The following is a 115,343-nucleotide window of genomic DNA, read 5'->3' on the forward strand; positions in this document are numbered from 1 at the left end:
CATGATATAGTAAACTCGTGGACATTCTGTATGCCTTTCTGAACTAGAGATCGCCGTTTCTAAATTCAGAATATACAGTAATGTCCATTCTTTTTTACACAAAAGTACTCAAATACCGGAAGAACCAGATTTATGTATCATAACAATATTTTGACTTTTTTATAAAGCCAACTAGCCAATATGGTCAAATTGGATTCGGTGATTTATGATATAGCATCTGGTCAAATAAGAAAAGATTATGAACCCAATCTCTTTTTCAATAAACGTATTACTGATTTCGCCGCAGGATGAAGTCGTCCAACAGATCAAACCGATTTTCGGCGAGTATGGGTTCAGCGTGTTATCGGTTTCCTCTAAAAAAGCCGCGCTCCGCGTTCTATATTCAAATTATATTTCTTTGGTTGTGGTTGATGGAACTCAGGACCAACAAACAGCGCTTCGAATATGCCAAAATATTCAACTCTCGCAACTTTTTTCAGAACGGCCCCTGCTTCTCATTCACAACGAAGACCAACCAACCAATCTTCAAGAATGGCTCGATGCTGGAGTAACAGATTTCATTACAGCACCCATTTGCTCTGACGCGCTTTCGTTTCGCCTTCGCGTGATAAAGAACCATATTTTAAAACATTCTCATCACAAGAAAATGCTGAATCAAATATCTGATCGAGGCATTTATTCTCCAAATGATTTTTTTTCCGAATTCGTCAAGAAAATCGCGAAAACCTTCAACGTTAAGTATGGCATCATCAGCAAACGCACTGACTCTTTCGCTTGGCGCACGAAAACGCTTTCGTTTTGGAGCGTTGATCAATGGGGGAAAAATTTTGAATACGATTTGGACGGCTCGCCCTGCGAAACAGTATTCCAGGACGGGCCTCAATGGTATGGAACTGACATTCAAGAACAATTTCCTAAAGATAAAGCATTAAAAAAACACAACATTTTGTTCTATTTGGGCGTCCCGCTTCAAAACAGGCATGGCGAAGTGATTGGACACGCCTGCATATTACATGACCAGCCAGTCGCGTATGATCCCTATCTTGTTTCGGTGATGAACGTCTTCGCTGTTCAGGCCGCAAACGAAATGGAGTTCCGTTCTGAACGGGCTGATAGCGCCAGGTTGAAAGCCATTACTGAGAATCTGGATGTGGGATTATTGTTGGAAGATGAAGCGCGACGGATTCAAGTGATTAATGCAAATTTCTGTGAATTGGCGCAGATTAAACAAGCGCCGAATGAATTAGTTGGATTAACCGCCAGCGAGTTCGCAGGCGGTATCGAAGCGCAGGTTGTCGATAGAGAGCGCTTTCAGGTCCGCACAAACGAACTGTGTCAGCTCAAAGAGCCAGTGTTGAACGAAGAGTGGATTCTCAAAGATGAGCGCATTATCAACCGGGACTATTTTCCTGTATTTGAGAATGAAACCTACAAAGGTTGTTTGTGGTTGTTTCGGGACGTGACGTATGAGAAATCGAAAGAATTTCAACTGAATGACATACAAGAGCAAGAAATCGAAATCGGTTCCAAAATTCAAAAAACATTATTACTGGGCATAACGCCGACGGACATTCCCGCCTTGGATGTGGCTGCGCTCAGTATTCCCTCTAAACGAATTGATGGTGATTTTTACGATTTTTTCCACGTTGATGAAACGCGCCTGGATGTCTTGGTCGGCGACGTCATGGGGAAGGGAGTTCCCGCCGCCTTGCTGGGCGCCGCCGTAAAAAGCCATTTTCAACGGGCGATGCGCAAACTACTCGCAGCCCGCCCGGGCGGCTGGCCCGAACCGAGAGAAATCGTTGCGCGGGTTCACCATGCGATGACGGAGCAACTCATCGAACTGGAAAGTTTCTTCACGCTGTTTTATATGCGCTTCGACGTCAAACAAAGCGAATGCGTGTTTCTTGATTGCGGACACATGCCGACCATTTGGTTTCAAGCGAAATCTCAAACCAGCCGATTCATTCAGGGCGAGAACCTACCGATTGGCGTTTCCGAATCAGAACAATTTGGGCAACGGGCCTTTTCGTTTGAGCCAGGCGATTTTTTTGTGATGTATTCTGACGGTTTAACGGAAGCGCCTTCGCCAAGCGGCGAATTATTTGGCATCGAACGCTTAAAAGCGTTCGTCGATCAGAACCATACCCTCTCACCCAATGAATTAATCGACAAAATCCATAAGCATTTAGCGGCCTATACGCAGTCTCCGCATTTTTCAGATGATTTGACTTGCGTTGTCGTAAAAATTTGTGAATACGGGGTCGCAACGCCGTCTCGAAGACTACAGGACCATTTTGAAGGTTCTCTTGTAGAATTAGAACGAGGCAGACAGTTTTTAAAAACATTTTATGATGAAAGCCAAATAAAACCCGATCAAAATTTCATGCAGCAACTTACATTGGCGATGAACGAAGCGGCGGCCAACATCATCCAACACGCCTATGATGGAGAAGAAGATGGACAGTGGGAGATGATTATTGAAGAATTTCAAGACCGCTGGGTGTTATCGCTTCTGCATAACGGAACGCCATTTGACCCGGATGAGGCGCCGGAACCTGATTTTGACGGGTCGCGGTCTTCGGGGTTCGGCGTGTATATTATCCGCAACAGCGTGGATGAGGCGGTCTATGGGCGCCACGACGACGGGCGCTGTTTAATTCAACTGATGAAGCGATTTTAAGCAGTGAAAGGAAATCCAGAATGAATTGTCTTTCCAGTGAAATTGGGGACGTTCTGATTATTCAATTCCGGTTTGAAACTCTCGATGCGAATAATGCCAAAATGGTACGGCAAGAAGTTGACCCCATCATACAAGACCGGAAAAAAGTCGCGGTCGATATGTCAGAGGTGCAATTTATTGATAGTTCAGGGTTGGGTACCTTGTTGACCTTCTATCGAAAAGTGAAATCCGTTGAAGGCAGCCTTTTACTATACGGCATGACCTCACAAGCGATGTCGCTGTTTGAGTTAGTGAAAATGGACCGTATTTTTGAAGTCGTCGAATCGCAAGACGACGCGATTCACGCACTGAATGGAGATGCGCAGCAATAGGCGAAAACAAAAATCGCCCAAAATTGGCTTTATTGCGGAATCCGTTCTTGAATCGCGTTGATTAACAGTGATTCATCAACAATTGGCTTGGTGATGTATTCGTCAAACCCTTTCGACAAATATTTTTCGCGGTCGCCAGCCATTGCGTGCGCGGTTAAGGCAATCACCGGGATATGTTTTAACCGCTCATCTTTTCGAATCAATGACAAGACCTCCACGCCGTCCATTTCAGGCAAAGAAATATCCAGGAGAATTAAATCCGGGATTTCGGTCTTCATGCCTTTGAGCGCTTCCGGGCCGGTTTCATATTCTGTGATCTCATAATCGTCTTCTAAAATTGCAGAGACGAGTAATCGGTTATCAGGGTTGTCTTCGATTACGGCAATTGTTTTCATTAATTTCTCTCAACTAAAATCGTTTTCATCGCTTGGATGGTGTTGTTAAAACACTCGTCGAGCGCAACCATCCCCTGTATTGCTTCTTCTGCTTTTCCTTCGCGGGCGAGCCGTTCTATATTTTCAGCGGCGTTAAAAAGCGGATGAGCGCCGAAGTTGCCTGCACTGGATTTGATGGCGTGCACAGAGTCAGACAGCTGTTTTAAATCGAGTTCTTGTCTTGCCTCTTGCGCAAGCTGATAGTTCTTTGGCGCATGATTCAGAAACAGCTGAATCATTTTCTCAACCAGAGCGTCGCCGCCAATCTCTTTGATCCGTTCAATCGCACTGTCATTAATATACATTCTTTTTCTCTCAGTGATTATATGATGTCTTGCAATGCTTGCCACAAACCCCGGTAGTATTTCATGACCCGGATCGGATCGTCGCTGCCTTGAATTTCCGCCATGCAAAACCCTTTGAAGCCAATTTCGTTTAAGCCTGCGTATAGTTTACGGTAAGGGTATTCTTCGTCATATAAATCGCGCATGTGTACGCTGAAAATTTTCGATTTGAGTAGATCAAAGTTTGCGTCCCAACCAAGGCCCGATAAATCATTGGCGTTTGAATTCCAACAAACTCCAACATTGGGATGATCGGCGGTATCCATCATAGTTTTCATGTGGCGCGGATCCGATGTATCACGACCATGTACTTCAACGCGAATCTGGACGCCGTAATCGGCGCCGAATGCCCCAACTTCACGCAAAGAGAGGCCGATTTGTTCCAGCGTTTTTTCTTTCGGAACGTCCTTCGGCAGCGCATTCGGGCGCACTTTGATGCCGGAGGCGCCAACGTCATGCGCCAGTTTCATATACTCTTTTGTCGCTTCTATATCTTTCTTCAACTTTGCTTGGTCCGGGGTGTGATAATCAAATGCGCTGCCGAGTCCAATCAAAGTAATGGGGGAATCTTCAAACTGTTTTTTTGTCTCTTTGCGCTGAGAGGCGCTCAGGCTGACTTCAACGCCATGCGCATGGGTTGTACGTAATTCGACGCCTTGAAACCCAGTCTCGCTGCAATTTTTGATGATGGTATCAACATCCCAATCTTTGGCCATGTTGTAGGTGACAAGCCCTAATTTCAAGTCGCCGTTTTTCGAAGCGGCCTGGGCCGACAGGTTTGATTGCGTATTGAAACCGATGAAAGCGGTTCCTGCCCCAAGCGTTTGCAGCATCGTTCTACGTTTCATACAATTTCCCCTTGAATCGCGATTGATCGTTAAGGTGCGTATATAGTGAAGCACAATCGACGGTGTGTCGATATCTTTCTGTAAAAAATTTATTTTGATAATACCCCACCGCGACAAAAAAAGGTATGATCCTATTATAAATTAATGAAACGATTGAAAGGATGCCTGATATGCAACCGAATGATACTGACTCAAGTTATCACCGTTTCTACCGTGATGGCGCCCCTTACATGGGGAGTTTTGAAGAAGTCGTATCCAAATTGGTCATTGCGCAAAAAGGGAGTTCGGAATATTTGGTGCCGAGCATTTTAACTTTGATGAAAGGCATTCATGACCGCTTGGCTGATCTTCAAACGTTGCTTGGCGAAACGGAAGACCTGATTGAACAAGCGCGCGAAAAACAATCTGACCCTGCGGAAATCGGCAAACTCATTTCGGTTTGCGTTGAACTGCAACGAATACAAACCAACATGGTAGGCAATGTTGAAGGTTGCGTCGATGATATCCTAGACCACGCCTTGCCTCGTGAATGACTCGGTTTAAATTATGATTTCGATTCAATCCTTTGAATTTCATGTATTGAACATGAAAACGCGTATGCCCTTTCAATACGGCATCGCTTCGCTCACTTCGCTGCCCCATTTGATTGTTCATGCTCATGCTCAAATAGACGGCGTCTCTCAAATAGGGCTCTCGTCGGAAGGGCTGCCACCCAAATGGTTTACCAAAAACCCGCAAACGCATTTCAATGATGACTTGCCGGAATTGATCGAAGTCATTGAGGCCGCTTGCAGGCACATGGTCTCAGCAGGCGAATGTGAATCACCATTCAAATTATGGAAATTGACGTTTGATGCGCAGCGAGAATGGGCTGACTCAAAGGGATACCCGCCGCTTTTATGGGCGTTTGGAGTAAGCCTGGCGGAACGCGCAATGATTGATGCGTTTTGCAAAGCGAAACACATCCCATTTGTTCAAGCGCTGCACCAAAATTTGTTTGGAATTGATTTGAGCGTAATTCACCCCGAGCTGGCTGGGACGGCGCCATCGCAATGGCTGCCGCATACTCCCGCAACTCGTTTGACGGTGCGCCATACGGTCGGGCTTGGCGATCCAGTCCGAGAGGCTGACATCACTGATGCAAACCGGATCAATGATGGTTTGCCGCAATCATTAGAATCATGTATTCAGACGTATGGCATTAACCATTTCAAAATAAAAATTTGCGGCGACAAGGAAAAAGATTTAGACAGGTTGCACCGTCTAGCCGACTTGTTTCAATCTCTCGATCTTGATGAATATGCATTTACATTGGATGGAAACGAACAGTTTCGCGATGTTGATGCGTTCCGTTCATTTTGGCAATTGGCAAATTCAGACAATGGCCTGAGCAATTTTTTCTCTCACTTATTATTTGTCGAGCAACCTCTACACCGCGACGTTGCGCTATCTGAACAGGCCGCCTCTCAACAATTGGCTTGGAAAGACCGCCCGCCGACAATCATTGATGAATCCGATGGAGATACCGATAGTTTGCGTTTAGCGCTGAACAATGGATATATCGGAACCAGTCACAAGAATTGTAAAGGCATTTTTAAGGGAATCGCCAATGCTTGCTACATACAGCATCTTAATGTCAACGCTGAGAATCAACCGTATCAGATAAGCGGGGAAGACCTCGCGAACGTGGGGCCAGTCGCGTTGCTCCAAGACCTGGTATTAATGTCGGCGCTCGGCATAACGCATGTAGAACGCAACGGTCATCATTATTTTAAGGGTCTTTCCATGTGGCCAGAACAATTGAATGAAGATGTGATAATGACCCACGCTGATTTATATGAAATGAGTTCAACTTCATTTCCAACAATGAAAATTACGAATGGTTCCATTGAAATTAAATCGTTATTGCAATCTCCATTCGGTTGTGGAGTCGCATTAAATTGTTCTGAGCATATTCCATTAAAGGATTGGGCGATCAGTTCGTTGTGATAATTTTTTTATAAAATACACCGAAATAGCAGTTTAGCTATTGTGAATTTCTGAAGAGAAAGTAGTCTTTAGTAGATAAATTCACTTTAATTTTATGCAGCAGTGGGAGAGCAGAATGAACAACTATGTGAAGTCAATCTCTATTGCAAGTCTGTGTTTCCTTACCCTCGTTTCAGTTTCCCCGACGTTCGCCCAATCAACCACAGACGAAATTCAAACGTTAAAAGAACAAGTCCAGATGTTGATGCAGCGCGTTCAGACGCTTGAAGAGAAAAATTCTTCATTGCAAAACCGACTAGAAAGCACACAATCATCGGTTGAAACGACAAAAGAGCAAATTAAAACCGTTTCAGAACAGACGCAATTAAACGCAGCGCACCAAACCAACGTCGTTTCATCAAAGTATGGCGCCAACCTTTATGGCTATGTAAAACTGGATGCGTCTTATGATGACTCGCGTTTACAACCAGGGAATTACGCGCTCTATGCGTTGTCAGACAGCAGTGGCTCTGATGATGATGAATTTAACGTAACAGCGAACCAATCGCGTCTCGGCTTTGATTTAATTGGTCCGACCATCGGTAACGCAGAAACTGGTGGAAAAATCGAATTCGATTTTTATGGAGGCGGGGCAGAAAACAAAGCGCACATGCGTATGCGCCACGCCTATGCGCAAATTGATTGGCCTGAATATGAAATGAGCCTACTTGCAGGCCAGACATGGGATGTCATCTCTCCGCTTGTTCCTGCTACATTAAATTTCCCCGTAGCTTGGTCCGCTGGTAACATTGGCGCAAGAAGACCACAACTGCGATTAACTAAAAACTATTCGATGACTGAGTCTACTGACTTACTGTTGCAGGCTGCCATTACCCGCACGATTGGCGACGATGTAGCAGGGCAGGATACTGGCAGCGATTCCGGCTTTCCCGGCGTACAAGGTCGCTTGGCATATTCGTTCCCGTTATTGACAGACAAGCCAACAACCATTGGCGTCTCTGGCCACTACGGACAAGAAGAGCATGATGGTATCAATAAAGATTTAGATACATGGTCACTCAATGTTGACGTTGATTTCCCCATCTGGGAACGGATTGGCCTGAAAGGCGAATTCTTCACGGGAACCAACCTTGACACCTATTTCGGTGGTATTCTTCAAGGTGTAAATACGACTATCGGTGAAGAACTACCCACCACAGGTGGATGGGCCGCGTTGTCTGTTACTCCAATGGATAAGGTGAATTTGAACTTCGGCGCCACTTATGAATCTCCCGATGATTTCTATGTAATGACAGACGGCCGCACTCAAAATAGTTCCTATTTTGGAAACATTTACTACATGTTTGATCCATCTTTGATCCTTGGTTTTGAAGCTTCCTACTGGGACACAAAGTATAAAGATTTGGATGACGGCGATGCGTTGCGCTTCCAGACTTCCGTTATCTATAAATTCTAGTACACCAAATTAATCAACACGTAAAACGCTCCTGATTTAAAGTCAGGGGCGTTTTTTTATGGTATTGCCTATTGACAACTATCCATCTCATCCTCAAAGATAAACAGCAGTATTTATTTGTTATTGTATAAAGGGGAAAGTCAATGAAATTTATTATCCGGTTATTCATTTTTGCATTACTCATCATCTCGCCATTTAGGTCGAATGCAGACTTATTATTTGACGGCTTCGACAACGACGGCGCTGCAACAAACGGCGTGGGGACGGACGGCGCTTGGAACCTGCCTCCTGATTCTGACTATCAAGTCGCCTTTGAAGCGCAAAAGGTCCATCAAGGCAGCGGGGCGCTAAAAGTATCCTGGGACGGAAAAGATTTGTGGTCGAGTTTTGTTTTTAGCGACCTCGACAAGGCAGGAAACGTCGGCAGCCTGTTTCAAGATGCGGACGCAGTGCGCATGGCGATTGCAGGCCCCGCAGGCCGCATCATTATCAAACTGATTGATTCCGAGGGCTTCGCAACAGGCGACGTTGCAAGCCTTGATGCGTCGGGAAGCGACGAGTACGAAATCGTTGAATTTCCGATCACGTCGGCGTTTAACTTTCCCATTGATCCATCCGGGATCAAAGAATTTGTCATTCTACCAGATGCAGGCCAGCAAGGTACAGCGGCTGATATCTATATTGACAGCATTGAACTCATCCAGGGCAGCGGCGACGGCGCAACCGTGATTGGCGTTGTTGATAATTTCGACAATGACAATTCAATTCAAGATGATCCGAATACCGCCGATTCGACGCCGTCAGCTTTTTCGCTGCTCCCAGGCCCGTTCGTTACGTCAGTTGTTGACGACCCCAGCGGAGCGGACAATAAAGTCTTACGGGTTGATTACAACACCAGCCCATGGAATGTGCTTTGGGTTACGGACCTCGACGTGACCGATTGGAGTGAAGTTGAAACCATTTCAATTGATGTATATGGATCAGCCAATGGGATACTACTCAAATACAAAGACGCCAGCGGCGCCGAACAGGAACCGGGCGGGGGGCTGCAAGACCACGTCGGCGATCAATGGGATACGCTAACCTGGGACTCCTTCACAGTTTCAAGCATTGATATCTTTAACATGGATAAATTGATTGTATTTATCGAAGGCCCCAACGGCGGAGAAGGTACCATCTATCTTGATAACTTAACCCTGACCGGGCCGCTTACAGCAATTCAACAATGGAGTTTGTATTAGATCACAAAGAACAAAAACGCCCCCGCCGAATTCAGTGGGGGCGTTTTCTATTTTATCGAACATCGCTTAATAGACTGACCACGCCCCGACTTCATCTTCTGCGTACGGATTTTTGAATATCCGTACTACCGGTTCATCAAGAACGAGTCCGAATGCGCTTGATATTTGCTTAATTGTATCTGAAAGCCCGGGCATGATGGTGCTCGCCGATACGACCGCCGCGACTTGGTTGTTGAGCGCGCACCGGGGTTGTTGTTGGTCGCCAACGGCTACCTCTCCGATTGCGCCGCCATAGTCAATAAATTCCGGGTCGCTTCTCCAGTTTTCATAAATGGGAAAACTCGGTCCGAACGGGTCGCCGTCTTTGTTGAAGAAACGCCCAAAAACTTGCGAGTGACCGTCAATGCTGTCGCCGCCAAAGCGTTTATCTTCCCAAATGACAAAGACGTTACCGTTTTCATCCATGTCGCAAAACGTGCGGTCTATCATTGCAACTTCGTCTTCAATGACAACATCATCAAATCGAACATAATGGCTGACGGATCCATCTAAGTTGTAATAGATGAGAATGCCGATTGAATCGGGGCCAGAACTTATCATGGCGGATTTGACAACTACATCTTTTCCATTGCTTGCCAGAGATATGTTATCGCCGCGGCCTCCAGTGGATTCAGGAATCACAAATCCGGGATCGATTTCTTGCCCAGCGATATCCGCATGGTCAGGTTGCGCGGGCGTAATCGGCGAACCATCGTTGTTGTACCAACGGATATAGTTGCCGTAATCAATGACGAATCCGCCTCCAAACGCCGTCATATTTTAGAAGACGCTAGATGACCCTCCACCTAAATAAAGACCATCTTCATCTGTATGAGGGGCGAAAGGCCCAAATCGGACGGAGCCATCAGGCGCAAGAATAATTGCGATCGATACTTGAGGGGCGTCTGCGGCGATTTCATCTAGAAAATCGTCTGAAATCTGCCGGTCTTCTCCCAGCGCCACGATATCGCCGTTGCTGAGTATCACGGCGCCCACGTCTCGATATTCACCAGGTTCCGCTGTTAAGGTTCCAAACGCATTGATGCTGGAACCGATGGGGTTTCCATCGTTATCAAACAATTGGATGAGCGAAAAGGCTTCATCGCCGACTTCATCCGCGTGTTCAAGTCCAAACTCAGCAAAGGCCTCTCCCTGGTTATGAACAACAAAGCCAGTTCCATTTGCCTTGTCTGCATGGGCGCCAAGCGTGAAATAGCCCCAAGACAAGCCCGTCCCCGCATAATCCACCCAAGGAACCGGCGTTCCATCGGCGTTATAATTGCCGGGTGTTGGAAGGTCATTGAGTTGCTGCCCATCTGGGCCGAACAAAATGAATTCCGTCCCGCCGACAATTCCAGGAATTTCTAAATCGGAACCGCGTTTGAATACGGCAATATTTCCGTTATTGAGCGCGATAATCCAAACGCTGTCAAAGTTGCCTTCGTCTGCGCCATAGACCCGCCAGGGCGCCATATCACCGGTGATCGGTTCGATCCCGGCGTCTTCGGGTGAACTTGCGGGCTGCGAATATCCAACCAAACAAAGAAGCGATGCGAACACTACAAAGCCAATGTGTTTCATTCTGTTTCCCCTTAGTCAATTGATATTTGATAGACGAGATGTGATTTAATCTAAAAGAAATTTGGTTCAGATGTCAAGCAATAATTTTTTGGGGAGAATGGGAATGGGGAATTAAAACAAATGAAGTGTTTGTTGAATAAAAAATACGCCCAGCAGGACTCGAACCTGCAACCCTCTGCTTAGAAGGCAGATGCTCTATCCGGTTGAGCTATGGGCGCGTTTTTTTATTATAAACGGTGATTGGTTTTGGACAATCACAACAGAAAGAAGCATCAATATTTTTTACCAAAAAGCATGAAACTCATAATGCCAACGGCGATGCCCAAACCGCTGGTGAAAGCATCAATGATATTAAGAAACGCGCCTTTTAGTGTGAACACGATTCCCCGATGTCGAAAGAGATACTTCATGTAGCCGTCAATCAAATAGGCGTACAAAACCAGCAATGGAGCAATCACCAACAACCAGTTCATATTGCCCGAACATCCCATCCAGACGCTTGCCGCAGCAATCAGGTAGATCAAAGGGATGCGCAACATCGCCGCCAGCGAATTGGTGCCGAAACGCCCTCGTTCGGCAGTGGACGGCGAAGGTTCTTGTTGTTTTTCTGCTCGATTGCGAAGCAGCAACTTTGCCAGGTCGCGGGAACGACGATACTGGTTGCGTATAAATCCCCAAGCGGTCAGTTTTTTGTTATGAAGAACTTCAATGTCGCGCGCGAGCCAGATGCGAAAGTTGCTGCGAATTAAGTTGCGGCCTAGCGTACGGTCTTCGACGGATGCGTCGCGGATATTTTCGTCGAAGCCGCCGCATTGCATAAACGCGTCTTTTTTCACTGCCGTCAGCGACGTGTAGGTGGTGTCGATCCAATCCGGTAATTGAGTGAGAACAAAACGGTTATACAAATTTTTGTATTGCGAACAAAAATTGGCGAACGGGCAGACGTTTGAAAAGACGCCCTGGACGCATTCCGCATTAGATTGTTGAAAATGTTGATCTAATTTTTGCAACAACGCTTTGGGGACTAACACATCGCTGTCGGTGAAGACGATCACATCATATTTCGATTCAGCGGCGCCTTTGTTACGGGCGGTCGCCGGGCCGCTGTTTTGTTCAAGAGTAACCACGCGGGCGCCTGCGTCGAGCGCGAGTTGGGCGGTGTTGTCGGTCGAAGCGTCGTCAACAATGATGACTTCAAACGCAGCGCCTTCGAGTTGCATCACGCTGATCAAAGTGTCGGGCAGCGTCTTGGCGCCATTATAAACAGGGATCACGATTGAATAACCGCGTTTGGTATCACTCATTGCTTTACAATCCGGTCATACATTTCAATCACGCGCTTTACCATCTGTTCTTCAGAAAAAATCGTTCGAACTCTCTCGACGGCGTTGCTGGCGTAGTCTTTTAGGCGTTCAGGGGACTGCGCCAATTCGAGTATTGTATTCGCGAATCCATCTGCGTCTAATGCGTCGAAGAATAAGCCGCTCGTTCCGCTTTGGATTACGCTCTCAACACCGCCGACCCGGGTCGAGATCACCGGCGCTTGCGCCGCCATCGCTTCAAGAATGGTATGGGGAACGCCCTCCGAATGCGAAGAACAGACATACAGGTCCAGCGCCCATAACGCCGGGCGGACATCTTCAAGAAACCCCGTGAAATGGACGCAGTCGGCTAACTGAAGGCGCTTGGCCTGTTGTTTTAGCGCATGGAGTTCGGGGCCGTCCCCAACAAGGACTAAACGAGCATGAGGCAGGGAACTCTTCGCTTTCGCGAATGCCTCTAGCAGGATGTCATATCCCTTGATTGGCGCCATGCGACCAACCGAACCGATGACGAAGGCGTCCTCTGGTAGGTTCATTGCTAATTTGTATGAGGCTTTATTCTGTGAAATTTGATACCGACCATAGTCGATCCCATTTGGAACCAATTCAATTATCCTAATAGAAGAAGACAGCTGTTTGAAATAGGATTCCAATTGTGGAGAAATCACTTGGACGGCGTCGGCGCTTCGCAGAAAATGATTGTTGATGCGATGTGATATTTGACCGATCCAACGATTGTCGTAATCGGTATAGGTCAAGTTCGGAACGCGCGCCGCCCACGCAGCGGAAGTTTTCTTTGCGATGAGCCAGGCCATACTGTTGGAACGAATTCCAAACGTGTGAACCACAGCGGCGTTATATTCACTCACGAGTGTTCTTAGGCGATCCGATGCGCCCAGCACGTCAAAACGGCTGCTCATCGGCAGAAAGCGCGTCGCGATTTCTAAAGCAGCCGCTTGTTTCTCAAGTTCACCATGATTGGCGATGGAGACAATCACGGGCGTGTACGGGCTGCCTTCAAGGCGTTTCGCCAATGAGAGAATGTGGCGTTCTACTCCGCCAAAGTTGCCGTCTATGCGACATAACAATACAACCCCGCTCACAAAAAAACTCCTAAGAAAGAAACAAGGATGGCCCAGAAAGAACCATCCTTGCGTTTTTCATCTCTGTAAAGAGAAGCAGCGAGTTATTGATAGATTCTAGCGCTGGATGAGACGATATCTCCGCTTGAGTTCAACCCATTTGAGATAGAGTAAAACGCGCCGCCGTCTCCATTTGTGCCTGCTCTGCTTGGGCTATTCAAGACGCGCAAGCCGCCTGCCCAGTCTGTCCATTGCCAATCGGTATCCCGGTCAGGTCCTAATGACACCATCACATAGATTACGCCTGCGGCATTGTATTCTTTGATGCGAATGGCGACTTGGTCCTCTGATTGCCCGGCGCGTAACGGCGCTCCATAATCGCAAAATCTCCGTTCGCTTTCTTCTGCTTGTGAGAAGAACGGATCGCGAGCAGCGTCAATACTGCTCAAATACGAGACCGGAGTGGTTAGGGGTACATAACTGCGGCCATCTGCGGTTTCACCCCCCAAGTCAGGCGGCGCCCAACCACGATCCAGCTGATATTGAGCAACTGCAGATTGCACGGCTTTCAAATCAGCATAGGTACGCGCCATTTTCGCCCGAAATTGAGCGTTTAAAAAGTTTGGAACCGCAATGGCCGCTAAAATCCCGATAATGGCAACGACAATCAATAACTCAATCAGGGTAAACCCTTTATTCGGAGTCATCAGAAACGCTCCCCCCTTGCGTTGATAAAGAAAAATTTTGAGTGATCTGATTGATTGTAATGAAGATTCATTGCTTTATCAATTAGAATTTCGGGAGTGTTACTAAAAATAAATAACGCCAATCACTTTTCACTTCGGTGCAAATTGACTACTATTTTAAGAGTCCATAGATAAACATAGGCTGATTGCAGTCAAAATTCACGATGGAGGACGGCTGTGGCAACATTGCAGGAAATTGAATCAGAAATGGAAGAGCTCCAGATGCTGATGAAGATCTGGAACCAATTTTACAAAGTTTTAAACACGACGTTTGCAGAAGAAAAAGCAGACCAAAAAGCGTTGGATCGTGAATTTCAACGCATTAAACAAATCGTGGCTGAGCATCATGGTCACTTTATGAAAGTTATCAAGAAAGATTTTCATATTGGTCAATCGGTAATGACTACGGTAAAGCGTACCATTTCAATTGATGGGTTTTTGGGGCTGAGCGACCTTGAAATTCGTAAAACCCTGATCGAATGGCACGACGCCAACATCCTTCTGAATGAAACGCTGGGTTCATTGGAATGCGAACGGGACCGGATTAACCGCGGCCTCGCGCAAAAAGATAAAAAGAAATTGAATAAGTCCGATACCAGTTTCTTCCAGAGCGGGACATTCAAATTGTTGCTGAATGTAATTGTCATTGCCGCCGTGATTGGCGCTTTGGTGGTATTTTGGGAACCCATTTCTCAATCCTCCATCTATCAAGGGTACTTAGCCTGGATGATTGACCCCATTTTGAATATGATTGGCATCACCACAACGACCCCTGAAGCAGCGGCGCCCGCTGGTTGATCATTGCCTACAGAATTGATTTTTCAAAAGGGCCGAAATTTTATTCGGCCTTTTTTTTATGCGCGTTCGTTATACTGATAGTGACAATTCTTGATCGGAGAAAGTTTGCATCAATGAAAGCCCGTATACTCGTAGTGGAAGACGATTCCCGCTATTCCGCTCGGATCCAAAAGAACCTCAACCTCGAAGGGTATGAAACCGTATCCGCCTCTTGCGGCGAAGAAGCACTACAAGCGCTTTCGGAGCAACAATTCGATTTAGTCATGTCTGATATCAAGATGCCGGGGATGGACGGCGTCTCGCTGCTTAAACAAATTTCCGCCCGCAAAGACCTCGGTCATGAAATGCCGGTCATCATGTTGACGTCGGTTGATTCGGTGCGCGTCGCTGTCGACGCCATGCGGGAAGGCGCATCTGACTACATCACCAAAGACGCAGACCGCGAAGAGATTTTGCTGCGTATCGAAAATGTGCTGGATCGCGCCAAAATGCAAGAAGTGAACAATAGTTTGCGGCGCCATCTTCACGCCGCCCACGATGCGGGAAGCCTGGTCGCAGAATCGGACGGAATGAAAGCCATTCGCGATGAAATTCACGCGGTGGCTGACGCTGGCGCTTGTATTCTCATCGTAGGTGAAACTGGCGTTGGCAAAGAAATCGTCGCACGCTACATCCATCGTTGCAGCCCACGGGCCGAAGCGCCTTTCATTGACGTGAATTGCGCCGCCTTACCGAATGACAACTTGTTTCAATCTGAAGTATTCGGACATGAAAAAGGCGCATTCACTGGAGCATCCGTCCGTAAACGCGGCAAACTGGAACTTGCGGATACGGGTACAATCTTTCTTGATGAAATCGGCGATATGCCGCTTGAAAGCCAAGGTAAAATACTACGCGCGATCGAAACCAAAGAATTTGAACGACTGGGCGGCAGCCAGAAAATCAACGTTGATATCGCAATTATCGCCGCGACCAACAAAGACTTGAATGCGGAAGTCCAAAATGGTTTTTTTCGTCAGGATTTATTGTTTCGGCTTGATGTGATTCGTATTACGATTCCGCCTTTGCGCGAGAGACAAGCCGATATTTTGCCGCTTGCCACCCGCTTCTTAGATGAATACGCCCGGAAATATAACCGCCCATCTCCATCGGTTTCAAAAGAAGCAATCGTGTTACTCGAAGCCTATTCGTGGCCCGGCAACGTGCGGGAATTAAAAAACCTGATTGAGCGGATCGTCATTCGAAATCGCGACTGCAAAGAAATTGATAAGGCATTAGTCAGCCGGGAAGGGCTGAGCGCTGATGGGGCGCAGACTCTGCGCTCGAATCAAGATTTTCCCTCGCTAGAAGAAGTTGAAAAGAAGACAATTTTGCAAGCGTTAGAGCAAAGTAACTGGGTGCAAAGCGAAGCGGCGAAGTTGTTGAAAATCTCCGCAGACCGCATTAATTCCCGCATCAAAAAGTATAACATTCAGCACTCTTCATGGCGCTCGCACAAGCCCGTTTAGATATCCTGCGCATTTGATATTGTATACAAATCAGCATAAGCGCCCTGGATTATAAGTGTTATGTAATTGGATCCGGAACCGCTTCGTTTCTGATTATCAATTCAATTGAATCAACCAATTCAGGCAGCAGCGCTGTGATTTTAGGGGAGAGAGACTCTTGAAACCCGAAAGTTTCGCCCACAATTGAAACGATGTAGGCTCGGGGTTCTTTACCGTACAATTCTCGAGCCATCGCTAAAATCGTTTCGGGTTTTGAGAAGTGGTTTATGGGTTCATGGTATGGACTCGCGGCTTCAAAGGAGCGCGTTTTGATTTCTCCCGGCTCGCCTTGGGCGTCAGCATCAATCAAAATAACGAGATCGTATTGGCTGAATTCTTCCGCCCATTCCGGCGTTAATTGGTGACAAGTTTGGATTGCCACATTTGCGTCTTGATTGCGTTCTTTCAACTGAGACGCAGCAATCCATCCGATGCCGTCGTCGCCGCGCAAGGGATTTCCATATCCAAGAACTAAAATGTTGCTCATGCGTCTCTCGATTGAGTGTCTAACAATGCGCCTTCCGCATCGTATAGTTCCATGTGCAGCGGCATTTGTCCTAAGGCGTGGGTCGAGCAGCTCAAGCAAGGATCAAAGGCGCGGATGACGGCTTCGACGCGATTCAGAGCGCCTTCTTTGATCTCGCCGCTTTCAATAAAGTGCTTGGCGACTTGCTGGACGCCCTTGTTCATCGCTAGATTGTTATGTCCGGTCGCGATGATTAAATTCGCCCATTCCATTAAGCCCTGGTCGTCAACTTTATAATGATGAATCAGCATTCCACGCGGCGCTTCTGAGACGCCGATTCCTTCGTGGTTATTGACGCGGGCCATTGCACGGCAGTCTTTGCTTAAGACGTCCGGGTCGTTCAAAATATTTTCAACTTCTTCAATTCCATAAAGAATTTCAACCAAGCGGGCAAAGTGATAATGGAACGAACTCAACACGGCGCCGCGTCCCATCGCCCGAAACTCGGCCCATTCCTGGTCGGCAAGCGGCGTCCCGCAACGGTCGATGATATTGAGACGCGCCAATGGGCCAACGCGATACATTCCCTCTGGATAGCCCATGGGTTTGTAATAGGGGGATTTTAAGAACGAATCCGGCTCTACCCGCTCGCCGATGATTTCTGCATATTTGTGGTCATCGAGTTTGTTGACGATAATGCGCCCTGCGGCGTCAACAACACGGAACTTTCCGTCATAGAATTCGAGCTGGTTTTTGTCGTTGACCAGCCCGACAAATAGTGACGGGAAATTCGCAAAGGTGCGTGTTTCTTCGGCGAAATCATCTAGAATCTTTTTGTATACATCCAGCGCTTCCTGGGTGATTTTCTTCGCTTCTGGAATCCGTTCGAGGATCATTTCGCGTTTTTTAGGATCTAACGGCTTATTGACGCCGCCCGGCACCACCCATGCAGGGTGAATGCGTTTGTCGCCCAGCCATTCAATAATTTGCTGACCGAATTTGCGTAATCGAATGCCTTTGCGGGCGAGATCAGGATTGGCGTTCATCAATCCAAACACGTTCCGATCTTCCGGCGGCGCGTCCATGCCCAACAATAAATCCGGCGCACTCAGGTGAAAGAAATTGAGCGCGTGCGATTGAATCATTTGGGCCAAATTGAGCATCTGGCGCAGCAGTTTAGCCGTTCTGGGAATCTGTACGGCTAAAATATCGTCGCAGGCTTTTGAGGACGCAACCAAATGGCTCACCGGGCAAATGCCGCAGATTCGCGCCATGACGGACGGCATTTCCGTAAACGGGCGCCCTTCGATTAATTTTTCAAATCCACGAAATTGAGTGACGTGAAATTTGGCGTCATGTACGCGCCCGTCATCATCTAACTGGATGGTGATTTTGGCGTGTCCTTCAATTCGTGTAACAGGGTCAATTGAGATTGTTTTCGGCATTTCGATGGCTCCAGAGTGATTGGGTCTTGATGTTATGCGCCAAAACGGGTCATTTCGCTTACATCAGGGCATTGACCGTTCAGCAGTTCCGTTAATACATGATGAATGGCTGCTGCGCTGGGCGGGCAGCCGGGAATATAAAAATCCACTTTAACATACTCATGTACCGGTCGCGTTTGAGGCAGCAACTGCGGTACAACCAAAGTCGGCGATCCGGGATTTTCATCGACGTTTTCTTCGTACGAACGGCTCATCACTTCTTTCACATTAAAGTGATTACGCATTGACGGTACGTTGCCCGTGACAGCGCAATCTCCCAGTGAAACGATCATCGCGCTGTTTTTTCGTAGTTTATGAATCTTTTCTAAGTCATCCGTGCTGCTGATCGCGCCTTCAACCAGGGTGATATCAATGTCGTCTGGAATAATTTTATGATCGACTAACGGGCTATAAACCAATTCGACCAATTCGTTTAATTCAATTAACAATTCATCCATGTCCAAGATTGACATGTGACATCCAGAGCAGCCGTCTAACCATACGGTAGCAAGTTTTTTCTTATTCATGGTGGCTCTTTTCTTCGCGCATGAGCGACAAATACGGTAAGAACTGGCGTTTGGTCATTTCCGCTGTTGATTTGCCCGATTCAAACAACGCGCCTGTCGGGCAAACGTGGACGCACTTTCCACAAGAGGTGCAACTTTCAGATACGCCCCAAGGTTGATTGAGGTCGCTGATGATTTTGCAATCAACGCCCCGGCCTAAGACGTCCCACGTATGAGCGCCTTCGATTTCGTCGCACACCCGTACGCAGCGCGCGCACAAAATGCAACGGCTCTGGTCGCTGACAAAGCGTTCATGTGACGCGTCTACATCGGTGACCGGGTACAAATAAGGAACGTGAATATGTTCCAAGCCCAATTTCTGCGCAAGACTTTGGAGTTCGCAATGTCCGTTGGAAACGCAAACGGAGCAAGTGTGATTCCGCTCTGAAAAAATTAACGCAAGGATTAATTTGCGATACTTTTGTAACTGTTCTGATTCCGTTACGACTTCCATGCCTTCAAACACACGCGTCACGCAAGCAGGCGAGAGTTTGTTGCTGCCTTTGATTTCAATCAAACACATGCGGCAGGCGCCGATGGACGTCAGCCCTTCTAAATGACAAAGCGTCGGGATAAAGACGTTGTTTTCCCGCGCGACTTGAAGAACGGTCTCGCCGGATCGGGCGCTGCAAGGGCGCCCGTTAATGGTGAGTGTTTTAACGCGACCTGATGGTCCCATGATAATTCTCCCTTTTACTCGACCGTCGTACGTGCTGATGGTTTCAACACGGCCGTATATTCGTCCCGGAAAAACCGCAGCGTACTTAAAATTGGGTTGGGCGCTGATTGACCCAAACCGCAAAGGCTGGTATTTCGGGTTAGTTCACAGAGATCCATCAACAAGTCGAGATCATCAACTGTTGCTTCGCCTGCGGAAATTCGTTGAAGCAGGTTGTGCATTTGCACCGTTCCCACACGACAAGGGACGCATTTTCCGCATGATTCCGACATGCAGAATTCCATAAAGAACTGCGCGACATCGACCATGTTGGAGGATTCGTCCATCACGATCATGCCGCCAGACCCCATCATAGAGCCGAGCTCTTTTAGCGACTCGTAATCAACGGGAATATCTAATAGCGATTCGGGGATGCAGCCGCCGGAGGGGCCGCCGGTTAGAACCGCTTTGCATTTTCCACCATTCGGGACGCCGCCGCCGATGTCGAAAACGATTTCACGTAGAGAAATTCCCATCGGCACTTCAATCAATCCAGTATTTTGGATTTGTCCGGCAAGCGCAAAGACTTTGGTGCCTTTGCTGCTCTCTGTCCCAAGCGAGGAATACCATTCAGAGCCTTCGCGCAAGATCGGGACGATGTTCGCATAGGTTTCGACGTTGTTAATCAGCGTTGGTTTTCCGAACACGCCTTTTTCTGCGGGGTAGGGAGGCCGCGGCTTGGGGTTGCCTCTGGAACCTTCGATAGACGCAATCAACGCGGTTTCTTCACCGCAGACGAACGCGCCCGCACCCAAGCGGATTTCAATATCAAAATTGAACGGGGCGCCGAGAATATTATTGCCCAGCACGTCCATTTTTTTCGCTTGGCGAATTGCGTTACGAAGGCGCTCAATCGCCAGCGGATACTCCGCGCGGATATACACATACCCTTTTGTCGCGCCGACAGCGAAACAGGCGAGCGTCATGCCTTCAATCACGCGGTGGGGATCGCTTTCCAAAATGCAGCGGTCCATAAAAGCGCCGGGGTCGCCTTCGTCGGCGTTGCAGACGATATATTTTTCCGGGCCTTCGGCTTTGGCGACTGTTCCCCATTTTAATCCGGTCGGATATCCACCGCCGCCGCGTCCGCGCAGGCCGCTTTTGGTAATTTCATCAACGACTTCAAACGGTTCCCAGTTGGTTACCACGTCGATCAGTGTTTCATAGCCGCCAACGGCGAGATAATCTTCGATGGTTTCGGGATCAATGCGTCCGCTATTTTCCAAAACGATTTTCATTTGCGCTTTGAAGAATGGCGACTCGAGATCGCATTGCAATTCTTTAATCGGCTTTTTGCCAAGTGAATCAATGATCTTATCGGCGTGTTTTGGTTCGACTTTTTGATAAAGTACGCCGTCGCTTTCAACAGAGACTAACGGGCCAGCAGAACATAAGCCCAGGCAACCGACGCTTTTAACGCAGCAATCGTCTTCTTGCGTTGCGCGCTCGTCGAGCGCCACTTTAACCTTATCGCTTCCCGCAGAGACGCAGCCCGCCGCCATGCACACGCAAACGTGGTGTTTGACGGCTTTGTTTTCTTCACGAACTTCTTCGGCTTTGTTGCGAATTTCATCCGGCGTCATGATGTTCTCCAGGCCTCCACTTGTTTGACGACTTCATCCGGCGTTTGATTGCCGTAAACCACGCCGTCGTATACCACCACGGGCGCAAGACCGCAGGCGCCAACGCAGCGCGCCGTCACGAGAGAGACCTTGTTATCCGGGCTCGTCTCTCCCGGTTTCAGCCCCGCTTTTTGTTCAAGCGCTTTTAATATTTTAGGGACGCCCTTGATATAACATGCGGTCCCTGTGCAGATGACGCAGGTATGTTCGCCCTGAGGTTTTAAATTGAAGTAATGATAAAAGGTCGCGACGCCGTAAACTTTGCTGAGTGGAACCCGCAGGCTCGCCGCGACGAATTGAAACGCCTCTTCATCAAGATAGCCGAAAACTTCTTGTACAGAATGGAGGGATTCAATCAACGAATGAGGCTCATGACCATGCTTTCGCATGGCTGCTGAAACCATTTTCCACCGCTTGTCGTTCGAGGGCGGAGCAGGCTTTGTGAAATCAGTCCGCATGGACTACTCCTTTCAACCAGACCTAAGATGCACATTCTCTGACGCAAGGCCACCTGGAGTGAAACCGATTCCGTCTATCCAAGCCCACTATCGCAAATGCAAAGATAAAAATAAATATAAAAATTGCCCGATTGTGTTATATTAAATCACTAAATAGATAAAAGTCTATCCATGTATTGATCTTAATCATAAAACCTGTATACTTTTATTTGGCAATAAAGAGTAAATTCGGTATAGTGCTTATAGTTGTTGGTTATAACATTATCCAAACATTGAAGGAAAACCGAATGTCTGAGCCACAAGTCATCGATCCGTCATCACTGTATACCATGTTTCAGAATGGACAAAAAGTCTGCTTAATTGATGTCCGTACCCCCGCTGAATACCGCGAGGCGCACGTCGGTTTTGCCGAATCATTACCTTTGGATGCCTTGAGTCCCGAAGTAATTAAAGAGCAGGGAGATAAATGCTCGCCGCTTTATGTGATCTGTAAATCTGGCAGCCGCGCCCGCAACGCCTGCATGAAGATGATTGAAAACGGCATTGAAAACGTCGCCATGCTGGACGGTGGAACCGACGCCTGGATTAGCGCAGGATTGCCCGTCGTCCGCGGAAAAAAGGCGATGTCGATGGACCGTCAGGTTCGTCTGGTGGTTGGAACCATTGTCATGGCGGGATCACTTCTGACGCTCTTGGTTCACCCATACTTTATCGCTGTACCGTTTTTTATGAGCGCAGGGCTGATTTTTTCCGCAATCACTGATTTTTGCGGTTTGGCGCTCATCTTGGGAAGATGCCCGTGGAACAAGTAATCAGCAAAAATGCATGAATAAAGTGTAGGAACTTATTTCAATGATTACACAACGAACCATTCTTTGAAGAAAATTTTATACCGGTCAAATTCTGGCCGGATTTTTTATGAATACATGGATAGTTGGGAACAAATTATGAAATATCATCACATTTGTAACTGTGGACGGCATTTTCACTGTGGCTGCGAGATTGTTCACCATTTCTGTGAGGAATGTAATTCTGAGTATTTAGGTCCAGTCTGCGAGGTTACGAAAGATTTGCCCGTTGACATTCAAAGTGATGGGCGAGTTCTCTGTAACGAATGTAAGGGAAAGGTGGAAGTTCCCTTACACAAATGCGGGACATAATGGTTCGTTAAACAGATAAATTAACGTGCGCATTCCCGTCTTCGCATAGACTATTTTGTGTGGAGAACATAATTCGCCATGGGCGGATTAAGTTGCACTATGTGCGAATCTGTGATTCGCACAAAATCATTGGAGGGGCCTTGCACCTATGCATGTCATCGTTTGTATTAAAATGGTTCCAGACACCACTCTTGTTAAAATTGATCCCGAAACCAACACCTTGATTCGTGAAGGTGTACCTTTTATCACCAACCCGTTTGATAACCACGCCATAGAAGAAGCCGTTCGGATGAAAGACAAATACGGCGCTTTTGTTACGGTTATTTCTATGGGGCCGCCTTCCGCAGAAACGGTTTTACGCCGCGCGTTATCCATAGGCGCTGACCGTGCGGTACTGATTAGCGACCGTGCGTTCGGCGGCGCAGATACATTAGCGACCAGTTATGTATTGTCAGAAGCAATAAAAAAATTATCGGAAGAACGCCCCGTCGATCTAGTCTTCTGTGGAATGCAAACCATTGATGGAGACACGGCGCAAGTCGGCCCCGGAATCGCCTGTCGGCTTGGTCACACGCAACTAACATTAGTTGAAGAAATTATCAATCTTGATGATAAAAACAAAACCATCCGCGTGAGCCGCAAACTAGAGTCTCATAACGAAATCGTTGAATCCAAAACGCCGGCAATGTTAACGATGGTGCGATCAATCAACCGGCCGCGCTATCCTGCCGTCCCCGCCCGTTTGAACGCCGAGGTCGCGATGATTCCTGTTTGGTCAAACGAGGTTTTAAAGTTAGACAAAGACCAAATCGGGCTGCGCGGCTCGCCAACTGCTGTTCGCAAAATCTTTGCTCCAACCCGAAGTAAAGGAGAAGTCATTGATGGTCTCGGTGAGAATCGAGATAACGCAATTGACCTGTTCATTAAGAAATTACATGAATGGGATGTTGTTACTCGAGACTAAACCGTCACATGATTTGGCTTCAGACAGAATAATTCGTCGCGAGTATGAATCGTTCGCGATATTTTCATCGGCATAGAAAATTGTAAAAAGAACTTATTTTGCATAGTGCACAACAGGCAGGTCAACCATGGTAAATAAGAAACCGCGAAAACCTCGCGGCAAAGTAAAGTATTCAGATGGAAAGTGCATCTCTTGCGGTGAAGTGTGCGTAGCAGAATGCCCTATGGACGCCATTGAAATGATGGATAACGGCGAACCCATAATCCACTTAGCAAAATGCAACGGATGCAAAAAGTGTATAAAGGTTTGTCCCTCAGCGGCGTTTGAAGTTTTTTATACGCCGGATGAAGAGAAAATTCTCGAAGAATATAACCGCTTAAACCTTGGCGAAGATGCGCCCCCGCCCGATCCCGGTAAAACGCGGGACAGTGAGTGGAAGGGCGTCTGGGTTTTCGTCGAGCAAATGAACGGCGAAGCCCACTCGGTCTCATGGGAATTATTGGGCGTCGGCCGCCAATTGGCGCAAGACCTTGGCGTTGAACTTTCGGCCTTTGTACTTGGACATAATGTTTCGCATTTGGTACGGGAAGCATTTGGCTACGACGCGGATAATGTATATATCATAGATGAACCCGTGTTGGAATATTATCGAACTCAGTCATATCTAAAAGCCTCGTTGACGTTATTGCAAAAATATAAACCGGAAATTGTTTTGATCGGCGCCACTGGCTTGGGTCGCGATCTTGCCGGAGCAGTCGCAACGCACATGAAGACGGGACTCACGGCGGATTGCACTGGCTTAACGATCAGTAAGAGCGACCGGCTGCTTGAGCAAACCCGTCCTGCATTCGGCGGCAATATTATGGCGACGATTCTTTCTGAAACAGCCCGCCCGCAAATGGCCTCCGTTCGTCCGCGCGTTATGACGAAACCTGAATATTTGTCTGGCAGGACAGGCAACCTCATCGAAGAACCGTTTGTGCAGTTAGAAGAAAGCATCACAACAAAGATATTAGAAATTATCCCCATCGACTTAGCCAATACCGTCCAGCTGCAAAGCGCCGAGATTATCGTCAGCGGAGGGCGGGGCATGATGGGCCCTGAACATTTTTCAATGATTCGTGAGTTAGCCGGTTTGTTGGGCGGCGTGGTCGGCTGTTCGCGCACAACGGTTGACGCGGGTTGGATGCCGCAAGCGCACCAGGTCGGTCAAACAGGGAAAACCGTTAAGCCTAAACTCTACATTGCTTGCGGGATATCTGGCGCAATTCAACACCTGGTCGGAATGCAAAACTCAGACAATATCATCGCGATCAACAAAGACAAAAATGCGCCCATATTTGAAGTCGCACACTTGGGGATCGTCGGCGACGTTTTTGACGTGCTGCCGGGAGTGATTCAGCAATTGAAACAACACAAACAAGTTGCCGCTGCGCCAGCAGCCGTTTAAGGGAGTCGTACAACATGAATTTCAGCCGCGTTATCTACATCTTGCTTCTCCTGTTTGCGTTTGGGTTCTTTTTTCGCAATATATATCGCCTGGTTGCAACGCTCTGCCTGGGCCAGTGGGAAAACCGGTTCGACCGCTTAGGGCTTCGACTAAAAAATATGCTGGTCTATGCGTTTGGCCAGGCGCGCGTTATTAAAAAGAGTTATGGATTTAACCATTTTTTCATCTTTTGGGGATTCATGCTTTTATTGATGGCAAATGGCGAGTTTTTAATTCAGGGCGTGTTTCCTGGATTTTCCTGGTCATTTCTGGGCGACTACCCGTATGGCGCGTTGCTCTTTCTGGCGGAAATCATGTCTGCCGTCGTCATTCTGGCCGTTGTTACCGCCGTAATACGCAGGCTCTTCTTTCGCCCGGCGTACATCGAATTCAATGCGGACGCGTTTCTTATCTTGGGCATGATTTTCACGCTCATGGTTGCGTATTATGGTTATCATGCGGGAGAAATTGCCTTAGGCGCCGCCTCGAAATGGGCCAGTTGGATGTTCGTTTCGAACGCAATCGCATCATTCATTCAATCTCTTTCCGTTGATTCAATCCATGCGTTCACAAACGTCAGTTGGTGGATTCACGCTATCGTTCTGCTGTTCTTTATGAACTATTTGCCTTATAGCAAACACTTGCATGTCTTGACTGCAATTCCGAATTGTTTTTTCCGTCGCTTTGAATATCCAAGCGTTGTCCCAACGATGGAATTTAAACAAGGAGATTCATTCGGAAAATCAAAAATCACGCAATTTTCCTGGAAAGATTTGCTTGACTTTATGTCATGCACCGAATGCGGCCGCTGTCAGGAAAATTGCCCCGCTCACGTTACGGGCAAATCGCTGAATCCCAAACACATCATCCACCAGGGAAAAGTCAATCTGTTTAAGAATAGCAAGCCGATTCTCGCATCGCGCCCCAGCGATACGTTGGGGCCGGCGCCGGATGACGCGGTAATGGATGCGGCTTTAATCGGCGACGATGGCGCCATGAGCATCAGCGCAACAGACTTATGGCAATGTACGACGTGCGGCTCCTGCATGACGCATTGCCCCGTCTTTATTGAGCATGTGCCGAAAATAATTCAGATGCGGCAATACATGGTGATGGAAAAATCAGAGTTCCCTGAAGAATTGATTCAACTGTTTGAGAATTCTGAACAGCGTTCCAACCCCTGGGGCATTGCGCCGACCGACCGCGCAAAATGGACGGAAGGCTTAGACGTTCCTATACTCACTCCTGGCGATACGTTTGATTATTTGTTCTATGTTGGTTGCGCTGGGTCTTATGACTCGCGCGCAAAGAGCGTCGTCACCTCGATGACGAAGATACTTAACACGGCGGGCGTTTCATGGGGGATTCTCGGTAACGAAGAGCATTGTTGCGGCGACTCGGTGCGCCGCGCGGGCAATGAATATGTCTTTTCGCAAATGGCGCGTTTTAACGTGAACCAGTTTCATCGCTACGGCGTAAAAAAAATCATCACCATGTGCCCGCATGGATACTCAACCATCAAAAATGATTACCAACAATTTGGGGGAGACTTTGAAGTTATCCACCACACGGAGTTCATCAATCAATTATTGGATGAAGGCAAACTCCCATTGAAACGCCAAGAGACAAACGGCACGACGGTTTACCATGATTCATGCTATTTAGGACGCTATAACAACATCTATAAAGCGCCGCGCCAAGTGTTGTCCCGCGTCAATGGCAACCGCCTGGAAGAAATGGACCGTTGCGGCGAATCGAGTTTTTGTTGTGGAGCGGGTGGCGCCAAAATGTGGATGGAAGAACCCGAAGGCAAGTATATTTACCTTGAACGCACCGAAGAAGCGATGCGCAAAAATCCCTCGACCATCGCGGTGGCTTGCCCCTTCTGTATGACGATGTTTGAAGACGGCGTCAAAGAAGCGGCGAGAGGCAAGAAAGTCGTTGTTAGGGATATCGCCGAGATTGTCGCAAACGCGATGGAAGACGGCAAAGAATAAACACGGCAAATATGATAACGATTGCAACAGCCTGGTGCTTTTCGCCGGGCTGCTTTTTTGTTGGTGTGAATTCATATCGAATCTGAAACCGACGCCCTTGATGCAACAAAACAAAAATATATCAGCTATGTAGGGGCGCAACGCGTACAGTCGTGCTTCTTGCTTGAATTCATTTTTTTTATGAATTCAGTTATGATGAGCCCATGACGCTTAACTGCGCGACGTTAACCTTGTTCAAAGAAAAGCGAAAGCAATACAGTGAATTTAACCCGATTTACGGACTATTCTCTACGCGTTCTTCTTTATTTGGCGTTGCGGCCAAACCAGCGCATTTCGATTAGCGAAATCACCGAATTCTATGGCGTCTCTAAAGACCATTTGGTTAAAGTCGTTAATAAACTGGGGGCATTAGGCTACATTCAAACAACGCGTGGGCGTAACGGCGGGATTGAACTAGCCAAACCCCTAAATCAGATCACTGTAGGAGAAGTCGCTCGCCAAATGGAACCCCATTTTCATCTGGTCGAATGTTTTGAACCGCAAAAAAACCATTGCACTGTAACAAGCGTTTGCCACTTGAAGTTTATTCTGGCTGAAGCGCTTGAAGCGTTTTTAAGCGTATTAGACCGCTATACGATGGAAAATTTGGTCGTCGATCAAGACCTCGCCAAAAACTTACTCCAAATTGATGACTAAACCGTAATTTTATTTATCTAGATTTTAGGTGGTTGCTATGAGTTGATGGGGGCAAGGATGGAACGATGGGGATATCGTTATGATCTTAGACTTTTTTGAATTGGTCGGGGCGAAAGGATTCGAACCTTCGACCACCTGAACCCCATTCAGGTACGCTACCAGACTGCGCTACGCCCCGCACATTTGAAGCATGAGAATTATATCACCAAGCGCAACCCGCGCTACCCCCCCGCTTTTCACTTTTCTACAGCGCCCCATTGATTTCGACGCCAAACCCTGGAACAATCATTTTACCTACATCGTAGACAACTCGTTATTCATTGATTCCATATTCTTAGGGAGAAGCAATATGTCACTTGACCGTCGTTCATTTATCCAAACCGCAGGGCTAAGCGCTGCTGCGATCAGTTTTACCAGCGCTCTTGCACACGCCGCTCACCATGAACCCAACATTGGTATGTGCGACTGGAACCTGGGCGGTTCCTGTAAACCGGAATTGATTCCAAAAGCCGCTGAAGCCCATCTTAACGGCCTCCAGGTCAGCGTCGCGACCAATCCGAATAACGTACCGTTGCGCGACCCGAAAGTGCGCGAGAAATATCTCGAACTCGGCGAAAAACACAATATCAAATTCTCGTCTGTTGCAGCGGGCAGCATCCTTAATAGCATCCCACTGGCGACCGAGCCTCAATCTGCCGTCTATGTTATAGACGCGGTCGAAGCGGCGCAGGCGTTAGGCTGCAAGAATATTTTGATGGCGTTTTTTGGTAACGGTGACCTGGTGTTGACCGACGCAACCAATAAAAAACGTAATTTGAGCAATGATAAATTCAACGAGTTCGAACTTGATTCGCAAAAAGTGACTCGCGTGGTTGAAGTGTTGAAGCAAATCGTCCCGCGCGCGGCGGATGCAGGGGTTGCGCTGGGCCTGGAAAACACCATCACGGCGAAACAAAACCTTGAGATCATCGAGCGAGTCGGTTCTGAATGGCTGCAAGTCTATTACGACATTGGCAATTCCACTGGCAACGGCTACAACGTACCTGAAGAAATCCGCCTGCTGGGCAACGATCGTATTTGTGAAATCCACCTGAAAGACTGGGACACCCGTTTCTTCCCTGACGGCAAGGGAATGGTTAAATGGGACGAAGTCGCCCAAGCCTGCAAGGACATCAACTACGACAAATGGTATGTACTTGAAACCAGCGGACGCGACAAGAAATTCATGGAAGATACGCACGAGAACATCAAATTCGCGAAAAACCTGCTCGCATAATCTCTCAGATTGACACAACCATTGCGGCCTCTTGGTGTATACTAAGAGGCCGTTTTTGTATTTTTGGAGATGACCATGCCGGACCCGGTTTCACACCCGCAAGCGCAAGCGATTGCCCACCAAGCCAAAGCCTCCGGTCTTGCCAAATTGCTGCAAAGCGGGCCGATGAAAGGCCAGGTGCTTTCTTCAGCGAAGGGTCAGGCTGAGGTATTGATTGGGGGCAAGCAATATACGCTGAGCACCAAAGGCCAGGCGTTTCGCGCTGGTCAACAAGTGTTAGCGCGCTTGGTCGGTGGACAGGTTTCATTGGCGCCATTTAGCGTCAGCGCCCCTCCGGCTGATTCGTCTCAAAGCCAGGCGCTCGCATCACAATTGCAACAACTCGGCGTACAAGGCGCCACTGCACAGGTGATTGCGCAAGCGCTGCTGCAAGCGGGCGTTCCATTAAACAAAAGCGTCCTGACGGAACTCATCAATATATTGCCGCAGATTAGCGCCGACCAGATGGCTTCGCTGGCGTTTCTCTTGAGCCGTGGAATGCCCGTTAATGCGGCGATGGCCGCCTGGTTTACCTATATTCTAAAACCGCGTCCGTCGATGGAAAAATCTTTTGAGCGCTTACGTAGCGCTTTCAAAGATTTTACGGGAGACCGTGAGTTGCTTGGCTCGCTTCCAACAGAACTACTCGACGCCCTGGATGAAGTCGGCGAACAATTAGAACGGCGCTTCGCGAATATGCAGGGACAATCCAACGCGGATTTCGAAAAAGAGATCGCGGAATGGTTCAAACGGGCGCTCAGTACGCTTGAGTCACGCTTGCAGGGCGGAAAAGGCGACCCCGATGACGTGTTGTTGCGCTTGATTCGTTTGCTGCAAGACTTAAAGCCTCACATCAAGGACGCTGAATTAATTGAACGCTGGCAAGCGTTACATGATGCCGCTCGCGACGCACATGAATCACTGACTGCGCAGGCAGTCAGAAATATTCCGCAACAGAGCGGAGAAGCGCCTGTCTTTTTCGGACAAGTTCCGATTCAAGTGGATGGGGATGAACGGACGCTGGAGTTCCGCTATCGGCGAGAACATGACCAGGACGGCGGTACGCTGGATTTGCGCATCGAACTGAGTGCGTTGGGGCCACTGCATACTCACATGCTTTGGCGCAAACCTTCGCTTCGAGTTGCAATTCTGGTTGAGTCCGATGACGTTCAGCAACACCTGGACGCGATGTTGCACCAATTGGCTGACGGTTTAAAAAATATGGGATTCAAGGTCGATTCGTTGCAAGTTCGAGTGGGCGACGTTCCTGAGACACTAGAACCTCAACCGTTGCAAGAGACATTTTATGAAGTTCCATCCGGTCTCGATATGCGCGCCTAAGGGTTAAGCCGCCAAATCGAAAACGTCAGTGCGGAAGCGAATGACACCCATATTAAATATGGAACAAACAATACTCCGGCAACGCGATCAATACGCCAAAATAAAACGCCCGTCGCAAGAATAGCAATCCATAAAAAAACAATCTCAATGGATGCGGCGCCAAGCCAATTTAACGAAAAGAACAAAACCGACCAAAGCGCGTTAAGAAACAACTGCACAAAGAAAGCAATCAATGCCGGTTTGATGTTTGTCTCGCCGCGTCGTATCCAAATCCGCCACGCCGCGACCGCCATGCTGAGATACAGGAATGTCCAAACGGGGGCAAACAGCCAATTGGGAGGCCTCCAGTTGGGCTTATTCAATAACGGATACCAAGTGGTGACGGTTTGAAACGTACACCATGAGGCAAGCGCCTGCACTGTAATACAGAGCAACAAGAATACGATAAGCGATTTCCACTGTTTCATGTTATTTCATTCTCTTTAATGTTTGATAGGCTTCAAGCGCATCCTGTCGCGTGATTTTGAGATCAACAACAGGATACGGATAATTTTTGCCCAAAGTGACGCCCGCGTCATTCAAGATCGTAGCAGGCGCTTCCCAAGGTTTGTGAATCCATTTGTCAGGTAGATTGTTTATTTCAGGAACCCATTTGCGAACGTATTCACCATCGCCGTCAAATTTTTCACCCTGCGCTATGGGATTAAATATCCGAAAGAATGGCGCCGCATCGGCCCCGCAACCCGCCGTCCACTGCCAGCCGAATGTATTGCTCGCCAAGTCGGCATCGACCAGCGTATCCCAAAACCACCTGGCGCCTTCTTGCCAGGGAACCAACATATTTTTCACTAACAGCGACGCGACCACCATCCGAACGCGGTTGTGCATCCAACCCGTCGCCCATAATTCACGCATCCCTGCATCAATGATCGGCAATCCTGTCTCGCCTTTTTGCCATGCCTGGAGAAAACGAGGATTGCTCTTCCAGGGAAAGCGCGAGAATTTCTCTCGCAGCGGATCGGTTGTTGTGTGAGGGAAGTGATACATGAGGTGGTACGCAAATTCACGCCACCCCACTTCACGCAGAAACGCCCAAGCGCTTGTTGAATCGTTTCCTGTATCATTGTTGCTTAACGCAAACACAACTTCATGCCAAATCTGCCTTGGACTGATTTCACCGAAATGTAAATACGGAGACATTCGTGATGTCAGCGGTTTGCCTGGGATGTCCCTTCCGACTGAATATTCAGACATCGCTTCTGAGATAAAATGTCTCAGCTGTTTTTTCGCGGCGGCTTCACCAATTGACCACGAATTGAGAATCCCGTTATGCCATTGAATTTTAGGCAACAAATTTAATGTTTCGAGTTTTTGGCTTTTCGGCCAATGTTTGATTGATTGAATTTTATGGGCAGCGCTCGTTGGCTCATCCGGTTCAGGCAATGATGTGCAAGTTTTCCAAAATGGAGTGAACACTTTATACGGCTGTTCTTGCTTGGTTTGTATCTCCCAAGGTTCAAACAATAAAGAGCCATTGAAACTCTTCGCGTCAATATTCTGCTTTTTAAGCTCTGATTTAACGATGGAATCGCGTTGAATGGAATAGGGTTCATAGCGGCGGTTCCAATACACTGCTTGTGCATTGGTTTCTTGAATCATCTCTTGAATGATTGGCAGCGATTGTCCCGAACGAATAAGTAAACGCGAATTGCTTGCTTCGAGCGCTTCATTCAACGACTGCAACGAGTAATGGAGCCAGACTTTTGATGCGCCGCCAAGTTGCCAATCGGCTTCTTCATCCGGCGACCAAATATAGATAGGAATTATCGGTCCGCCTCGCTCGACGGCTGCGTCTAACGCAGGGTTGTCACTCAGCCGCAAATCATTTCTGAACCAAACAATTATAGGAGAATCCGCCATTTAAAAATCGTAACTCCGAAATGAGAATTTACAGAAATGAAATTCCACTTAAGAATAAATTGCCGTCTCTTCACGAAGCGCTTGTTCTAAAGTTGGATGCAGAAATTTAAATTGCGTTGCCTCTAACCGGTTTGGCGCGACGCGGGCGCTTTGTAAAAGCAAGGCTTCGCCGAGTTCTCCCAACACGGCTTTGATGGCGAATTCAGGGGCGGGAAGCAATGTTGGTCGATTCAAAACGCCTCCAAGCGATTTCGTAAATTCTTTGTTCTGAACAGAATTCGGCGCCACAGCGTTGACCGCGCCGTCTAAGGTTTCATCAAATAAACAAGTGCACAATACGCCAATCAAATCATCCAGGGATATCCAACTCATAAACATCGTCCCATCGCCTAAGGGGCCAGCGACGCCGCATTGAAACGCAGGCAACATCTTCGCCAGCGCTCCGCCTTGCGGCGTCAATACGATGCCGATGCGAGGGTGTACGACGCGAACGTCGGCGTCCCGCGCAGGGTTTGCTGACGATTCCCACGCTTGACATACATCAGCGAGAAACCCTTTGCCTTTACTCGAATCTTCCGTAAGGAGTTCATCGCCGCGGTTTCCATAAAAACCAGTTGCCGATGCAGAAACAAAAACCCGTGGCTTGTTTTGTATTCTTGATATCGCTTCTGCAATCAAGTGCGTTCCTTCGGTGCGGCTGCGCCGAATCGCCAGTTTCTGTTCTTCCGTCCATTTTTTTGATGCGATTCCTTCGCCCGCGAGATGAACGATTCCATCGAACCCATTAAGAGACTGTTCGTCAATTTTTTCCGTTTGCGGGTTCCAGTAAATTTCCTTTTGCTCACGATTGGGGGCGCGTCGCACAAGGCGGTGGACCTCATGCCCCGCAGTTGTGAGAAACGCCGAGAGTTGTGATCCAACCAAACCGCTCGCGCCGGAAATCGCAATTTTCCAAGGGCGTTCTTGTTTGAAAAATTCATGACGCGCGAGATCATTCTGCGTACGCGTATGACGAAAACGAAACATGCGCTCAAGCATGGAATGGGTAAACCCGCCGCCAAGCGTTGCCCCCCAAACGCCGCCCGGTAATTCATATTCAACGCGATCCGTTAGGCGGCTTCCATCGGGAGTCGGCTCGAACAGGTGTGTGTGCTTCCAATATTTGAACGGGCCTTTTTCTTGCACATCGCAGAATTGTTGATTTTCGATATAATCTTGATGAACTGCCGTCCATTGAACCGGGAAACCGAGTTTCTTTATTTCAAATGTTAGGCGCCCGCCATTTTCGATGCCGCCGATTTTTTCGATCACTCGAATGGATTCCCAGGGCGGCGCCAGGCGCTCAAAGGCGCCAGGGCGTTTATGCCAATTAAATAGCGTCTCAACAGAGACGGGAAATTCACGGTTCGCTTCATAAGTTTGCATGGTTTTTCCTCATCTCGGCGGTTTTTGCGCAAATGCGACCAATAGGGAACCACGGTCAAACAGGCCGAATGTACGCTCTGTTACCTTTGATATTAAAGTACGCCCTTTTGCGGGTTCCTGTTTCAAGGGCGTCCAAATTTCATCGCCCAGGCTGGGAGCAATGATTCCTCCCACATCAAAACCCGCTCGTTCTAAATATTGATGAAGCGATGCTTTGCTGAATTGGTTCACCGGACAATCATCCTCCGGGCGGGAAGGGAAGCCGGAACCGTTCCACACTTCCGCAATCAGATAGCCCGTGCTGTGAATCGCGTCGAATAAAATCCGCAACGATTCGCCTAGTTTTTTTTCGCCGCCAAGCGCGCCGCGAATGCGCACAAGGTCATACGAATTCGCCGGAAGCCCCACTTCATCTAAGCGGCCTTGCAACGTGAGGACATTTTTATTCATCCAATCATTGGTATACGACTCATCGTCTTCCACGCCGAGACATTCCCACCCGTGATTTTGAAAATACTCGAGATACGCGCCATCGCCGGAACCAATTTCCAACAAACGTCCCGTTGCGCCCAATCCGGTCAAACGGGCGATCTCTGCGTGTTGGCTTTTGGCGGCGCGTTCTGCGTCAGTCCAATGGTAGAAGGCTGGTTTATACATAGGCGCCTTTAATTTAGGTTAAAGCGTTGAATGATTATACTGTATCAAAAAAAGCGGCGGCGCAAAAAACCTAGCGACCATAAATAAGGCGCTTTGGGTAATTGCGTTGAATAAGCGAAAAAAAGCGGCAGCGCCTGGCGGTGAAAGTCGCATCGCCAAAACCAATTCCATTCAGCCGGTAAAAATGTTCGGACAAAATAGGAAACGCCAAAATTTTTCAAGATCAGGCGAATGCGTCCACGATGGTATTTATAAAAATATTTGAGGCTTTGTTTTTTTGTGCCGAATGTTTCGTAATGATAAACAACCGACGCCGGGACATAATGTGAGCGGTAGCCCAATTTGTGGGCGCACATACAAACGTCCAAGTCTTCGAAGTAGAGCGGAAACCCCTCATCCAAACCATTCAAGCGTTGCAACAATTCCGTTCGCAACGCCATCGAGGCGCCAGTAATATAGGTGACGTCTTTCGGTTGGTCATGTTGCCCTTCATCCAATTCACCGTAGCCGCGATGGTGAGTCAGCCCGTTCGGCTCAAATTCTCCACCAGCGAATTGAACGGTTTTTCCATCGAAAAAAAGCAATTTCGACCCGGTAATTCCAATTGTTGGATCATCAAGCAGCGGCTGGACTAACGCACCCAGCCAACCCGGCTGGACGATGGTATCAATGTTAAGCAAAACAATGATCTCGCCGCGCGCCAATGCGATGCCCTGGTTGCAACCTTTAGGGAAGCCGTAATTCTCATCATTTTTTATGATCGTAATGCGGTCTTGGTAATCATAGGCGGTCAAAAGAGAACCATCGCTTGAGGCGTTGTCCACCAACAAAATTTCTTTGGGGCCATACGAATCTTTCAATACGGATTCAATGCAATCGACGATGAATTGCCGTCCGTTGTAATTGAGAACCACAACCGAAACCAGTGGCAAATCAGGCTTGTTTGAGTAAGTGTTGGAAATAATAGACATAAACTCAGGTGGAGGGGTTCTTGTATTCAAGTTCTATCGGTTTGGTAAAAATCAAGCGGCCTGCTGAAGTTTGTAAAACCGAAGAAACATTTACATGTACATTCTGGCCGATTAATTTTTTGCCGTTCTCAACAACGATCATGGTTCCGTCATCCAGATAGCCGACGCCTTGGCTTGGCTCTTTTCCATCTTTTAAAACTTGAACTTGCAAATCGTCGCCCGGCATAACCACTGTTTTTAGAGATTGCGCCAGGAGGTTGATATTTAGCACGCCTAGGTTTTCGATCTCGGCTACTTTGCTCAGATTGAAATCAAGGGTCAAAAGTGTGCCTTCATATTTTTTGGTCAGCGCGATGAGTTTTTTGTCGACCTCTTGAAAATTAGGAAAATCTTCTTCCAAGACTTCAATACTGCCGTCTGCCGCGTTGAGTATTCGTTTTGAAATATCCAGCCCGCGGCGCCCTTTGCTACGCTTATTATGGTCGCTCGAATCGGCCAGGGTTTGCAATTCATTTAAGACAAATCCCGGGATTACTAAATGTCCTTCAAGAAATCCGGCGTCTAGTAGTTCGGCGATTCGCCCGTCAATCAAAATGCTGGTGTCGATCATTTTGCTTCCATACAAGCGGTCTTCACTGCGCGCCAGCAATTTCGTCGCCGTGAAGTCAAAGCGATTGGCGTAACGCAAACCAGTGGTTACGCCGAAATACCCCAAGAACAGGTGCAGCACAAGACGAGTAAGATCGCGGGGAATAACGCCCAAACCGCTCGGCAGCGCCGCTTGAATCAACAAGGAAGCGGCGAGACCGCATGAAAGCCCAAGTAAGCCGAAGAACAGAGATTGCGGATAAAAATAGCGCACCTGGCTTTCGAGAATCACAAAGATCGTCGCAAACGAAAACCCAACCAGACAATAAACCCATAAGTCATTCTTGACGATAAAGGGGTTAATCGCCAACGCGAACGTGTAAATGATGTAGGTGAAGATAAAAACAAAAACGACCCGGACGCATACCAAAAATGGCGTGTCGCCGCTTTTCTCATTGGTGCTTTTGGGATTCTTGATATAAGTCATGATTGAAAAAATATGGTTTTCACTTCTTCTACCGTTTTAACCCGGTGACATCCATCCAATGAAACGCCTTGCCGCAGCATATCTTTTGCATTGAGTTCTGGCAACGCGCCGCCAGTGTAGCCTAATTGTCTCGCCTCGCGCAAGCGATGTTCCGCGCCCGGGGCGGGGCGAACTTCACCCGTGAGGCCGATCTCTCCAAACACAATGGTGTGTGGAGGGACGGGGGTTTCAAAATAACTGGAAAGTATCGCGGCGGCAATCCCCAAGTCGCCTGCGGGTTCTTTCAAATCAACGCCGCCTGTTACATTCACAAATATATCACGGTTTCCCAATTGAATCGACAAGCGTTTTTCCAACACCGCCAAAATCATTGCCAGACGGTTATTGTCTACGCCCGATGAAGCGCGGCGGGGAAACCCATGTCCATGAAACGGCGCCGCCAGAGCCTGCACTTCAATCAACAGCGGGCGGGCGCCTTCCATGATGGCGGTGACTGCTGTGCCCGCAGCGCGTTCGCCCGCAGGGCCGCAAAACACTGACGCGGGGTTCGCGACCTGGTGCAGCCCCGTCCCCGCCATTTCAAACACGCCGACTTCATGCGCTGCGCCAAAACGGTTTTTTACGCCTCGCAAAAGACGGTATAACTGATGCACGTCGCCTTCAAAATACAACACGACGTCAACCAGGTGTTCCAACACGCGCGGCCCGGCGATTTGTCCTTCTTTGGTGACATGACCCACCAGGATGATCGGCGTATCGGTCTCTTTTGCCAGTCGAATCAAAAGCGACGCGCAGTCGCGCACTTGCGCAACGCTGCCCGGCGAGGACGATAGTTCCGCCCAAGAGGTCGTCTGAATCGAATCAACAATAGCGAGAAAGGGTTTAATCTCTCGTATCGACTCGATCATCGCCTCAACGCGAGTCTCAGGTTTAATCAAAAGTTCTGGCGCTTTGGCGCCCAAGCGATCAGCGCGCAGTTTGATTTGCGCGGGCGATTCTTCTCCGCTGATATAAAGCACCCGACCATATTGGTTGCTGATTTGTTCGGCGATTTGCAGCAGTAGCGTCGATTTGCCGATGCCAGGTTCACCGCCGAGCAGCATGGTGGCGCCGGGTAATACGCCGCCGCCCAAAACGCGATCAACTTCTGAAAATCCGGTGGTGATGCGCTGGCTTTGCTCGGTCGAAATTTCGGATAACGCGAGTGGTTTTTGATTGTTGGCTTGAATATTCAGCGTTTGTTCGCGCGCATCCGGTTGATGCGCGGTTTCTTCGACGGCGGTGTTCCATTCGCCGCAGGCGGGGCAACGCCCAAACCATTTTGATTGGGAATGCCCGCACTCTTGGCAGGCATGAATAGATTTTGATTTCGATTGCGCCATCATCGGCCTAGAATTGAACTTTCATCCCGAGGTTCGGGTATAACTCATCAGTGATGTCTTGTACGCCGCCTTTGAGATAGAGATTTTCCCAAATCAAATACTCGGCGTAGAGATCTAAGCGCGCTTGATCTCCATCGGTAACGCCAACGCCTTCCATACCGAGCAGAAGGCGCTCGAGCGCTTGCCAATTTATGCCGCCCGCCAGTTCCGTCTCAATTAAACCACCGTAAAACGTGAATGCGCCGTATTGATATCCGGCGAGCACTTCGATGCCTTCATGGGAGCCTAAATTATTCCCGCCGCCGTATACATAAAATGAATCGGTGAGGTCAAACTGCACCCCCATATCGGCGCGTAAGAAAGAATCGTCTGGATCAAAGCGTCCCTCATCAGGGAAATACAACAGTTCCGCATTGAATGAAAAGCGATCTGGTACGGAAGAGATGTTCGACAAAACGCCTGAGACTTCTGTTATGGTTGATTTCGCCGCCTGCGCCATTTCGCGGTCATAGATCAAGGTTCCAATCAGCCCGCCTTCGCCTTTGATGTCATCGATCAGAAGGTTCACTTTTTGAGAGGCTTTTTTAGCTTCTTCAGTAAACTCGGTCACATTGGTGAAGGCCAGATCGAGGTTGTCGCGGTTTGAGTCAATCACGTTCTCCATCTTGGCAATCAACGTATCCGCTCGTTCAATGGCGCCGTTTAATTTGGCTGAAAATTCACTCAGGTTTTTTGTGATAGCCGGTAAATCATCTTTTAAGGGAGCGCGAAGCGAATCGGTAATTTCCGCCGTATGTTTAAACGTCGCTTTGAAATCGGAGCGCACTTCCTGCGACATACTTCGCATGTCCGAAACAAATAGTTCCGCTGTTGCCATCATGCTGCGTAGATCGTCTGACGCTGCCGCCGCATTCGCAAGAATCGTTTGTAAGCGCGCTTGTTCGCCGCCAAGTAATTTATTAATATTCGATGAAAAATCTTCCAAATTCTCAATCAATTGGACCATGTTTTTTTGCATGGTTACATCGCCAAAAATCACGTTCAGCCCTTGTACGGTTTCACGCACTTCTTCGGTCAATTGCACCGCGTTTTCGATGACTTGGTCGATTGCGTAGGGGCTTTGTCCTTTAATCTTCGCCCCGGGTTCTGCGAGTTCGCCGTTGCCGTACGAAATTTCAATGTATTGCTCGTTACCGACCATCCCCATCGGTTTAATCGAGGCGATTGAATTGGTCGTAATCAAGGCTTTGGCGTTTAAACTAACCTCAACCACGGTGAAAACTTGCATGGTGGGTTCTTTGATGATCTCGCGCGCAATGTTGGCGACTTCCCCCACATTGATGCCAGATTGATACACTGGCGAGCGTTCTTCGAGAGTTTGAATTTTATCAAAGTATAAATAATAGGGCTGGCTTTCGCCTTTATATAAAAACACGCCCATGTTGATCGTGAAAAAAAAGAACACGGCAAACACCGCTAGAACGAACAATCCGAGTTTCGCTTCTTTACTCATGTTTGGTTCCCATGCTCCTGTTATAGATTTGACAGCGGGCCGTCTGAACGACCATTGATGAACTGGCTAATGATGGGGTGATCGGTTTGCTGCGTTTCCTCTGCAGTTCCGGTGTAAATGATCTCGCCTTGAAACAGCATTGAAATTTTCGAAGCAATTTTAAATGCGCTGGCCATATCGTGGGTAATCACCACGGAGGTCAGATTGAGCGATTCCGCCAAGTGGTTAATCAATTCATTGATGGCGTCCGATGTGACCGGATCAAGCCCCGTCGTTGGTTCATCATACAAGAGAATTTTGGGGTTCTGTATGATTGACCGCGCTAGCCCGACCCGCTTTTTCATTCCGCCGGAAAGTTCAGACGGCATTTTGTCGAGAATGTCGCCCAAACGCACCATTTTTAATGTCTTTATGACGCGTTCACGAATTTCGTCTTCCGGTTTTTTTTGTTCAAACAGGGTGAAGCCAACATTGTGCAATACATCCAATGAGTCAAACAACGCGGCGTATTGAAATAACAATCCAACCTTGTTCCTTAATCCGTTCAACTTGGATTCAGGCGCTTTCGATATTTCTTCGCCGTCAACCAAAACATTTCCTTTGTCCGGCTGCATCAGGCGGCAGATGTGTTTAATCAAGACGCTCTTGCCTTCGCCGCTGCGTCCCATGATGACGCGGGTTTCTCCCGGCTCGATTTCGAGACAGGTTTTGTTTAAGATTTGTTTGCCGCCCAGCCGTTTATAAACGTCTTTCAGCTGGATCATATATTGGTTCGTTTGCGTATTCATGGAATAATTTGAATGATCCAGGATGTCAAGAAAAAGTTTGCGACAAGAATCAAAATCGAAGACGTGACCACAGCGCTGGTGGTCGATTCGCCGACGCCTTGCGCTCCAAAGCCGGTTTCAAATCCTTTTTGGCACCCAACAATGGCTACGATCATCCCAAAGAAAATGGTTTTGATTAGTCCGCTCAAGTAATCTTCAAACCGCAAGAAACTCCACATATTGGCGTCATATTGGCCGTAGGGGATATTCAAAACCGTGATTCCAACGATGTATCCCCCGCCGATGCCGACGCCAATCGCCAGCACCGCCAGAGCAGGGAACATGATGGTGGCGGCGATAAAACGCGGGACGACGAGGTAATCAACCGGGTCCGTACCGAGCGTCTTCATCGCGTCAATTTGTTCGGTGACTTTCATGGTGCCGATTTCCGCTGCGATGCCGGCGGCCACGCGGCCTGCGAGTACCACCGAAGTCAACACCGGGCCGATCTCACGGGCGAAACTGATGGCGGAGATGCCGCTGGCGTAGACCTTCATGCCGAGCGGTTTGAGTTGCATCCCGGTTTGCAATACCAGCACCATGCCCGTAAACGCAGAGGTCAGCAGCGCAATCGGGATCGACATAATGCCGATCTGGATCATCTGGTCGACCGTGAGACGAATACGAAACGGAGGCCGAAACGTCAACTGAATCGTTCGGACGAATAAATAAAACATACGCCCGGCGGCTTCAAACGTATCAACCGTTTGGCGGCCAATGCGACTTAAAAACGTATCTGCCTGTTGTTCAAGAGTACAGTCAAGCGATTTTTTATTCATAAACGTATCGTTTTTTTAGTTAGCCGCTGTTGTTTTTTTGTGAGCAATCTTAAATTCATCAACGTGCTTGGTTGCCGCAATCGCAGCCGTCACGCCGTCGCCTGCGGAACTCGCCAATTGCCGCGCCGCTTCGGTACGGCAATCACCGCAAGCGTATATGCCCGTCATTGACGTTTTCATCCAGAGGTCAACGTCGATCAAATTGTGCTCATCCATTTTTAGCATGTCTTTGACCAGCGTTGTATTGGGAACGTGACCGACAAAAATGAAAACGCCCTGCGTTTCAAAATCGCTGGTTTCGTCTGTTTTCAGGTTGCGAAGTTTAACGGATTTCACCACGCCTTCGCTGACAATTTCTTCAACGGCGGAATCCCAAATGAAGTCAATTTTATCATTATCAAAGGCGCGTTCTTGCAATACTTTGGTTGCGCGCAATTCATCTCGACGGTGAATAATCGTCACGGACGACGCATAGCGGGTAAGGAACAAGCCTTCTTCCACCGCCGCATCGCCGCCGCCGACGACCACCACTTTTTTCTCACGGAAAAAAGCGCCGTCGCAAGTCGCGCAATACGAGACGCCGGTTCCGACGTTTTTCTCTTCGCCAGGGACGCCCAGCTTACGTGGGTCGGCGCCCATTGCGCAAATGACGGTGATTGCGGTCAAATCATGGCGTCCGTCCATAACAACTGTGAAGGTTTCATCATCATTTTTACGAATTTCCGTCACGGTACCGTTCTTAATGACGGCGCCGAATTTTTCTGCTTGTTTTTGGAAGCGGTCTGACAAACCGGGGCCGGTTTCAGGCTCAGGGAAGCCTGGATAATTTTCGACGGCTTCCGTCGTCGCGATTTGACCGCCTGTCGGGCCTTTTTCAATGACTAAAGTAGAAAGGTTTCCTCGTGACGTGTACAACGCCGCCGCCATACCGGCTGGTCCGGCGCCAACAATAATCGTATCCCACTTTGTTTGGTCCATCTTCTATGGTTCCTTTATTTATAAATTAGTTAATTGCATATTTATTGTATCTCATTGTAACGATCAAACCGAGAAGTGGCTACGGCCCAAAGTTGCAAGTGACCTGTTTATAATATGTTAAAAGCATGATAGATTGGTTCTAGAAAGAATGCTTTATGGGGGCGATGATGAATAAACTCATATATTTATGCTTGTTTCTTATTGTTTTCACCAATCACTCACAATCGGAAAATTCATTTATTGAGGCGCAAAATAATGGCTGGAAAGCACAAAAAGCCTTCCAACACTGCTACCTCTATCTGAACGGCTGGCTGGGACACCGCGACCCGGTTTCGGGCTTGATCCCCCGGAACTTAACCCGATCACATTTTTGGAACGCGCAAGATTCCGCTGCGGACAATTATCCGTTTATGGTATTAACCGCCTCAATGCTCGACCATGACCGCTTTGAAGGCGTTTTGCTCGATATGTTGCACACGGAGATTCTATTAACCAACCGTCTTGATAATCTGCCCGACGATTTTGATTTTTCTACGCAGACGTTCCGAAAGAGCAAGCCGGATTTGCGGAGCCTCATCTTTGGCGGCTCGGAGTACGTGAAAGACGGGCTCATTCCATTGACCGAATGGCTCGGGCCGAGCGAGTGGGCCGACCGCATGATCGGCATTCAAGAATCCATCTGGAAATACGCCTCTATCCAAACCCGGTATGGGACAATCCCATCCGAAGATTTCGAGATCAATGGAGAACAGCTCCAAGTGCTTTGCCGTTTGTATTGGATGACGGGAGACCAGCGCTACCAGGAATGGGCATTCCGCATCGCCGATTATTACCTGCTGGGAAAATCACCGATAGACGGCGTTCGCCTGAGCCTAGACGATCATGGTTGCGAAATCATCAGTGGGTTGGCGGGCGCCTATTACCTTTCCGCAAAGACTGACCCGGCGCGGCGTGAACGCTATCAACCCGCAATGAAGCAGATGATAGACCGTATTCTAGACATCGCGACCAACGACGATGGCTTGTTCTATATGACCGTGAATCCCCAATCGGGCAAAGTGCTCAACGATGAATTAACCGACAACTGGGGCTATGACTACAACGCCGTATTAAATGTGGGAACCCTGGACGATAACGCTGACTATATTGACGCGGTCAAACATGTCCTTGAGCGCATCGAAGGCTATGTTCATTACCCGTGGGAAAACGGCGGCGCTGACGGCTACGCGGATTCCATCGAAGGCGGCCTTAATCTGTTAAACCGACTTCCCAATGAAAAAGGCTTTCAATGGGTGGATGATAGCATGGAAATCCTCATGGCCAAACAACGGCCTGACGGCGTGATTGAAGGGTGGCATGGCGACGGCAACTTTACCCGTACCACCTTGATGTATGCGCTTTGGAAAACGCAGGGCGTTCGATTGGAGCCCTGGCGAGCCGACTTGGCGTTTGGCGCCGTAGAAAAGAATGGCGTGTTATATATTGCCATCCAAAGCGATTGGCCTTGGCGCGGCAAAATCCTGTTTGACCGCCCTCGTCATCGCGATTATTTCAATTTGCCAAGCGATTATCCGCGAATTAACCAGTTCCCTGAATGGTACACGGTTGACGAAAAATCAGACTATGCGATGAAGTTGAATCACTCAAATGCGGTCAATCTGTCGGGCGAAAATCTCCTTCAGGGAACGCGCATCGAAACGGATGGCGCGACGCCGCTATTCATCCAAATAGACAAGATTAAGTAATACGTCAAATAACGTAACGCATATATATAAATTTAGGGCGGTTATGTAATAATAAAAACAAATTTAGCCGTAGTCTATTTGTTAACGATTCGTTATAATAGGTGTAATTCGTATCGCGCAATTAACAGGATTGCGCACAATTTACTCCCGATTATGGGTTTACTGGGGCGTATACAAAACTGTGAACAAAAACTTCTTGCGAATTTTTTTGCTCCCTGGAATCATTTTCCTTATGCCGGTTCTATTGATTGGCTGCGTAACAACTGATGGAAAACTTAACGATCAATCCTTTGAATCGCAATTAGACCAAGCCGACAAATACTATGAACGCGGTAATTATCAACGCGCACAATTGCTATATAGCGGTTATGTCTATTCCTCGTTTTCCAATCAAGAGCGGATCGACTACGCGCTGTATCAGTTGGGGCTATGCCATTATTTGATGGGAGAATACCGTGACGCCTTTCTGACGTTGAACGAAGTTGTCACTAAATATCCCAATTTTGATAACGCGCCTCAAGCCAAGCTGGTCATCGCCAAATGTCAGGTGCGCTTACAGAGCGAAAAAGAAACCATCACCGAACGCGCTGAAACGATCCACCAAAAGATGGCGCAATATCAAAAATTCATCGAAGAAAGTCCGACCAATGCGGAATATCAATTCAAACTCGGCGACTTATACTGGCAATCGGGCCAATTCAGTGAAGCGGTCAGCGCCTACCAACGCGCCGCTGAGTTAGACCCCGACTATTTGCGCTCCAATGAAATTCGCCAGCGCGTCCGTATCACTCAAGACGGGCGCTATGTGCTCAGAGACCCCATGCTCGATATTCAACAAGACCAGGTCATGCGGGTGGATGCGCGACTCGATCGCATCTACCGCGACAACTGGCTAGGAGAATATCAGGCGGTGCGCATCAGCGGCTTTGTCCAAAACGAAGGCCTACGCGATGTCAGCGATGCGCAAGTTGAAGTCTCGGTTTATGATTTTTACGATACCGTTCAAGGGACCAAGGTCGTCCATCTTGGGTTTGTTCCCGCTGGTGGAAAACGCGCCTTCACGGCGCTGTTTGATGAATTTTCAGGCGAATCAATCGATATCAAAAAATATACAACACAGGTTTTTTATAGCGAATGAAACGACCTCTCGTCTTAACCTCTCGTTTTTTCAACCTCCTTATCGCGATTGCGATAGCGTTTGGTATTTGGGTGTCTCCGTTCGCCCATGCCCAAGATGCGCCGAATGCGCCAAATTTAGGTGAAGTCGTCAAGTCGATTGAAACTGGCGCGAAACCGTTGCAAGTGTTTTTAGAAGTCAATATTTTTGAAGTCCTGCTCAATGATTCAACCGATATCGGATTCGTCTATGATTTGTTAGGTGAAGTTGGCGACTTTCGCGGCACCAATTTGGCGGGCGACTCTGTCACCGAAAGCGACTTAAGCGTATTACCAACACAAAACCGCAATCTCTTGCTCCCCAGCGGCGCCAACGTGGTCGGACGTATTTTTGAAGGCGACGATGGAGAAGTGCTCGCCACCATCCAGGCGCTATCGGAAGACCAACTGGTGCGGGTGCACGCCAACCCGATCTTATTGACGCTATCAGGGTACACGGCCAAACTGCAAGCGGGCGACGACATCCCCTTCTTGAACCGCATTAACCTCGGCGACGCCATTACCGTCGAGACGCAATTCAAGGAAACCGGGGTTACATTACAAATTACGCCGTGGGTCGTCTTCTCTGAAATTGACATCGAAAAAAAAGACCCGTTCATCTACCTCAACATTGATGCGTCACTAAACTCCGTCACCCGCTTTCGTGAAGAGGAAGGTTTTTTGCAGCCGATTACCGACACCCGGCAATATAAATCTTCCTTATGGCTCAAGAGCGACGAGCGCGTTTTGATCGGCAGCGTGTTTAAAGATTCCAAATTTGACAGCATTCGCGGCATCCCTCTCTTGATGGATATCCCCATACTGGGTCGTTTTTTCCGGGGCACCTCTAAAAATAGCAGTATCTCACAATTATTTATTATGATTCGTCCCGGCGTTTTCGACGTATGGGCGGACGATTCGTCATTGATGCCGCTCGAACAGCAATCAAAAATGATTCGTGAATTTTTGAAATCCAAAACCTTAGACATCGACCAGCGTCCAGACCCAATCGGTGATTTGCGCGACCTGTTCTTAGACGACGCCGCGCCGGAGCAAAATTAATGAACGGCGTCAAACGATATTTCACACTAGCTCTCTCGATTGCCGCATCCTGCTTGTGCATACAACCCGTCATCGCGCAGCCGCCGGATATTGGCCCCATCATTGAAATTTCGGCGAAAATTTTTGAGTTCCGCTATGATACCGAAACCCAATTTGGCATTTTCTATCAATTTAATAGCACTGACAGCGCGTTGCAGAATAGCGATGTGTTCTTGCATGGCACCGAGAGTTTACTGACCGATGCTCCGATTCCCGCGTTAGATGTAAGCGGCAGTTTTGCGGATTTGAGTTATGGATCAATCGACTTCAATGTAAAGGCTGCTTTAGACGAAGGCTGGGGAACCGTAATCAGCAACCCGACCTTGATAACCGCGAACGGCAAGCCCGCCTCGATTCAAAGCGGCGAGCAGATTCCCTATACGACAGTCAAATTCACCGGTTCGAAGTCAAAACTGACGCTGCAAGAAAAACCGACCGGTATCAAATTGGTGGTTACGCCTTATATTTTGCCGGGCGATACAACCAATAATATTTTGATGAATTTAGAAATCGAATCCAATGATGTTGTTCGCTTTGAGGTGTTCGACCGTGGAGAAGGCGAACGCTTTGAACTGCCTGTCGTATCGCGGCGCAACGTCCAAACCGCCGTTATTATTCCCTCGGGTCAGCGGTTATACATCGGCGGTTTGTATTCGCGCAATACGGGCGACATTACCCGCAAAATTCCTATTGTCGGCGACCTTCCCGTGATTGGCTTCTTTTTGCGGGGTTTTAATAAAAAACGCGGCACGGCTGAAACCATGTTCCAAATCACGCCCACCATTCGCAAACCCGGCTTAGGCATCCAAACTCACCTGTCCGGCTTCGATCAAGTTTTAGGGCCGGATGACACCTTGCAAGCCATTATCCAGCAGCAAGAAAGCCCCATTTCTCCAATGCCGGAAGAGACAATGGTGAAACCACAAAACATCGTCCCCGAACTTCCACAAGAGATCATCGAATCGGCGTCGAAATCCAAGCAAGCCAAATTAAACGCCGCAAAACATGGTGAGGTCAAACCGACGGCGACTCCATTTCGGGCGAATCGTCGTTCTGGCAAGGCGCATCTGAGGCGCCCGTAGCTTGGATTGAGTGGTTCGATTGCAATAACGCTGCCATCCATCCCAGAAAACACCATGTGAATAAATGGTCGTGGGTATTGGTGAGCAGAGAACTGGCGCCCAAAGCGATTACGGAACAAAAAATCGCCTGGTTTGAATTTCTCGTCGGTTGTGAAAACTGGTTGTAGGCGCCAAAAATCAAATGGACAAATATAATGCAGTATCCCAACCCGGCGAAAATCCCGCATTCCGCAAGTAAGACGAGAATGCCCGAATGCATCCTTGAAACAGTAAACGGTAGATTTCCCGCCCACTGATTTGAATAGGCCTCATATTGGTTTACGCCCACGCCGACTATTGGATGTTGAAAGAACAACTCCAGCGCCAAGCGCCAATTGGAAATGCGCTCTTGCATTCTTGGTTGTTCTAGAATTGCCGTGAAACGCTCAAATAGCGCACCGTCTCCTCCTCGAAATGCAATGATTCCGCCGAAAAGAGCGGCTGGAACAAGCCACAACAAATAGCGCCTGGGAACCAAACCTGTCATAAACATCGAGACCACAGTCAGAATGAAAATTGAAACTCCCGGTTTTGATCGCGTTCCTATAATGAGAACACATAGGACGACTGCAAGCACATAAAACCATTGCTGGCGTTTTGGGTCACCTTCAACACGAGCCATTTGCCAAATGATGGGAAGCCACACACATAAAAAGACCGCGTAGTAATTCCAGTCGAGGAATCCCCCAGTCAAATGAATGCCTGTTGGGCTTTCTTGATAAAGAACCCGAAGCATTGATAAACCTGCGGACAGTAGAATTGAAGTTGTTGCGGCGAGAATCCATAATTTATTGCTTTTCAGATCAAGACCGTGTGCAATACAAAAAAACGTAGCGATATAAATAACAAACTTCACCAGGACATTCAAAACGCCCGGCGTAAGAACCACAAAAAAACTGGACACCATCACGCCGATGCCTAGAAAAACCATTGCTGACTGAATGGCGCCGTCAAAACGTTTTCGGTTAGAGATTGCGCCGATCAATAGCGAGGGAAAAGCAATAAGCGCCCCAAGATGCGCCGCTGAAATATCGCCTCCAGGAACCGGCAATAGGGTTCCGTCAAGTGTAGATGCAACCAGCAGCAATGCAGCCGCCATAACAGGGGAGCCAAGCAGACATCCTGCGCTAACTACAGTTAGAACAACAATCATCCATTCAATCATCAGCCAATCCCATCAATCATCTACATAATCCTATTCTAAAACGGTTGCAATTTATATATTCGTATTGTAATTAGGCTTAATCGACAAAAATCACATTCAGTCCAGATGAAATTTTGGCAATAAATCCAGGTGTGCCAGATTGTCAACCTGGCACACCTGGAAATGAACAAATTGGTCGAATGGAGCCATTTTGGCGCAATCTTGTGTTTGGCTTTAGATTCTCGCGGCAATTGTCCTAACAATACGCTTAAAGCAGCATATTTAATTAATTCATTTAAGACTAATAAAACAAGGATGTTGCATTGCGGGTCTTTCCACTATTTTTTCTGAAATTTTGTTTGGCGCCATGATTGCAACTGGTTGAGTTCTGTATTTAAATTTTTTCTGATGATCAATTGAAAGGAGTACCAAACAATGGCCGTTCAACCTCTCGCAGATCGCGTATTAGTCAAGCGTCTGGAAGAGAAAGAAGAGAAACAAGGGGGAATCATTATTCCGGACACAGCCAAAGAGAAACCGCAAGAAGCCGAAGTAATCGCGGTGGGTCCGGGGCGTCGAGCCGATAATGGTGACCGTATTGCGTTGGAAGTAAAGAAGGGCGACAAAGTGCTCGTCAGCAAGTATGGCGGAACCGACGTCAAAATCAGCGGCGGTGAGCATGTCATTCTTCGTGAAGACGACATTCTCGCAATCATTAAATAAATTCGTAACCAACCTATTCGATAGACATACAGGAGGTAAAAAAAGAGATGGCTGCCAAGCAATTGCTTTTTAGTGAAGATGCCCGCGCCAAAATTTTAAAAGGCGTTGAAAAACTCGCCCGCGCGGTCAAAGTCACTCTCGGCCCCAAAGGCCGTAATGTGGTAATTGACAAAAAATGGGGCTCTCCCACCGTCACAAAAGACGGCGTGACTGTCGCCAAAGAAATTGAACTCGAAGACAAATATGAAAACATGGGCGCCCAAATGGTGCGTGAAGTCGCTTCGAAAACAAGCGATATCGCCGGAGACGGCACCACCACTGCAACGGTTCTGGCCGAATCGATTTATCGTGAAGGCTTGAAGTACGTCACCGCAGGCGCCAGCCCGATTAACGTCCAACGCGGCATCATGACGGCAACCGAAGCCGTTGTCGAAAGCCTCAAAGGCTTGAGCCGCAAAGTCAAAGACCGCAGCGAAATCGCGAATGTCGCGACCATCTCTGCGAACGGCGACAGCAGCATCGGCGATATCATTGCCGAAGCAATGGACAAAGTCGGTAAAGACGGCGTTATCACCGTCGAAGAAGCCAAATCGCTTGCAACTACCTTGGACGTTGTCGAAGGGATGCAATTCGATAAGGGCTATCTTTCCCCTTACTTCGCCACTGACACCACCACGCTTGAGTGCATTTTGGAAGACCCATTCATTCTCATCAACGAGAAGAAAGTCTCCAACATGCGCGATCTTCTTCCTATTTTGGAAAAGACCGCTCAAGCGGGCCGTCCTCTGTTGATTATTTCAGAAGACGTTGAAGGCGAAGCGTTGGCGACGTTGGTTGTCAACAAAATTCGCGGCACCATCAAAGTCGCAGCTGTTAAGGCCCCTGGCTTTGGCGACCGCCGCAAAGAGATGCTGAAAGATATTGCTGTCTTGACTGGCGGCAATTGCATCACCGAAGACCTCGGCATCAAGTTGGAAAACGCCAGCATGGACGACTTGGGTTCAGCCAAGCGCGTCGTGATTGACAAAGACAACACCACCATTGTTGAGGGCGCGGGTAAAAAACCCGACATTCAAGGCCGCATCGCGCAAATTCGCAGCCAGATCGACGAAACCACGTCTGATTATGACCGCGAAAAATTGCAAGAACGTCTCGCCAAGTTGGCGGGCGGCGTAGCCGTGATTCAAGTCGGCGCTGCGACCGAAACCGAAATGAAAGAAAAGAAAGCTCGCGTCGAAGACGCCCTTCACGCCACCCGCGCTGCGGTGGAAGAAGGAATCGTCCCCGGCGGCGGCGTTGCGTTGATTCGCTCGCAAAAAGCCCTCGAAGGCTTGAAGGTCGAAAACGAAGACCAGCAAATGGGCGTCAACATCGTCAAGCGCGCTCTCGAAGAGCCGCTTCGTCAGTTGAGCAAAAATGCCGGTCTCGAAGGTTCGATCATTGTTGAGAAAGTCAAAAACGAAAAAGGCAACAAAGGCCTTAACGTTGCGACAGGCGAATACGTCGACTTAGTCGCGGTTGGCATTATCGACCCGACCAAGGTGACCCGTTCCGCATTGCAGAACGCAGCCAGCATTGCTGGTTTGCTTCTCACTACGGAAGCGTTGATTTCAGAACTTCCTGAAAAAGACAAACCTGCTTCTGCGCCAGGCGGCGACATGGGCGGTTACGGCGACATGATGTAATTGCTGAGACAAACTTGTCTCGAACCGCGCAAGCGGTTTTTCATAGATACACGGGGCTGGTCATTGCGACCAGCCCCGCTTTTTTATAGAAACAATTTTTATTGTATCGTTTAATGATATCTATGATTACGAATGAGATAATGGAGAGAATTGCATCATGGATAAACTCAAAGACACTTCATCAAAACGAAAACTCCGCCCGCTTCGCGCTCAATGTGATAGAAGACGTGTTTGGTTAAGTAGCAAATAACAATGTATGAGATTGTTATAATTACGGTTTAGACATTTCCTTCCAACAAAAACTATGATAGGGTTTATTTGGATAAAAAATATTTTACATTAGTTTGACATTCCAGAAGCGGAGAGTATTAAAATGAAAGAAAAAATGATAACGGTTTCTATTATACTCATATGCCTAATAAGTTGTAATAATTATCAAAGCAGCACTACTGAAAAAAAGAAACTTTCTACAAAAATAGAAACTAACGCTTCTATTCAACGTGTATCTATGATCCCGGAAGATGTTAAATACAATATCATCAGCGAAAATACACTACATAGTATCAAAAGAACTTTAGAAATAAGATTAAACAAAAAAGTCCCAGAAAAAATACTGAAAGAAATAGCTCTTGAACTCAAATATTCTGATTTTAATAATTATGAAAGGACATTTATAACATATTACCTTCTCGATATGACTGTTGGTGCTGGTGCATGGGCGACGACTCATTTTAACCCAGAATTAGAAGTCAAGATTCTTGGTCTAACAGAGGAGAAAGAAAATAAATTAATTGAAACAAAGTCTAGTAGCAATCGTGATGTAATTGGGATTTGGTTAGACGAAAGACCTTATGTTAGTAGTAAAATTACTATTTTTCAAGAAAACAGTAAACTTTATATGGAAAATTTGTTCGATGATGGTAGTGCGTATAAAAAAGAAATAAAAGAAGTAAATAACAGCAGGGGTAGAAGATTCGAAAAAATTGAAAAATCTGATTTTGGTGACCACTACATCATTAATATAGATGGAAAACTAGAAATGCGAGACAATGAAGGTTTGGTCACTGCGGCAAAAAAGATAGAGCAGCAATAAAAGCGATAATACCATGCATCGCACCAACGCTTTTCTATTGAATATCCAAGATGGAATTGTATTTGCGTTCATTTTATGTCACCGGATTTCGTTTGAGCATTTCCTTATTTGTTAATCGCGGCGGCAATCCAGCGTCCAGCATCGTTTGTTCGATCAGCGCATAAAATACTGCCCGGTCCGGGCCGCGCACTACGGCTTGTTCGTGCGCTTCAGACAATAGTACGGGATACCCGCCGCCGAGTCTCGCTTGTTGATAACATTGTTCGGCGACAAAATCAACAACGCTTCCATGCTCAGCCGCCCAGCGCGGTAGTTCAATGCGGGCGACTTCGCTGCCAACATGAAGGAAGAAGTATGAGACGCCGCAGTCATACTCGGCTTTCAACCAGTTGGAATGAAACACCGTCGAGCGTTCGCCCTCTTTAAGATGATGCCGAAACAACATCACGTCCGTCAAATAAGGGCAAGAACGGTTTTTGATTTCTGCGTCAGGCATTTTCGCCGCCAGTTGAAACCACTTGATGACCTCACGCGAGCCGGAGCCGCTGATATATCCCGCGACGGGCGTGTTTTTCTCTTGGAATTTTTTCAACGCCTCCACATAACGATCAAGCGCATATTGTTTATACGTTTTGCTTGCGCTTTGGGTTTCTTTGCTTTCCAAAAGCCCCCATTGGACGAGGCTGCCGTCAACCAAGCCTAATACTGCATTCGCCTGAGACGCTATTTCAGTTTCTACTAATTCATATAGATGTTCTAATTCTTCCTGCGTACGTTCGGTCGAAACATATTCGCGAAAATTAAAATAATCTGTAATTTCGATTTCTTCGATTTCGTATGGGGCGTCAGGCAGCAGTAATGTCGCCCGGCTTTCAAGCAGCGGCTCGCGATCCAGATTGCCGTAATCAATACGAATCCGGCTGATGTTGATGAGCGCCGCAGACGAAATTTCATGTGCGCTAGGGAACACTTGCGAACCGTCCGTTGTGCAAATGATGGCTGGTTCCGGTTCGGCATTGACTGGTTTTTTGAATGCAGGGTCATCGCCGATAAAATCAGGCAGGAGGGTCGGGTATTGCTCTAATCCATTCGCTTTTAATTGCGTCCAGTCGACAGCGGCGTCAACTATCATTATGTCGAGAAAACAGGTGCGCTCTTCGTTCATTTTTTGATGAACATCTTTTTGCGACTCAACGTAGTCTTTTATCTGCGGCTGGACGGACGACCAATCGACCATGCGACTATACCTTCTGCAAGCGGGCGTATTCTTGCACCAGCGTTTTCATACCAGCGTCTTGAAACTCAACTGTGATGCGGCTTTTTCCGCCTTCGCCTTGAACGCCCATCACCACGCCAAACCCAAACGAGCGATGATTGACCATGTCTCCCGGAAGAAAAATTTCGTCGGGATCAATTTGATTGAAATCTTGATTGAAATTTTTAAGAACCGAAATCGGGGCCGGGGCGCCGGAATCAATTCCACGCCAGGTCAATTCTTCACGATATTTTGATGGAATTTCTTCAATAAAACGGCTGGGAAGCGCCCAGTTGCTTTGCCCGTGAATGCGGCGCGATTCGACGTGAGTGAGATATAATTTTTTCATGGCGCGGGTGATGCCGACGTAACAGAGGCGCCGTTCTTCTTCGACTTCTTTTTTATCATCTAACGTGCGTGAATGTGGGAACAATTCTTCTTCCATCCCCACCATGAATACATAGGGAAACTCAAGCCCCTTCGCGCTATGAAACGTCATAAATTGAATCTGGTCGGAATCGTTCGTGACCGAATCCTGGTCGGAAACCAGCGAGGCGTTTTCAAGAAAGCCTTCCAGCATCATCAGCGTATTAATTGGCGCCGAGGTCGCATGTTTCATGTCAGTTTCAAACGCCGCAGCGGCGGAAATCAGTTCTTCGACATTCTCGATGCGCGCATCGGCCTGCGGGTCGGATTCATCTTTCCAGTATTGGATGTACCCCGAACGCTTGTATAAGTCGTCCAATAATTCGGGCAGGGAAACGCTCTCGGATTTTTCACGGCAACTGCGGAAAATCGAGGCAAAAATTCTAAAGGCATTCTTCGCAGCAGGCGACAAGCCAGAAGATGCATCATCTGCGGCATACCACGCCGCAAGCAAAATCGGCTGATTGGAGCGGGCGGCGTAATCGTTCAATCTGCCGACTGTGACAGCGCCGAGTTTTCGTTTGGGGATATTCACGACGCGTTCAAATGAAACCGCGTCGGCGGGGTTAATCAACATCCGGGCGTACGCCAGCGCATCCTTGATTTCGCGGCGGTCGTAAAATGCTGTCCCTGCGACGATGTTATACGGAACGCCGCGTTTGATGCACTCTTCTTCAAACGTACGCGACTGGGCGTTGGTGCGGTAAAACACAGCAAATTGCTTGTAGGGAACATTTTCTTGATTATGCAAACGCTGGATTTCATCCGCGACCCAGAACGCTTCAGAGATGTCATCCGGCAGGCGTATGACTCCAATCGCATCGCCCTCGTCCTGTTGCGTCCAAAGCGATTTACCCAATCGGCCTTCGTTGCCGTTTATCATTTCGGACGCAGCGGAAATAATGGTTTTGCTCGAACGGTAATTCTGCTCAAGACGCACCACTTTGGCGCCCGGATATTCACGCTCAAATTCTAAAATATTGCGAATATCTGCGCCGCGCCAACGATAAATAGACTGGTCGTCGTCGCCGACAACACAGATGCGCTGATGGTCACGCGCCAGTTCTCTCAACAATAAATACTGCGGTTGATTGGTGTCTTGATATTCATCCACCATGATTTGTTTAAAGCGCTTTTGATAAGAAACTCGAACCTCTTCGCGTTCTTTTAACAAACGTACGGTTTCGATCAACAGGTCGTCAAAGTCTAATGCGCTGTTTGAACGCAAAATTTCCGCATATTTTTTGTAGATGCGCTTAATCATATCTTCGCGGTAGTCCCGCGCATTGGCGGCGTAATCAGCAGGCCATTCGAAACGGCTTTTGGCTTTGGATATCTCATTGATCGCGGCATTGGCTTTGATTTCTTGCGTACTGATGTCGCAGGCTTTCATTGCGCGCTTGACCGCCGCCAATTGGTCGGAGCGGTCATAGATGGAGAAATGCGGGTCCAGCCCAATTGCCTTACCGTCCGTCCGCAGAATTCGTGAGCAGACTGAGTGAAAGGTGCCGATCCACCAGCCGCGTGGATTGCCGCCGACCAAACGGGCGGCGCGATCTTTTAATTCACCAGCCGCTTTGTTGGTGAACGTGACAGCCAGAATGTTCCAGGGCGCCAGTTTGCGTTCATGGATCAAATAGGCGAGGCGATAGGTAATGACGCGCGTTTTGCCGCTGCCTGCTCCAGCGAGAACCAATAATGGCCCATCGACATGCAAGGCGGCCTCCGCCTGAGCAGGGTTTAGTTCCGCCCTCAGCCGTTCTTCAAATGTAGAATATGTTTTCATAAGTTTTGTTCATTTACTTTCATTTCAATACGCAGATGACTTATAATAAGAGGGATATTTTAAAATTCCACGACCCCAAGAAAGAAAACAATTTCATTCTCATGGCGAAGCAATTTGACCGCATCATATTTAATCCAAGAATCAATAGCGGCAAACCAACGGTTGGGCGCCCTCATATCTTGGTCTCAGAAATTTTTGAGCAAGTTGCGAAGGGAAAAAAACCCGAAGAACTCATGCGGCAATATCCCGGTTTGGAGCGCGACGACGTCAAGCAAGCCATGCAATATTCGGCTTACTTATTAGGACAGCCTTTGCCGGAAGAATGATAGGCTTGAGCGGCAAGCACCATTAGCGTTCCAATCAATATCATCCAAAGCGAATGTTGGAGTAGAACGATAACCACAGAAGCGCCCGCACAAAAAATCACAGCAAACTTACCATTCATTTGATCGCTGGCCCTTTTCAGCCAGACCAGATATAAACCCAGCATGACGGGGAAGAGATAAAACGCCAGACGCCAAACATCGGTTGTAAAATACAACTGCAACACACACAGCGCGCCATAAAACGCGATGGCGCGTCTCCATTGAGCGGATACCCGCAAGAACCCGCCAACGGCAAACGGCGCCAAGCCGATCAAACCAAATTCATAGAATTGCACGGAAGCGATGCGCGACCCGAATATACTCAAACTGGATTGCTGCAACTCAAACCAATAATACGCCCAGGTTGGCGCTTCGGTCGGCGGCAGGATATCTTGCAACTCAGACGCCATGACGCCGAGAGCGATATTGGGGTAGTACATAAAACGAATGAGAAGAAACACAAGAATTGACGGCGCCGAGACCCGAACCAAACGAATGATTGAAGTTTTTGAGAGTGAAAAACCAAAATGAAATAGATACCATGTTGGCAGCATGACCAGCGCCCATTCTCGATTAAATACGCCTATCAACGTGAACGCTGAAAACAGCGAATCGCGCCCCGCCGCCATCGCCCAAAATGACGCCAATAGCAAAATGTGAGAACTGGTATCAGTGTTGTTGATGCCGAAATCCTTAAGTAAATCTATCATGCCGTTGCTGCAACAAAGCAACAGCGCTCCAAGGCTGGCCAGCGGCCAATCAAAACGTATTCCACGCAAGAAGCCATAGAATGAAAGACACAATCCCACGGCGAATGTGATCGGTATCAAGCCCTCGCCCGGCTTTGGAACCACGCCCGCCAGATTCAAAAAAGCAGACATCAACAAGCGATAGCCGTAAGGACGGTTGACGCCGTAATACGGATTGACCGCGCCCGAATTGACATAACCCCATTGCATGGTGGTCGAATGGTCGATCCATTGATAACGCAATAGAAGAATTGCTAAAACGAGAACGAGCAATACGCCAAGGATGAGAGATTCTTGTTTTGTCATTGCCAAAGGGCCAATCCCGGAGCGTCATAAACGGTAAATTCACAGAGAAATGATTGTGCGTTTGGATGGTTCACAGAGATTTTGATAAAGGGATATTCTTGAGGTGATCCTATATTATTTAGCCGATCTCTCCAAATTGCCGCCCCGGTCGGGATAATCGAACTTAAACTTCTTGTTTTAAAATTCTTTTGACCAATCGAAAGCGAAAATTGGCTTGATCTTTGGTTGAGCGTTAGCCCATAAAAGAAATATAAACTGCCTTCGTTCAAACGATCCAATTTGTTGTTTGATGATAAACGGTCGATTATAAGAGGATGTTCCTCCGTCAGCCAATAGGTGGATAAGCGCTCTTGTTCAAAATGTTCACCCCAATTCTTAGGTAAACGCGCTTCAATCAAATTATCTTGAAAAAGCTGATTTTGATCAATTTCTTTGCGCAGAGAATAAATTTTTTCCGGGCGGGTCATCCAGGCGCCCAGGCAGAAAAATGCAATCAGCAAAAACGCCGTAATTTCAAACCATAAATCAATGCGCCGAAACGAGGCAAACATTGTCTGCTCCAGGTTGGATTTTTGATCTCGGGGCTACAATATCAACATTGTAGCGGATCTGATTTATATGAACGAAATGTATTCAGGCACAATCGGTAAAAATCACAAGGGAACGTGATTTTTGCCTTCATCATTTGAAAATGGTTTCACTGAATATAAAAAAAGTGAGGACGGAATGAGCCAGTTAGAAACCTTCGACAACGCCTATCCGGGGCGTCAGTACATCATCAAAATCATTTGCCCGGAGTTTACCTCCGTGTGCCCCAAAACAGGGCAGCCGGATTTTGGAACGATTCGTATCGCCTATATCCCCAATCAAAAATGCCTTGAGTTGAAGGCGTTGAAATATTACATGCAGTCGTATCGTAACCAGGGAATTTTCTACGAAATGGTTACCAACAAAATTCTCGACGATCTGGTGGCTGCTTGTGATCCGCAATGGATGGAAATTGAAGGCGACTATAGCCCGCGCGGCGGCATTTCGACCACTGTTACCGTCACCCACGGCGCCAAAATGGACAGCGAATAAACTTCGCTATTGTATTTTGCTGATATGATCTAAAAATTCTTCCGGTCCGATGAAGCCGGTAATGGTTTCATCGGGCAGATGCGTTCCGCTTGAATCATAGAAGGTAATCCAAGGCAGGCCATATATATTAAATTTCTTTTGGATCGCGTTTTTGTTTTTGACTTCATCCAGGTTGACCTTGATGGTCACAAAGCGGTTTAGCGCCTTGCCTACAGCGTCATCGGAAAAGGTATTGGCTTCGATTTCTTTACAAACCGTGCACCAGTCGGCGTAGAAATCAATCATAACCGGTTTGTTTTGTTCGCGGGCGGCGGCGAGGCCCGCTTCAAGATCATGCACCCAACCGACATTCTTGGCCTCAACGCGCGTCAATCCGCCAAAAATCATAAAGAGAGAGAGCGTACAGAGAACGACGCCGGTCCCTTTGCGGAGGCGGTCCATCATATTCGTCGTGTGAAACGTCCGATGGACGGCGCCTAACAATAGCCCAATCACAAAGACGATAGCCGCGCCTATAAATACTGCGGTGGAATTTACCAGCATATCTTTTAATGGCTGAACCACGTCTTTCAAAAAATATAAGGCCGCCGTGAAAAGCATAATTCCAAATACGCTTTTTACATTTTCCATCCAGGCGCCGGATTTTGGCAATTTAGTAATCAGCCCTGAAAATGTTCCGAGGATGAGAAATGGCAAACCCAAGCCGAACGCATAAACCAACAGCAGTGATAATCCGAAAACAGGATTCGCTTCTTTGGCGACATACGCGAGTAACCCAACCAGGACAGGGCCTGTGCAAGGGGCGGCAATCACGCCCGCGACCAGCCCCATGACGAAGGCTCCGGCGAAACCTTTGCCGCCTGCGCTGGTCAGTTTGGTCGACCAACTTGAAGGCAACTGCAACTCAAATGCGCCGAACATCGAGACGCCCATCGCAATGAAAATGGTCGCAACCGAGCCGATCACCAGCGGGTTGCTCATCACCTGTCCGAACAGCGACCCGGTATAGGCGGCGATAAACCCCAACGCTGAGTACGTCGCCGCCAGTCCAAACACATAGGTCAGCGCCAGCGTAAATGCGTGAAACGTGCTTTTCGCCTCGCGGGCGCCGAACAGCGTAATGGTGATGGGGATCAACGGAAACACGCAGGGAGTCGCGCAAGTCGCGATGCCGGATAGAAAAATGAAGATAAATGCCAGAAATAAACTATTCGAAAGATATTTTTCAATCTCGCTTTGGGGCGCACTTGGAGTTATTGTCTGCGAGCCGCTTTGTTGCGCAACCACCATGCCTGCATTGGCGTTTTCCGTTACGGTGAATGATAACGGATAAGTTTTTGTCTGCGGAAAATAACAAACGGTTTTTGAACATCCCTGATAATCAACAACAAACGTAACCGAATGAACGCCCGGCGCCGCATCCGGTTGAACGGTAATCGGCAGGCGAAATTCATTTTCACCGTCGTATATTTCTTTTTCCACATTTTCGAATGGATCGAGTTTGGTATGCGGCGTGGGCAGCGACGCTTCGCCGGAAAGGACGATTGCGCTTTTGTCTAACGCAATCGACGTCATGTCTTTGTATGTCCAATGATCGGGTTTTACGTTTAATTTTGCGATGATATAAGCCGATTCGCCTTGGGCGATTTCACTTTTTGGTAGTTCAACCGTCCATTCAAAAATTTCATCTAAATTGACCCGCTGCGCCCACGCGCTCGCAGAGATCAACATTACATATATGCAAATGTGCAATACGCGAACCATATTTTCACCAAGTAAAGGAATAGAGTATTTTGACACAAAACATCGTATCGAGAATTTGACCGTTTTACAACTATTTCGCTGATACGCTGGATTGAGACTGTGGATTTTCCTTTAGACGAGCCGAGTAGGCGTGGGTACATCTCTCTTCGCTTCAGTGCGGGCTTATAGCCCTCTTTGCACAGGCGCTCACAGAGACGCACCCACGCCTACTCAACCAGATGAATGTGATTGTTCGTTCTAAATATTACTGCTGCCAGGCGTTGACGTTCACATTGCCGCCCGCGCGAACGATATCGCCCATGCTGTTTATACCATTGGATGAGTCAAAGACGCCGTCCCAACTACTGTCGCGCCCACCGACTCCGGCCCATTCGCCGTAGCTTTCTTTCTTGTCCGGCCCATACGAAAGAATGATGTATCCTGCTTTTTGATGCCCGACCACCACGCCCCAACCATGCTGGTAACAAAAATAGCGATAGGTAGCGTTTTCATATCCACCACTGGGGAATTCAACGCTCTGGTCTGGCCCGTCATAAAATGGGTCAGACAAATTGACGTCGCTTAGATACGCAATCGGCGTCGTAAGATAACGCATCGAACGAATAAACCCGCCGTCAACTACCGATGTTCCCATACCGATCCAATCCGGTGGATACGAGTTACGGTCGAGGTTGTAGGTATCGACGCCGACGGAAATGGTACGCAGGTCGCTTTCCACACGCGCAATCTTCGCTCTCAACTGCGCATTGAGAAAATTCGGCACGGCAATAGCGGCGAGAATCCCAATAATGGCGACAACAATTAATAACTCAATTAATGTAAACGCGTTTTTCATCTTATCTCCCTGAACAATTTAAAAATCACAACATGGTTTCGACAAAGGGCGCAATTTTGTCCGGCGGGCCAAGGACGATGAGAGCGTCGTTGTCGTAGATCACCCAATGGCCTTCCGGGTTCGGCAATATCTTACCATATCGTCTCACAGCGACAGCCGTGAGTCCATATTTTTTTCGCATATTAATGTCTTCCAGCGAGCGCCCCACTGCGGGAGAATCCGGCGACACTTGTAACGTATGAATCGCGAATTCAGATGGATTCAATTCAAGGTCGTTGAGCGAGAGTTTGCGGGGCGAGGGCGAACGGAACATCTGGTAACCGTCCGAACGGATTTTTCCCACCATCTGTTCGATAGAATCTTTTGAAACCAGATACTTCATCAATACGCGGGTGAAGATTTCGATAGAGGTTTCATATTCTTCGGGGATGACCTCATCTGCGCCCAATTTGAATAGCGGTTGGACTTCCTGCATGAATCGGGTGCGGGCAATTAGATAGACCGACGGGTTTAAACGCTTGGATAGTTCAATGATGCGCGCCGCCGCCGCCGGGTCGGCAATGGTAATGACTAAAATTCGCGCAGTGTGGATGCAGGCGTGTTCCAGGACGGCTTCATGCGCGGCGTCGCCGTAAAAAATCGGCTCGCCTTTGGTTTTCTGGGTGCGGACTGTTTCGGGGTTCATCTCAATGATAACGTAGGGAATGTTCGCCGCCTGGGCGGTGCGGGCCAGGTTGCCGCCGTTGACGCCAAAACCAATGATGATTACGTGGTCGTTTCTTTTCGGCCCTGCCGCTTCGTCTTCCGGCTTCATGCCGTGTTTCAAACGCTCCGGCAATGGCAGGCGGTTGGCTTCTTTCGCCAGCAGCGGCGCAAATTGAATCACGAACGGCGTGAAGATCATTGAGAGAATCGAGACGGCGAGAAACAATTGATAGGCCGAGTCAGAGATTAAATCATATTTCAAACCAACGCTTGCCAGGATGAATGAAAACTCTCCAATCTGACAGATTGCGGCGCCTGTTAAGACCGCAGTGCGCAGCGGCGAGCCGATTAAAATCACCGATGCGCACACCAGGATCATTTTTAAACTCATAACCAGTATGGTTGCGATTATGATGAGTGGGAAATGCAGGAAAAAATATTCCACATTGAGCAACATGCCTATCGAGACGAAAAAGAAACTGATAAACAAATCGCGAAACGGCAACACGCCGCCCATTGCCTGATGGCTGTATTCCGACTCGGAAATAATCAGCCCTGCCATGAATGCGCCGAGTCCTAACGATAAGCCCAGCCATGATGTGAACCACGCGACGACCAAGCCAATGGAGATAATAGCAAGCAGAAACATCTCGCTGCTACGGGTGCGGGTGACGCTATAGAGTAACTTTGGGACGCCGAACCGCGCCAATAGATATACAACGATGACAATCAATACGCCTTTGGCTCCCATCGCAAAAAACGCCAGCACCGGGTTTTCGCTTTGCCCGGCCAGAATGGGCGCGATCAACATCATCGGGACAATCATTACGTCTTGAAAAATAAGGATCGCCAACGCATTGCGCCCGTAAGGCGATTCGATTTCCGCCCGGTCTTGTAGGATTTTCAGCGCGACCGCCGTACTGCTCAGCGCGATCAGGCAACCGACGAAAACCGATGTATTCATCGGCGCGCCAAAACACATATAGATCAAGAAAAATAAAAAGACGGTCCCGAACGTTTGCAATGACCCGCCGACCAGCGTTTGGATTTTCAGTTTGGCGATTTTGGTGAGTGAAAATTCGACGCCAATCGTGAAGAGCAGCAATACCACGCCGATTTCGGCTAAGACTTCGACTTCATGGACGGCTTCAATCCATTGCAACCCGTAGGGGCCGATCAACATGCCCGTCAGCAAAAACCCGACAATGCTGGGGATTTTAAGTTTGCTGATGACGTACAACACCACCGCAGACAGGCCGACGATGATGGCGAGATCATTTAAGATTGGCAATTCGCCAGCGGATTGAGAAGATAAAAATACCAGGTCAGTAAAGACAGCGCTTTGCATTCAAAACCCTCTTATAGATCGACTTTCGGTTATCTTATCTTACAAGGAAAATTACCGAATAGATGGAAAACGCCTTAGAAAAAGGTTAGTTCTTTTGTTGGATTGTTTCACCTAACTTAGAGGGATACCCGCAGTGAGGACACTTTAATAGCGTTTCGAGTTTCTTTTTGCCGCAGATGTCGCATGGAACAGACAGTCCGCTTGGCATGAGAAAGGCAAACACGATCCATCCGGCAATCGGAAATAGCATAGCAATTAACACCCAAATCGTTGGATTATCCATTCCACGATTTTTGGCTTGTTTACCGATCCAAACAGAGACCAATATCCATAAAATCAAGAAAATAATCACGGGGATGAGAAATAAGACTAAAAGCATCGCTTCGAATTGTGAGGTTGTGTTTGAATACTGCATATTTGTCCCCTTTTAATAAAAGCGTTACGCAATTATCCCATATTCATTGACGCGCATAAAGAGGGAGCGGCGGGAAAGTTTATGCTACGCGCAATGACACCGAGCGATGCGGGGGCAGGGCGCCTTCGGTCTCTTCGCCTTTGGCGGCGAGATTGGCGTAATAGTCGTCCCAGTCGATGGCTTCTGACCAGGCTTGGATTTTATCCAGCATTCCTTGCAGGGTTTCTTGTTTGTTCACCTCATCGCGCAAGACGCGCACGCCGGGCAGCCCTTTAATGTACCAGCAGATTTGCTTGCGCATTTCCAGGCAGGCTTTGCGCTCGCCCTTCCATTCGACCGCGAGATGTAAATGGCGCATCAGCGTTTCGATGCGCTCGACCGGGCTTGGGTCAGGCAACTGTTCGCCCGTATCCAGGTAATGCTGAATCTGCGGAAAAATCCACGGATTACCATACGCCGCCCGCGCCACCATTACGCCGTCGCAATGGGTTTCGTCGATCATGCGTTTGGCGGAGACGGCGTCGACCACATCGCCGTTGCCAATCACGGGGATGTCGAGATAGTCCTTCAGGTCAGCGATCCACTCCCACTGCGCTTGTCCGCCAAAGCCCATCCGGCGGGTACGGGCGTGAATGATGATGGCGTCGCAGCCTTCGCCCTGGGCGATGTCGCCGATCATGCGGTACATCAGCGATTTGTGGTTAACGCCGGCGCGAATCTTGACGGAGAGATGCAAATTGGTCGCATTGCGCATCGCGCGGATGACATGCACCAAATTGACCGGGTATAGCGTTAGCCCACAGCCGGATTTATTTTTGAATACCTTTTTTACTGGACACCCCAGATTCAGGTTGATTCCGGTTACGCCCAAATCTTCGATTTTCCTAATTGCCTCACCAATGATTTCCGGTTCGCCGCCGAATAATTGAAAGACCAGCGGGTCTTCATCGCGGCATTCATCCAACATCGAACCAGTTCTTTGGTTGTCGACAACGATGCCCCGCGCACTGATTAATTCGCAAAAAGTTAGCGCACAGCCTTTTTCACGGGCAATCTGCCGCGTGGCGCGGTCGGTATAGCCCGCCACGGGCGCCAACATCACCTTGGGAAATTCAAAATCGGGTTTTACGCCTCGCGGCGGTAATATTGCCATAATCAGTATGTTACGCTAATTTTTATCTTTAGCGAACTTGAATTCTCGTTTATGTTTTATGTGACGATACAATTGAGAGTATGATACTTTATATACAATAACTCTTTTTTGAATTGGTATTTATATGTCCAAACAATATTTCACCTTTTTTTATCTGCTTCTTTTTCTCCCCATAGCAAATAGTAACGCCGGAGTCGTCATCAATGAGATCATGTATCACCCCTCATCATTGAATAGCGATGATGAATACATCGAACTTTATAATAACTCCACAACCACCACCGATATTTCCGGTTGGGCGTTTACCAACGGAATTCAATATGTCTTCCCGGAAGGCGCTTCGATTGCCGCAGGCGGATATCTAATTCTATCTGCATCTCCGGCTTCTTTTAGTCAATCTTATGGGGCCGAGTCTGCTTATGGTCCATTTGTAGGGCGACTCAGCAATGATGGCGAAAAAATAGAATTCACCCGCTTTGATGGCTCCATCGCCGATTCATTTACTTATCGCGATGAATTGGGTTGGCCGGAAATTGCCGATGGATTTGGTTCCAGTATCGAACGTATCCATCCCGATATGGCGCCTGATTTTGCTGACTCGTGGCGCGCATCTCCTGATTTAGGTACACCCGGCAAACGCAACCTGTCTCAAGTCGACGCCCCGCTTCCGATTGTGACCGATATCGTTCAATCGCCCGTGTCGCCAAGATCAACCGATACCGTGCATTTTCGCGTACGCGTCTTTCATCCCGTTCCATTGCAAGACGTTGGCATTTTTTATAAATCCGAAATCGCGGATGAATATCAATGGGCGCCGATGCATGATGATGGATTGAACGATGACGGCGTAGCGAACGACGGCGTCTTTGGCGGCGTATTACCAGCCTTTGCTCATGGAACCATCGTAGAATTTCGCGTCCTGGCGTTAGATGCAAATTCTGTTCAAGGTTGGTTTCCATTCAATCAAACGGCGCCTTCCGCTCTCTATCGGGTCGATAACACTGAATACGACGCCAGTTTGCCTTTGTATAAAATTGTCATGCGTACGCAAGATGAAATCATGCTGCGGACCCGGGATCTGCGCAGTAATGATGAAATCTCCTCGTCATTTCTCTATGGTCAAAGCATCTACTATCAGGTCGGCGTTCGTTTTCGCGGCAAAGGTTCACGATATGCGGAACCGAAAAACTACCGGGTCAATTTCTCAACAACAAAGCATTTTGGCAAGACGCGAAAATTGAATCTCAACGCGGTCAATGTTGACCGTCAGTATATCGGCCTGGAAAGTTTTGAGCGTTTGGGACTGCCAGCGCCGCAAAAACAATTCGTCGCCGTCGATTTCAATGGCGTCGTGATTCCGCGCTACCTTGAAGTCGAACGCACAGGCCGCGATATGATGCAGCGCGCTTTTGGCGACGGCAACGGCAATTTATACCGAGGCGTTGAACAAGCCAACTTCGATTATCGGGGAGAAAAATTCGAGCCATACATTCCAAACTATATCAAAGAGACGAACGAGTTGCGCAGAGACTTCAGTGATATCGTGCGGCTATGCGATGCGTTTTCACTCAGCAGCAATGAAGAGTTTCCCGTAAAGATTTCAGAATGGATTGATCTTCGCCAATGGATCCGCTGGTTTGCGTTGAAGCAAATATTGAATGACCGCGAAGGCGGACTCTCCCGCGAGCGCGGCGATGATTACTTTATTTACCGCCCAAGCGATGACAACCGCTTCTACTTGCTCCCCTGGGACCAGGATTCGGTTTTAGCGCTTCCACTTGAGGCAGTCCACCATCATGGAACGCCCGCCGTTCAACGGCTATTGCGTCATCCTGATTTTGCGCGGTTTTATTATCAGGAACTGCTATCAATTCTCGATGTTGAATTAACGCCGGAAGTCATGCAATCCATCATCAATGAAACGGCGCCGGTGAACGATGAAATCCAACGCGCTGATTTAATGAATATCTTCATGGCAAACCGTAACGCAATCACCAATCAAATTCCTCAAGCGCTTACGGTCCATGTTGATCCGTCTGAGACCTCTTATGTCCGGCTTGTCGGCGAAGAAGAAGAGTGGCGCTATTTCCGTGGGCGCAGCCAACCGTCAATCAATCCAATGGATTGGACCGAACCTTCGTTTGACGATTCACAATGGGAAACCGGCCCGGGAGGATTTGGCTATGGAGACGGCGACGATCGAACCGAATTGACTGACATGGAGGACCAATATACGTCTGTGTTTATTCGCAAAAAATTCCAACTGGATGACCTAAGCGCCATCACAGGCATAACTCTCACGGCTTTATATGATGATTCATTTGTTGCCTACTTGAACGGACAGGAAATTGTCCGCGAGAACTTCGACGGCGTTCCGTTTTTTGACCTTGAAGCCAGTGGAAATCATGAAGCGAATGGTTATGAATCATTTGACGCGAGTTCATTTACGTCTTTGTTACAGCCAGGCGAAAATTGCTTAGCGGTTGTTGGGTTGAATACGAATATCGGGAGTTCGGATTTCAGTTTAGCAATCAACTTGTATGCAAATATTGTTAATAAATCAATAACAAAGATCAGCGGTTTGACGGATGCCGTCTATACCCGTTGGGTAAATGTCAACGGAGAGCGCACCCAATACGAACCTTGGCTGGGCCAGTGGTCATACGCGCGAGAACTCGAAGACGGTCGCCATGTTTTCAACATCGAAGCCATTGACGAAGCGGGCTTGATTGTTGATTCCACCCAGATTGTTATTTACCAAAACGCGGCGGCGCCGCAAGGCGTTACCGAAGTAATCGGCGACCTGGTTTGGCGTAAAGCCGACAGCCCGATTCATGTGCCCCAGACGGTTTGGATTCCACCCGCATCATCACTGACCGTCGAAGCGGGCGTCGATGTACGGTTTGCGTCAGGCGCGGCGATTTGGGCGCAAGGCCTCTTGCGTACAGCGCCCGAGGGCGATGAGCCAATCACCTTTTTCCCTGAACAAAACGGAACCACTTGGGGCGGAATCGTAATTGATAAAGTCGCGGCAGTCGTCACGATCAAGAATGTCAGTATCACTGGCGCGTCGTCGGCCCGTATTGCCGGGCAAAACTACCCGGGCGTCATCACCGTCCATGAAGGTGTTGTAGACATTGAGAACTGCTCATTTTTTGAACTAAACAGCGTAGGCATTGATGCGATCAATTCCACAATCAATATTCATCATAACACCTTTAAAAATATGGGCGAGGCGGTGCACTGTACGAATTCATTCGCGCAAGTGACAAACAACTATTTTGAAAATATTTTAGGCTATAGCGACGCGATTGATTTTGACGGCAGCGGCGCGATGGAATCGCTCATTGCCTACAATACGATCATGGGGTCAGAAGACGACGGGCTTGATTTGGGATACTCTCAAACCCGTATCGAAGGCAACATCATCAACGGTTGCGCTGATAAGGGCATATCAATGGAAGGCGATTCCATGCCTGTCGTCGTGAACAACATCGTCACCAATTGCGACATAGGCGTTGCGGTCAAAGACCGCTGTAATGCGCAAGTCGTTCACAACACCATTGTGGATGTAAAAACCGGGGTTTCGATTTATGAAAAGAACTTGGGGCAGGGCGGCGCAATCGCCGAAGTATTGAATAATGTGATTTGGAACACACAGCAGAGTGTCGCCGTCGACGAAAAATCCAGTTTGAATCTTCGCTCAAACAACCTGGCGCCATTGCCGGGTTCCGCTGGCTCTTCAAATTTTTCTCTTGATCCAATGTTCGCCAATTTGGATTTCCGCGATTTTCATCTTCTTGAGAACTCCCCGCTCATCGACTCCGCAGAAGCCTCTGACGTTTCCACGGACGTCTATTTGAATTCACGCCCAAAAGGCAACGCTGCCGATATCGGCGCCGTCGAAAGCGAATTTTTCAGCGCCATAGAGGATTGGCTTCTCCATATAGAACCTTAGGCGTGGGACGCTGCTTGGGGTTTATGTGATTTCCGCCGATTCTATAATCACTGAACGAGCACACATCATTGGAAGCGGAAATTGAGGAACATTCATGATTATTACGATGAAGGCAGGCGCAAGCAAAGACGAAATCACAAACGTTGAAAAACTCATCGGAGAATTTGGATACAACGTCCACCCGATCTATGGCACCAACTTGACCGTATTGGCCGCAGTCGGCGACGAGCGCGGCAAAGAAGGCCTCTACGACCGCATGTTGAGCCAGCCCGGCGTTGATAAAGTCGAATTTATTTTACCTCCCTATAAATTAGTCTGCCGCGAGGTGCATACCGGCATCATGAGACCTGACACAACCGTTGATATCAACTTCAAATGGAAAGAAGGCCAGGGAACCGTTTCCGTCGGCGGCGATGAACTGGTTGTCATGGCCGGCCCCTGCTCGGTTGAATCCAGCGAACAGATGATGGAATGCGCCCGCATCAATAAACAATACGGCGCAAAAATTTTACGCGGCGGCGCATTCAAACCAAGAACCTCCCCTTATAGTTTCCAAGGCCTCGAAGAAGACGGCCTCAAAATGCTCGCGGATGCGCGCGAAGAATACGGTCTCGCGATTATTACCGAACTGATGGACGCGCACCATCTCGAATTGGTTGACCAATATACCGATATCATTCAGATCGGTGCGCGCAACATGCAAAACTTCATGTTGCTGAAAGCGCTTGGAAATACCAAAAAGCCCATCTTGCTCAAACGCGGCATCTCTTCCACCATTGATGAATGGCTGATGGCGGCTGAGTACATCCTCTCGTGCGGAAACAGCAACGTCATGCTTTGCGAGCGCGGCATCCGTACATTTGAAACCAAGTACCGCAACACGCTTGATCTCAATGCAGTCCCCGTAATTAAAAAATTGACCCACTTACCGATTGTGGTCGACCCGAGCCACGGCACCGGCTATTGGGACTTGGTGACGGATATGGCGCTGGCCTCCGTCGCGGCGGGCGGTCATGCGTTGATGATTGAAACTCATCCCGAACCCTCCAAAGCCTGGTCGGACGGCGCACAATCTTTAACGGAAAAATCATTCAAAACGCTGATGGAGCGCGTAGCCCTGGTCGCGAAAGCCGTGGGGCGCTCGGTTCCTTGGAGTTAAGCCGCAACTGATGACGCAAAGCCGATCCATCTATTTGGACTATAACGCCACGGCGCCGTTGCTGCCCGAAGCGGTTGAAGCGATGCGCCCACTGATGGAGGCAAATTTCGGCAATGCGTCCAGCCGTCATTCGTATGGTCGCGCTGCGTGGGACGCCGTCGAGCGCGCAAGAGATAGCGTCGCCGCTCTTTCCGGGGCGCACCCTGACGAAGTCGTGTTTACCAGCGGCGCGACCGAATCAAACTTTCTTTCCCTACTGGGCCGGTTTGATTTTTGTGTAGAAAACGGCAAATCGCCGCAATCCACCCGTATTGCCTATAGCCCGGTTGAACACCCCTGCGTTATATCCGCCGTTGAAATGCTGATCAAACGCGGCGCCGAGGCGGTAAAAATCCCCGTGGATTCTTACGGTCGCGTTGATCCAGCGTTTTTTACATCAAACGATCATTTCGATATCGTTACCGTCATGGCGGTTAACCATGAGACGGGCGCCGTTCAGCCCATTCAGGAAATATCAAATCGGATTGACCATGAAAAGACCTTCTTCCATTGCGACGCTGTCCAGTGGGCGGGACGGGGCGCTGGAGGCTTCGATGAATGGCGACTCTCGGCCATGTCGCTTTCTTCTCATAAACTAGGCGGACCGAAGGGTGTTGGCGCCTTAATCTTGCGTTCCGGCGTTAAGATCACGCCGCAGATTCCTGGTTCGCAGGAAGCGGGGCTTCGCGGCGGCACAACCAATAGCCTTGGCATTGCGGGATTTGGCGCGGCGGCCCAAGTCGCCTTGAACCGACGTGAATTCCAAATTGATGAACTTACCAAAAAACGAGAATATCTCTGGCAGGGATTACAAACAGCGGTCCCAAATATTCAGCGTACACTGCCGCCGGACGTCTCGGTCTGCAAAACGCTTCATGTCCGCTTTGCGGGCATGAAAGGAGAACGGGTGGTTGATGCGCTCGATCAATTGGGCGTCGCCTGTTCCTCCGGCCCGGCTTGCGCATCCGGCGCCGCCAACGCTTCGCCAGTCTTACATGCAATGGGATTAAGCGAGCAGGAATCATGGGAAGGCGTCCGTTTCAGCCTGGGTCACGAACTCAGTTTTGATGACCTCGACGAAGCCGTAAATCGAATATCTGCATGGCATTTACGACAATCAGGCCGCGTCGCTTGATTGATTGTCTCTCCGTGAGTACCCTATCCAGTCTTATTTTCCTTCGGAATTAGCGTTGTGTTCCTTGATCGACAGCGTATCATCAAGGATAATTTTATGGATACGCCTATTTCACGGGATTTTCGTATTACGTTATGAAGCAGCTTGTGAGATACGCATTCACGCCGTAATCCGAACACCATCGCAGATTCACAAAAGAGCATAGTGGGTAGCGGCTCTTTAAGTCTTTGAGTAAGGCATTTTTATGGATCAGGCCATAGCCGTATATCCGGGAACCTTTGATCCGGTGACGCGCGGTCACTTAGATGTGATCGAACGCGGATTAAAAGTCTTTGGGCGGTTAGTGGTGGCAGTCGTCAACAACCCGAGCAAAAACCCCGTCTTCTCTACAACCGAGCGGATGGAAATGCTGCGAGAATCAACCCGGGACATGAACGGACACATTGAAGTCGATTCTTTCAATGGTTTACTTGCGGATTATGTACGCATCAAAAAAGCCAAAGTCGTCCTGAGAGGATTGCGGGCGGTTTCGGATTTTGAATACGAATTAGAAATGGCGCTCACCAACCGCCATTTGAACGAAGAAGCCGAAACGATGTTTTTAACGCCCAGCGAAAAGTATATTTATTTGCGGGCAAGCACAGTCAGGCAAATTGCGAAGTTGAATGGCGACGTTAGCGCGTTTGTCACGCCCGATGTGGAAAAACGCTTGACAGCGCATTATTCAAAATAAAAAGAATCGCGCATCAAATTTAGAAGAAAATAAAGAGGAAGATCATGGCTCACCCAAAACACCGGAAATCAAAAGCCAAGAGATTAATGAAACGCGCACACCATTTCATTACGCCAAAATCTTTGGTTGAATGCTCTAACTGCCGAGGCGTTAAGATGCCTCACCGCGTCTGCCCTCATTGCGGACACTACAAAGGCAGCTCGGTTATTTAAGCCTGATGGAAAAAGCAAACATGCGAGTTGCTGTTGACGCCATGGGCGGCGACAACGCCCCTCAAACAATCATTGAGGGCGTTCGCTTATTTCGGAGCGAAGACGAACACACCGAAATTCTGCTCGTCGGTCGCCGCGACGCCCTCGAAGCCCCCTGCGCAGACCTCAATGTAACCATTGTAGATGCGCCGTCTGTTGTGGGGATGCACGAGTCTGCTTCAACCGCTCTCAAGACGCGAAAAGACTCGTCAATTGCTGTCGCTACCGGCCTGATGAAAGCCAAGCAGGCTGACGCATTGCTCACAATGGGCAATTCCGGCGCAGCGGTTGCTTTCGCCATGTTTGTTTTGGGTCGTTTGCCGAATATTTCCAAGCCTGCGATTGTCGCCCCGTTTCCGTCTGGAAACGAAACCGGCGTGACTCATGTCTTGGATTGCGGCGCTACGGTTGATTGCAAACCCAGCCAACTGCTTCAGTTCGCTCTGATGGGGTCAGCGTATTGCAAATATACGTTTAACGTCGAGTCGCCCCGCATTGGTTTGCTTTCAATCGGCGAAGAAGATTCCAAAGGCAACGAACTGACCTTGGCGACGTCCAAGTTGCTCAAAGAAGCCCCGCTCAATTTCATCGGCAATGTCGAAGGCGTTGATATCATGCGGGGCGGCGCAGATGTTGTCGTCTGCGACGGATTTATCGGCAACGTCATTCTTAAATTCGGCGAAGGCCTGGTTGAAACCTTTTTCAAAGCCTTAACGCAAGAGACCGATGAAGTGCTCGGTTCAGATTTAAACGCAGAAGACCGGCGCACTTTTTTAACAGAAACCATGCAGCGCGTTGATTATTCCGCTTATGGCGGCGCAGAGTTGTTAGGCGTCAATGGGCACTTGCTCATTGGACACGGACGCTCCGCCGCTCATGCAATTGCAAACGGCATCCGCTCTGCGCGTAACGTCGCCGAGCGCTGCCCGCTGAATAAAATTCAGCAAGCATTAGAAGCCGTACAGGCGCCCCCAGCGTAAACCATCGAAGGAGAAGCAACTTTGCGTGCTCACATCACTGCCACCGGAATGGCTGTTCCAGACCGGGTGGTTACCAATAATGATCTCGAGAAGATGGTTGATACGTCTGACCAGTGGATCCGCGACCGTACAGGCATGGTCGAGCGCCGGGTCAGCGACGATAAAACAGCCGCATCTGATTTGGCCGTCGCGGCGTCTAAACAGGCGATCCAAAACGCGGGCCTCACGCCAAAAGATATTGACGCCATTTTAGTCGCCACCATCTCCGGCGATTATCCCTGGCCAGCCACCGCTTGCATCGTCCAAAGCAAACTCGGCGCGAATCCGGTCATGTCCTATGACCTTTCCGCTGCCTGCACAGGCTTCTTATATGGTTTGTCGCAAGCCTCTGCTTTTATTGAGACGGAGAAATTCAAAAATATCCTACTTATCGGCGTTGATTTGCTCACAAAAACCGTTGACTGGACAGACCGCAATACCTGTGTATTGTTTGGCGATGGCGCTGGCGCCGCGATTATCCAACCCAATCTCAATGGCGCAGGCGTGATCGACACCATGCTCGGCGCTGACGGCAGCGCGGCGGAAATGCTCTATCAAGCCGTCGGAGGTTCTCGTCATCCGATGACCGAAGACGCCATCAAAGAAGGCAAACATTATTTATATATGAACGGTCGCGAAATTTTCAAACAAGCCGTTCGCGTAATGGCGCAAACGATTCTGGCCTTACTTGAAAAACATGGAAAAACAGGCGATGACATTGCGCTCGTGGTTCCACATCAGGCGAATATCCGCATTCTAGAAGCGGTCTCCGACCGTATCGGCGTGGGCATGGACCGGTTTTTCTTAAATATTAATAAATACGGAAATACATCAGCGGCAACCATCCCAATGGCAACGCATGAAGCGCGCCAGGAAGGCCGCCTGAAAGATGGAGACCTCGTAGTCATGGTTTCGTTCGGCGGCGGATTAACGTGGGGAGCCAGCTTAGTTCAGTTCTGATAATCCTATGACTAAAATCGCATTCTTATTTCCAGGACAAGGTTCTCAAAAGCCCGGTATGGGTCTCGATTGGTTTGATGCGTCTGAAATCGCTCGAAATCGCAGCCAGCAAGCCGAGGCGGCGTTAGGTTGGTCGGTCACAGATTTGTGGAAACCCGAGAATGAATCTCAATTGGCTACCACAAAATTCACCCAACCAGCGCTTTATACTTTGAGCGCCATTCTAACCGATGCGCTCAAAGAGAAGGGCGTTGAGCCTGCTTTAACCGCAGGCCATAGCGCGGGCGAGTTTGCCGCTTTATATGCAGCAGGCGCCTGGGATTTTGAAACTGGATTGCGAGTCATCGCGGAACGCGCCCGCCTGATGCACGAACTGGCGGCGCCAGGCGCGATGGCGGCGGTTTTGGGGATGCAGCCTGAAGACATTCAATCCATCTGCGACGAATGGACGGACGGTATTGTCCAGGCGGCGAATTTTAATTCCCCCAAACAAACCGTGATTACTGGCGAAAAGGCCGCCATTGAAGCCATTTCACCCGTCTTGAAAGAAAAAGGCGCCCGCCGCGTCGTACAATTACCGGTCAGCGGCGCATTTCACTCGCCATTAATGAAAGATGCGCAAACCCAGTTTCGTACTTTTTTACAAGATATTGAAATTAAAGTCCCAAGCGTCATTTGGGTTTCTAATAATACGGCCCAGCAACAGGCTTTTGCCAGCGATATTCGCGATCAGTTGGTGAAACAATTCTGCGAGCCGGTGCGCTGGGTGCAATCCATGGATGTGATTTTCGCCCAGAGCGAAACAGGGCTCGAAGTCGGCCCCGGCGAAGTTTTGTGCGGGCTTGCCAAGCAGTGCAACCGCGATTGGCCTTGCAACCCATGCGGAACAATCGAAGAATTTAGTCAGGTAACCTAACATGCAAACGCTGCCCCTGAATGATAAAGTTGCAATCATCACTGGCGGTTCGCGCGGCATCGGTCGCGCCGCTGTCGAATTGTTCGCCGCCTCCGGCGCGAAAGTCGTTTTTACAGGACGCAACCAGGACGCAATCACTGAAACGGAAAATGCCATCAAAGAATTAGGCTTTGAAGCCTATGGCGTCATCGCGGATGTTTCAGATTCTGATAAAGCGCAGAATGTAATTTCAGAGACGGTTGAGCGCTTTGGTAAGATTGACATACTCATTAATAATGCTGGGGTTACAAAAGATGGACTCGCAATCCGCATGAAGGATGATGATTGGGAATCCGTGTTGAAAATCAACCTCAGCGGCGCTTTTTTTATGGCGCGTGCAGCGGCGAAAATTATGATGAAAGCCCGCGCAGGGCGCATCATCAATGTGACCTCCGTAGTCGGAATTACGGGTAACGCCGGACAAGTCAATTACGCAGCCAGTAAAGCGGGCGTGATTGGAATGACCAAGTCGCTGGCGAAAGAACTCGCCTCGCGCGGAGTCACCGTAAACGCCGTCGCGCCAGGGTTCATCGAAACCCGCATGACGGATGCCTTAAAAGAAGAGACCAAACAAGCCGTTAAAACGTCGATCCCGTTGGGACGTTATGGGACGCCGGATGAAGTGGCGGCGCTGTTGGGTTTTCTCGCGAGTGATTTATCGAGTTACATAACAGGCCAAACCTTTGTCGTAGACGGTGGTTTAGCCATATAGCCCTTCGCCTTCACAAGGTAGCGGTTATAACTATAAGATTGTCAACTTACGAGCGGTTTCAAATAGCCGTTCGACATTTTAGAAACTAGAATTTTGCAGGAGGATGAATCCCGTGAGCGAAAACGTCGAACAAAAAGTCATCGATATCATCGCGGAAAAACTCAAAATCGACAAAGATGAGATCTCGCCGGAAAAGTCGTTCACACGCGACTTGGGCGCCGACTCACTCGATACCGTCGAATTGGTCATGGAGTTTGAAGAGAACTTTGATATCGACGAAATCCCAGAAGAAGAAGCCGAAAAGATTAAAACCGTTGGTGACGCCATTAATTACATCAGCGGAAAAGTCTCGTAAACTAACTTGAATAGGGTATAAGTCAGCATGAGCCGACGACGAGTCGTCATTACTGGAATGGGGGCAGTAACTCCCATTGGCAATACAGTCGATGAATTTTGGACTTCGCTGATCGAAGGCAAAAGCGGCACAGGGCCGCTGACGCGCTTTGATTCAGAAGGCTTTTCATCGCATGTCGCCGCTGAACTCAAAGGGTTTGATCCTGATCAGTATATCGAACCCAAAGAGTCGCGCCGCATGGACTACTTTGTCCGATATGCAATGGCGTGTTCAGAACAGGCAGTCAAAGATTCCGGCTTGGACGTCGATTCGATCAATCTGGATCGGGCGGGCGTTTACATCGGGTCTGGCATCGGCGGGATCGAATCGATTGAAAAACAAAAAGAAGTATTAGATAAAAAAGGCCCGCGGCGAATCAGCCCATTTTTGGTGCCCATGTTGATCGTCAACATGGCGTCGGGCATGGTTTCGATGCGGTTTAACTTTCGCGGCCCCAATAGTTGCGTCGTCACCGCTTGCGCAACGGGCAACAACGCCATCGGCGACGCAGCGCGGCTCATTCAATATGGGCAAGCGGACGTCATGTTGGCTGGCGGCGCAGAAGGCGCCATTACGCCGCTTGGTTTCGGCGGCTTCTGCTCACTCCGGGCGTTAACCACTCGCAATGACGATCCAACCACTGCCAGCCGTCCATTTGATAAATCCCGCGATGGGTTTGTCATGGGGGAAGGCGCTGGCGTCATTATGCTTGAAGAGTATGAAGCGGCAAAAAAACGCGGCGCCCGAATATACGCCGAAGTCGCGGGTTACGGCATGAGTTCTGATGCGTTTCACGTCACCATGCCGGAGCCGGAAGGCAAGGGCGCACAAGCAGCGATGAGGCTCTCACTTGAAGACGCAGAAATTTCCGTCGATCAGGTAGACTACATCAATGCCCACGGCACCTCGACCGAATACAACGATAAAACTGAATCGTATGCAATCAAGCAGACCTTTAAATCCCACGCAAATACCGTGGCGATTAGTTCCACCAAGTCGATGACCGGTCACTTACTCGGCGCTGCGGGCGCAATTGAATGCATCGCCTGCGCCAAGGTCATCGAAAGCGGAATCGTTCCCCCGACCATTAACTATAATGAGCCGGACCCGGAATGCGATTTGGATTACACACCGAACAAAGCAAAAGAGATGGCTGTGAACGTCACCATGAGCAACTCATTTGGCTTCGGCGGTCACAATGCCGTATTGGTATTGAAAAAAGTCTAAGCAATTCACGAGAACGCAACCAAGAAGCGGCCCGAAAAGGCCGCTTCTTTTGGTATACGGCTATTCAACAAATCTACACTCAATTGGAATAATAGTTATTTTTCTTACCAATGGGTTGAAAGCGAAGCCAATCCGACGAATAATATATAGATAACATGTATAGAAATATTTGAATTTCATTTTTCTTATTTTATTCGACTTGGGGAATTTCATCTCTGACCTACACCTGCGGCCCCACCCTACGGGTCCTATTTATGAATGATTTACCAGAAAAAAAAAGTACGCAAAACGAAACCCGTCCTCCTGCATTGAGCGAAGCGACGCTGATACGCATGTCGCGTTACATCAATGTCTTGGAAGAGTTTTCAGTAAAGGAGATTCCTCATATTTCCACACGAAAACTCGCTGACCTTTTGGGCGTAAACCCTGCTGTGGTGAAACAAGATTTTCTACCGCTGAACGTCAAAGGACAAACCGGCGTTGGTTATGAAGTCCCGGTGTTGATACAAGCGATTCGGGATGTGTTTTTGTCGCGGGGTACACTCAATTTCGCCATCGCCGGGTTCGGAAATATTGGTCAGGCGCTTTCAAACTATTTTTCATTTGAAAAACAAGGCTTTTTGATGAAAGCCATTTTTGACGTCAATCCGCGCTTTCATCAATACCAAGTGCGCGGCGTTCCGGTGGACGATGTCGAGAGTCTTGAATCAATCTGCAAAGAACGTGGAATTGACATCGGCTTGATTTGTACGCCAGCCAGTTGCGCCCAAGACCTTGCAGACCGCTTAGTCGCGGGCGGCGTCAAAGGAATATGGAATTTCGCTCCGACTGAACTGGTCGTTCCTGAAGAAGTCATTTTGGTGCATGAACATTTGACGAGAGGCTTACTGGCGCTTTCATACCATATCGGATTGCGCCACGGATTAATTGAGAAACCGCAAGAAGCAGACGAATCGTAATGTTGTAAAATACAAGTTAAAAAGCCGTGGCGACCGCTACGGCTTTTTTTATATCATTATCTAGGGTTCTTCCGGTATTTGGATACTTTATCACAAATTGAATTGCGTTTTTTTGACGCTTTTTCGTAAATCCTTGATCTTTCACTGTATCAGGCATGGGTACAACTCTGCTCGCTTCAGTGCGGGCTTTCAGGCCCTTATGCACAGGCGCTCCCAGAGTTCCACCCATGCCTGATTGGTTTGTCAATTTGTGAAATGCCGGAGCCTGTTTCTGAATAAATATTATGGCCATCCATCAATGTAAGTACTCACTTACCGGATGAACCTTATCTAATCCATGTCAGAAGATTGAGGCGGCGATAACATTTGGAATTTGTCATTCTCTTCCTGGAATTCAATTGTTTTCCCCAGCGACTTGTATACAAGTGAAATCTTTTCGCGAATTCTCGATGAAGCGGGTTCAAGATTTGAAGCAATTTTATATTGAATGATCGCCTGGTCGTATTTACCGACTGTGCCCAATAAGTCCGCGTAGAGTTCACGTAAGACAACAAGATATGGAAACGCCTGGACCGCCCGTTCAAATGTTTGCAACGCCCGGCTTGAATCGGCGCGAATCAGGTATACATCCGAAAGACGCTTATAAGCAAATAACGGGGCCACATCATACCGGGCGCATGTAGTGAGAGCCAGTTCAATTTTTTGAATGGTCTGTTCATCCGGCATCCGATTGCTCTCGATAGCCGTTCGGAGATGATGCATCGCATATAGCGCAGCGCCTTCAGGACGATAGGGAGCAATTTCACGCAACTCATCAAGCAAGAGGTTGCGTTGGCTTACGATTTTTTCGCCTAAAAATTCATTGAAATGTAAATTATAGGTTCGTTGCACATTTAGATACGAGTAAGTAATGAGTGTAAGAAGTAATAGCAGACCTGCAGCAGCAGATGCTTCCGGGCGCTTCCAAATTGGCAAAGGTATTTCGAGGTCTAAGTTTTCATCACGTGCTTTGGAATTCTCGCGTTCTTCATTTTTGGGATAAAGCAAACTTAACCCCAACCAGAGTAGAGGGTGCGCAATCATTGATTCAACAGCAGAATAAGCCCCCGCTCCCGCCGTCAAAAGTAAAACAATACACGCCGGGAAAATCACGTCCGATTTTTCAAACCCAATTGAACGCCGAACCAATAATACAAAAATACAACCTGCAATGATAAACGTCGCAAAAATGGAAATTGGCGTACCCAAGGTTGATAGCGGTTGAAAAACGCCGAGTGTTCCCCAGGACTGGTTATCAGAGTTTCTCGCCTGCCAATACCAATCTAATTGCGGCAATGGCGTTGATGAAAGTAATGGAATCTGTATTGAGATCAGTGCGCATCCGGCCAATACGCCGCCAAGAATGATGACGACGGCCTTCGACTTCCAAGTCCAGACTTCGGTAGAAATGAATACTGAAAATAAGAGCGCGCAGAGTCCGCCAATCCATGCAGGTTGATATCCAAATAGAAGAGTGAATCCCGTACAAACAATGAATAAGAATAATAAGAATACGTTTCTGGCGCTTGTTGTATTTGCACGAAATGTGATTATGAATAACAAAACAATCGTTAGGCACAGGCAAACGAACAAGAGTGAACTTTTTAACGGCTCTGCGGGAAAAATGGCTGGAGAAACTGTGTATTCATCTATGACCGAGCCAGAAGAAGCCATAACAAATTGCTCGTTGATCGCTTCTGGCTGCTGTAAAGAAGGGAAGAGAGTTTCCTGATACGAAGGCGGAGAAAATAATAGCAACCATGTTATTAGTAAAAAAACGCAAGTTCCACCCAAAGCGTATTTTGGATTTTCCGGGCGCTGAAAATAGAGCAGCAATCCTGCAATCATCGACGGAAGCAGCAATTCGCACACGTAACCGTCTTGGATCGAAAAGGCCGCCCAAACAATTGCAGCAGTAAGAACAAAAAAATGCGCTACGGGAAAGCGATCTAAGCATTCGTCCCGATAATAAACGCAGAGAACGGCGCCCACGAAAAGCACGAAAAGCGCAACCATTCGCATTCCAGGATCAATGCCCGGGACGCTGAACGCAAAGGCTATGTATGAGAGGATGGCGAGCACAACCCGCATGCGGCACGTAAACCTAATAAGTAGCTTTGTAATCCAAATCCACTGATTTGCCCAACGGCGACGCCCGCAATAAACGAGTGCTTGCGAAACTCTTCGCGCTTGTGGATATTCGACAAATGTACTTCGACGACAGGTAAACCAACGGCTGAAACCGCATCGCGCAACGCAACCGACGTGTGCGTATACGCAGCGGGGTTCATTAATATCGCGTTCGCCCATTCGGCGTTCTCTGCTATCGCGTCAACCATCTCGCCTTCATGATTACTCTGAATAATGCGCAATTCGGTATCGAGTTCGCCTGCCAGTTCCGACAATGACGCATTGATCTGCTCAAGCGTTAACGTTCCGTACACGTCTGGCTCACGCGTACCGAGTAAATTGAGATTGGGGCCATGTAGTACCAAGATATTTGCCATCGTTACGTCGAGGCTCCAAATTCGTTGAAACGCTTAGGCGCGACTTCTGTTGAAAGAAAACCAACGCCCCTGTTTCAAGGGAGTTAGGTGATTCAAGATTATCGTTTATACTACCACAGTTTTTAGAAAATTGACTATCCCCCAGGGTGAATTGAAATATGAGCAATTCTTCAAACCAGTCCCTTGATCCTCAGATACTATCCATGTGGGAGCGCTGGGTTTTTCTTTTAGGCCGCTTGACCCTGTTGTTGGCTTTTCCCGTTGCGGTGATGGTTTTTTATATTCTTACGTGGCGACATTATTCCGTCCCCAAAGCAAGCCTGTTTCAGTTTCTCATGATGATCTCCGGCGCATGCTGGGCGGTGTTGGCGCTTCGTCGTCGTTTTGTTCGTTCGGCCCTTGCGACTCCGGCGGCTTTTCTCTTATCGGTCATCTGTTTCAGCATGTTGTTTGCCGTCAACCTGGGTGAGTCCTATGAAATTGTTACCTTCAAAATCGCCTGTATGGTGTATCTAATCTTCATTCCAAAATTCTTCACGCGTTTTCAAGATTTCACCTTAATCGCGTATTTATTGGGTTTGTTATGCCTGGCTGTCGACGTTTATGCCATCGCTCAATACTATGATTGGCCCTGGTTCTTTCAAATGTTTGAGTCTTTGGGCTTTTCACAGATGGACGGGCAACCCGTCTCAACAATGGGCAACGTGAATTACACCGCCGAATTTCTCAATATCGCTGTTCCTATATTGATCTGTATGATGATCGTCTATCGGCGCCGCGCGGTTGAATTCTTGTTCTTCTCATTTGTTACATTACTCAATTCCATCGTATTTTATTATTTAGACTGCAATGCTTCTTATGCTGGTTTCATCGTCGCAATTCCACTCATGCTTTCCATTTTATGTTATGACCGCTTAATTCCTATCGCAGTCGAGTTACGAATAATCCCCACTTCATTGCCCACTGCCTTGCGTTATTTCCGGTATGCAGTCGTTACGATGATTCTTGCGATTGCATTAATTGCTGTGGGTATCACTTCTTTTCCCAACAAAGTGCTCAATAAAGTGGCAACCACCGTCAGCTGGGTCGATACCGACGGCGATAATGTCACCGATGGTTCAACGACCATCATCTTTCGCCTGCAATGTATGGATTCTGCAATGAGAGGGATCGTTCAGTCCCTATTCACTGGAATCGGCCCGGGCAATTTTAAAATCATTCACCCACTCTATGAAACTCAACTAGAACGAAAAGTTTTAGGCAAAGAAGTCTTGGCGAGAAAGGTCCACAACGACCACTTACAACATGCGTTAAAATACGGCGTCTTTGGATTATTTGCGTTTTATTGGCTACATGCCGTGGTCTTCTTTTGTATTATTTATTCACTCTATCATCTACGCCACCGCCCCAGAAACGCGCAATCATCCAGCCCGATTCTGCGTCTATCGGCCTTTGAGCGAAATTTTTATTTCTACTTGCAATTGGGAATTCTCGGCGGGCTGACGACCTCTTTAGTGAGTTGCATTTTCGGTCACACCTTCGTCATTGAATCATCAGCGGTGACCTATTGGATGATGTCAGCGATCGCCGTGTCAATCTTCCAATATTTGCATCGTCTCAATCGCGGCGTGACTCAGCCCCGCTATGGGTTTACTCAAGAACAACCAAACCAGGTACAAACCGTTGGTCGCAGAATTCCGACGCTGTTGACATGCGCGGTTGCGTTTGCGTTAGTTTTGCCGTTCGGCGCCAAAAACACCTATCAATTAATCGGTGAAAGCTGGTTAAAAATGGGGATGGGTCAGCGCGATTCAAATAAATATGAAACCATGCTGTATTGCATGAACCGCGCTCTGAAAATATACCCTTACCAAATGGAGTCCTACTACATTCTAGGTCGCTATTACATTGACGCCATTACAGAATTCGCCGTTGCAAAAGGAAAAGGCGAGCAAGAGCGCATTCAATATTTAACCCAGCGCGAGCTCTATCACGACAAAGAAGACATGTACATTCGCAAGGGCATCGTCTGCTTGCAAATTGATTTATTCCTGAATCCAAATTACAAATGGGCGCATAACAACTTGGGCGTATTGTACGACCGCTTGAATGATTTCAACCTCTCAAAAGCGGCGTATGGTCGCGTACTGGCGATTGACCCCGAACAAATCTACGCGCATTTCAACCTTGGGCTTGGTATGGTAAAACGCGAGCAGTTCGCTGACGCCATCACTTATATGGAAACCTCTGCCAGCCTTGAACCAGACTACGTCGAAGCCTATCGCTATATGGCGTCGGCTTTTTTAATTCAAGGCGACATCAATCGCGCAATGGCGTCAATTGACCGGCTCGTTTCGATTAATTTGCAAAGGCGGCTTTCCACCGCGCTCGGCTCCGTCGGCGGGCAACGCTACATGCCTATCTTAGACCACTTAAACAATGGCCGATTGTATGAAGCGCTATCTGATGCGCAACGATTGATGAATTATCAAGATGAACAATCACAGTCATTCTATTTGCAATCGGCTGTTGAACTCATCAAGCAGGGGCAGCTAGGGGAATTGACGCTCGAAGCCTTAAACAAAGGTACGTTATTGGCGCCTTTAACCGACCCGCCAAAATTGGCTTACATTGCAAGCCTGTATCAAAACATCTCTCAGTGGCAAGAAGCGGCCAAACGCTACCAGCAATATTTGCGACTGGAACCAAATGACTGGAATGTGCGCCGTAATCTCGCCAATATATACGCGACTCTGGATGACTACCCGTCTGCTGTTTTGGTATTTCAAAAGATTGTCGAATCGGGGCAAGGGACGTATCGAGACCGGATTAGCCTGGCCCGATTAATGGTCGGAGCCAATCAATATACTTGGGGCGATATCCTTCCACATTTGCATAATGCAGTCACGGAAGGCGGCGACCAGGCAAAAGATATAATCATTGAGAATAGCCAAGTCAATCCGCTTTTAGGATTGGTTGACCAGTCTGAAGAGTTGCAAAATTTGCTTGGGGAAACCTATATGGCAAAATTCGCGCAACTAAAATCCCAGCAATGACGGGTTTCTTTTTCCCGTTGCTGTTTTAAAGCCGCCTTCTATGCGAATCCTGTTTATTGGACACAACGGGTATGATTATCCTCATACCCGCGTCCGCTGTTATCATTTTGCCAAAGCGCTATCCACGTTCCCGGATGTCGAAACCGGGGTGCTGTCTTTTCGCGACGACCTCGCGCCGCACTTGGCGGAAGCGGATATTTATTCTGCATCAGACCGCCGGAAGTTAACGCTTACAGGCAAAGCATTGGCGCGGCTACTCTCATACCGCGACACAATTCTCTATATTCAAAAAGCCCACTTTCACGCGGCGGCCCCGTTTCTATTGCACCGCCTCGGGGTTTGCCCCAATTATATTTTTGATTATGACGACTACGACATTCCGCTTTCAAACTTTTTTTCAAGAGGAATCTGGAACCGTCTTTTTTTTGGGACCAACCAGTGGGATGAAATCACCTACCGTTTGGCGGGCCGTGCGCGGGGCTGTGTATGCGCCAGCCATGAGTTAGTGAATGTTCTACAACCGCACAATCAAAATCTCGCCTATATCCCAACCGGCGTCGACCAGAATGCTTTCACTCCCAGAGACGCTACCATTAAAAACGACAAAGTGGTTTTCCTTTGGAACGGATTAATTTGGGGCAAACCCATTTTAGACAACTTGCTCTTGCTCTTTCGCGCATTTGATTATGCTCACAACGAAATGGCGCCGTATCAACTTCGCATCATCGGCGGGGGCGACTGCTGGTCTGACGCTCAAGCAATCGTGGCGGAGCGCTTTTCCCGTCTACCAATTGAATGGATCGCATGGGCGAAACCCCAAGAGATGCCGGATCATTTGCGAAACGCCGATGTGGGTTTATTGCCCGCTGCCGGAGACGACCTTTGGCTGAAGTGTAAAAGCCCAACCAAATTATTTGAATACATGGCTTCGGGGTTGCCCGTCGTCGCCAGCGCTGTTGGCGAAGCCAGCCACGTGATCGAGCATCTTGAATCAGGCTATTGCGCTAAAGATGAGCGTGACTTTTCCCAAGGCCTCATTCGTATGTCGAATGACGAACAAGTCCGGCGATCATTTGGAGAACGCGCGCGAACCACCATCGAAGACAACTATTCACTACCCGTCTTAGGAGAAAACCTGTATCTTTTCTTAAAGAACATTTTTATAGATAGGTGATAAATCTCATGCTGCGGAACTCCCGCCTCCCCTCATTCAACGCACAATTGTTTGCCTTGACCGCAGCAACGCTTTTGGTGTTTTTTTGGAGCGCCTGCGGGGGAACGCCAGAGCGTAATCTTCCGGTTGATTCACAACCTCAAAAGGTCATAGAAGAAACCCCGACGCCTCCAATTACGATCATTGAAGCGCCCACAGCGACGCAGACGCCAACGCCGGCTCCGATTGAGCCAAAACAAGAATTTGGTTTGATTGTCCGGCATTCCAGTACGCTGGAATCAACAGACTGGATCGGGCTGGCGCAAAATTATCAAGCGACCCATATTCAAATCGGCGGCGACGCCATTCGTGCTGTAGAAGATTTAATTTTTCAACCACAACTGCAAAACCAGGTGCGACGGCTCGCGCGCGAAGCCAACCAAGCCAATCTCAAAGTCTTCGTCTGGAGCCGGGAATTAAATTTAGGCGACGGCTTGTTTCGCTTTGATCCAACGGACCCGTTTTATGCGGCCCGCCAGTCGGCTTATCGAAATGTTTTGAAGTCATTGCCAGAGATCGACGGGTTCGTCTTACAATTTGCAGACGCCCAATCACCGCCCTGGAGCGCAGTTGCCGACCCAACCACCGTTCCGCAAAGTTCTATTAAACGTATACAAATTGTTATCGAAATGATTAAAAGCATCGTCGTTGACGAAATGGGAAAAACGCTCTGGGTTCGCGTCGGCGACGAAGGGCCGCAGGCAATCGAATGGCTGGCAACAGCCTTGCGTACAATGAATGCTGCTGATGTTGGCGTGATTCTCACTCAACCCACTTGGTTGGACGCTGAATTCAACCGCAAGGCATGGATTTCTCAACTATTTGGAGGCCAAAACGTCATTCTCGAAGCCGATGCAACCATGAACCACTGGGGGGGAGAAAACACCATTATCAGTTTTGCAGCCCCCTTGAACGAACTGCGCGGTTTTAAAGACGCATTCAATTTTAAGGGGTATGCTTGCGCCATCGACACACAGGACGCCCTCGTGTTTGATTCTCCCAATCGCTCCAATCTCGTCTTGTTACACCAGGATGAAGCGCCTTCAGACGCTGTGTTGCAAGCATGGATCGAAAAAGAATACCAATTCGCACCCGTGACTAAAGAAGGCGTCTCTCTGCGGAACCTGTTTATGGATTCATGGAGAATCGCCAAAAAAATCAATACGGTTCAAGGCGCCGATCTATTCTCGTTCCAATGGGACGTCAACAATCCACCATCGTTTAATAGCCAAAGCCTCAATGCTCCAACCGAACAGACATTGCTAGACATCGCCCAGGAAACATACGAAGCGCAATCTAATCTCGAAGAGACATTATCTAAATTGCAGGAAATACAATTCAATCTGCCATTTACGCAAATATCTTCGCTTGAGCAACGAATCAAAAACCAAATCGAATTCGCAAAGTTGATGCACTATGCCAAACAGTGTTATTGGGGTTATCAACTTTGGAAACGCACTCGCAATGAACAAGAAGCGCTTTATCTGGAAGGCCATTTACGCGCACTCCAACAAATAGCGAGCAATACGCCACAGGTTTTTCAACTCGAATCAGAGCGGGTAGACGCTGGCGCCATCTTAATGTTTATATCAAACATCCGGTCTCATTTTCCGCGTGTGTTATTTGGTTCAAAAGAAAGAACTTGGGCTAAAATTTTTGGCATCCACATTCGCCAGACGGCTGCCAATTCTATTGAAGTTCTCTGGCAAACCTCAGAACCAACCGTCGGTTCCTGTCACATCGTCTCAAAAACTCCGCCTCTCTGGCAACACTCCGCTGAATCGTCGTTATTTCCAGAAACAGAGCATCGGGTGCTCATAGAAGACCTCCAACCAGGACAACCCTATAACGTGTCTATCTCGTCTACAGCACTCAATGGGTTTATTATTAATGCGAAAGATTATGGTCTCAACCTAGACGAAGAAGTCTTGTTCTGAGTATAATTGGATTGGTATATACTTATTTTTCGCTTGAATCGCGAAGGGGAGAATCAACATGAAAAAAGGTTTTACGCTTATTGAACTATTGATTGTCGTTGCGATTATTGGAATTCTTGCAGCCATAGCTGTGCCCAACTTTTTGAACGCACAAAACCGCGCCAAGATCGCTCGGTGCTATTCCGACATGAAGGCGATGGACACCGCCGTCCGTATGTTGAATATGGACACCAATCACTTACCTATCGACGGTTGGGATGACGATACGCCAGAAGGACGAGAGATTCTGAAAGATGTCTTCAATGGCGTCGGCGATTTTTCTGAAGCAGAACGAAAAACCTCTCACTATCTCGCCGTAATTACCAGTCCTATTTCTTATATGGGTTCTGTGCCGCTCGATCCATTTATTAGCATCACGACCGACGAAGATACACGCGGTTTTGGCAGTGGTTACGACACTTACATTTATGCTGATGTCGATCCGAACATTCCAGGCCACAACCAAGGCATCCAAGCGCTCAATTCTCCGCTTGCGGAAGATTTCAATTTAAGGCCGCTGAAAAAAGGCGAGTTCGCTTTTATCGGAGTCGGGCCGGATGGCGTTGCTGGCGTTGGTTCAAGTGGTGCGTTTGGCTCCCGTGGATTTCCTTATAGCACCTCGAACGGCACAGTAAGTTCAGGTGATGTTGTTTTAGCGGGTGGTACGATTTACGGACAGTAAGCAACCAAAATCATTCAATCAAAAAGCCGTCTCGTTTGAGGCGGCTTTTTTTGTTTGTACTAAAACACAAATCCAAACCAGAATTAGAAACCGTTACAATACTCTCATTTCAACTTGTCGCCGCAGTCTTCGTTTGGCTTTGTGTTCCGCGAGGGCTTGGTCAACGAGGATGGAGAGAAGTTCAGTGAATGAGATTCGCGGCTCCGCTTTTTCCCATAAATAATATGAGAACGAGCCGGGGATCAGGTTCGCTTCGTTGAAATAAATTTCGCTCTCTTGGTTATTGACAATAAAATCAAACCGCACAACGCCGCGACACCCCATCGTAGAATAAGCGCTGACTGCATGATTGCGGGCGCTTTCGAGCATTGCTTCTGGAACATCCGCTGGATTCAGATCGCGCTGTAACGAAGCCATGCCTTCACTCTGACTATCGGATATCTTCTTATTGCCTTTCATATACTTATCTTCGAAAGTCAGTAGCGTATCCTCCCGCCGAGGACGCTCGACCGCTGAGGTCTTGGGCGGTTCGCCAAAAAGAACCGCGATGTTGAGTTCATACATATCTTCAATGAGCGGCTCGACCATCACTTGATCGTCAAACGCAAACGCGCCCGCGAGCGAAACCATTAACTCTTCTTGGGTATGGGCGGATGAAATGGCGATGCTGGAACCCAGGTTGCAGGGCTTTACCATCCACGGCGAAGGAATTTGCTCTGCGATGCTTTGAGCCAAAATGTGCGCCTGGTTCGGGTCCCATTCCGATTGATGGATGAGGAGATCAGACAATACCGGGACATCGCTTTGAGAAACCAATTTTTTCGCGAGGTGCTTGTTCATGCCAATCGAAGATGCACACGGTCCACTGCCGACGTATGGCGCGCCAATCCATTCGAACAAGCCTTGGATGCAGCCGTCTTCGCCGTAGGTCCCATGAAACGCAGGGAAGAACACGTCAACAGGAAACCGCTGCGGTTCATCTTTTTTGAACCACCCGCCAGCTTTGGCTTGCGCCGTGATTTGCCAGTTAGAATCCGCGTTTAAAAAAACGGGAACGCATTGCTTCATCGCGTCTGATGAAAGCGGGAAGTTCTCACGCTTACACAGCACTTCGCCGGTAAACCATTTCCCTTCAAGGTCAACATAGATCGGGAGAAGATCAAAGCGAGTAGAATCGAAGGCGTCCATCGCCTGCAAAGCGGAAATCACGCTGATTTCATGTTCGGTTGATCTGCCGCCAAACAACACGGCCACACGGGTTTTATCGCCGTTCATTGTTCCTCCACTTAGTTATTGAAACTCGGTTCAGTAATTCAAAAAAGACGAAAGGCTTGTCTCGACTCATACAAATCAGGCAAATCGTTTTCATATAATACAACATCGCCCGGTTTGAGATTTTGGTTTAGAAATTCTCGCGCTTCTTGCAAAGTTGAAAACAGTTTTAGACCGTCGCCTTGTACTTGTTGCGTCAGCGCATCGACCAAACTCTGTACCCGCTGCGGCGCGACCAGACAAATGATATCGCAGCTTTCGGCAATTTTTGGCGCCAACCGCTGATGTTCAGCGTCTTCACGGTCGCCGAGTTCCACCATACCGGGCGTAACCAGAATTTTCCGCTGTCCGGGTAAAATTCGCAATACGTCTAGCGCATTCTCAAACCCGGTCGGATTTGAATTATAAGCGTCGTCGATGATGGTGACGCCGCCAGCCGACTTCTGAACAACCAGCCGATGGTCAATAGGCGGCATTGATTTCAACGCCGCAATTGCGGTCAACGGCGCAACGCCCAGTTGCATCGCGGTAAGAAACGCGCCCGCCGCGTTCATGGCTTGATGAAGCCCATAAATCGGCAACGTAACCTGATGCGATCCATCTTGGTACTCAAAACAACAGCGGATTCCATCTGCGGTCAATTCATAGTCCGATAAACAACAATCCAACGCTCCCGCATCACGGTCTGTTCCATAAAACAGCGCCTTCGCTTTGGTACGCTCCGCCATACGTCGGCAGAAGGGATCGTCGCCGTTCAAGATGACAAAACCGTCTTCAGGCAGCGCTTGCGGTAATTCTGACTTGGCTTCAAAAATCGTTTTCTGGGATTTAAAGCGCTCAAAATGGGCAACGCCGACCGCCGTCACGATCCCAACTTTTGGTGGGGTGAATTGGCAGAGACGCTGAATCGAACCGACGCCATACGCGCCCATTTCGACGATAAAATACTCATGGTCGCGCGTCAATTTTTCACGGATAATGCGGGCGATTCCCATCACGGTATTGACGCTGCCAGGCGTCGCCAACGTCGGCGCATGAGCATTCAGAATATGCGCTAAAATCTGCTTGATTGAGGTTTTTCCATAGCTGCCTGTGATGCCAATCAGAACAGTATCTCTGTCAAGCAAAATCGCTTGCGCTTCTTTATAAAATTTCTTCTGGTTCAAGGATTCATAAGGAACAAGAAGCCCATTCGCAATCACAATAAACATTGGAACCAATATGAAGGAAAGCGCAATAAAGAAAAGCGTAACAGGAAGATAGGGAAGGGTGCAGTATTGATTTAACGCTGAGGCAAAATAGGTGGAACCGAATATCAAAGAAAAAATCTGCAACCCAATCGCAAGCGTGAAAATGCGCGTTGCGCGTGCAGTCATAACCAACGGTTTTTTTGTATTCGCCGGGCGGTTAGTGGCTCCAAACAGAGCAATGATTGATGCGAATAAGCAAGACGCCGCCATGAACAGAAAATAGGATTCTGGGATGAGATATAGGCTGCATAACGTAAATATAAGCGCGAAAATGGTTGCGCGACGCTCAAACGAATTGCTGGCGATCCACCAATAGAGAAAGCGCCTCGCGTCATATTCTTCCTGTTGGAAAAAATGGAGAAAGCGCTTGGTGATCGTCCATGAAGCAACGCAAAAGCCTGCGATTAAGGCTATCCATCCAATGGTGTTAAAACTAAAGATCATTGCGGCAGGCCTTTCAAAAAGGCTGTGATATGGTGCTCGACCTGATGGCGCCCACGCGTCAGGATCGAATAGTGATCGAAGCCCGGTAATTCTACATACTGAGCGTTAGGCAATTGTGTTTTCATGCGGCGTCCAAATTCCGGCGGCGTTTCAGTGTCATCAGCGCCGTAGAGCAATAAAACAGGGGTTTGAATGGAAGACAATAGAGGTTCGAGGTCTTCATTCACCACTTTGACGAATGTTTCACGCAACTCGCCTGCATCTAAGTAGTCGCGAGATGCAATCTTTTTATACAAATTTTGTTTAATTGATTCACCAAGCCGCCCTGGAAGCAGGGTTTTGGCGATTCGCGCCGTATATTGAATCATACGGATGCGCGCTTTCTTGAGCATGGGGACGCTGCGCCGAAGCCCCGCCGCTGCGATCAATACCAACGCGCGGCAACGATGGGGGTGCTTTACAGCAAGCCGAATCGCTAAGCGCCCGCCGAATGAGTGACCAATGATTATGCACGGCTCAAGCCTCAGTTCATCCAAAAACGCGAGAACGCACTCCGCATATTCAATGGTGCTCCAAGGCGCGGGTGGAGGCGGAGAACCGCCGAAACCAGGCAGGTCAATCGAGATACAGCGCCCGGTCTCTGAGAGTGAGTCGGTCAGCGGCTGAAAGAACGACCGATTGGCGCCCCAACCATGTAGAAAGACGCTAGCGTTTCCTGTTCCTACATCAGAATAGGCCAACGGGATATCAGAACCGTTGTAATGGATGGTTTTCATACAAGAATGATTGGATGAATCATTCACGCCATGTCCCTCAACAGACTTACGATAAATTACGCCGAGTATAACTTATAATAACGAGTTTTAGGGAATTCTAAGAGGGGGATATTTCTAGCAGAATCGAAATTAAAAGGTCTCGCCGGGAACAAAACCTTCGAACTCGCCACGGAACGAACCAAAATCGCCGTCGCTGTAGAGTCCGTTGGTAGGGCTATAGACTGTCATCGCTTGAGTCATGGCGGTTTGACCAAACACCGTCAGCAAACGCCGACGAATCATCAGCTGTGATTCATTGGCCAGCGGATACAAACTCAACAGCGAATCAGCGCGGTCGGGGCCGATGCTGTAGAGACCGATTCCGCGAATGGTGGGGATGTCGTCCGTGACGAAATTTCGATAATTGACAAACACAAAACCGTGGCGCTTGTCGCTTTCACCCGCAAAAAATGAGGTGATAGAAGGGCGCCGCGTTTCGAGGGTTTCATCTTCGGGCAAGCGCTGAAACGGGTCAGCGGCGTTGGTGCTGGACACGTACTGGCCTTGTTCTAAAATCCTGAGGTCAATCTTAGAGTCGTACGATACACTATAAGGGTAATGGTCGCGATCCATAAAAAATGTTTGGGCCGCGTCGCCATAGGCTTTCATTTGCGCTTTAGAAGCCGTCATTTCTGAGCGAAGTTTCATGTCAGAAAAACGGGGAACCGCAATGGATGAAAGAACGCCGATCACAGCCAAAACGACCATCAACTCAACGAGAGTAAAGCCGCCGTTGGGTCGGTTTTGGCAAACAATATGTGAAGAACGCCCAAATAATTGCATAATCATCCCAGACACTTTTCCCATTACGTCTACGCTATTATAGTATAACTAAAATGAGTAAACAAGCATTTTGTAATAAAAATTTGTATTTTTCCCGATTTTGAAGCTTTTAATCGCCCCCTGGCGTCTAGAATTATGAAAACACGAGAAGGGGAACTCGGATGACAGCTGCAATGGAGCGGATAGAGGCGACGGCCCATAAAGAAGAAGCCTCGGTCCAAATCGACCAAACAGAAGATCAAGCACTGATTCTTCTGATTGAAAGCGCACAGCAAGGCTGTGAGCAGTCCATTGAAGAACTGTTTAACCGATATTTCTTCCGCGTTTCCTCCTTCGTTAGGAGATATGTTGATTCACAGGAAGTAGAAGACGTAGCGCAAGAAGCATTTATTAAGGTATTTCGGAATCTGAACAATATTAAAAAAGTACAAGCCTTCGAGGGGTATTTGTTTCAAACGGCGAAAAACAGCTGCATCAGCTGGTTGCGCAAGAAAAAAAGGATGAGATCAATGCTTGATATCGTCTGGTACGCAGCAACAAACTGGCGCGACGCAAGTTCTGACCGGGAACCGCAACGCGCCGCCGCTATTGACGCCCTGATGGAACAACTCCCAGAGGTGAGCAAGTCTTATTTACACATGTTTTACGTTGAAAAGCGTTCGCGGGCTGAAATTGCAGCGGCGATGAATGAGTCCACTTCATCGGCCTACCGAAAATTGGCTGCGGCGAAAGCAAATTTGCTCGACGCCGCAAAGCGGATGAATGTAAAAATTGTCTTTAGCGGCAGGCATGATATGTCAGTTCAAGAAATAGAGGCGAAGTCATGAAGTTGAAACCGGAACTGCTGTTGTTGTATAAAGAAGGCCGCCTTTCCCATGATGAAAAGCGCGAAGTCGAAGAATTTCTGTCGAACCAGCCCGATGAGAACCGCGTGTTTGGAGAGTTCGACGAACTGGGCGAATCACTTGAGTCATGGGGCCAGATGCACCGCGTCCGCGGTAATGTCTTGCAAGCAGTCAGACAAGAAAGCGCTCAGCCCAATGTGATTCATCTACCGCAATTTCGCGGCGCAGCGATTCCCACTGCTGTTGCGGCCTGTTTTGTGATTGCGCTCACAGGCCTGTACTTTATGATGCAAAACCAAGACGCGACTTTCACCGAACTCGACCGACAAGGGACCGTAGTGATTTCGCAAAATCAGATTGATGTAGAATCTGATGGTTTTCTTTCCATCAAAATGGCCGATCAAAAATCGGTTACGGAATATGCGCCCAATACCATCGCAATGATTACAGGCGTACGTAGTCTCTTCATCGAAACAGGCAAGGTTTGGAACGAAGTCGGGAAAGACGATGGAAACCAATATACCGTCACAACTCAACACGGAACCATCATTGTCCTAGGGACGCAATTCGAAGTTGAAGTTAATAATGATAAAACGACTGTTCGCTTGTTAGAAGGCAGCGTTAAACTGGTTCACACAGACGGCAGCGAACAACTCTTAAACCCGAACGAAGAAGCAGTGATGAAACCTGCCTCGAAAATTCAACTTACACAAATTACAGCCGATGATATTGCTAAATGGCGTGGCTCATTTATCGGGAAGGGATTCACTACACGAGACGTGCCCAATGTGTTACAACAAACAAAAAATCGCTAAAAGCGACTCTTTTTTTAATGCTCTTTTTGTAATTAAAGGCCTCCGCCTTTTGGGTGGAGGTTTATTTTTCTTTTTATTTACAGTGAGTTTATTTAAAGCTGAAGCTGAAGTTCCTTTTGTTGAATCCGTACAGTCTCATGTTCGACTCGAAAATCTCCTCACTGGAATGGTTGAATGGCCAGACGGTTCTATCATCGTTGCAGAAAATGATTCTGGTGAAATATCACGCCTTCGCACCAATAGCCTGTTTTCAACGCTGCGCATCGACACTTTAATGACAGGATTCACTGATCCGGTCGCGCTTGCATTTGATTCAGGCGGGCGCCTTCTCGTCGGTGAGCGCTCGACAGGAAGAGTCATTGCAGTCGGGAACAATCAACGGGAAACTCTTTTTCGCGGCTTGAATGATTTGGCCTCAATCCGCACCGACCAACTCGATAACATCTATTATGTTGAAATGGACCCGGGGCGAATTTCCCGCTATAGCCTGCGTTCAAATGGACACACATTGATCCAGGACGGCCTTTCATTTCCCAGCGATTCATTCGTATTTGGTCGTAGTTTAATGACATCTGAACTCGTTGATCGTTCCGGTATTTCGGGACGAGTTACAATGGAACCGATTGCAGTTGACCAAGACCCGATTCCATTGCCGCCAATCTTTGAATGGTCAATTGATGACGCGTTTATTGACCCGATTCGTTTCGTTCAGGACCCCCGCAATAACTCTCACGCTTTACTTAGCGTTCGCCATGTAGATAGAACCATCGCCGGAATCCAATCCCCTGGCGCGATATACCAAATCAATCTGATTACTGGCAAGGTTGAAGGTTTATTCGTCGAAGATTTATACGGCCCGACTGACATGGTGGCGAATGAAAACGGATGTTTTGTTTTAGAAGAACATGCGGAACGAATCAGTTTTTATGACTGGTCGGGCAAGCGCAATGTACTTTGGGACGGCTTGGGCGCCCCAATCGCTTTTACCGTAATTCCTAACCAGATAAACCGCTATTTAATTGCAGAAACCGCGCCCCACGCCGGGATTTCGTCGATTGTGAGCCAAATTGTCAGACCCAGCACGATGCCCGCTGAATTAGAAAATGAAAGTATTGGCAGCATTTTGGCAACAACCAAGTTGTTTCTTTCCATCACAAATTTAGGTGAAATTGTCGTAGTGAATGATGACGGAACCTATGAAACATTGACCTCGCAATTGTTCGCTCCGGGAAAACTGGTCAAGGGCGAAGGCAACAGCATTTGGGCTTACGACTTAATCGGCGAATTAAAGAAACTCAACAGCGACACCGGGAAGGTCATGCAAAGCGCAAGAGGCGCTCAGGTTGGAATGGTTGACTTCGACGTCGAAGTCGACGGCTCTTTAGAGACGGCCTATGCGTTGGATGCGCTGGGCGATATTTGGCAATACGCCACAATACGCAACGTGTTTACTCCAGTATCCATTCTCACGCTTGAGTTCGCGGATGATTATAATAGTCCGCTTACGCCCGTCTTTGCCCGCGTTGCCGATGAAGGCTTTGTCATTGCGATGAACGACCTTGATGGAAGCATCGTCTGGATTGACGACAATGGCGGCCAAGAGGTCATCCATACCGGATTTCGAGAGATAACGCAATTACATGCGGAATCGCGTCTTAACATAACCGCTCTATCAAATCGTGGATGGCTGCGGACGATTCGTTTAATGTATCCAAGCGATATTCCTGAACCGACGCCGACGCCGTTTATCACTCCAACGCCAGTTTTGCCAACTCGCACACCGACGCCAAACCGTCCCGGGACGCCGTCTCCAACCCCAATTCGACCAACACCGACTCCAACAGAAGTCACTTCGATCATTGACTGGTTGCTTCACGTCGATCACTAAATCCGTTTATCGGCTTTGCCAGCAGGCGTGATAAGACGCCTATTCGCCCGGCCTGACGTTTTTGCGCCCCATCCCATATACTATAAAAAGCAAAATAAATATGTTTGCGGTTCGCATTGAGCGAATCATTTGGGAAGCCGGTGAGAATCCGGCGCGGTCCCGCCACTGTAATCGGTCAAGCCGTTCCGAGCCACTGTCAATCAGACGGGAAGGGGAACTGGATAACGGCCGTAAGCCAGGAGACCAGCCGCAAACATCCACATCGCCTCTTCGGGGACCAAGGGCGCGGTGAATTTCACAGTACGTTCTTGGTCCCCAGTTGATCTACCGCTGGGGATTTTTCTTTAGGCGGAACTTTTTGGAGTTTAGAATGAACCGTTCTGTCGTTGCATTTATCGTTTTACTCATCATCGGCGCGGTATTATCCTTCTCATTACAATACTATCAGTCGAACCACACCTCACGCAAAGCCTCTCCCGGCGGCGCGTTTCCGTCCCGCATTATTTGCGCGGCGCCGAGCGCGGTTGAAATTGTTTTTGCGTTGGATTGCGGCGACCGGGTTGTTGGAGTCAGCGACTTTGTGGCCTACCCGCCTGAAGCAGTCGATAAGCCGCTCATCGGCGGATATTTCAACCCAAACTACGAACGCATTCTCTCTATGAAAGCGGACTTGTTGATCCTGCAAGGCGAAAGCGAAAAACTCACGCTGTTTTGCAAGGACAACCAGATTCAATTATTACGCATTGATATGACCGACATCGAAACGATATTGAATGACGTTCGCCGCGTAGGTAAAACTCTCGGCGTTAATGAAAACGCAGCCGCGCTCATTCAAACCATGCAGGAGCGCTTAGACAACGTCAAAAAACAGGCATCCGAAATTCAACCAAAACCGAACGTATTTATATCATTAGGCCGAAAATCCAGCGCCTTGAGCAATATCACCACCTGCGGCGGCGGGACATTTTTAAGTGAATTGCTTACGCTTGCGGGCGGCGAGAACACCTTCGGCGACTTGGGCGACGAATATCCTCAAATCTCACTCGAAGCAATTACGAAGCGCGAGCCTGAGGTCATTTTGGATTTTCAATTAGAAAACACGCGAGATGCAGCCAAGGCCGCGTTAGACTGGCAGAGCGCCTCCTTGCTGCCCGCCGTCGAAAACCAACGCGTGTATGCGGTGACCGAATCGTTCTTTTTGATTCCCGGCCCGCGAATGCCGCAAGCGGCGGAGAGATTGGTAGAACTCATTCATGGTTGAACCGTGCGCCCGTCTCTCAATTGAGGAGTTAGAGTTTCAATATGACCAAAGCGAATGGCGGTTGTACGCACAATCGTTCCAAGCAAACGCGGGCGAAATCATTGCCATCATCGGCCCGAATGGTTCGGGCAAAAGTACGCTGTTGCGCCTGGCCTCCGGGGTCATACATTCACACGCAGCAATCAAAATAAATGGGCAGCGGTTGCAAAAAATGGAACGGCGCGAAGTGGCCCGGCATCTGGCGTATTTACCGCAAGACCCCGAAAGCGAATATGATTATCTCGTAAGCGAGATTGTTTCATTGGGGCGTTATGCCCATGCGGGAGCAGGCGGTTTTTTAAGCGAACAAGACTGCAAGGTTATGCAAGATTGCATGGCTTCGACAGAAATTTCCGGTTTGCAAACTCGACGCCTCTCTCAACTATCGGGCGGCGAAAAACGGCGCGTATTTCTTGCGTCGGTTCTCGCGCAAGAACCGACCATTTTGTTACTCGATGAACCCACAACGGCGCTTGATCCACACCATCAGATACGGTTTTTTAATATTCTTCTCGACTTAGCGAAGAACGGTATCACCGTCTTGGCGGCGACGCATGACATTAATTTAGCATCGCATTTTTGCAAGCGTATTGTGCTCATGGACGAAGGAAAAATCGCCGCCGACGGAACGCCGGAAGCCGTCTTAACCGAACACTATCTCCATCGCGTCTATGGCGAAGATTTACTGCTCGCTCAGCATCCCCAAACAGGGCGCCCGGTTATCTTTCCCCGCATCATGGAGGCAAGCCATTGAAGACGCTCACGCCCGCGAGACTGGTTTTGTTATTGTCTCCTTACGTTATTTGCTTGGTCGCTTCATTGATTCTTGCCCCGCTCATTGGCAGTGAAACCATTTCCATTCAAGCCGCACTTTCAGGAAAAAACGGAATTGATTCTGAAATATTTTTCTTTCAACGAATTCCACGCATCATCCTGGCGGCGTTGGTCGGCGGCGCCTTAGCGACGGTAGGCGCTTGTTTTCAAGGCATGTTGCGCAACCCCTTAGCAGAACCCTATACCCTCGGCGTCACCGGAGGAGCAGCGGTCGGCGCAGCGTCTGCGATCATTTTCCCAGCGCTGCAATGGTCATGGGGGCCTTTCTCGACGGTGCAAGCATTGGCGTTGGCTGGCGCGGCGTTGTCGATGGGGTTTATCTACTTGCTCGCCAATCGCTCCCAGGGCATCGCCATGAACACGTTGTTGCTTGCGGGCGTAACTGTCTCCATTTTATGCGGCGGCATAATTTTGCTTCTGCGCTATATCGCCAGCCCAAACTATCTGGCGCAAATGGACCGCTGGTTGATGGGCGGATTAGACGTGGTTGGTTATCACGACCTGTCGCTGCTGCTGCCGTTTTTGCTGCCGGGTCTGGGGCTGTTGTTCGGCGGTATGATCGAGATTAACCATCTCACCTTAGGGCAAGACATGGCGATGGGGCATGGCGTGAATGTTCGGTCAGCGCACCGCCGTTTATTTTTCGGCGGCAGTCTGGCGACGGCGGCGGCGGTTTCACTCGCGGGGCCGATTGGTTTTGTCGGGCTGATCGCGCCTCACGCAGTGCGGCGTTTAAGCGGATTCGACCACCGCATCGTCTTGCCGGGTTCGTTTATGCTGGGCGGCGCCTTCCTGGTTCTATGCGACGCTATCGCCCGAACGATGCTCGCGCCCCGTGAGATTCCAGTTGGCGTGATTACCGCTATGATTGGCGGGCCGTTGTTTATCTATCTACTCGTTCGCCGCAACTAGGGGACATGAATGGCTGTATCACTGGATCGAGTCTGGTTGTTTGACGATCCACGCTCGCACGGCGCCCGGTCGATCTTGCGTTGGGCGGCGGACGGTCTGCGTCAAATCGGGAAGACGGTATTTATATCCCAGCTGAATCCCGATGATTCAAACTCGCTCATTCAAATGCGGAATGAACTTGTTGAATTTGAGCCGACCTCCGTCTTACTTGCCAACCATCCAGCGCAACAATTCTGGCAGCAGTTAGGGTTCGACAAACCTCAATGCACTTCACTCGCGTGGTTGTTTGATGATCCATTGTTGATGGGCAATGAGGCGTTTTCTTCTGACGAAATCGTTTTGCTGTCTGACCCCTCGTTTGAAGCGGGCGCAAAAAAACGCGGCGCCCAAACGACTTTGTTCTTGCCCGTTGCCGCACCGGACGCCATTGACGTTCAGCGCGATCCCCGCTTGAAAGCAGCTGTCGCGTATGTCGGCGCTGCGGCGGATTTATCCGCCATGCGAAATGCGCTTTCGCAAGACATTGCCGGATATTTTGATTCGATTGCGAAGAAAAAAGCCAAACAACCAACCGCTGATCTTAATGATTTACTCGCTAAATTCCCGTTATCAAAAACTCAACGCATTACATTAACTGGTCAAGTTTCGTATTATATTTATGCTAATGCCAACCGCATTCATCGCCTGCAATATTTAGCGCCGTTGGCGGAGAAGAACTTCCATCTCTACGGTAATGACGCTTGGCGCCCCTATATAGAAAACACACCGCTGCAAGCGTGCTTTAAAGGTGGAATTGGTCCTCTAACTGACTATCATCCGTTAATTCAATCCGTTGAAATCAATATCAATCTTCGCAGTTTACAGGGATTTTCAGCGCCAACGCACCGTGATTTCCTTGTCCCGCGCTTGGGCGGCTTTATGCTCGCCAGCGCCCGTTACGGTCAATTGTCGAGCCGTGATATGGACCCGGACAACCGTTTTGGCATAGAGGATTTTCCATGGGCGCCAGAGGCGGATACGCCGGATTCAATTGAATTTCAGACGCAAGAGTGGTTGGATAAACCCGAAAAGCGGACACAATGGTCTCAAGAGGCGTCTGAAATAATATGCCGGGAACATCTTTTTTCTCATCGCATGAAGCAGTTAAATGATTTGTTGACTTGAACCCTTTTTAATTGACAGATTCAATTCACTTGAATCCGCCTGGAGGATACCAAATGAAAATTCGTATATTTTTGATCGCTCTTGCCGCTTGCATGTCCCTTTCGTCCTGTTCATGGCTGGGCTTTGGCGAAAACGAGGTCATTACCAATCAGCCGTTTGAATCGCTTTTTGATGGAAAAATTCAACGCGATTGGGTGGTCATGGGCGACCCCGCCGGTTGGAGCGTCGCCGATGACGTCATCCGCAGTGAAGGCGGCAAAGGCGGAAACTGGCTGCGCTCCAAACGGGAATACAGCGACTTTATTTTGCGTTTAGAATTTCGCGTGTCTCCGGGCGGAAACAGCGGCGTCTTTATTCGCTGCGCAGAGCAGGGCAACCCGTGGGAAACCGGGCATGAATGCCAAATCTCGAATGAACAGCCGCCCCGCGATGACTCGCACTGCACTGGCTCATTGTATGGCAGCCTGCCTGTTTTAGCGCGACCGGATGAATCGCCCGAAGTCTGGCGCCAATATGAAATTCTCTGCAAAGGCTCGCGCATTATGGTCTTTGTCGATGACGTGAAAACTGTTGACGTCCCTCAACAGGAAGTCGCCTCAATTCAAAACAAGCCGCTCAAAGGCTTCATCGGCCTGCAAGATTCACATACCGAAGCAGGAATGTGGGTGGAGTACCGTAATATAAATATTCGAGAACTATAGATTTGCATTGACTTTCATATTCAATTCATAGAATAATAAGGACTAGCACTAAGATGGTGCTAGTCTTTTTATTCTATTTCATTTGGAGGATGTAGAAATGAGATTTAAGAATTTTTTTGTCTTGTCAGCGGCCGTTTGCTTGCTGATGCCGGTTCATGCACAAACCGTAGATGAAATGGTCGATGCATTTCTTAGTTTCGACATGACCGCAGAAGGCCCCTGGTCAGACGTCGATCTCACAACGACGACTGTTCCTAAAGTAGGGAATGGTTCCATCACGCTAGATGGAAGTATTTCTTCTGGTGAATATGGCGGCTATGAAGGCACCGAAATTGTTCCTGGCAAGAACGCCTGGATACTCGACTTCGCCAGCGCCAAAGAGTGGGAAGGGCCGGACGATAATAGTTTTACCTTCTACCTTGCTTATGATGATGACAATTTGTATCTGGGCGTATCTGTTAAAGATGACGTGGTACGTTCGAATGACCCGCCAGCAGCGTTTTGGAAAGATGACGCCATTGAAATCGTGATGGACCCCAGTAATTCCCGCTATGACTACAATACCGATTCAGTAAATAATCTGTATGGCGGTCACTGCTATTTTAACTGGGAAGGTTTGATCTCGGCTTTTGATTACGATACGGGTCTTCCATTTAACGCGGGGACAGAAGAAGCCCCTACATTCCGCTGGGGCGGCGCTTCAGAATGGACGTATGCTGAAGACGGCGATATCTATGGAATCGGCATTGAAACGGCTGATGGCTGGGCTGTTGAAGTTCGAATCGGCAAAGCGACGCTCGAAGATACTGAAGCGGGCGTAACTTTGACTCCGGGAACGACGATGGCGTTTAACCTGGGCGTTGATGATGACGACGGCGCTGATCTCGCCATTCAATACTTCTGGGCCAGCCGCGTTCGCGCAATCGGCGCGACGCCAGACGATGAAAATTGGGACCTTCTTCTTGAAGAGGAAATCGCCAATAAAGATTATCTTGATCCTGATTCACTAGCGGCTTTCTGGGAAGTTGGTATCAATGAAACTGGTCGTTTGTCGCGCGCCGGCGGCGGAGAAATTATTCTTGGTGAATCCACTGAGATCAATGACTGGCAGTTGCAATAACGCAAATTCAATCATGAGCGGGGTGCGTAACATTACGCACCCCGCTTAGCCTAACAAATTTTCAACTTCACGTTTGAAATCCCTTCCTCTCTAGAGCAAAGATATGACAGCGGTATCAATTGCGGAATCTTTTGTCTATCTCAAGCGACTGGCTGTTGTCGGCGTATCCAGGCATCAAAAATTCGGTAATGTCATCTTTAAAGAACTCTCCGCAAAAGGGTATGACGTCGTTCCTGTGAATCCAAAAATGGAATCATTTGAAGGCGCAATTTGCTATCCTTCTCTTGATTCGATCACGGAGCCTGTAGAAGGCGTCGTGGTGGTTGTCGGAAAAGAAAAAGTCCTGGATGTCCTGAAAGACGCCGTTAAAGCAAATGTACGCTATGTCTGGGTGCAGCAAGGCGCTGGATCAGATGAAACCAAAAATTATTGCAACCAAAATGGTTTACATGCGGTTTTCGGACAGTGCATTTTGATGTACGCCAAACCCGTCGGGGGCATTCATGCCGTACATCGCTTTGTGTGGCGAATGTTAGGCCTCACCACATAATTTCCCCCTCATGCTTTGCGCCCTGCGCCTTCCTGCCTATAATTCAGTTCTGTTATTAATTTCTTAAGGACGGAACCGATGTCAGACGTGATTCAAGACGTGCATTTTTTAAATACCGCCACCAATAAAAAAGAAAAATTTGAACCGTTAGAGCCTGGAACCGTCGGGCTATACACCTGCGGGCCAACGGTTTACGACTATGCCCATATTGGGAATTTTCGCGCCTATCTGTTTGAAGACGTACTGCGCCGTTTTCTAGAATTTCGCGGATACAAAGTCAAACACATCATGAACCTGACCGATGTGGAAGATAAAATTATCCGCAAGTCGCAAGAAACGGGACAATCGATTTATGAATGTACGGCGCCATACATCGAAGCCTTCTTTGACGACCTCGACACTCTGAACATTCAGCGCGCCCATGAATACCCAAAAGCGACCGGGCATGTTGATGAAATGGTCGCAATGATTAATACGCTTAAAGAAAAAGGCTTCACCTACGACAAAGACGGCTCGATTTATTTTAGAATTAAAAAGTTCAAAGAATACGGAAAATTGTCCGGCGTCCGGCCTGAAGAAGTGCTCAGCGGCGCGCGCATTGATTCAGACGAATATGAAAAAGATGACGCCCGCGATTTTGTTTTATGGAAATCGCGCAAAGAAGGCGAGCACTTTTGGGAGACCGAACTCGGCGAAGGCCGCCCCGGCTGGCACATCGAATGCTCCGCCATGGCGATGAAATACCTCGGCGATCAGTTTGATATTCACTGCGGCGGCGAGGACAATATTTTCCCCCACCATGAAAATGAAATCGCCCAAAGCGAAGGCTGCACCGGAAAACATTTCGTCAAATACTGGCTGCATTGCCGCCACCTTTTGGTTGACGGCGAAAAAATGTCGAAGTCAAAAGGCAACTTCTATACGCTGCGCGATTTGCTTGCCAAAGGATTTCATCCAATGGCGATCCGCTATTGCATTATTTCAAACCACTACCGCAGCCCGATGAACCTCTCGATGGATGCGCTGCACGCCGCCCACTCGGCTTGGTCGCGTATTATGGACTTCAAACAACGCTTACAGGAAAAAGCAGACGCCAACCTTGAGGCGCCTCAATCAAACAACTTGCAACGAGAGTCGGACGAATTTTTCAAACGCTTTACCCACCACATGAACGACGACCTCGACACGCCGCGCGCCTGTTCCGTCTTGTTCGACTTTATTCGTGAAGCGAACAAAGTCCTTGATACGGAAGCGCTATCTTCAACGCAAGCGAAGGAAATACTCGAAATTTTAGAGCAAGTCGATCATGTGCTAGGCGTGATGAAACAAGATGACGGCTTGCTTGATGAAGACATCGAACGCCTGATTGAAGAACGCCTGGACGCGCGAAAATCAAAGAACTATGCGCGAGCGGATGAGATTCGCGACCAACTAGCCGAACAAGGCGTGATCTTAGAAGACACACGGGAAGGGATGCGCTGGAAGCGCCGATAATCAAAATGAAAAAAAACAAAAGCAATTACTACGTCAAACCGATTACGCCGAACGGCGTTCGCAAAAATATGTCCGCCCGCGCTTTAATTGACGAATGCTTTTCTTCATTCAATGCGCGCGGCCTACGCAACGCTTGCCAATTGTTCGCCGACCGGGTGTATAACGAAAATACGACCATCGGCATGAGCCTGACCGGCGCACTCGTCCCTGCCGGCCTCGGGCGCTCTTGTTTGATCCCGCTCATCAAGGGTGGATACATCGACTGGATGATTAGCACCGGCGCCAATATGTATCACGATCTGCATTCCTGCCTGGGATATGATATGTTCGAAGGCAGCCCGGATGTGGACGACACCAAACTACGCAAAGACGACGTGGTGCGCATTCACGATATTTATTTTGAAGCCGACGCGCTGTTTGACACCGACGCGTTCATACGAAAACTTTTCCGCGAATATCCTATTGAAGGCCCGGTATCCAGCGCGGTGATTCACCGAATTTTGGGCGAAGCCTTGTTGCAGCGCAATCCAAAGGCGCATGAGTTCAGCGTTCTGGCCGCCGCCGCCAAGATGGATATGCCCATTCATACATCCAGCCCCGGCGACTCAAGCACGGGCATGAACCTGGCGGGGCTCGCTCTGGAAGGCAAGTCGATCATTGTTGACCCGAACCTCGACGTGAATTTGACCGCCGCATGGGTTTATGACGCGAAGAAATCCAAAGGCAAAACCGCTGCGCTAATTCTAGGCGGCGGCAGCCCGAAGAATTTTCTCTTACAAACCGAGCCGCATATTCAAGAAGTCTTGGGTTTGCCCGAAGCAGGCCACGACTTCTTCGTGCAATTCACCGATGCGCGAATCGACACGGGCGGGCTGTCCGGCGCCACTCCGTCAGAAGCCGTCAGCTGGGGCAAGATTGATCCGACTCAACTCAGCGCGACCCAAGTCGTCTATGGCGATTGCAGCGTGTACATCCCATTGTTTGTTTCATATATTCTCAGCGCGGTTCCCAAACAAAAACCGAGACGGCTTTGGGAAAAGCGTGATGAGTGTATGGATCGCATGCTCAAAGCATTTAAAAAATCCAAACACTGGGGCAAGTAAAATCAGGGAATAAAGCGGTAGCCTTGGCGGTGCGCGGTGATGATGTGTTGCGGCGAATCGGGTTCGATCTCGATTTTTTGCCGCAACTTCGCGATATGGTTGTCCACCGTTCGGGTTGCGGGGACGTTGTCGTACCCCCAGACTTGTTTTAAAAATTGCTCGCGGGATACGATCTTACCTTCGCTTTCGACCAGGAGTTTCATGATCTCCATTTCACGCGGAGAAAACTCCAATTCTTCTCCATTCTTAGTCGCAGTCATGTGGTCAAAATCAAGCGTGACATCAGAAAACTGGAAAGTATGGATACTTTCACGCGGTTCAATTTGCGTACGGCGTAGGATGGCTTTGATACGCGCCAGTAGCTCGCGCAAACTGAATGGCTTGGTGATGTAGTCGTCGGCGCCGATTTCCAAGCCTTCGATTTTATCCGCTTCGGAACCTCTAGCGGTCAGCATAATGATCGGCGTTAATGAGCCGCCGTCTTTGAGATGCCTGCAAACGTCGATGCCGTCCATGCCTGGCAACATCAGGTCAAGCAAGATCAAATCAAATTCTTCTTTTTGCGCGAGCCGTAATCCTTCAACGCCGTTGGCGGTGGTCACCACCATATAATTTTCAAATTCCAGGTTGTCTTGCAACCCCCGGCGCATGTCTGGTTCGTCTTCGATGATGAGTATACGAGGCATGATATTCATCCACGCGATTCAGAGTTAGTTCTAAAATCACAGTTTCATTATATCGCAAAACATTTGAATAGAATGATGATGCCATACACAATTGCATGTGAACAGAGTTAAAATTGATTCTCGTTTATGAATTTACAACTTTTTACATTAACTACGACAACGCCCACAACAGGGATGGGGTTTAACCAAAACATGGAACAGTGGTATAAATAAGAGAATAAATCTCATACAAGGAAAAGAATTATGTTAAAACTCAGCGGTTTTGGGGATGAAATTCACGAAGATTTTGAAATCCAATTGCGTGAAATGCGTAAAATGGACATCAATTACATTGCTCTTCGAAACTTATGGGGAACCAATGTTCTCGATCTGAACCGCCGCCAAAAGAAAGATGCGCGCGACTTGTTGCGCAAGTACGGTATGGGTGTTTCAGAAATCGGTTCGCCATTGGGCAAAGTGCTCATCACCAGTTCGTGGAAAAAAGAATGGGCGAGATACATGAAAGCGGTCGAAATGGCCAAGTATTTTAATTGCCCCCGCATTCGTATTTTCTCGTTTTATTTTCCCAAAGGCCGCGAGCCGGAAGAGTTTCGCTCCGCAGTCATTAAGCGCCTTCGCGAGATGGCTGATTACGCGGAAGAAAACGACATCATGCTTTTGCATGAAAACGAAGCGAACATCTACGGCGATACAGGCCTTCGCTGCAAAGACCTTGCCGAGTCGGTCAATTCGCCTAATTTTAAATTGATTTTTGATCCCGCCAATTATGTTTTCTGTGGAACCAAAGCCTTTTCGCAATGGTATGAGATGCAGAAAGACCAAATCACTCATCTGCATATCAAAGACTGTTGTTTTGATCGAACCTTTAAAACCGCAGGGAAGGGCGACGGCGAGTTTCCTGAATTGGTTCGTGAATTAGTCGGCAGCGGATTCTCCGGCTTCGCAACCATGGAACCGCATCTCGCACACGGCGGACAGTTCGCCGGATTCTCCGGCCCGGATAATTTTGCGGAAGCAACAAGAGAATTCCGAAAATTATGTAAGAAAGAAGGCATGGAAACACGCCAGGTTCGCGTCGGCGTGGTCGGCATGGGTTTTATTGGCAAGTTCCATTGCGACGCGCTTCAAGAAGTCCCACAAGCGCATTTGGTCGCGGTTGCTGATAGCAAAAAAGTCCCAAACTTACAAAAAACGGAAGATGAATACAACGTCGCCGCATACAGCAACGTCAATCGCTTGTTGAAGCGCACTGATATTGATGCAATCACGCTAGGCGTTCCGAGCGGTTTACATGCTGAGATTGCTGTTGAAGCGGCGGAATCTAAAAAGCATGTCCTGACCGAAAAACCCATTGAGGTCACATTAGATAAAGCGGACGCCATGATCGCCGCCTGCAAAAAGAACAATGTGAAACTTGGCGTCATATCACAACGGCGTTGGGACGACGGCATGAAAGAATTGAAAGAAGCCGTTGATGAAGGCGTTCTCGGAAATCTGGTGCAAGGCGAGGCGTATGTCAAATGGTTCCGCACCCAAGATTATTACGACGGCGGCGCCTGGCGCGGCACATGGGACATTGACGGCGGCGGCTGCCTGATGAATCAGGGCGTCCATACCGTCGATTGCTTCCAGTGGGTGATGGGGCCGGTCGTGAGCGTCACCGCCCAGACTGCCTGCCTCGCGCATGATCGCATTGAAGTCGAAGACGTTGCCTATGCGATGCTTAAATTCAAAAATGGCTCGATGGGCGCCATCATCGCATCGACTGCTGCTTACCCTGGCATGGATGAACGCATCGAAGTCACAGGGACCAACGGCACCATGATAATGAACAAGAGTTCGATTACGCTTCGTGAGATTCGCGGCGAAAAAAATGCCGATGCAGACGAAGCCGTCGAACGCGGCAGCGGCGCCGCTGATCCGCAGGCGATCACCAATGAAGGCCACGTCGCCCAGATCAAAGACTTCTGCGAAGCGGTGTTAAATAACCGCAAGCCGATGATTGACGGCAGCGAGGGACGGCGTCCGTTAGAGATCATTCTTGCGGTCTATGAATCAGCAAAGACAGGCAAGACCGTCAAACTTCCGTTGAAGCCCAAAGGGCGCACAGGTGTCAAAAAGAAGACGGCCAGAAAAAAATAATCAGCGTTTCAAAAACTCTGAAAGGGCTTTCGCAATCGCGGAAGCCCTTTTTCATGAAAGCAAGTCATGGAACGGTTACGCATTCTCCATGTAACAAGCGAATGTGGTTGGCGCGGCGGCGAAAACCAGTTGTTGCTATTACTTCGCCAGCAGCGCAAATTGGGGCACAGCGCCGCCTTGGCTGCGCCGCCAGGGTCAACAATCGCAGACAAATTCCTGCAAGAAGGCGGAGTTTTTTCACTAAAACAGCGCTCTGACTTGGATATTTTCGCCGCATGGGAATTATCGCACATCATGCAAGCGCATGAATGCGAGGTCATCCATGCGCATACGGGCCGCGCTCATGCAATCGCGGCGTTCGCGAACCGGTTTAACAAGAGAAATATCCCCCTTATTGTTTCCCGCCGGGTTTCGTTCTCATTAAAAAATTCGCCGTGGAACCGATTAAAATATCAATCTGCAGACCACTTCATTCCCGTATCAAATGCCGCGCGTACGCCACTATTACAAATAGGCGTGAACGAAAAGGCGATAACAATTATTCCAGACGGCGTTGACGCGGACATGCTTGAGAGAAAATCGAGACCGGGCATTCGTGAAGAATTCGGAATTTCAGAAAGCGCGTTTGTCGTTGGCAATGTTGCGCATTGTGAACTCAATAAGAACCAAGCGCTTATTTTGGATGCAGCGCCGGAGATCATTCAAGCGCATCCAGGCATTCAATTTATTATGGTTGGCGACGGCAAAGAACTCAATTCGTTGAAGCAAAAAACCGCTGAATTAGGCGTTAAAGACAACTTCATCTTTCCCGGATTCAGAAACGATATTGAGCGCTTTTATCAGGCGTTCGATTGCTTTGTCATTACTTCTCTCGAAGAAGGATTATGTAGTTCGATTTTGGAAGCGCAGTGCTGCGGCGTCCCTGTGGTTGCTACGAGAGCCGGTGGCATTCCAGAAATCATCGAAGATAAAAATACGGGATTATTGATTGATAAGAGCGACAAAACAGGCCTTGTTGATGCACTCACCAAAATACTAAATGATAGGGAATTTTCCGCGAACCTTGGCTTAGCCGGAAAAAATTCCGTATTGCAAAACTTCACGATAGAGATCATTGCCGAACAAACGCTGGACGTTTACAGAAAAGTGATCCGCCAGAAGTAAATTTGGGCGGGAACGCTCCCGCCCAAATATTTCGATCAATTGTGCAGTCCTGCTTCACGCACTTCTGATGGATCAAAAATCACGATTTCATACCAGGGCGCCAAGGGGCCGTTCATCAGGTCTATGGCGAATCCACCGTCGATGTCTTTCGTCGCGTTTTCCACTTCGCCTGCGCGTTGGCCTTGTTCATCCAACGCATAAATTTTGGCTTCAACGCCTGGGCGTTCCCATTCGATACGAAGAGGAACAGTTTCAATCAACGGCGGGCCGTCGCCCCATTGATTGCCGACGGATGTCTTGGTTTCGTCTTTCCAAACCATACCTTTGTTTTCGGAGTATCCCGTCGCCATTAACAACCAATGGTCGCCCTCGTTGTCGCTTTTCATCAGGCTTAAAAGGACGTTCGCCCAATTCTGGACCGTATCGCCGACCGTTAAAACAACGCCGTCTTGCAAGTCGATGAGCCGCCCAGGATTAAACCCGATAAACCCTTTCGTTTGGTCCGCCATCAATTGGTAATACGCATTCACGCCTTTTTTACGAAACTGAATTTCTTCCGTATCCGTTTCAAGCAAGACGGTCGAGGTCGATGTTTCAGGGTTCTCGATTGTCTGCGCTTCATCCACCACGCGCACAGCCGTTCGATGCGTATATGGAGCGAAAGCGTTCACATCGGTATCGAGCAGCGGGCGCGTCCACAGAGAACCGTTGCGATCAAAGATGTGATCTAGATAGGTCTCTTTCTGTAATATGCCAATGACGGGGTCGCGGCCAATTTCAATGTCGCCGCGAAGCAACAGGTTTGCCGCGATAGGCATACACATCATCTTGGGCGTGTTGCCTGTGAAATCAAAAAAACTGTCTATGCTGCGATCGGGGTAGTTGGTGTTGTGGCTGTACGAATAATAAAAAATGCCGTCCCAATCTTGAAACGCCGCATAGGCAGCCAGCAACGGGACGCCTTCGGATGCGTACACATTCGGCGATGGATGATTATATTCAGACACCGTATAGGGCCGACCTTCGATGCGCGACTGCATCATGTGAAGCAGGGAATTGTCGAGCGTATCGACAATGGAATCGTTCTGGATAACCCAGTCTACGGAGTCCCATGAATTATTGGGGAAACTGGGATGGCGCCAGTAAGCGTGGTCGTCGATGTAATCATGCGGCAATTGCGACAGCAGCGTACTGAAGCCCATCTGGCTTCCAGTAATGAGCGATTTGACGCCAAGATCATTGCGTAAGTAATCGTGCATCTCCTGGTTGTATTGCGTTTCGCGTTCAACCAGAAATTCATACCAATCGCGCTTGGCTTGAACTGTGCGGCGGGCGAATATGTCACGGCGCATCCAAGCAACGCTGCCGTCTTCAAGCGTTTCGCCTTGCGGCAAACCGTCAAAGCTGCTTTCGGTAAGGGAGATTCGCGAAGCGGATATACTGCCGAGTTGTCCGCCGAATCCGGTGATATCCATACGCGCGTTTGAATCGCCTTGGCCTGAGCTAAACAGAAATTCAAACCGCTGCCACTCGCGGGTCAAATTCGCCGACAGGGTCGAATCTAAAAATTGCCAGGGATCATGGTTTTGCCGAATTCCAATATCCACGGTTCGCGGGCGGCTGGCTTTCATCCACAAGTCGGCCTTATACACTTTTTCCGGTTCGATGTTCAATCCAGAATAGATCAATTGAACATACCAACTTTGGTCGCCGACTTGGGTAACCTCAACATTCATCGCCGAATCGCCGTCGGGGCCGTCATTCGCAATCGTTTTTGTCCCCTTGCCATTTTCCGCTTGTTGCAGGTTCCATCCAGCCAGCCCGCGCGTGAGTTTTTCTTCACCCGACCCGGCGCTGGGCGCTTGCCAGGCGGCGCGCAAGGCGTCTGTGTTTGAATAGCGACCTTGGAGAAATTCGTTCCAGTCATTTTGCAGGTAGGCCATATATGATTCAGGCGTATTGTCCAAATCATTGTTTCGCCATGCGTTTAACAACCCGGCTTCGTTGTTGATTTCAACCAGCGCTACGACAGGGTCATCAACGTACCGCAATCCTGTGTAGGGGTTCGTTCGTCCTAAATAATCGCTGGCAAATTCCTTCTGCAGTTCAATCATTCGGGGAACAAAATGATCTGGCCCCTTGTCGTAGGTCGGCAAACGATCAGTTTGTTCAAAGCCGTCGCCGTTTATCACTTCGCGCCCGACTTTCAAATTCAAGTTGACGTAGATGCCGTTCTTTTTTAGTTCTGAAATAAAATAATCGAGCCGGTCAATCACGTCCGGGTCGAGCTGTTGCTTATCGGACGTGCCTTCTTTCCATACGCCGTTGGGGGCGCGTAAAGAATCGTGATGATGAATGCGAACGCAGTTGATCCCGTATTTCGCTAACCGCGACGCGACGCCTTCCGCGATGTCTTTCGGTGGAAACCCGCCCGAGAAAGAGGTGTTCATTCCTAGAAAACGAATGCGTTTTCCCTCGCCGTCTACCATGCGTCCATTTTCATCAGTATGGACAAATCCATGCTTGCCCGCAGGCTTTTCTAAGAGGCTGGACACATTGGTAATGCTCTCGGAGCCGTCATTCCAAGGCAATGTGAAGGGCGTGAGTTGTTGAGATTGAATTGAGAGGTTGAATGCCATGATGCTTGTGATGATGACCATCAGTAGACATTGAATGCGCTGTAGCATGAGGCGCCTTCCTTTCTTCGCCAAGATGATTTGTTAACAATTGTATCGTTGTGGTTCGAGTTCTCACTAACGCCGTCTAAAATTGTATGTAATGTAAAATGTTTCCGTAAGCGCAAGAAGAACATTATTGTGCGCTTGCGGGCGAATTGGAGCGTTTCTATGGTTCGTATGAACCGGAAATCTAAGAAAACATTGGTTGTGTCTGAAGATGGCGTGGGTCAAACAAAACACGTCATTGAATTTCAATATCAAGATACAACCGATATGCAAACCACCTGGTCTCCACAGATGGATATCTATGAAACGGAAGACGACTTGGTGATCTTAGTAGAAGCGGCTGGATTGCGGGAAGGTTCGTTACAATTGCACGCCGTCAATAACCGTTTGATTTTGGGAGGAGAGCGTAATCTAAATGAAGAAGCGCCCATCAGCCGATATCACCAGTTAGAGATTCAATTTACGCCATTTCAAAAAACGATCATTCTTCCGGGCAACATTAGTGAAAAACATGTAAATGCGGAATATAAGAACGGCCTTCTATCAATTCGCGTGAAAAAAAGGTATATCAAATAGCAAATACCATGAACGATATCATCGAAGAAAAACCTGATAAGCAGGAAGCCATTCAAATTCCCGAATGGTTGCCAGCCGTTCCGTTGCATAATGCGGTTTTGTTTCCCGGCGCAACCGCGCCGATTGCAATATCGAGCGAAGAAGCGGTGCAGGCAATTGAACTGGCCGCCAAAGGAAACCGCTTGTTTGCCGCCGTTACTTCGAAAGCGGACGACACCGACCCCGTAGAGTCAATCAACGAGATTTACCGAATCGGCACCGCAGCGTTTATCATCCGCATGATGCGCGGCCCGGAAGACGTGACCCAACTGGTCACGCGCGGCGTCTCAAAAGTTAAAATCCATTCGCTGTCCATGCGCGACGGCATCCCCTGGGTCAAAGTCAGCGTTATCCCCGAAGCCGTTGAACGCAGCAGCGCCATCGAAGCGCTGATGCGGCAGTTGGCGGAGCGTGAAGAGGAACTGATTCGCAATTCGCCAGGCATTCCAAGCGAGTTAGAAGGACTGCCCACTTCATTACAGAACCCACACCGTTTGGCGTATATGGGGCTGAGTTTAACCCGCAGCGATAAACATGCGCTGCAAAAAGTCTATCAAGTTAAAACTTTAGAACGCAAACTCAAATTGGCCTTAAAAGAAGTCGCCCGTGAACTCGAAATTGTTGATTTGGGCGGAAAAATCCAAAACGAAATTGAAACCAAACTCAGCCAAACGGAAAAAGAGTATTACCTGCGCGAACAATTGCGCGCCATCCGTAAAGAGCTAGGCGAAGCGGATGATGAAAACCAGGAAATTGATTTAATCCGTGAACAAATCGAAACCACGCCGCTGCCCGAGTATGTGTTGGAGAAAGTCGAATCCGAATTGAAACGATTCGAACGGATGCCGAACAGTTCGCCGGAATATCCCATGCAACGGACCTATCTCGAGTGGTTGCTGGAATATCCCTGGTTAAGAAACACCCAAGATAAAATCGATATCCGCAAGGCGGAACGCATTCTCAACGAAGACCATTACAACATCAAACAAGTCAAAGAGCGCATTCTTGAATATCTGGCCGTGCGAAAATTAAACCCTAATATCAAAGGGCCGATTCTTTGTTTTGTCGGCCCGCCCGGGGTAGGAAAAACCTCACTGGGGCAGTCCATTGCCCGTGCATTGGGGCGCAAGTTCGCGCGGCTTTCATTGGGCGGCGTACACGACGAAGCGGAAATTCGTGGACACCGACGAACTTATATCGGTGCTATGCCCGGCGCCATTATTCAGCAAATTAAGCGTTCTCGCACCAATAACCCAGTGTTTATGTTAGATGAAATCGACAAAATCGGACGCGATTTTCGCGGCGATCCTTCATCGGCCTTGCTCGAAGTGTTAGACCCGGCGCAAAACCACGCTTTCCGCGACCATTATATGGAAATCGACATCGACCTAAGCCAAGTCTTATTTATCGCGACGGCGAACGTGCCCGACCGTATCCAACCGCCGTTGCGCGACCGCATGGAAGAAATCCGCCTGGCGGGGTATACGACGCATGAAAAAGAGCAAATCGCGTTACGGTATCTTGTCCCTCGCGCCGTGAAAGAAAATGGTCTCAACCAAGGCGACCTGCAATTTGGGCAAGGCGCTCTCGAACAACTAATTCGCGGCTACACGCGAGAGGCGGGCGTCCGTAATTTAGAACGACGATTGTTTGCGGTTGCGCGTAAAATTGCCGTAAAGAAAACACGCAACAAATGGCGTCGGGTCAAAATTACCAAGGCGCGTTTGAATGAAGTTCTCGGCCCCATTCAGTTCACCGAAGAAGTGGCGCAACGGACCGCGCGTCCCGGCGTGGCAACCGGATTGGCTTGGACGTCAGTCGGCGGCGAAATTCTGTTCGTTGAAGCGCTTCCCGTACGCGGCGGCAAGGGAATTCTGCTGACGGGAAAACTGGGCGACGTTATGAAAGAATCGGCGCGCGCGGCGATTTCGGTCATCAAATCGCGAAGCCGACACCTGGGCATCGACGAGAAATTTTTTAAAGAGAATGAACTTCACCTTCACGTCCCCGCTGGCGCAGTCCCAAAAGACGGGCCATCAGCGGGCGTAACCATGGCGACAGCGGTCGCGTCTGCGGCCTTAAGAAAACCCGTCCGCCCCGATCTCGCCATGACGGGAGAGATCACGCTCTCCGGTCAAGTTTTGCCTGTTGGCGGGATCAAAGAAAAAATAATTGCCGCCCACCGCGCTGGAATCAAAACAATCATGATGCCCAAGCGTAATGAAAAAGATTTGGAAGAAATTGATAAAAGCATTCGGAAAGAACTGACATTTATTTTTGCAGAAATGATTGAAGACGTTCTCAAAGAAGCTCTTGATTCAAGCAAACCAAAGCGTAGAACTACGTCAAAAAAACGCACCTCGCGAAAACAAACATCACGAAGCCGTTCATAAAAACCGATAAAACGACTGCGAAAGATGAATTACGGTGCGTTACAATTCACCCATGCGCTCGTAATCACTAAACGTATGTTGAATAATTGTTTGGAGGAATACTTGATGAAACGGTATGAATTCCGGTACCACATTCTCAACATTGCATTGCTCATCGGTCTGGCGATTGCGCCTGCCATCCAATATGCCGAAGCCCAGAACGGAAATTTAGCGAAGCAACTTTCAAAAGCGTTTCGAAGCGCAATTGAAAAAGTCGAACCCGCCGTGGTCAGCATTCAAGCCGAGCGGAGAACCGAACCAACCCCAAGCGTTCAAGGAAGCGATGTGCCTGATTGGTTCCGTCAGTTTATGCCGCCTGGGTTCCAGGGCGGGCCTCAAGCGCCGGAACGACGCCAGGAATGGCAGGGAACCGGCGTTCTCATCAGCCCCGACGGCGAAATTTTGACCAACAACCACGTCATTGCTTATCAAGCGCCGTTAGGCAACAGCATCGAAAATAAAATTGCCGATAAGATCAGCGTTACGCTTGCCGACGGAAACTTTTATGAAGCGACGGTCATCGCGACAGATCCGCAAACCGATATTGCTTTAATCAAAATCGACGTAGACGCTACCTTGCCCTACGCAACTTTGGGCGATTCAGAACAATTAGAAATTGGCGATTGGGTACTGGCAATCGGCAACCCATTTGGGCTGAGCCATTCTGTCAGCCAGGGAATCGTCAGCGCGATTGGACGTACGGGGACGGATGTTCCGGTAGGAACCTCCATGTTCTCGATCAAAGACTATATTCAAACCACTGCGGCGATAAATCCCGGCAACAGCGGCGGGCCGTTGATTAACCTCGACGGTGAAATCATCGGCGTGAATAACGCCATTCAAACTGCGGGCGCCGTCGCAGGCAACATTGGCATTGGCTTCGCCATCCCCTCAAAACTCGCCAAGCGAGTCGTGAAAGATTTGAAAGAATTCGGCAAAGTCAACCGCGGCTTCATTGGCGTTGAAATGGAATCTTCTGACGATTGGCGCGACTACTACCGTGAAGAACACAGCATCAACTACGGCGCCAAAGTCCGCGATATCACCGACGATTCGCCCGCTGAAAAAGCGGAATTGAAAGAAGGCGACGTCATTCTGAAAGTCGATGGCGTGAAAGT

General features: G+C 48.6%; 100 protein-coding genes, 2 tRNA genes and 1 riboswitch (1 of these 103 running past the window's edge). Of the genes, 56 read left to right on the plus strand and 46 right to left on the minus strand.

What is annotated here, in order from left to right; translation table 11 throughout:
- The first annotated feature begins 238 nt into the window (after window positions 1-238).
- Window positions 239-2,683 carry a SpoIIE family protein phosphatase gene (locus P9L94_16460; GenBank protein MDP8245678.1) on the plus strand — a complete coding sequence of 815 codons (2,445 nt, stop codon included), beginning with the start codon at window positions 239-241 and terminating at the stop codon, window positions 2,681-2,683.
- 20 nt (window positions 2,684-2,703) lie between these two features.
- Window positions 2,704-3,054: an STAS domain-containing protein gene (locus P9L94_16465; GenBank protein ID MDP8245679.1), complete on the plus strand. Its 351-nt coding sequence runs from the start codon at window positions 2,704-2,706 to the stop codon at window positions 3,052-3,054.
- Window positions 3,055-3,083: 29 nt separating this feature from the next.
- On the opposite strand, the gene P9L94_16470 is transcribed toward P9L94_16465, so the two are convergent.
- The 3 genes from P9L94_16470 to P9L94_16480 are packed head-to-tail and all read right to left on the minus strand — an operon-like array spanning window position 3,084 to window position 4,680.
- Entirely contained in the window at window positions 3,084-3,449 is a 366-nt protein-coding gene (locus P9L94_16470; GenBank protein ID MDP8245680.1) for a response regulator, read from the minus strand.
- The gene (locus P9L94_16475; GenBank protein MDP8245681.1) at window positions 3,449-3,793 is read right to left on the minus strand and encodes an Hpt domain-containing protein; all 345 of its coding nucleotides are present in this window, start codon (window positions 3,791-3,793) and stop codon (window positions 3,449-3,451) included. The genes P9L94_16470 and P9L94_16475 overlap by 1 nt, the downstream gene beginning before the upstream one ends.
- Before the next feature lie 17 nt (window positions 3,794-3,810).
- Complete coding sequence (locus tag P9L94_16480; GenBank protein MDP8245682.1) at window positions 3,811-4,680, minus strand: sugar phosphate isomerase/epimerase family protein; 870 nt, start codon at window positions 4,678-4,680, stop codon at window positions 3,811-3,813.
- A gap of 170 nt (window positions 4,681-4,850) precedes the next feature.
- Between P9L94_16480 and P9L94_16485 the strand changes: the two genes are divergently transcribed.
- From P9L94_16485 to P9L94_16500, 4 genes are all read left to right on the plus strand, one after another.
- Complete coding sequence (locus P9L94_16485; GenBank protein ID MDP8245683.1) at window positions 4,851-5,213, plus strand: hypothetical protein; 363 nt, start codon at window positions 4,851-4,853, stop codon at window positions 5,211-5,213.
- A 52-nt stretch (window positions 5,214-5,265) separates the two neighbouring features.
- A complete protein-coding gene (locus tag P9L94_16490; protein MDP8245684.1) occupies window positions 5,266-6,669 on the plus strand; it encodes a hypothetical protein in 1,404 nt (467 codons plus the stop codon).
- A 115-nt stretch (window positions 6,670-6,784) separates the two neighbouring features.
- Window positions 6,785-8,125 carry a DcaP family trimeric outer membrane transporter gene (locus tag P9L94_16495; GenBank protein ID MDP8245685.1) on the plus strand — a complete coding sequence of 447 codons (1,341 nt, stop codon included), beginning with the start codon at window positions 6,785-6,787 and terminating at the stop codon, window positions 8,123-8,125.
- A 143-nt stretch (window positions 8,126-8,268) separates the two neighbouring features.
- Window positions 8,269-9,366, plus strand: coding sequence for a hypothetical protein (locus P9L94_16500; protein ID MDP8245686.1), 1,098 nt, complete (start codon window positions 8,269-8,271; stop codon window positions 9,364-9,366).
- A 66-nt stretch (window positions 9,367-9,432) separates the two neighbouring features.
- Here the strand turns inward: P9L94_16500 and P9L94_16505 are convergent, their stop codons facing one another.
- The 6 genes from P9L94_16505 to P9L94_16530 form a co-directional block, all read right to left on the minus strand.
- A complete protein-coding gene (locus P9L94_16505; protein MDP8245687.1) occupies window positions 9,433-10,182 on the minus strand; it encodes a hypothetical protein in 750 nt (249 codons plus the stop codon).
- Window positions 10,183-10,185: 3 nt separating this feature from the next.
- Window positions 10,186-10,986, minus strand: a complete 801-nt coding sequence (locus P9L94_16510; protein ID MDP8245688.1) for a hypothetical protein — start codon at window positions 10,984-10,986, stop codon at window positions 10,186-10,188.
- Between the two features lie 144 nt (window positions 10,987-11,130).
- A tRNA-Arg gene (locus tag P9L94_16515) sits at window positions 11,131-11,204 on the minus strand.
- Between the two features lie 54 nt (window positions 11,205-11,258).
- Window positions 11,259-12,290 (minus strand): glycosyltransferase family 2 protein, encoded by a 1,032-nt coding sequence (locus P9L94_16520; GenBank protein ID MDP8245689.1) that lies wholly within the window; start codon window positions 12,288-12,290, stop codon window positions 11,259-11,261.
- Window positions 12,287-13,411: a glycosyltransferase gene (locus P9L94_16525; protein MDP8245690.1), complete on the minus strand. Its 1,125-nt coding sequence runs from the start codon at window positions 13,409-13,411 to the stop codon at window positions 12,287-12,289. The genes P9L94_16520 and P9L94_16525 overlap by 4 nt, the downstream gene beginning before the upstream one ends.
- An 83-nt stretch (window positions 13,412-13,494) precedes the next feature.
- A complete protein-coding gene (locus P9L94_16530) occupies window positions 13,495-14,097 on the minus strand; it encodes a prepilin-type N-terminal cleavage/methylation domain-containing protein (protein ID MDP8245691.1) in 603 nt (200 codons plus the stop codon).
- Window positions 14,098-14,313: 216 nt separating this feature from the next.
- Between P9L94_16530 and P9L94_16535 the strand changes: the two genes are divergently transcribed.
- Both P9L94_16535 and P9L94_16540 read left to right on the plus strand, forming a co-directional pair.
- On the plus strand, window positions 14,314-14,934 hold the full coding sequence (locus P9L94_16535) for a hypothetical protein (GenBank protein ID MDP8245692.1): 621 nt from the start codon (window positions 14,314-14,316) through the stop codon (window positions 14,932-14,934).
- Window positions 14,935-15,047: 113 nt separating this feature from the next.
- A complete protein-coding gene (locus tag P9L94_16540) occupies window positions 15,048-16,442 on the plus strand; it encodes a sigma-54 dependent transcriptional regulator (GenBank protein MDP8245693.1) in 1,395 nt (464 codons plus the stop codon).
- Window positions 16,443-16,500: 58 nt separating this feature from the next.
- Here the strand turns inward: P9L94_16540 and P9L94_16545 are convergent, their stop codons facing one another.
- From P9L94_16545 to hoxE, 6 genes are read right to left on the minus strand one after another with little or no spacing between them, the layout of a single operon-like run.
- The gene (locus P9L94_16545; GenBank protein MDP8245694.1) at window positions 16,501-16,968 is read right to left on the minus strand and encodes a hydrogenase maturation protease; all 468 of its coding nucleotides are present in this window, start codon (window positions 16,966-16,968) and stop codon (window positions 16,501-16,503) included.
- Window positions 16,965-18,392, minus strand: a complete 1,428-nt coding sequence (locus P9L94_16550; protein ID MDP8245695.1) for a Ni/Fe hydrogenase subunit alpha — start codon at window positions 18,390-18,392, stop codon at window positions 16,965-16,967. The genes P9L94_16545 and P9L94_16550 overlap by 4 nt, the downstream gene beginning before the upstream one ends.
- Window positions 18,393-18,424: 32 nt before the next feature.
- Window positions 18,425-18,958: a hypothetical protein gene (locus P9L94_16555; GenBank protein ID MDP8245696.1), complete on the minus strand. Its 534-nt coding sequence runs from the start codon at window positions 18,956-18,958 to the stop codon at window positions 18,425-18,427.
- Complete coding sequence (gene hoxU, locus P9L94_16560) at window positions 18,951-19,676, minus strand: bidirectional hydrogenase complex protein HoxU (GenBank protein MDP8245697.1); 726 nt, start codon at window positions 19,674-19,676, stop codon at window positions 18,951-18,953. Before hoxU ends, P9L94_16555 begins: the two co-directional genes overlap by 8 nt.
- A gap of 14 nt (window positions 19,677-19,690) precedes the next feature.
- Window positions 19,691-21,298 (minus strand): NuoF family protein, encoded by a 1,608-nt coding sequence (locus P9L94_16565; GenBank protein MDP8245698.1) that lies wholly within the window; start codon window positions 21,296-21,298, stop codon window positions 19,691-19,693.
- Complete coding sequence (hoxE, locus tag P9L94_16570) at window positions 21,295-21,795, minus strand: bidirectional hydrogenase complex protein HoxE (GenBank protein ID MDP8245699.1); 501 nt, start codon at window positions 21,793-21,795, stop codon at window positions 21,295-21,297. The genes P9L94_16565 and hoxE overlap by 4 nt, the downstream gene beginning before the upstream one ends.
- Window positions 21,796-22,082: 287 nt before the next feature.
- Here hoxE and P9L94_16575 point away from each other — a divergent pair, with 287 nt between their 5' ends.
- From P9L94_16575 to P9L94_16595, 5 genes are all read left to right on the plus strand, one after another.
- Complete coding sequence (locus P9L94_16575; protein ID MDP8245700.1) at window positions 22,083-22,607, plus strand: rhodanese-like domain-containing protein; 525 nt, start codon at window positions 22,083-22,085, stop codon at window positions 22,605-22,607.
- Between the two features lie 496 nt (window positions 22,608-23,103).
- A complete protein-coding gene (locus P9L94_16580; protein ID MDP8245701.1) occupies window positions 23,104-23,919 on the plus strand; it encodes an electron transfer flavoprotein subunit beta/FixA family protein in 816 nt (271 codons plus the stop codon).
- 127 nt (window positions 23,920-24,046) lie between these two features.
- A complete protein-coding gene (locus P9L94_16585) occupies window positions 24,047-25,369 on the plus strand; it encodes an electron transfer flavoprotein subunit alpha (GenBank protein ID MDP8245702.1) in 1,323 nt (440 codons plus the stop codon).
- Between the two features lie 14 nt (window positions 25,370-25,383).
- Window positions 25,384-27,405, plus strand: coding sequence for a heterodisulfide reductase-related iron-sulfur binding cluster (locus P9L94_16590; GenBank protein ID MDP8245703.1), 2,022 nt, complete (start codon window positions 25,384-25,386; stop codon window positions 27,403-27,405).
- 258 nt (window positions 27,406-27,663) lie between these two features.
- Entirely contained in the window at window positions 27,664-28,101 is a 438-nt protein-coding gene (locus P9L94_16595) for an Rrf2 family transcriptional regulator (GenBank protein ID MDP8245704.1), read from the plus strand.
- Between the two features lie 101 nt (window positions 28,102-28,202).
- Here the strand turns inward: P9L94_16595 and P9L94_16600 are convergent.
- Window positions 28,203-28,279 (minus strand) — tRNA-Pro (locus P9L94_16600).
- Between the two features lie 171 nt (window positions 28,280-28,450).
- Between P9L94_16600 and P9L94_16605 the strand changes: the two genes are divergently transcribed.
- Together P9L94_16605 and P9L94_16610 are read left to right on the plus strand one after the other, a co-directional pair.
- Window positions 28,451-29,377 (plus strand): sugar phosphate isomerase/epimerase family protein, encoded by a 927-nt coding sequence (locus tag P9L94_16605; GenBank protein MDP8245705.1) that lies wholly within the window; start codon window positions 28,451-28,453, stop codon window positions 29,375-29,377.
- Window positions 29,378-29,452: 75 nt separating this feature from the next.
- Entirely contained in the window at window positions 29,453-30,757 is a 1,305-nt protein-coding gene (locus tag P9L94_16610; protein MDP8245706.1) for a flagellar hook-length control protein FliK, read from the plus strand.
- Here the strand turns inward: P9L94_16610 and P9L94_16615 are convergent.
- Genes P9L94_16615 through trxB form a run of 11 tightly spaced genes read right to left on the minus strand, consistent with a single transcriptional unit; the run spans window position 30,754 to window position 42,284 of the window.
- Window positions 30,754-31,224, minus strand: a complete 471-nt coding sequence (locus P9L94_16615) for a TspO/MBR family protein (GenBank protein ID MDP8245707.1) — start codon at window positions 31,222-31,224, stop codon at window positions 30,754-30,756. The genes P9L94_16610 and P9L94_16615 overlap by 4 nt on opposite strands.
- Window position 31,225: 1 nt before the next feature.
- Window positions 31,226-32,677 carry a deoxyribodipyrimidine photo-lyase gene (locus P9L94_16620; GenBank protein ID MDP8245708.1) on the minus strand — a complete coding sequence of 484 codons (1,452 nt, stop codon included), beginning with the start codon at window positions 32,675-32,677 and terminating at the stop codon, window positions 31,226-31,228.
- Window positions 32,678-32,725: 48 nt separating this feature from the next.
- Window positions 32,726-34,102, minus strand: coding sequence for a TIGR01777 family oxidoreductase (locus P9L94_16625; protein MDP8245709.1), 1,377 nt, complete (start codon window positions 34,100-34,102; stop codon window positions 32,726-32,728).
- A gap of 9 nt (window positions 34,103-34,111) precedes the next feature.
- Window positions 34,112-34,759, minus strand: coding sequence for a methyltransferase domain-containing protein (locus tag P9L94_16630; protein MDP8245710.1), 648 nt, complete (start codon window positions 34,757-34,759; stop codon window positions 34,112-34,114).
- Window positions 34,760-34,803: 44 nt separating this feature from the next.
- A complete protein-coding gene (locus P9L94_16635; protein MDP8245711.1) occupies window positions 34,804-35,730 on the minus strand; it encodes a glycosyltransferase family 2 protein in 927 nt (308 codons plus the stop codon).
- 4 nt (window positions 35,731-35,734) lie between these two features.
- Window positions 35,735-36,805 (minus strand): TRAM domain-containing protein, encoded by a 1,071-nt coding sequence (locus P9L94_16640; protein MDP8245712.1) that lies wholly within the window; start codon window positions 36,803-36,805, stop codon window positions 35,735-35,737.
- Entirely contained in the window at window positions 36,802-38,190 is a 1,389-nt protein-coding gene (gene radA / locus P9L94_16645) for a DNA repair protein RadA (protein MDP8245713.1), read from the minus strand. Before radA ends, P9L94_16640 begins: the two co-directional genes overlap by 4 nt.
- 4 nt (window positions 38,191-38,194) lie before the next feature.
- On the minus strand, window positions 38,195-39,700 hold the full coding sequence (locus P9L94_16650) for an MlaD family protein (GenBank protein MDP8245714.1): 1,506 nt from the start codon (window positions 39,698-39,700) through the stop codon (window positions 38,195-38,197).
- A 20-nt stretch (window positions 39,701-39,720) separates the two neighbouring features.
- Window positions 39,721-40,488 carry an ATP-binding cassette domain-containing protein gene (locus P9L94_16655; protein MDP8245715.1) on the minus strand — a complete coding sequence of 256 codons (768 nt, stop codon included), beginning with the start codon at window positions 40,486-40,488 and terminating at the stop codon, window positions 39,721-39,723.
- On the minus strand, window positions 40,485-41,306 hold the full coding sequence (locus P9L94_16660) for an ABC transporter permease (GenBank protein ID MDP8245716.1): 822 nt from the start codon (window positions 41,304-41,306) through the stop codon (window positions 40,485-40,487). Before P9L94_16660 ends, P9L94_16655 begins: the two co-directional genes overlap by 4 nt.
- A 15-nt stretch (window positions 41,307-41,321) precedes the next feature.
- Window positions 41,322-42,284, minus strand: a complete 963-nt coding sequence (trxB, locus tag P9L94_16665) for a thioredoxin-disulfide reductase (protein ID MDP8245717.1) — start codon at window positions 42,282-42,284, stop codon at window positions 41,322-41,324.
- Window positions 42,285-42,451: 167 nt separating this feature from the next.
- On the opposite strand from trxB, the gene P9L94_16670 reads away from it, so the two are divergent.
- The 4 genes from P9L94_16670 to P9L94_16685 all read left to right on the plus strand — a co-directional run bounded on the left by P9L94_16670 (window position 42,452) and on the right by P9L94_16685 (window position 47,367).
- On the plus strand, window positions 42,452-44,029 hold the full coding sequence (locus P9L94_16670) for a hypothetical protein (GenBank protein ID MDP8245718.1): 1,578 nt from the start codon (window positions 42,452-42,454) through the stop codon (window positions 44,027-44,029).
- 232 nt (window positions 44,030-44,261) lie between these two features.
- On the plus strand, window positions 44,262-45,167 hold the full coding sequence (locus P9L94_16675; protein MDP8245719.1) for a tetratricopeptide repeat protein: 906 nt from the start codon (window positions 44,262-44,264) through the stop codon (window positions 45,165-45,167).
- On the plus strand, window positions 45,164-46,246 hold the full coding sequence (locus P9L94_16680; GenBank protein MDP8245720.1) for a type II and III secretion system protein: 1,083 nt from the start codon (window positions 45,164-45,166) through the stop codon (window positions 46,244-46,246). Before P9L94_16675 ends, P9L94_16680 begins: the two co-directional genes overlap by 4 nt.
- A complete protein-coding gene (locus tag P9L94_16685) occupies window positions 46,246-47,367 on the plus strand; it encodes a type II and III secretion system protein (protein ID MDP8245721.1) in 1,122 nt (373 codons plus the stop codon). The genes P9L94_16680 and P9L94_16685 overlap by 1 nt, the downstream gene beginning before the upstream one ends.
- Here P9L94_16685 and P9L94_16690 read toward each other — a convergent pair.
- The gene (locus tag P9L94_16690) at window positions 47,300-48,571 is read right to left on the minus strand and encodes an O-antigen ligase family protein (protein MDP8245722.1); all 1,272 of its coding nucleotides are present in this window, start codon (window positions 48,569-48,571) and stop codon (window positions 47,300-47,302) included. The two genes, P9L94_16685 and P9L94_16690, sit on opposite strands and share 68 nt — an antisense overlap.
- 414 nt (window positions 48,572-48,985) lie before the next feature.
- Here P9L94_16690 and groES point away from each other — a divergent pair, with 414 nt between their 5' ends.
- From groES to P9L94_16705, 3 genes are all read left to right on the plus strand, one after another.
- Window positions 48,986-49,273 (plus strand): co-chaperone GroES, encoded by a 288-nt coding sequence (gene groES, locus P9L94_16695; GenBank protein MDP8245723.1) that lies wholly within the window; start codon window positions 48,986-48,988, stop codon window positions 49,271-49,273.
- Between the two features lie 47 nt (window positions 49,274-49,320).
- Window positions 49,321-50,958: a chaperonin GroEL gene (groL, locus tag P9L94_16700; protein ID MDP8245724.1), complete on the plus strand. Its 1,638-nt coding sequence runs from the start codon at window positions 49,321-49,323 to the stop codon at window positions 50,956-50,958.
- Window positions 50,959-51,331: 373 nt separating this feature from the next.
- Window positions 51,332-52,051 carry a hypothetical protein gene (locus P9L94_16705; protein ID MDP8245725.1) on the plus strand — a complete coding sequence of 240 codons (720 nt, stop codon included), beginning with the start codon at window positions 51,332-51,334 and terminating at the stop codon, window positions 52,049-52,051.
- Window positions 52,052-52,124: 73 nt separating this feature from the next.
- On the opposite strand, the gene P9L94_16710 is transcribed toward P9L94_16705, so the two are convergent.
- Together P9L94_16710 and P9L94_16715 are read right to left on the minus strand one after the other, a co-directional pair.
- A complete protein-coding gene (locus P9L94_16710; GenBank protein MDP8245726.1) occupies window positions 52,125-53,288 on the minus strand; it encodes a DNA double-strand break repair nuclease NurA in 1,164 nt (387 codons plus the stop codon).
- Between the two features lie 4 nt (window positions 53,289-53,292).
- Complete coding sequence (locus tag P9L94_16715; protein ID MDP8245727.1) at window positions 53,293-55,518, minus strand: UvrD-helicase domain-containing protein; 2,226 nt, start codon at window positions 55,516-55,518, stop codon at window positions 53,293-53,295.
- Window positions 55,519-55,619: 101 nt separating this feature from the next.
- Between P9L94_16715 and P9L94_16720 the strand changes: the two genes are divergently transcribed.
- Entirely contained in the window at window positions 55,620-55,844 is a 225-nt protein-coding gene (locus P9L94_16720; GenBank protein ID MDP8245728.1) for a DUF433 domain-containing protein, read from the plus strand.
- Here the strand turns inward: P9L94_16720 and P9L94_16725 are convergent.
- Complete coding sequence (locus P9L94_16725; protein MDP8245729.1) at window positions 55,811-56,938, minus strand: hypothetical protein; 1,128 nt, start codon at window positions 56,936-56,938, stop codon at window positions 55,811-55,813. The two genes, P9L94_16720 and P9L94_16725, sit on opposite strands and share 34 nt — an antisense overlap.
- Window positions 56,935-57,489 (minus strand): hypothetical protein, encoded by a 555-nt coding sequence (locus P9L94_16730; protein ID MDP8245730.1) that lies wholly within the window; start codon window positions 57,487-57,489, stop codon window positions 56,935-56,937. The genes P9L94_16725 and P9L94_16730 overlap by 4 nt, the downstream gene beginning before the upstream one ends.
- A gap of 175 nt (window positions 57,490-57,664) precedes the next feature.
- Between P9L94_16730 and queF the strand changes: the two genes are divergently transcribed.
- Window positions 57,665-58,018 (plus strand): preQ(1) synthase, encoded by a 354-nt coding sequence (gene queF / locus P9L94_16735; protein ID MDP8245731.1) that lies wholly within the window; start codon window positions 57,665-57,667, stop codon window positions 58,016-58,018.
- 6 nt (window positions 58,019-58,024) lie between these two features.
- On the opposite strand, the gene dsbD is transcribed toward queF, so the two are convergent.
- From dsbD to dusB, 5 genes are all read right to left on the minus strand, one after another.
- On the minus strand, window positions 58,025-59,749 hold the full coding sequence (gene dsbD / locus P9L94_16740; GenBank protein ID MDP8245732.1) for a protein-disulfide reductase DsbD: 1,725 nt from the start codon (window positions 59,747-59,749) through the stop codon (window positions 58,025-58,027).
- 277 nt (window positions 59,750-60,026) lie between these two features.
- Window positions 60,027-60,617 carry a prepilin-type N-terminal cleavage/methylation domain-containing protein gene (locus P9L94_16745; GenBank protein MDP8245733.1) on the minus strand — a complete coding sequence of 197 codons (591 nt, stop codon included), beginning with the start codon at window positions 60,615-60,617 and terminating at the stop codon, window positions 60,027-60,029.
- A 25-nt stretch (window positions 60,618-60,642) separates the two neighbouring features.
- A complete protein-coding gene (locus tag P9L94_16750) occupies window positions 60,643-62,670 on the minus strand; it encodes a cation:proton antiporter (GenBank protein ID MDP8245734.1) in 2,028 nt (675 codons plus the stop codon).
- An 85-nt stretch (window positions 62,671-62,755) separates the two neighbouring features.
- On the minus strand, window positions 62,756-63,085 hold the full coding sequence (locus P9L94_16755) for a hypothetical protein (GenBank protein MDP8245735.1): 330 nt from the start codon (window positions 63,083-63,085) through the stop codon (window positions 62,756-62,758).
- A 79-nt stretch (window positions 63,086-63,164) separates the two neighbouring features.
- Complete coding sequence (gene dusB, locus P9L94_16760; protein ID MDP8245736.1) at window positions 63,165-64,238, minus strand: tRNA dihydrouridine synthase DusB; 1,074 nt, start codon at window positions 64,236-64,238, stop codon at window positions 63,165-63,167.
- Between the two features lie 124 nt (window positions 64,239-64,362).
- Between dusB and P9L94_16765 the strand changes: the two genes are divergently transcribed.
- The 11 genes from P9L94_16765 to P9L94_16815 all read left to right on the plus strand — a co-directional run bounded on the left by P9L94_16765 (window position 64,363) and on the right by P9L94_16815 (window position 77,739).
- A complete protein-coding gene (locus P9L94_16765) occupies window positions 64,363-68,196 on the plus strand; it encodes a CotH kinase family protein (protein ID MDP8245737.1) in 3,834 nt (1,277 codons plus the stop codon).
- Window positions 68,197-68,290: 94 nt separating this feature from the next.
- The gene (gene aroF / locus P9L94_16770) at window positions 68,291-69,355 is read left to right on the plus strand and encodes a 3-deoxy-7-phosphoheptulonate synthase (protein MDP8245738.1); all 1,065 of its coding nucleotides are present in this window, start codon (window positions 68,291-68,293) and stop codon (window positions 69,353-69,355) included.
- Between the two features lie 10 nt (window positions 69,356-69,365).
- Window positions 69,366-70,529 carry a cysteine desulfurase family protein gene (locus P9L94_16775; protein MDP8245739.1) on the plus strand — a complete coding sequence of 388 codons (1,164 nt, stop codon included), beginning with the start codon at window positions 69,366-69,368 and terminating at the stop codon, window positions 70,527-70,529.
- Between the two features lie 244 nt (window positions 70,530-70,773).
- Window positions 70,774-71,262 carry a pantetheine-phosphate adenylyltransferase gene (coaD, locus tag P9L94_16780; protein ID MDP8245740.1) on the plus strand — a complete coding sequence of 163 codons (489 nt, stop codon included), beginning with the start codon at window positions 70,774-70,776 and terminating at the stop codon, window positions 71,260-71,262.
- Window positions 71,263-71,494: 232 nt separating this feature from the next.
- Window positions 71,495-72,493, plus strand: coding sequence for a phosphate acyltransferase PlsX (gene plsX, locus P9L94_16785; GenBank protein ID MDP8245741.1), 999 nt, complete (start codon window positions 71,495-71,497; stop codon window positions 72,491-72,493).
- A gap of 21 nt (window positions 72,494-72,514) precedes the next feature.
- On the plus strand, window positions 72,515-73,492 hold the full coding sequence (locus P9L94_16790; GenBank protein ID MDP8245742.1) for a beta-ketoacyl-ACP synthase III: 978 nt from the start codon (window positions 72,515-72,517) through the stop codon (window positions 73,490-73,492).
- A gap of 7 nt (window positions 73,493-73,499) precedes the next feature.
- A complete protein-coding gene (fabD, locus tag P9L94_16795) occupies window positions 73,500-74,408 on the plus strand; it encodes an ACP S-malonyltransferase (protein ID MDP8245743.1) in 909 nt (302 codons plus the stop codon).
- A 1-nt stretch (window position 74,409) separates the two neighbouring features.
- On the plus strand, window positions 74,410-75,159 hold the full coding sequence (gene fabG, locus P9L94_16800) for a 3-oxoacyl-[acyl-carrier-protein] reductase (GenBank protein MDP8245744.1): 750 nt from the start codon (window positions 74,410-74,412) through the stop codon (window positions 75,157-75,159).
- Between the two features lie 112 nt (window positions 75,160-75,271).
- Window positions 75,272-75,514: an acyl carrier protein gene (gene acpP, locus P9L94_16805; GenBank protein MDP8245745.1), complete on the plus strand. Its 243-nt coding sequence runs from the start codon at window positions 75,272-75,274 to the stop codon at window positions 75,512-75,514.
- A gap of 27 nt (window positions 75,515-75,541) precedes the next feature.
- Window positions 75,542-76,780, plus strand: coding sequence for a beta-ketoacyl-ACP synthase II (fabF, locus tag P9L94_16810; GenBank protein MDP8245746.1), 1,239 nt, complete (start codon window positions 75,542-75,544; stop codon window positions 76,778-76,780).
- 254 nt (window positions 76,781-77,034) lie between these two features.
- Window positions 77,035-77,739, plus strand: a complete 705-nt coding sequence (locus P9L94_16815) for a redox-sensing transcriptional repressor Rex (protein MDP8245747.1) — start codon at window positions 77,035-77,037, stop codon at window positions 77,737-77,739.
- Between the two features lie 16 nt (window positions 77,740-77,755).
- Here P9L94_16815 and P9L94_16820 read toward each other — a convergent pair whose 3' ends face one another.
- The 3 genes from P9L94_16820 to aroQ are packed head-to-tail and all read right to left on the minus strand — an operon-like array spanning window position 77,756 to window position 80,285.
- On the minus strand, window positions 77,756-78,031 hold the full coding sequence (locus tag P9L94_16820; protein MDP8245748.1) for a hypothetical protein: 276 nt from the start codon (window positions 78,029-78,031) through the stop codon (window positions 77,756-77,758).
- Between the two features lie 38 nt (window positions 78,032-78,069).
- Window positions 78,070-79,794: a hypothetical protein gene (locus P9L94_16825; GenBank protein ID MDP8245749.1), complete on the minus strand. Its 1,725-nt coding sequence runs from the start codon at window positions 79,792-79,794 to the stop codon at window positions 78,070-78,072.
- 41 nt (window positions 79,795-79,835) lie between these two features.
- Entirely contained in the window at window positions 79,836-80,285 is a 450-nt protein-coding gene (gene aroQ, locus P9L94_16830; GenBank protein MDP8245750.1) for a type II 3-dehydroquinate dehydratase, read from the minus strand.
- A 158-nt stretch (window positions 80,286-80,443) separates the two neighbouring features.
- On the opposite strand from aroQ, the gene P9L94_16835 reads away from it, so the two are divergent.
- The 4 genes from P9L94_16835 to P9L94_16850 are packed head-to-tail and all read left to right on the plus strand — an operon-like array spanning window position 80,444 to window position 87,212.
- Window positions 80,444-83,341 (plus strand): tetratricopeptide repeat protein, encoded by a 2,898-nt coding sequence (locus tag P9L94_16835; protein MDP8245751.1) that lies wholly within the window; start codon window positions 80,444-80,446, stop codon window positions 83,339-83,341.
- 40 nt (window positions 83,342-83,381) lie between these two features.
- Entirely contained in the window at window positions 83,382-84,515 is a 1,134-nt protein-coding gene (locus P9L94_16840) for a glycosyltransferase (protein MDP8245752.1), read from the plus strand.
- 8 nt (window positions 84,516-84,523) lie between these two features.
- The gene (locus P9L94_16845) at window positions 84,524-86,491 is read left to right on the plus strand and encodes a hypothetical protein (GenBank protein ID MDP8245753.1); all 1,968 of its coding nucleotides are present in this window, start codon (window positions 84,524-84,526) and stop codon (window positions 86,489-86,491) included.
- 58 nt (window positions 86,492-86,549) lie between these two features.
- Window positions 86,550-87,212: a prepilin-type N-terminal cleavage/methylation domain-containing protein gene (locus P9L94_16850; protein MDP8245754.1), complete on the plus strand. Its 663-nt coding sequence runs from the start codon at window positions 86,550-86,552 to the stop codon at window positions 87,210-87,212.
- A gap of 93 nt (window positions 87,213-87,305) precedes the next feature.
- Here P9L94_16850 and P9L94_16855 read toward each other — a convergent pair whose 3' ends face one another.
- From P9L94_16855 to P9L94_16870, 4 genes are all read right to left on the minus strand, one after another.
- A complete protein-coding gene (locus P9L94_16855; GenBank protein ID MDP8245755.1) occupies window positions 87,306-88,487 on the minus strand; it encodes a D-alanine--D-alanine ligase in 1,182 nt (393 codons plus the stop codon).
- A gap of 38 nt (window positions 88,488-88,525) precedes the next feature.
- Window positions 88,526-90,178 (minus strand): UDP-N-acetylmuramoyl-tripeptide--D-alanyl-D-alanine ligase, encoded by a 1,653-nt coding sequence (gene murF / locus P9L94_16860; protein MDP8245756.1) that lies wholly within the window; start codon window positions 90,176-90,178, stop codon window positions 88,526-88,528.
- Window positions 90,175-90,981, minus strand: a complete 807-nt coding sequence (locus tag P9L94_16865; GenBank protein MDP8245757.1) for an alpha/beta hydrolase — start codon at window positions 90,979-90,981, stop codon at window positions 90,175-90,177. The genes murF and P9L94_16865 overlap by 4 nt, the downstream gene beginning before the upstream one ends.
- A 102-nt stretch (window positions 90,982-91,083) precedes the next feature.
- Entirely contained in the window at window positions 91,084-91,782 is a 699-nt protein-coding gene (locus tag P9L94_16870) for a prepilin-type N-terminal cleavage/methylation domain-containing protein (GenBank protein ID MDP8245758.1), read from the minus strand.
- 155 nt (window positions 91,783-91,937) lie between these two features.
- On the opposite strand from P9L94_16870, the gene P9L94_16875 reads away from it, so the two are divergent.
- From P9L94_16875 to speY, 12 genes are all read left to right on the plus strand, one after another.
- A complete protein-coding gene (locus tag P9L94_16875) occupies window positions 91,938-92,603 on the plus strand; it encodes a sigma-70 family RNA polymerase sigma factor (GenBank protein ID MDP8245759.1) in 666 nt (221 codons plus the stop codon).
- Window positions 92,600-93,436 carry a FecR family protein gene (locus P9L94_16880; GenBank protein ID MDP8245760.1) on the plus strand — a complete coding sequence of 279 codons (837 nt, stop codon included), beginning with the start codon at window positions 92,600-92,602 and terminating at the stop codon, window positions 93,434-93,436. The genes P9L94_16875 and P9L94_16880 overlap by 4 nt, the downstream gene beginning before the upstream one ends.
- Before the next feature lie 166 nt (window positions 93,437-93,602).
- Window positions 93,603-95,324: a hypothetical protein gene (locus P9L94_16885; GenBank protein MDP8245761.1), complete on the plus strand. Its 1,722-nt coding sequence runs from the start codon at window positions 93,603-93,605 to the stop codon at window positions 95,322-95,324.
- Window positions 95,325-95,414: 90 nt separating this feature from the next.
- A riboswitch (cobalamin riboswitch) is annotated at window positions 95,415-95,591 on the plus strand.
- A 103-nt stretch (window positions 95,592-95,694) separates the two neighbouring features.
- A complete protein-coding gene (locus P9L94_16890; GenBank protein MDP8245762.1) occupies window positions 95,695-96,585 on the plus strand; it encodes a helical backbone metal receptor in 891 nt (296 codons plus the stop codon).
- Entirely contained in the window at window positions 96,578-97,378 is an 801-nt protein-coding gene (locus P9L94_16895; protein MDP8245763.1) for an ABC transporter ATP-binding protein, read from the plus strand. Before P9L94_16890 ends, P9L94_16895 begins: the two co-directional genes overlap by 8 nt.
- Window positions 97,375-98,370 carry an iron ABC transporter permease gene (locus tag P9L94_16900; GenBank protein MDP8245764.1) on the plus strand — a complete coding sequence of 332 codons (996 nt, stop codon included), beginning with the start codon at window positions 97,375-97,377 and terminating at the stop codon, window positions 98,368-98,370. The genes P9L94_16895 and P9L94_16900 overlap by 4 nt, the downstream gene beginning before the upstream one ends.
- 9 nt (window positions 98,371-98,379) lie before the next feature.
- Window positions 98,380-99,534 (plus strand): hypothetical protein, encoded by a 1,155-nt coding sequence (locus P9L94_16905; GenBank protein ID MDP8245765.1) that lies wholly within the window; start codon window positions 98,380-98,382, stop codon window positions 99,532-99,534.
- A 53-nt stretch (window positions 99,535-99,587) separates the two neighbouring features.
- Window positions 99,588-100,235, plus strand: coding sequence for a DUF1080 domain-containing protein (locus P9L94_16910; GenBank protein MDP8245766.1), 648 nt, complete (start codon window positions 99,588-99,590; stop codon window positions 100,233-100,235).
- Between the two features lie 97 nt (window positions 100,236-100,332).
- Window positions 100,333-101,355: a sugar-binding protein gene (locus P9L94_16915; protein ID MDP8245767.1), complete on the plus strand. Its 1,023-nt coding sequence runs from the start codon at window positions 100,333-100,335 to the stop codon at window positions 101,353-101,355.
- A gap of 103 nt (window positions 101,356-101,458) precedes the next feature.
- Window positions 101,459-101,905, plus strand: a complete 447-nt coding sequence (locus P9L94_16920) for a CoA-binding protein (GenBank protein MDP8245768.1) — start codon at window positions 101,459-101,461, stop codon at window positions 101,903-101,905.
- A gap of 78 nt (window positions 101,906-101,983) precedes the next feature.
- Window positions 101,984-103,399 (plus strand): cysteine--tRNA ligase, encoded by a 1,416-nt coding sequence (gene cysS, locus P9L94_16925; protein MDP8245769.1) that lies wholly within the window; start codon window positions 101,984-101,986, stop codon window positions 103,397-103,399.
- Window positions 103,400-103,404: 5 nt separating this feature from the next.
- Entirely contained in the window at window positions 103,405-104,502 is a 1,098-nt protein-coding gene (speY, locus tag P9L94_16930) for a deoxyhypusine synthase (GenBank protein MDP8245770.1), read from the plus strand.
- Between the two features lie 2 nt (window positions 104,503-104,504).
- Here speY and P9L94_16935 read toward each other — a convergent pair whose 3' ends face one another.
- Complete coding sequence (locus tag P9L94_16935) at window positions 104,505-105,188, minus strand: response regulator transcription factor (protein MDP8245771.1); 684 nt, start codon at window positions 105,186-105,188, stop codon at window positions 104,505-104,507.
- Between the two features lie 243 nt (window positions 105,189-105,431).
- On the opposite strand from P9L94_16935, the gene P9L94_16940 reads away from it, so the two are divergent.
- Window positions 105,432-107,330 (plus strand): Gfo/Idh/MocA family oxidoreductase, encoded by a 1,899-nt coding sequence (locus P9L94_16940; GenBank protein ID MDP8245772.1) that lies wholly within the window; start codon window positions 105,432-105,434, stop codon window positions 107,328-107,330.
- A gap of 66 nt (window positions 107,331-107,396) precedes the next feature.
- Window positions 107,397-108,494 (plus strand): glycosyltransferase family 4 protein, encoded by a 1,098-nt coding sequence (locus P9L94_16945; protein ID MDP8245773.1) that lies wholly within the window; start codon window positions 107,397-107,399, stop codon window positions 108,492-108,494.
- A 35-nt stretch (window positions 108,495-108,529) separates the two neighbouring features.
- Here P9L94_16945 and P9L94_16950 read toward each other — a convergent pair whose 3' ends face one another.
- Window positions 108,530-111,181, minus strand: a complete 2,652-nt coding sequence (locus P9L94_16950; protein MDP8245774.1) for a carbohydrate binding domain-containing protein — start codon at window positions 111,179-111,181, stop codon at window positions 108,530-108,532.
- Window positions 111,182-111,340: 159 nt separating this feature from the next.
- On the opposite strand from P9L94_16950, the gene P9L94_16955 reads away from it, so the two are divergent.
- The 3 genes from P9L94_16955 to P9L94_16965 all read left to right on the plus strand — a co-directional run.
- Window positions 111,341-111,754: an Hsp20/alpha crystallin family protein gene (locus P9L94_16955; protein MDP8245775.1), complete on the plus strand. Its 414-nt coding sequence runs from the start codon at window positions 111,341-111,343 to the stop codon at window positions 111,752-111,754.
- A gap of 8 nt (window positions 111,755-111,762) precedes the next feature.
- Entirely contained in the window at window positions 111,763-114,186 is a 2,424-nt protein-coding gene (gene lon, locus P9L94_16960; protein MDP8245776.1) for an endopeptidase La, read from the plus strand.
- A gap of 105 nt (window positions 114,187-114,291) precedes the next feature.
- A protein-coding gene (locus tag P9L94_16965; GenBank protein ID MDP8245777.1) for a trypsin-like peptidase domain-containing protein crosses the window boundary here: on the plus strand, window positions 114,292-115,343 show its 5' portion. Its footprint extends 478 nt past the window's final position; only the first 1,052 of its 1,530 coding nucleotides appear in the window; it begins with the start codon at window positions 114,292-114,294; the stop codon falls past the right edge of the window.

Source organism: Candidatus Hinthialibacter antarcticus, from assembly GCA_030765645.1.
Classification (GTDB): Bacteria; Hinthialibacterota; Hinthialibacteria; order Hinthialibacterales; family Hinthialibacteraceae; genus Hinthialibacter; species Hinthialibacter antarcticus.

Bases quoted from the DNA above. Each gene is read 5' to 3' on its own strand.
- P9L94_16730 (MDP8245730.1), bottom strand. From the start codon at position 57,489: ATGTTTGCCTCGTTTCGGCGCATTGATTTATGGTTTGAAATTACGGCG.
- P9L94_16950 (MDP8245774.1), bottom strand. From the start codon at position 111,181: ATGCTACAGCGCATTCAATGTCTACTGATGGTCATCATCACAAGCATC.
- P9L94_16895 (MDP8245763.1), top strand. From the start codon at position 96,578: ATGGTTGAACCGTGCGCCCGTCTCTCAATTGAGGAGTTAGAGTTTCAA.
- P9L94_16585 (MDP8245702.1), top strand. From the start codon at position 24,047: ATGGTAAATAAGAAACCGCGAAAACCTCGCGGCAAAGTAAAGTATTCA.
- P9L94_16545 (MDP8245694.1), bottom strand. From the start codon at position 16,968: ATGAGCAACATTTTAGTTCTTGGATATGGAAATCCCTTGCGCGGCGAC.
- P9L94_16550 (MDP8245695.1), bottom strand. From the start codon at position 18,392: ATGCCGAAAACAATCTCAATTGACCCTGTTACACGAATTGAAGGACAC.
- P9L94_16885 (MDP8245761.1), top strand. From the start codon at position 93,603: ATGGTTGAATGGCCAGACGGTTCTATCATCGTTGCAGAAAATGATTCT.
- P9L94_16915 (MDP8245767.1), top strand. From the start codon at position 100,333: ATGAGATTTAAGAATTTTTTTGTCTTGTCAGCGGCCGTTTGCTTGCTG.
- P9L94_16555 (MDP8245696.1), bottom strand. From the start codon at position 18,958: ATGAATAAGAAAAAACTTGCTACCGTATGGTTAGACGGCTGCTCTGGA.
- P9L94_16815 (MDP8245747.1), top strand. From the start codon at position 77,035: ATGAATGATTTACCAGAAAAAAAAAGTACGCAAAACGAAACCCGTCCT.
- P9L94_16855 (MDP8245755.1), bottom strand. From the start codon at position 88,487: ATGAACGGCGATAAAACCCGTGTGGCCGTGTTGTTTGGCGGCAGATCA.
- P9L94_16745 (MDP8245733.1), bottom strand. From the start codon at position 60,617: ATGAAAAACGCGTTTACATTAATTGAGTTATTAATTGTTGTCGCCATT.
- P9L94_16530 (MDP8245691.1), bottom strand. From the start codon at position 14,097: ATGACTCCGAATAAAGGGTTTACCCTGATTGAGTTATTGATTGTCGTT.
- P9L94_16495 (MDP8245685.1), top strand. From the start codon at position 6,785: ATGAACAACTATGTGAAGTCAATCTCTATTGCAAGTCTGTGTTTCCTT.
- fabF (MDP8245746.1), top strand. From the start codon at position 75,542: ATGAGCCGACGACGAGTCGTCATTACTGGAATGGGGGCAGTAACTCCC.
- P9L94_16575 (MDP8245700.1), top strand. From the start codon at position 22,083: ATGTCTGAGCCACAAGTCATCGATCCGTCATCACTGTATACCATGTTT.
- P9L94_16510 (MDP8245688.1), bottom strand. From the start codon at position 10,986: ATGAAACACATTGGCTTTGTAGTGTTCGCATCGCTTCTTTGTTTGGTT.
- P9L94_16705 (MDP8245725.1), top strand. From the start codon at position 51,332: ATGAAAGAAAAAATGATAACGGTTTCTATTATACTCATATGCCTAATA.
- lon (MDP8245776.1), top strand. From the start codon at position 111,763: ATGAACGATATCATCGAAGAAAAACCTGATAAGCAGGAAGCCATTCAA.
- P9L94_16650 (MDP8245714.1), bottom strand. From the start codon at position 39,700: ATGAGTAAAGAAGCGAAACTCGGATTGTTCGTTCTAGCGGTGTTTGCC.
- fabD (MDP8245743.1), top strand. From the start codon at position 73,500: ATGACTAAAATCGCATTCTTATTTCCAGGACAAGGTTCTCAAAAGCCC.
- queF (MDP8245731.1), top strand. From the start codon at position 57,665: ATGAGCCAGTTAGAAACCTTCGACAACGCCTATCCGGGGCGTCAGTAC.
- P9L94_16635 (MDP8245711.1), bottom strand. From the start codon at position 35,730: ATGTCTATTATTTCCAACACTTACTCAAACAAGCCTGATTTGCCACTG.
- cysS (MDP8245769.1), top strand. From the start codon at position 101,984: ATGTCAGACGTGATTCAAGACGTGCATTTTTTAAATACCGCCACCAAT.
- radA (MDP8245713.1), bottom strand. From the start codon at position 38,190: ATGATGGCGCAATCGAAATCAAAATCTATTCATGCCTGCCAAGAGTGC.
- P9L94_16845 (MDP8245753.1), top strand. From the start codon at position 84,524: ATGCTGCGGAACTCCCGCCTCCCCTCATTCAACGCACAATTGTTTGCC.
- dusB (MDP8245736.1), bottom strand. From the start codon at position 64,238: ATGGCAATATTACCGCCGCGAGGCGTAAAACCCGATTTTGAATTTCCC.
- fabG (MDP8245744.1), top strand. From the start codon at position 74,410: ATGCAAACGCTGCCCCTGAATGATAAAGTTGCAATCATCACTGGCGGT.
- P9L94_16485 (MDP8245683.1), top strand. From the start codon at position 4,851: ATGCAACCGAATGATACTGACTCAAGTTATCACCGTTTCTACCGTGAT.
- P9L94_16610 (MDP8245706.1), top strand. From the start codon at position 29,453: ATGCCGGACCCGGTTTCACACCCGCAAGCGCAAGCGATTGCCCACCAA.
- P9L94_16675 (MDP8245719.1), top strand. From the start codon at position 44,262: ATGCCGGTTCTATTGATTGGCTGCGTAACAACTGATGGAAAACTTAAC.
- aroF (MDP8245738.1), top strand. From the start codon at position 68,291: ATGATTATTACGATGAAGGCAGGCGCAAGCAAAGACGAAATCACAAAC.
- P9L94_16540 (MDP8245693.1), top strand. From the start codon at position 15,048: ATGAAAGCCCGTATACTCGTAGTGGAAGACGATTCCCGCTATTCCGCT.
- P9L94_16710 (MDP8245726.1), bottom strand. From the start codon at position 53,288: ATGGTCGATTGGTCGTCCGTCCAGCCGCAGATAAAAGACTACGTTGAG.
- P9L94_16655 (MDP8245715.1), bottom strand. From the start codon at position 40,488: ATGAATACGCAAACGAACCAATATATGATCCAGCTGAAAGACGTTTAT.
- P9L94_16475 (MDP8245681.1), bottom strand. From the start codon at position 3,793: ATGTATATTAATGACAGTGCGATTGAACGGATCAAAGAGATTGGCGGC.
- coaD (MDP8245740.1), top strand. From the start codon at position 70,774: ATGGATCAGGCCATAGCCGTATATCCGGGAACCTTTGATCCGGTGACG.
- P9L94_16775 (MDP8245739.1), top strand. From the start codon at position 69,366: ATGACGCAAAGCCGATCCATCTATTTGGACTATAACGCCACGGCGCCG.
- P9L94_16750 (MDP8245734.1), bottom strand. From the start codon at position 62,670: ATGCAAAGCGCTGTCTTTACTGACCTGGTATTTTTATCTTCTCAATCC.
- aroQ (MDP8245750.1), bottom strand. From the start codon at position 80,285: ATGGCAAATATCTTGGTACTACATGGCCCCAATCTCAATTTACTCGGT.
- P9L94_16935 (MDP8245771.1), bottom strand. From the start codon at position 105,188: ATGCCTCGTATACTCATCATCGAAGACGAACCAGACATGCGCCGGGGG.
- P9L94_16765 (MDP8245737.1), top strand. From the start codon at position 64,363: ATGTCCAAACAATATTTCACCTTTTTTTATCTGCTTCTTTTTCTCCCC.
- P9L94_16820 (MDP8245748.1), bottom strand. From the start codon at position 78,031: ATGGCCATAATATTTATTCAGAAACAGGCTCCGGCATTTCACAAATTG.
- dsbD (MDP8245732.1), bottom strand. From the start codon at position 59,749: ATGTTGATCTCTGCGAGCGCGTGGGCGCAGCGGGTCAATTTAGATGAA.
- P9L94_16590 (MDP8245703.1), top strand. From the start codon at position 25,384: ATGAATTTCAGCCGCGTTATCTACATCTTGCTTCTCCTGTTTGCGTTT.
- P9L94_16910 (MDP8245766.1), top strand. From the start codon at position 99,588: ATGAAAATTCGTATATTTTTGATCGCTCTTGCCGCTTGCATGTCCCTT.
- P9L94_16755 (MDP8245735.1), bottom strand. From the start codon at position 63,085: ATGCAGTATTCAAACACAACCTCACAATTCGAAGCGATGCTTTTAGTC.
- plsX (MDP8245741.1), top strand. From the start codon at position 71,495: ATGCGAGTTGCTGTTGACGCCATGGGCGGCGACAACGCCCCTCAAACA.
- P9L94_16505 (MDP8245687.1), bottom strand. From the start codon at position 10,182: ATGACGGCGTTTGGAGGCGGATTCGTCATTGATTACGGCAACTATATC.
- P9L94_16465 (MDP8245679.1), top strand. From the start codon at position 2,704: ATGAATTGTCTTTCCAGTGAAATTGGGGACGTTCTGATTATTCAATTC.
- P9L94_16850 (MDP8245754.1), top strand. From the start codon at position 86,550: ATGAAAAAAGGTTTTACGCTTATTGAACTATTGATTGTCGTTGCGATT.
- P9L94_16630 (MDP8245710.1), bottom strand. From the start codon at position 34,759: ATGTATAAACCAGCCTTCTACCATTGGACTGACGCAGAACGCGCCGCC.
- hoxU (MDP8245697.1), bottom strand. From the start codon at position 19,676: ATGGGACCATCAGGTCGCGTTAAAACACTCACCATTAACGGGCGCCCT.
- P9L94_16890 (MDP8245762.1), top strand. From the start codon at position 95,695: ATGAACCGTTCTGTCGTTGCATTTATCGTTTTACTCATCATCGGCGCG.
- P9L94_16670 (MDP8245718.1), top strand. From the start codon at position 42,452: ATGAATAAACTCATATATTTATGCTTGTTTCTTATTGTTTTCACCAAT.
- P9L94_16880 (MDP8245760.1), top strand. From the start codon at position 92,600: ATGAAGTTGAAACCGGAACTGCTGTTGTTGTATAAAGAAGGCCGCCTT.
- P9L94_16840 (MDP8245752.1), top strand. From the start codon at position 83,382: ATGCGAATCCTGTTTATTGGACACAACGGGTATGATTATCCTCATACC.
- P9L94_16870 (MDP8245758.1), bottom strand. From the start codon at position 91,782: ATGATTATGCAATTATTTGGGCGTTCTTCACATATTGTTTGCCAAAAC.
- P9L94_16875 (MDP8245759.1), top strand. From the start codon at position 91,938: ATGACAGCTGCAATGGAGCGGATAGAGGCGACGGCCCATAAAGAAGAA.
- P9L94_16725 (MDP8245729.1), bottom strand. From the start codon at position 56,938: ATGACAAAACAAGAATCTCTCATCCTTGGCGTATTGCTCGTTCTCGTT.
- murF (MDP8245756.1), bottom strand. From the start codon at position 90,178: ATGATCTTTAGTTTTAACACCATTGGATGGATAGCCTTAATCGCAGGC.
- P9L94_16580 (MDP8245701.1), top strand. From the start codon at position 23,104: ATGCATGTCATCGTTTGTATTAAAATGGTTCCAGACACCACTCTTGTT.
- P9L94_16460 (MDP8245678.1), top strand. From the start codon at position 239: ATGAACCCAATCTCTTTTTCAATAAACGTATTACTGATTTCGCCGCAG.
- P9L94_16565 (MDP8245698.1), bottom strand. From the start codon at position 21,298: ATGACGCCGGATGAAATTCGCAACAAAGCCGAAGAAGTTCGTGAAGAA.
- P9L94_16945 (MDP8245773.1), top strand. From the start codon at position 107,397: ATGGAACGGTTACGCATTCTCCATGTAACAAGCGAATGTGGTTGGCGC.
- P9L94_16720 (MDP8245728.1), top strand. From the start codon at position 55,620: ATGGCGAAGCAATTTGACCGCATCATATTTAATCCAAGAATCAATAGC.
- P9L94_16500 (MDP8245686.1), top strand. From the start codon at position 8,269: ATGAAATTTATTATCCGGTTATTCATTTTTGCATTACTCATCATCTCG.
- P9L94_16920 (MDP8245768.1), top strand. From the start codon at position 101,459: ATGACAGCGGTATCAATTGCGGAATCTTTTGTCTATCTCAAGCGACTG.
- trxB (MDP8245717.1), bottom strand. From the start codon at position 42,284: ATGGACCAAACAAAGTGGGATACGATTATTGTTGGCGCCGGACCAGCC.
- P9L94_16640 (MDP8245712.1), bottom strand. From the start codon at position 36,805: ATGACTTATATCAAGAATCCCAAAAGCACCAATGAGAAAAGCGGCGAC.
- P9L94_16835 (MDP8245751.1), top strand. From the start codon at position 80,444: ATGAGCAATTCTTCAAACCAGTCCCTTGATCCTCAGATACTATCCATG.
- P9L94_16470 (MDP8245680.1), bottom strand. From the start codon at position 3,449: ATGAAAACAATTGCCGTAATCGAAGACAACCCTGATAACCGATTACTC.
- P9L94_16940 (MDP8245772.1), top strand. From the start codon at position 105,432: ATGTTAAAACTCAGCGGTTTTGGGGATGAAATTCACGAAGATTTTGAA.
- P9L94_16905 (MDP8245765.1), top strand. From the start codon at position 98,380: ATGGCTGTATCACTGGATCGAGTCTGGTTGTTTGACGATCCACGCTCG.
- P9L94_16715 (MDP8245727.1), bottom strand. From the start codon at position 55,518: ATGAAAACATATTCTACATTTGAAGAACGGCTGAGGGCGGAACTAAAC.
- P9L94_16490 (MDP8245684.1), top strand. From the start codon at position 5,266: ATGAAAACGCGTATGCCCTTTCAATACGGCATCGCTTCGCTCACTTCG.
- groES (MDP8245723.1), top strand. From the start codon at position 48,986: ATGGCCGTTCAACCTCTCGCAGATCGCGTATTAGTCAAGCGTCTGGAA.
- P9L94_16690 (MDP8245722.1), bottom strand. From the start codon at position 48,571: ATGATTGAATGGATGATTGTTGTTCTAACTGTAGTTAGCGCAGGATGT.
- P9L94_16480 (MDP8245682.1), bottom strand. From the start codon at position 4,680: ATGAAACGTAGAACGATGCTGCAAACGCTTGGGGCAGGAACCGCTTTC.
- P9L94_16685 (MDP8245721.1), top strand. From the start codon at position 46,246: ATGAACGGCGTCAAACGATATTTCACACTAGCTCTCTCGATTGCCGCA.
- P9L94_16625 (MDP8245709.1), bottom strand. From the start codon at position 34,102: ATGCAAACTTATGAAGCGAACCGTGAATTTCCCGTCTCTGTTGAGACG.
- P9L94_16660 (MDP8245716.1), bottom strand. From the start codon at position 41,306: ATGAATAAAAAATCGCTTGACTGTACTCTTGAACAACAGGCAGATACG.
- P9L94_16605 (MDP8245705.1), top strand. From the start codon at position 28,451: ATGTCACTTGACCGTCGTTCATTTATCCAAACCGCAGGGCTAAGCGCT.
- hoxE (MDP8245699.1), bottom strand. From the start codon at position 21,795: ATGCGGACTGATTTCACAAAGCCTGCTCCGCCCTCGAACGACAAGCGG.
- P9L94_16955 (MDP8245775.1), top strand. From the start codon at position 111,341: ATGGTTCGTATGAACCGGAAATCTAAGAAAACATTGGTTGTGTCTGAA.
- P9L94_16620 (MDP8245708.1), bottom strand. From the start codon at position 32,677: ATGGCGGATTCTCCTATAATTGTTTGGTTCAGAAATGATTTGCGGCTG.
- speY (MDP8245770.1), top strand. From the start codon at position 103,405: ATGAAAAAAAACAAAAGCAATTACTACGTCAAACCGATTACGCCGAAC.
- groL (MDP8245724.1), top strand. From the start codon at position 49,321: ATGGCTGCCAAGCAATTGCTTTTTAGTGAAGATGCCCGCGCCAAAATT.
- P9L94_16680 (MDP8245720.1), top strand. From the start codon at position 45,164: ATGAAACGACCTCTCGTCTTAACCTCTCGTTTTTTCAACCTCCTTATC.
- P9L94_16825 (MDP8245749.1), bottom strand. From the start codon at position 79,794: ATGGTTGCGCTTTTCGTGCTTTTCGTGGGCGCCGTTCTCTGCGTTTAT.
- P9L94_16615 (MDP8245707.1), bottom strand. From the start codon at position 31,224: ATGAAACAGTGGAAATCGCTTATCGTATTCTTGTTGCTCTGTATTACA.
- P9L94_16520 (MDP8245689.1), bottom strand. From the start codon at position 12,290: ATGAGTGATACCAAACGCGGTTATTCAATCGTGATCCCTGTTTATAAT.